96 protein-coding genes, 2 tRNA genes and 2 riboswitches are annotated in these 105,038 nt (G+C 64.6%); of the genes, 56 read left to right on the forward strand and 42 right to left on the reverse strand.

All coding sequences use genetic code 11. From position 1 onward, the window contains the following. Nucleotides 1–61 precede the first annotated feature (61 nt). Entirely contained in the window at nt 62–3,094 is a 3,033-nt protein-coding gene (locus tag SPHV1_RS17045; RefSeq protein ID WP_231634721.1) for a TonB-dependent receptor domain-containing protein, read from the reverse strand. A gap of 425 nt (nt 3,095–3,519) precedes the next feature. Next, nucleotides 3,520–6,342, reverse strand: a complete 2,823-nt coding sequence (locus tag SPHV1_RS17050) for a TonB-dependent receptor domain-containing protein (RefSeq protein ID WP_054947233.1) — start codon at nt 6,340–6,342, stop codon at nt 3,520–3,522. Between the two features lie 506 nt (nt 6,343–6,848). Here SPHV1_RS17050 and SPHV1_RS17055 point away from each other — a divergent pair. Genes SPHV1_RS17055 through mtnP form a run of 3 tightly spaced genes read left to right on the forward strand, consistent with a single transcriptional unit; the run spans nt 6,849 to nt 9,187 of the window. Further along, nucleotides 6,849–7,634 (forward strand): SDR family oxidoreductase, encoded by a 786-nt coding sequence (locus tag SPHV1_RS17055; RefSeq protein WP_054947234.1) that lies wholly within the window; start codon nt 6,849–6,851, stop codon nt 7,632–7,634. Between the two features lie 22 nt (nt 7,635–7,656). Next, complete coding sequence (locus tag SPHV1_RS17060; RefSeq protein WP_054947317.1) at nt 7,657–8,307, forward strand: TetR family transcriptional regulator; 651 nt, start codon at nt 7,657–7,659, stop codon at nt 8,305–8,307. Next, on the forward strand, nt 8,297–9,187 hold the full coding sequence (gene mtnP, locus SPHV1_RS17065) for an S-methyl-5'-thioadenosine phosphorylase (RefSeq protein ID WP_079729279.1): 891 nt from the start codon (nt 8,297–8,299) through the stop codon (nt 9,185–9,187). Before SPHV1_RS17060 ends, mtnP begins: the two co-directional genes overlap by 11 nt. Before the next feature lie 99 nt (nt 9,188–9,286). On the opposite strand, the gene SPHV1_RS17070 is transcribed toward mtnP, so the two are convergent. From SPHV1_RS17070 to SPHV1_RS17100, 7 genes are all read right to left on the reverse strand, one after another. Continuing rightward, nucleotides 9,287–10,297: a type II secretion system F family protein gene (locus SPHV1_RS17070; RefSeq protein WP_054947236.1), complete on the reverse strand. Its 1,011-nt coding sequence runs from the start codon at nt 10,295–10,297 to the stop codon at nt 9,287–9,289. Nucleotides 10,298–10,310: 13 nt separating this feature from the next. Further along, on the reverse strand, nt 10,311–11,282 hold the full coding sequence (locus SPHV1_RS17075) for a type II secretion system F family protein (protein ID WP_054947237.1): 972 nt from the start codon (nt 11,280–11,282) through the stop codon (nt 10,311–10,313). A 69-nt stretch (nt 11,283–11,351) separates the two neighbouring features. Beyond that, nucleotides 11,352–12,626, reverse strand: coding sequence for a pilus assembly protein CpaE (locus SPHV1_RS17080; RefSeq protein ID WP_054947238.1), 1,275 nt, complete (start codon nt 12,624–12,626; stop codon nt 11,352–11,354). Between the two features lie 3 nt (nt 12,627–12,629). Then, nucleotides 12,630–13,289 (reverse strand): CpaD family pilus assembly protein, encoded by a 660-nt coding sequence (locus SPHV1_RS17085; protein ID WP_054947239.1) that lies wholly within the window; start codon nt 13,287–13,289, stop codon nt 12,630–12,632. 14 nt (nt 13,290–13,303) lie between these two features. Next, the gene (locus tag SPHV1_RS17090) at nt 13,304–14,878 is read right to left on the reverse strand and encodes a type II and III secretion system protein family protein (protein ID WP_054947240.1); all 1,575 of its coding nucleotides are present in this window, start codon (nt 14,876–14,878) and stop codon (nt 13,304–13,306) included. Next, nucleotides 14,878–15,900 carry a Flp pilus assembly protein CpaB gene (gene cpaB, locus SPHV1_RS17095; RefSeq protein ID WP_054947241.1) on the reverse strand — a complete coding sequence of 341 codons (1,023 nt, stop codon included), beginning with the start codon at nt 15,898–15,900 and terminating at the stop codon, nt 14,878–14,880. The genes SPHV1_RS17090 and cpaB overlap by 1 nt, the downstream gene beginning before the upstream one ends. 81 nt (nt 15,901–15,981) lie before the next feature. Continuing rightward, on the reverse strand, nt 15,982–16,680 hold the full coding sequence (locus SPHV1_RS17100) for a prepilin peptidase (protein ID WP_054947242.1): 699 nt from the start codon (nt 16,678–16,680) through the stop codon (nt 15,982–15,984). A gap of 84 nt (nt 16,681–16,764) precedes the next feature. Between SPHV1_RS17100 and SPHV1_RS17105 the strand changes: the two genes are divergently transcribed. Further along, nucleotides 16,765–17,742, forward strand: coding sequence for an alpha/beta hydrolase (locus SPHV1_RS17105; RefSeq protein WP_054947243.1), 978 nt, complete (start codon nt 16,765–16,767; stop codon nt 17,740–17,742). Nucleotides 17,743–17,807: 65 nt separating this feature from the next. Then, the gene (locus SPHV1_RS17110) at nt 17,808–18,893 is read left to right on the forward strand and encodes an FAD-binding oxidoreductase (RefSeq protein ID WP_054947244.1); all 1,086 of its coding nucleotides are present in this window, start codon (nt 17,808–17,810) and stop codon (nt 18,891–18,893) included. A gap of 82 nt (nt 18,894–18,975) precedes the next feature. On the opposite strand, the gene SPHV1_RS17115 is transcribed toward SPHV1_RS17110, so the two are convergent. Genes SPHV1_RS17115 through ispH form a run of 4 tightly spaced genes read right to left on the reverse strand, consistent with a single transcriptional unit; the run spans nt 18,976 to nt 22,513 of the window. Continuing rightward, complete coding sequence (locus SPHV1_RS17115) at nt 18,976–20,151, reverse strand: FUSC family protein (protein ID WP_231634722.1); 1,176 nt, start codon at nt 20,149–20,151, stop codon at nt 18,976–18,978. After that, complete coding sequence (rnhA, locus tag SPHV1_RS17120; protein WP_054947245.1) at nt 20,126–20,563, reverse strand: ribonuclease HI; 438 nt, start codon at nt 20,561–20,563, stop codon at nt 20,126–20,128. Before rnhA ends, SPHV1_RS17115 begins: the two co-directional genes overlap by 26 nt. Further along, entirely contained in the window at nt 20,560–21,540 is a 981-nt protein-coding gene (thrB, locus tag SPHV1_RS17125; protein WP_054947246.1) for a homoserine kinase, read from the reverse strand. Before thrB ends, rnhA begins: the two co-directional genes overlap by 4 nt. Nucleotides 21,541–21,550: 10 nt before the next feature. Continuing rightward, complete coding sequence (gene ispH, locus SPHV1_RS17130) at nt 21,551–22,513, reverse strand: 4-hydroxy-3-methylbut-2-enyl diphosphate reductase (protein WP_054947247.1); 963 nt, start codon at nt 22,511–22,513, stop codon at nt 21,551–21,553. Between the two features lie 67 nt (nt 22,514–22,580). Between ispH and SPHV1_RS17135 the strand changes: the two genes are divergently transcribed. Beyond that, nucleotides 22,581–23,243 (forward strand): hypothetical protein, encoded by a 663-nt coding sequence (locus SPHV1_RS17135; protein ID WP_054947319.1) that lies wholly within the window; start codon nt 22,581–22,583, stop codon nt 23,241–23,243. Between the two features lie 45 nt (nt 23,244–23,288). On the opposite strand, the gene SPHV1_RS17140 is transcribed toward SPHV1_RS17135, so the two are convergent. The 6 genes from SPHV1_RS17140 to SPHV1_RS17165 form a co-directional block, all read right to left on the reverse strand. Next, nucleotides 23,289–24,068, reverse strand: a complete 780-nt coding sequence (locus tag SPHV1_RS17140; protein WP_054947248.1) for a 1-acyl-sn-glycerol-3-phosphate acyltransferase — start codon at nt 24,066–24,068, stop codon at nt 23,289–23,291. Next, entirely contained in the window at nt 24,052–24,489 is a 438-nt protein-coding gene (locus SPHV1_RS17145) for a Fur family transcriptional regulator (protein ID WP_054947249.1), read from the reverse strand. The genes SPHV1_RS17140 and SPHV1_RS17145 overlap by 17 nt, the downstream gene beginning before the upstream one ends. A 79-nt stretch (nt 24,490–24,568) precedes the next feature. Continuing rightward, complete coding sequence (locus tag SPHV1_RS17150) at nt 24,569–25,012, reverse strand: MucR family transcriptional regulator (RefSeq protein ID WP_054947250.1); 444 nt, start codon at nt 25,010–25,012, stop codon at nt 24,569–24,571. 158 nt (nt 25,013–25,170) lie between these two features. Then, nucleotides 25,171–25,632 (reverse strand): GNAT family N-acetyltransferase, encoded by a 462-nt coding sequence (locus SPHV1_RS17155; RefSeq protein WP_054947251.1) that lies wholly within the window; start codon nt 25,630–25,632, stop codon nt 25,171–25,173. Continuing rightward, complete coding sequence (gene tsaB / locus SPHV1_RS17160) at nt 25,629–26,252, reverse strand: tRNA (adenosine(37)-N6)-threonylcarbamoyltransferase complex dimerization subunit type 1 TsaB (protein WP_054947252.1); 624 nt, start codon at nt 26,250–26,252, stop codon at nt 25,629–25,631. Before tsaB ends, SPHV1_RS17155 begins: the two co-directional genes overlap by 4 nt. Nucleotides 26,253–26,323: 71 nt before the next feature. Further along, nucleotides 26,324–26,902 carry a NifU family protein gene (locus SPHV1_RS17165; RefSeq protein ID WP_054947253.1) on the reverse strand — a complete coding sequence of 193 codons (579 nt, stop codon included), beginning with the start codon at nt 26,900–26,902 and terminating at the stop codon, nt 26,324–26,326. Between the two features lie 136 nt (nt 26,903–27,038). On the opposite strand from SPHV1_RS17165, the gene SPHV1_RS17170 reads away from it, so the two are divergent. From SPHV1_RS17170 to egtD, 4 genes are all read left to right on the forward strand, one after another. Beyond that, the gene (locus SPHV1_RS17170) at nt 27,039–29,957 is read left to right on the forward strand and encodes a pitrilysin family protein (protein WP_054947254.1); all 2,919 of its coding nucleotides are present in this window, start codon (nt 27,039–27,041) and stop codon (nt 29,955–29,957) included. Between the two features lie 182 nt (nt 29,958–30,139). Beyond that, nucleotides 30,140–31,513, forward strand: a complete 1,374-nt coding sequence (locus SPHV1_RS17175; protein ID WP_054947255.1) for a class II 3-deoxy-7-phosphoheptulonate synthase — start codon at nt 30,140–30,142, stop codon at nt 31,511–31,513. Between the two features lie 51 nt (nt 31,514–31,564). Continuing rightward, a complete protein-coding gene (gene egtB / locus SPHV1_RS17180) occupies nt 31,565–32,800 on the forward strand; it encodes an ergothioneine biosynthesis protein EgtB (RefSeq protein WP_054947256.1) in 1,236 nt (411 codons plus the stop codon). 3 nt (nt 32,801–32,803) lie between these two features. Then, nucleotides 32,804–33,799 carry an L-histidine N(alpha)-methyltransferase gene (egtD, locus tag SPHV1_RS17185; protein ID WP_054947257.1) on the forward strand — a complete coding sequence of 332 codons (996 nt, stop codon included), beginning with the start codon at nt 32,804–32,806 and terminating at the stop codon, nt 33,797–33,799. A gap of 26 nt (nt 33,800–33,825) precedes the next feature. Here egtD and SPHV1_RS17190 read toward each other — a convergent pair whose 3' ends face one another. Together SPHV1_RS17190 and SPHV1_RS17195 are read right to left on the reverse strand one after the other, a co-directional pair. Continuing rightward, entirely contained in the window at nt 33,826–34,566 is a 741-nt protein-coding gene (locus SPHV1_RS17190) for an SDR family NAD(P)-dependent oxidoreductase (protein ID WP_054947258.1), read from the reverse strand. Continuing rightward, complete coding sequence (locus SPHV1_RS17195) at nt 34,559–36,085, reverse strand: replicative DNA helicase (protein WP_054947320.1); 1,527 nt, start codon at nt 36,083–36,085, stop codon at nt 34,559–34,561. The genes SPHV1_RS17190 and SPHV1_RS17195 overlap by 8 nt, the downstream gene beginning before the upstream one ends. 132 nt (nt 36,086–36,217) lie before the next feature. Between SPHV1_RS17195 and SPHV1_RS17200 the strand changes: the two genes are divergently transcribed. From SPHV1_RS17200 to SPHV1_RS17210, 3 genes are read left to right on the forward strand one after another with little or no spacing between them, the layout of a single operon-like run. Continuing rightward, nucleotides 36,218–36,700 carry a UPF0262 family protein gene (locus SPHV1_RS17200; RefSeq protein WP_054947321.1) on the forward strand — a complete coding sequence of 161 codons (483 nt, stop codon included), beginning with the start codon at nt 36,218–36,220 and terminating at the stop codon, nt 36,698–36,700. A gap of 10 nt (nt 36,701–36,710) precedes the next feature. Then, nucleotides 36,711–37,433 carry a glycoside hydrolase family 25 protein gene (locus tag SPHV1_RS17205; RefSeq protein WP_054947259.1) on the forward strand — a complete coding sequence of 241 codons (723 nt, stop codon included), beginning with the start codon at nt 36,711–36,713 and terminating at the stop codon, nt 37,431–37,433. After that, on the forward strand, nt 37,430–37,864 hold the full coding sequence (locus SPHV1_RS17210; RefSeq protein ID WP_054947260.1) for a cytidine deaminase: 435 nt from the start codon (nt 37,430–37,432) through the stop codon (nt 37,862–37,864). The genes SPHV1_RS17205 and SPHV1_RS17210 overlap by 4 nt, the downstream gene beginning before the upstream one ends. 35 nt (nt 37,865–37,899) lie before the next feature. Here SPHV1_RS17210 and SPHV1_RS17215 read toward each other — a convergent pair whose 3' ends face one another. The 3 genes from SPHV1_RS17215 to SPHV1_RS17225 all read right to left on the reverse strand — a co-directional run bounded on the left by SPHV1_RS17215 (nt 37,900) and on the right by SPHV1_RS17225 (nt 40,452). Continuing rightward, nucleotides 37,900–39,039, reverse strand: coding sequence for a M14-type cytosolic carboxypeptidase (locus tag SPHV1_RS17215; RefSeq protein WP_054947261.1), 1,140 nt, complete (start codon nt 39,037–39,039; stop codon nt 37,900–37,902). Beyond that, the gene (locus SPHV1_RS17220; RefSeq protein ID WP_054947262.1) at nt 39,036–39,644 is read right to left on the reverse strand and encodes a DUF4136 domain-containing protein; all 609 of its coding nucleotides are present in this window, start codon (nt 39,642–39,644) and stop codon (nt 39,036–39,038) included. The genes SPHV1_RS17215 and SPHV1_RS17220 overlap by 4 nt, the downstream gene beginning before the upstream one ends. Before the next feature lie 64 nt (nt 39,645–39,708). Further along, a complete protein-coding gene (locus SPHV1_RS17225) occupies nt 39,709–40,452 on the reverse strand; it encodes a DUF4136 domain-containing protein (RefSeq protein ID WP_054947263.1) in 744 nt (247 codons plus the stop codon). Nucleotides 40,453–40,666: 214 nt separating this feature from the next. Here SPHV1_RS17225 and ykgO point away from each other — a divergent pair, with 214 nt between their 5' ends. From ykgO to SPHV1_RS17255, 6 genes are all read left to right on the forward strand, one after another. Beyond that, a complete protein-coding gene (gene ykgO, locus SPHV1_RS17230; protein WP_004210176.1) occupies nt 40,667–40,792 on the forward strand; it encodes a type B 50S ribosomal protein L36 in 126 nt (41 codons plus the stop codon). Nucleotides 40,793–40,893: 101 nt separating this feature from the next. Further along, a complete protein-coding gene (locus tag SPHV1_RS17235) occupies nt 40,894–41,505 on the forward strand; it encodes an HAD family phosphatase (RefSeq protein WP_054947264.1) in 612 nt (203 codons plus the stop codon). Between the two features lie 145 nt (nt 41,506–41,650). After that, nucleotides 41,651–43,087 (forward strand): circularly permuted type 2 ATP-grasp protein, encoded by a 1,437-nt coding sequence (locus SPHV1_RS17240; RefSeq protein WP_054947265.1) that lies wholly within the window; start codon nt 41,651–41,653, stop codon nt 43,085–43,087. Beyond that, nucleotides 43,087–44,034, forward strand: coding sequence for an alpha-E domain-containing protein (locus SPHV1_RS17245; RefSeq protein ID WP_054947266.1), 948 nt, complete (start codon nt 43,087–43,089; stop codon nt 44,032–44,034). Before SPHV1_RS17240 ends, SPHV1_RS17245 begins: the two co-directional genes overlap by 1 nt. A 10-nt stretch (nt 44,035–44,044) precedes the next feature. Then, nucleotides 44,045–44,908: a transglutaminase family protein gene (locus tag SPHV1_RS17250; protein ID WP_054947267.1), complete on the forward strand. Its 864-nt coding sequence runs from the start codon at nt 44,045–44,047 to the stop codon at nt 44,906–44,908. Between the two features lie 64 nt (nt 44,909–44,972). Beyond that, a complete protein-coding gene (locus tag SPHV1_RS17255) occupies nt 44,973–45,734 on the forward strand; it encodes a proteasome-type protease (RefSeq protein ID WP_054947268.1) in 762 nt (253 codons plus the stop codon). Nucleotides 45,735–45,791: 57 nt separating this feature from the next. On the opposite strand, the gene SPHV1_RS17260 is transcribed toward SPHV1_RS17255, so the two are convergent. Further along, the gene (locus tag SPHV1_RS17260; protein WP_054947322.1) at nt 45,792–46,451 is read right to left on the reverse strand and encodes an extensin family protein; all 660 of its coding nucleotides are present in this window, start codon (nt 46,449–46,451) and stop codon (nt 45,792–45,794) included. A gap of 204 nt (nt 46,452–46,655) precedes the next feature. On the opposite strand from SPHV1_RS17260, the gene SPHV1_RS17265 reads away from it, so the two are divergent. The 6 genes from SPHV1_RS17265 to SPHV1_RS17290 all read left to right on the forward strand — a co-directional run bounded on the left by SPHV1_RS17265 (nt 46,656) and on the right by SPHV1_RS17290 (nt 54,062). Further along, a complete protein-coding gene (locus SPHV1_RS17265; RefSeq protein ID WP_054947269.1) occupies nt 46,656–47,789 on the forward strand; it encodes a phosphoserine transaminase in 1,134 nt (377 codons plus the stop codon). Between the two features lie 113 nt (nt 47,790–47,902). Next, entirely contained in the window at nt 47,903–49,489 is a 1,587-nt protein-coding gene (serA, locus tag SPHV1_RS17270; protein ID WP_054947270.1) for a phosphoglycerate dehydrogenase, read from the forward strand. A gap of 163 nt (nt 49,490–49,652) precedes the next feature. After that, on the forward strand, nt 49,653–50,780 hold the full coding sequence (locus SPHV1_RS17275) for an ATP phosphoribosyltransferase regulatory subunit (RefSeq protein WP_054947271.1): 1,128 nt from the start codon (nt 49,653–49,655) through the stop codon (nt 50,778–50,780). Between the two features lie 367 nt (nt 50,781–51,147). Next, a complete protein-coding gene (locus tag SPHV1_RS17280; protein WP_054947272.1) occupies nt 51,148–52,437 on the forward strand; it encodes an adenylosuccinate synthase in 1,290 nt (429 codons plus the stop codon). A 5-nt stretch (nt 52,438–52,442) separates the two neighbouring features. After that, entirely contained in the window at nt 52,443–52,940 is a 498-nt protein-coding gene (locus SPHV1_RS17285; protein WP_054947273.1) for a murein L,D-transpeptidase family protein, read from the forward strand. A 120-nt stretch (nt 52,941–53,060) separates the two neighbouring features. After that, entirely contained in the window at nt 53,061–54,062 is a 1,002-nt protein-coding gene (locus SPHV1_RS17290; RefSeq protein WP_054947274.1) for a sensor domain-containing diguanylate cyclase, read from the forward strand. Nucleotides 54,063–54,114: 52 nt separating this feature from the next. On the opposite strand, the gene SPHV1_RS17295 is transcribed toward SPHV1_RS17290, so the two are convergent. Beyond that, a complete protein-coding gene (locus SPHV1_RS17295; RefSeq protein WP_176167932.1) occupies nt 54,115–54,294 on the reverse strand; it encodes a DUF1674 domain-containing protein in 180 nt (59 codons plus the stop codon). A gap of 55 nt (nt 54,295–54,349) precedes the next feature. Here SPHV1_RS17295 and SPHV1_RS17300 point away from each other — a divergent pair, with 55 nt between their 5' ends. Next, nucleotides 54,350–55,582, forward strand: a complete 1,233-nt coding sequence (locus SPHV1_RS17300; RefSeq protein WP_054947276.1) for an RsmB/NOP family class I SAM-dependent RNA methyltransferase — start codon at nt 54,350–54,352, stop codon at nt 55,580–55,582. Between the two features lie 510 nt (nt 55,583–56,092). Here the strand turns inward: SPHV1_RS17300 and msrA are convergent. Beyond that, nucleotides 56,093–56,620: a peptide-methionine (S)-S-oxide reductase MsrA gene (gene msrA / locus SPHV1_RS17305; RefSeq protein ID WP_054947277.1), complete on the reverse strand. Its 528-nt coding sequence runs from the start codon at nt 56,618–56,620 to the stop codon at nt 56,093–56,095. Nucleotides 56,621–56,784: 164 nt separating this feature from the next. On the opposite strand from msrA, the gene SPHV1_RS17310 reads away from it, so the two are divergent. The 6 genes from SPHV1_RS17310 to SPHV1_RS17335 all read left to right on the forward strand — a co-directional run bounded on the left by SPHV1_RS17310 (nt 56,785) and on the right by SPHV1_RS17335 (nt 61,442). Further along, nucleotides 56,785–57,648, forward strand: coding sequence for a class I SAM-dependent methyltransferase (locus SPHV1_RS17310; protein ID WP_054947278.1), 864 nt, complete (start codon nt 56,785–56,787; stop codon nt 57,646–57,648). Between the two features lie 14 nt (nt 57,649–57,662). After that, on the forward strand, nt 57,663–58,526 hold the full coding sequence (gene aguB, locus SPHV1_RS17315) for an N-carbamoylputrescine amidase (RefSeq protein ID WP_054947279.1): 864 nt from the start codon (nt 57,663–57,665) through the stop codon (nt 58,524–58,526). Between the two features lie 5 nt (nt 58,527–58,531). Beyond that, the gene (gene folK, locus SPHV1_RS17320; RefSeq protein ID WP_054947280.1) at nt 58,532–59,029 is read left to right on the forward strand and encodes a 2-amino-4-hydroxy-6-hydroxymethyldihydropteridine diphosphokinase; all 498 of its coding nucleotides are present in this window, start codon (nt 58,532–58,534) and stop codon (nt 59,027–59,029) included. A 28-nt stretch (nt 59,030–59,057) separates the two neighbouring features. Next, a tRNA-Lys gene (locus tag SPHV1_RS17325) sits at nt 59,058–59,133 on the forward strand. 238 nt (nt 59,134–59,371) lie between these two features. Beyond that, on the forward strand, nt 59,372–60,349 hold the full coding sequence (locus SPHV1_RS17330; RefSeq protein ID WP_054947281.1) for a hypothetical protein: 978 nt from the start codon (nt 59,372–59,374) through the stop codon (nt 60,347–60,349). A gap of 175 nt (nt 60,350–60,524) precedes the next feature. After that, nucleotides 60,525–61,442, forward strand: coding sequence for an NAD-dependent epimerase/dehydratase family protein (locus SPHV1_RS17335; RefSeq protein WP_054947282.1), 918 nt, complete (start codon nt 60,525–60,527; stop codon nt 61,440–61,442). 82 nt (nt 61,443–61,524) lie between these two features. On the opposite strand, the gene SPHV1_RS17340 is transcribed toward SPHV1_RS17335, so the two are convergent. The 5 genes from SPHV1_RS17340 to SPHV1_RS17360 all read right to left on the reverse strand — a co-directional run bounded on the left by SPHV1_RS17340 (nt 61,525) and on the right by SPHV1_RS17360 (nt 66,883). Then, on the reverse strand, nt 61,525–62,472 hold the full coding sequence (locus SPHV1_RS17340) for an acetyl-CoA carboxylase carboxyltransferase subunit alpha (RefSeq protein ID WP_054947283.1): 948 nt from the start codon (nt 62,470–62,472) through the stop codon (nt 61,525–61,527). After that, nucleotides 62,469–63,836, reverse strand: coding sequence for an acetyl-CoA carboxylase biotin carboxylase subunit (gene accC / locus SPHV1_RS17345; RefSeq protein ID WP_054947284.1), 1,368 nt, complete (start codon nt 63,834–63,836; stop codon nt 62,469–62,471). The genes SPHV1_RS17340 and accC overlap by 4 nt, the downstream gene beginning before the upstream one ends. Before the next feature lie 5 nt (nt 63,837–63,841). After that, complete coding sequence (accB, locus tag SPHV1_RS17350; protein WP_231634723.1) at nt 63,842–64,294, reverse strand: acetyl-CoA carboxylase biotin carboxyl carrier protein; 453 nt, start codon at nt 64,292–64,294, stop codon at nt 63,842–63,844. Nucleotides 64,295–64,446: 152 nt separating this feature from the next. Next, nucleotides 64,447–65,298 (reverse strand): acetyl-CoA carboxylase, carboxyltransferase subunit beta, encoded by an 852-nt coding sequence (gene accD / locus SPHV1_RS17355; RefSeq protein WP_054947286.1) that lies wholly within the window; start codon nt 65,296–65,298, stop codon nt 64,447–64,449. 163 nt (nt 65,299–65,461) lie between these two features. Next, the gene (locus SPHV1_RS17360; RefSeq protein ID WP_054947287.1) at nt 65,462–66,883 is read right to left on the reverse strand and encodes a methyl-accepting chemotaxis protein; all 1,422 of its coding nucleotides are present in this window, start codon (nt 66,881–66,883) and stop codon (nt 65,462–65,464) included. A 558-nt stretch (nt 66,884–67,441) separates the two neighbouring features. Here SPHV1_RS17360 and SPHV1_RS17365 point away from each other — a divergent pair. The 3 genes from SPHV1_RS17365 to SPHV1_RS17375 all read left to right on the forward strand — a co-directional run bounded on the left by SPHV1_RS17365 (nt 67,442) and on the right by SPHV1_RS17375 (nt 70,185). Then, entirely contained in the window at nt 67,442–68,542 is a 1,101-nt protein-coding gene (locus SPHV1_RS17365; RefSeq protein WP_082431047.1) for a helix-turn-helix transcriptional regulator, read from the forward strand. Between the two features lie 134 nt (nt 68,543–68,676). After that, entirely contained in the window at nt 68,677–69,381 is a 705-nt protein-coding gene (locus SPHV1_RS17370; protein WP_231634724.1) for a TorF family putative porin, read from the forward strand. A 15-nt stretch (nt 69,382–69,396) separates the two neighbouring features. Further along, on the forward strand, nt 69,397–70,185 hold the full coding sequence (locus tag SPHV1_RS17375; RefSeq protein WP_054947288.1) for a hypothetical protein: 789 nt from the start codon (nt 69,397–69,399) through the stop codon (nt 70,183–70,185). On the opposite strand, the gene SPHV1_RS17380 is transcribed toward SPHV1_RS17375, so the two are convergent. Then, entirely contained in the window at nt 70,172–71,809 is a 1,638-nt protein-coding gene (locus SPHV1_RS17380) for a PP2C family protein-serine/threonine phosphatase (RefSeq protein ID WP_054947325.1), read from the reverse strand. The genes SPHV1_RS17375 and SPHV1_RS17380 overlap by 14 nt on opposite strands. 123 nt (nt 71,810–71,932) lie before the next feature. On the opposite strand from SPHV1_RS17380, the gene SPHV1_RS17385 reads away from it, so the two are divergent. From SPHV1_RS17385 to SPHV1_RS17400, 4 genes are read left to right on the forward strand one after another with little or no spacing between them, the layout of a single operon-like run. Continuing rightward, a complete protein-coding gene (locus SPHV1_RS17385) occupies nt 71,933–74,557 on the forward strand; it encodes an MFS transporter (protein ID WP_231634725.1) in 2,625 nt (874 codons plus the stop codon). Beyond that, nucleotides 74,547–75,809: a HAMP domain-containing protein gene (locus tag SPHV1_RS17390; RefSeq protein WP_054947290.1), complete on the forward strand. Its 1,263-nt coding sequence runs from the start codon at nt 74,547–74,549 to the stop codon at nt 75,807–75,809. Before SPHV1_RS17385 ends, SPHV1_RS17390 begins: the two co-directional genes overlap by 11 nt. After that, nucleotides 75,806–76,195, forward strand: coding sequence for a Crp/Fnr family transcriptional regulator (locus tag SPHV1_RS17395; protein ID WP_054947291.1), 390 nt, complete (start codon nt 75,806–75,808; stop codon nt 76,193–76,195). Before SPHV1_RS17390 ends, SPHV1_RS17395 begins: the two co-directional genes overlap by 4 nt. Further along, complete coding sequence (locus tag SPHV1_RS17400) at nt 76,192–77,493, forward strand: hypothetical protein (protein ID WP_054947292.1); 1,302 nt, start codon at nt 76,192–76,194, stop codon at nt 77,491–77,493. The genes SPHV1_RS17395 and SPHV1_RS17400 overlap by 4 nt, the downstream gene beginning before the upstream one ends. Here the strand turns inward: SPHV1_RS17400 and SPHV1_RS17405 are convergent. Next, nucleotides 77,413–77,736 (reverse strand): STAS domain-containing protein, encoded by a 324-nt coding sequence (locus tag SPHV1_RS17405; RefSeq protein WP_054947326.1) that lies wholly within the window; start codon nt 77,734–77,736, stop codon nt 77,413–77,415. The two genes, SPHV1_RS17400 and SPHV1_RS17405, sit on opposite strands and share 81 nt — an antisense overlap. 125 nt (nt 77,737–77,861) lie before the next feature. Here SPHV1_RS17405 and SPHV1_RS17410 point away from each other — a divergent pair, with 125 nt between their 5' ends. The 10 genes from SPHV1_RS17410 to cobJ all read left to right on the forward strand — a co-directional run bounded on the left by SPHV1_RS17410 (nt 77,862) and on the right by cobJ (nt 89,682). Further along, nucleotides 77,862–78,281 (forward strand): ATP-binding protein, encoded by a 420-nt coding sequence (locus SPHV1_RS17410; protein WP_054947293.1) that lies wholly within the window; start codon nt 77,862–77,864, stop codon nt 78,279–78,281. A gap of 47 nt (nt 78,282–78,328) precedes the next feature. Further along, a complete protein-coding gene (locus SPHV1_RS17415; RefSeq protein ID WP_054947294.1) occupies nt 78,329–78,802 on the forward strand; it encodes an SET domain-containing protein-lysine N-methyltransferase in 474 nt (157 codons plus the stop codon). Then, complete coding sequence (locus tag SPHV1_RS17420) at nt 78,799–80,031, forward strand: diaminopimelate decarboxylase (RefSeq protein WP_054947295.1); 1,233 nt, start codon at nt 78,799–78,801, stop codon at nt 80,029–80,031. Before SPHV1_RS17415 ends, SPHV1_RS17420 begins: the two co-directional genes overlap by 4 nt. A 97-nt stretch (nt 80,032–80,128) precedes the next feature. Next, nucleotides 80,129–80,386: riboswitch (cobalamin riboswitch) on the forward strand. 181 nt (nt 80,387–80,567) lie between these two features. Next, complete coding sequence (locus tag SPHV1_RS17425; protein ID WP_054947296.1) at nt 80,568–81,614, forward strand: HoxN/HupN/NixA family nickel/cobalt transporter; 1,047 nt, start codon at nt 80,568–80,570, stop codon at nt 81,612–81,614. Between the two features lie 75 nt (nt 81,615–81,689). Further along, nucleotides 81,690–81,928: riboswitch (cobalamin riboswitch) on the forward strand. A 182-nt stretch (nt 81,929–82,110) separates the two neighbouring features. After that, nucleotides 82,111–83,148 carry a cobalamin biosynthesis protein CobW gene (cobW, locus tag SPHV1_RS17430; RefSeq protein WP_054947297.1) on the forward strand — a complete coding sequence of 346 codons (1,038 nt, stop codon included), beginning with the start codon at nt 82,111–82,113 and terminating at the stop codon, nt 83,146–83,148. A 7-nt stretch (nt 83,149–83,155) separates the two neighbouring features. Further along, on the forward strand, nt 83,156–86,434 hold the full coding sequence (gene cobN, locus SPHV1_RS17435; RefSeq protein ID WP_054947298.1) for a cobaltochelatase subunit CobN: 3,279 nt from the start codon (nt 83,156–83,158) through the stop codon (nt 86,432–86,434). Next, nucleotides 86,431–87,546 carry a cobalamin biosynthesis protein CobG gene (locus tag SPHV1_RS17440; RefSeq protein WP_054947299.1) on the forward strand — a complete coding sequence of 372 codons (1,116 nt, stop codon included), beginning with the start codon at nt 86,431–86,433 and terminating at the stop codon, nt 87,544–87,546. The genes cobN and SPHV1_RS17440 overlap by 4 nt, the downstream gene beginning before the upstream one ends. Then, complete coding sequence (locus SPHV1_RS17445) at nt 87,546–88,175, forward strand: precorrin-8X methylmutase (protein ID WP_054947300.1); 630 nt, start codon at nt 87,546–87,548, stop codon at nt 88,173–88,175. Before SPHV1_RS17440 ends, SPHV1_RS17445 begins: the two co-directional genes overlap by 1 nt. Next, a complete protein-coding gene (gene cobI / locus SPHV1_RS17450) occupies nt 88,172–88,909 on the forward strand; it encodes a precorrin-2 C(20)-methyltransferase (RefSeq protein WP_054947301.1) in 738 nt (245 codons plus the stop codon). Before SPHV1_RS17445 ends, cobI begins: the two co-directional genes overlap by 4 nt. Continuing rightward, nucleotides 88,906–89,682 carry a precorrin-3B C(17)-methyltransferase gene (gene cobJ / locus SPHV1_RS17455; protein WP_054947302.1) on the forward strand — a complete coding sequence of 259 codons (777 nt, stop codon included), beginning with the start codon at nt 88,906–88,908 and terminating at the stop codon, nt 89,680–89,682. Before cobI ends, cobJ begins: the two co-directional genes overlap by 4 nt. Here the strand turns inward: cobJ and SPHV1_RS17460 are convergent. Beyond that, a complete protein-coding gene (locus SPHV1_RS17460) occupies nt 89,646–90,407 on the reverse strand; it encodes a cobalt-precorrin-6A reductase (protein WP_054947303.1) in 762 nt (253 codons plus the stop codon). The genes cobJ and SPHV1_RS17460 overlap by 37 nt on opposite strands. Here SPHV1_RS17460 and SPHV1_RS17465 point away from each other — a divergent pair. From SPHV1_RS17465 to bluB, 6 genes are read left to right on the forward strand one after another with little or no spacing between them, the layout of a single operon-like run. Next, on the forward strand, nt 90,406–91,632 hold the full coding sequence (locus tag SPHV1_RS17465; RefSeq protein ID WP_054947304.1) for a bifunctional cobalt-precorrin-7 (C(5))-methyltransferase/cobalt-precorrin-6B (C(15))-methyltransferase: 1,227 nt from the start codon (nt 90,406–90,408) through the stop codon (nt 91,630–91,632). The two genes, SPHV1_RS17460 and SPHV1_RS17465, sit on opposite strands and share 2 nt — an antisense overlap. Continuing rightward, nucleotides 91,629–92,000 carry a cobalamin biosynthesis protein gene (locus SPHV1_RS17470; RefSeq protein ID WP_054947305.1) on the forward strand — a complete coding sequence of 124 codons (372 nt, stop codon included), beginning with the start codon at nt 91,629–91,631 and terminating at the stop codon, nt 91,998–92,000. The genes SPHV1_RS17465 and SPHV1_RS17470 overlap by 4 nt, the downstream gene beginning before the upstream one ends. Further along, a complete protein-coding gene (gene cobM / locus SPHV1_RS17475) occupies nt 91,997–92,782 on the forward strand; it encodes a precorrin-4 C(11)-methyltransferase (RefSeq protein WP_054947306.1) in 786 nt (261 codons plus the stop codon). Before SPHV1_RS17470 ends, cobM begins: the two co-directional genes overlap by 4 nt. Then, the gene (locus SPHV1_RS17480) at nt 92,779–94,086 is read left to right on the forward strand and encodes a cobyrinate a,c-diamide synthase (RefSeq protein WP_054947307.1); all 1,308 of its coding nucleotides are present in this window, start codon (nt 92,779–92,781) and stop codon (nt 94,084–94,086) included. The genes cobM and SPHV1_RS17480 overlap by 4 nt, the downstream gene beginning before the upstream one ends. Then, complete coding sequence (cobF, locus tag SPHV1_RS17485) at nt 94,083–94,865, forward strand: precorrin-6A synthase (deacetylating) (protein WP_054947308.1); 783 nt, start codon at nt 94,083–94,085, stop codon at nt 94,863–94,865. The genes SPHV1_RS17480 and cobF overlap by 4 nt, the downstream gene beginning before the upstream one ends. Next, nucleotides 94,862–95,509 (forward strand): 5,6-dimethylbenzimidazole synthase, encoded by a 648-nt coding sequence (gene bluB / locus SPHV1_RS17490; protein ID WP_054947309.1) that lies wholly within the window; start codon nt 94,862–94,864, stop codon nt 95,507–95,509. The genes cobF and bluB overlap by 4 nt, the downstream gene beginning before the upstream one ends. A gap of 75 nt (nt 95,510–95,584) precedes the next feature. Here bluB and SPHV1_RS17495 read toward each other — a convergent pair whose 3' ends face one another. The 4 genes from SPHV1_RS17495 to SPHV1_RS17510 form a co-directional block, all read right to left on the reverse strand. Then, complete coding sequence (locus SPHV1_RS17495) at nt 95,585–96,313, reverse strand: TetR/AcrR family transcriptional regulator (RefSeq protein ID WP_054947310.1); 729 nt, start codon at nt 96,311–96,313, stop codon at nt 95,585–95,587. Between the two features lie 342 nt (nt 96,314–96,655). Continuing rightward, complete coding sequence (gene xylA, locus SPHV1_RS17500) at nt 96,656–97,969, reverse strand: xylose isomerase (protein ID WP_054947311.1); 1,314 nt, start codon at nt 97,967–97,969, stop codon at nt 96,656–96,658. 14 nt (nt 97,970–97,983) lie between these two features. Next, nucleotides 97,984–99,426, reverse strand: coding sequence for a xylulokinase (gene xylB / locus SPHV1_RS17505; RefSeq protein ID WP_054947312.1), 1,443 nt, complete (start codon nt 99,424–99,426; stop codon nt 97,984–97,986). A 375-nt stretch (nt 99,427–99,801) separates the two neighbouring features. Beyond that, nucleotides 99,802–101,643: a glycoside hydrolase family 3 protein gene (locus SPHV1_RS17510; protein ID WP_054947313.1), complete on the reverse strand. Its 1,842-nt coding sequence runs from the start codon at nt 101,641–101,643 to the stop codon at nt 99,802–99,804. A gap of 343 nt (nt 101,644–101,986) precedes the next feature. Here SPHV1_RS17510 and SPHV1_RS17515 point away from each other — a divergent pair, with 343 nt between their 5' ends. Continuing rightward, nucleotides 101,987–102,238, forward strand: a complete 252-nt coding sequence (locus SPHV1_RS17515) for a hypothetical protein (RefSeq protein WP_054947314.1) — start codon at nt 101,987–101,989, stop codon at nt 102,236–102,238. A gap of 88 nt (nt 102,239–102,326) precedes the next feature. On the opposite strand, the gene SPHV1_RS17520 is transcribed toward SPHV1_RS17515, so the two are convergent. The 3 genes from SPHV1_RS17520 to SPHV1_RS17530 all read right to left on the reverse strand — a co-directional run bounded on the left by SPHV1_RS17520 (nt 102,327) and on the right by SPHV1_RS17530 (nt 104,633). Continuing rightward, a tRNA-Gln gene (locus SPHV1_RS17520) sits at nt 102,327–102,401 on the reverse strand. A gap of 85 nt (nt 102,402–102,486) precedes the next feature. Then, on the reverse strand, nt 102,487–103,335 hold the full coding sequence (gene yghU / locus SPHV1_RS17525) for a glutathione-dependent disulfide-bond oxidoreductase (RefSeq protein ID WP_054947315.1): 849 nt from the start codon (nt 103,333–103,335) through the stop codon (nt 102,487–102,489). Nucleotides 103,336–103,532: 197 nt separating this feature from the next. After that, nucleotides 103,533–104,633 carry a branched-chain amino acid aminotransferase gene (locus SPHV1_RS17530; protein WP_054947316.1) on the reverse strand — a complete coding sequence of 367 codons (1,101 nt, stop codon included), beginning with the start codon at nt 104,631–104,633 and terminating at the stop codon, nt 103,533–103,535. Nucleotides 104,634–105,038: the final 405 nt, after the last annotated feature.

Raw genomic sequence — 105,038 nt, forward strand, 5'->3', positions numbered from 1 at the left:
AAAAAAAGGGGGGGGCTCCGGAAACCCCCCGCCCTTTCTGCATGTACTGGATACGTCGGGCTTACTGCGGCCCGCCGAAGATGTCTGCCATCTTCACGCGCGCTCCGACGAAGAAGAAGCGGCCCACTGCACTGACCGGTGTATTGAGGCCCGATTCGGCACCGGCATAGTTGAGCAGGGCGAACGACGGCTTCTGGTCGAACATGTTGTTCACGCCGCCGTAGAATTCAAACCGCTGCGATGCCTGGACCCGGAAGCTGAGATCGTGCGTGAAGCGCTCCTTGTACTTCAGGTACTCCGGCGCGACGATGTCGGGGGTGTTGGCAATGGTCTGACGGTCGAAGCGATAGGTGCTCGACGCGTAGTTGATCTGCCAGTCGAAGCTGACCGGGCCCTTCGCCCAGGTGAGGTCCGTGGTGATCTGGAACTTCGGCGATCCGGGCAGATAGGCCCTGTTGACGGCTTCGGCGCCCGGGATGGGGATGAACTTCAGCTCATGCAGGTAATTGCCGACGAGACGCAGGCCGAAGGTGCCGGCGCTTGCGGTCGGATGCGCATAGCTGACGGTAAAGTCGAGACCCGAGGTCTTGAAGTTCGCGACGTTGAACGGTGAAAGCGTGAAGCCGGAGATGAAGCCCGGGTTGGCGTCACCGGAACCCTGCCTTGTGATCGCACCGCAATAGATGTTGTCGAGCGATTGCTGGTCGACGCAAAGCCCGGCAAGTTGGTCGGCGCTGGCGGTGTTGATGGCATCGTCGATCTTGATGTCATACCAGTCGGCCGTCACGACAAGGCGCGGAATGAAGCTGGGCTGGATCACCACGCCTGCGGTAAAGGTCTTGGCGGTTTCCTCACGCAAATCCCGATTGGCGGTGACGAGGCCGCCAACCCGGTTGGACTGGCCGATGAAGCTGGCAGGATCGGACACGCCAAGGCTGGTCAGCAGGGCCTGGCAGTTGGCGGCGCGGTACTGGCTGCCATTCTGCACCTGCACGAAGCTGCATGGATCGTTGACCGCGAGGAAAGTCTGCGAGCTAGCCCCGAACAGTTCGGTGATGTTCGGCGCGCGAACGGCGTGCGAATACGTGCCGCGCAAGGCGATGTCGCGCACCGGCGCCCAGTTTGCGCCGATCTTCCATGCGGTGGTGGAACCCACCGTCGAATAATCGGCGAAACGGATGGCCGCGTCCACATCGAGCCGATGCGCCAGTGGCATGTCGGCAAGCAGCGGTGCGTTGACCTCCGCGAAGGCTTCCCAGACATCGAACTGGCCCTTCGAGCGACCCAGAACGTTGGTCCAGGTCAACCCCTGCTCAACGAGCGGATCGGGCACGAAGCTGCTCTTTTCCTTGCGATATTCACCGCCGACAGCAAAGCCGAGCGGGCCGCCGGGAAATTCGAACATGGACCCGGTGTTGCCGGTGATCGCACCGTTGACGACATGCTGGGTCAGCTTCGTGCGGTCGGTGGTGTCGGCGCTGATCCAGTCGATGGCTTCCTGCGATGCCACGCCTTCGCCGAAAATGTTGAGCGGGACGCAGTCGCCCGGCGAGAAGGTTACCGGCGGGATCGGCGCGCGCGTGTAGACTACGGGCTGAAAAGGAGTCCAGCCCGGCATCACATTGGCCCGGCAGGTCACGCCGCCAGCGCCATCGCTGACCGCGTCGATCGCGGCGTAGAAGCGATCGCTCAGGATGTTGCCGATGTAGTTCGCGGTAACCTTGGTCTGCCCGTAAACGTAGGAAAGATCGTAAGAAAGGTTCGGCGAAATGTCGCCCTTGGCGCCAATGACCGTGCGGATGGTCTCGCGCTCGATGTTCTCGCCGCGGCGACCGAAGTCGAAGTTGTCGCGGTTGACCATAACGCCAGCGGGCCCGAAGGGGTCGCCGAACGGACTAACGGGAAAGATGAACGGGCGGACGGCGTCCGGGATGTACGGGTTGTCGGCCTGGATGAAGAGGTAATAGTCGTAAGTCGGCTGGCCGAGGCTGAAGGATTGCGTGTTGGCGTACTTGCCTTCGGCATAGAGTGTGAAGGCGTCGCTGAAATCGAAATGCGCGACGGCGCTGACGATGTCGCGATTGGTTTCAGGCAAGAGGTCCGTACCGTAGTCGGAGACCAGGGTGCCGTCTCCACCGCGACGATAGAGATAGGGCTGCTGACCCGGCGGCGTAGGCTGAAGGATCTCGCCGGGATCGAAAGGCGTGCCCTGCGCGCCGAAGAAGTCCGGAACGCCGTCGTAGTTGACGTCGATACCGCCTTCGCGCGAGGTGTCGAAATAGTGAACGTCATCGAGCGGGACGTAAAACGGTTCGCCGCTGACGAGCTGGCCCGTCGCCGAAATCTTGTTGGGGTTGAAATAGAAACCCGTCCGGTTTGTGCCCGAATAGCGCTTGCGCTGTTGCTGGGTTAACCGATCCTGTTCTCCATGTTCCCAGGCGATGGCAAAATTGCCCCGACCCTGTGCGAAGTTGTGGCCTGCGGTAAGGGCGATCAGGCGCTGTCCGGCGTCGCCACGGCTGGAAATGCCGTTCTGGACGCGCGCTGTCACACCCTCGAAGTCCTTCTTCTGGATGAAGTTGACGACGCCGGAAACGCCGTCCGCGCCATAGATGGCCGAAGCGCCACCGGTCAGTACCTCGACACGTTCGACGAGGTCGGTCGGAATGGTGTTGATGTCGACGGCCTGAATGCCCTTGAAGGCAGCGACCTGACGCCGTCCGTCGATGAGCACGAGCGTGCGTTCGGCGCCGAGATTGCGCAGGTCCAGCAGATTGAGGCCAGTCGTGCCGATACCTGCACGATCTCCGCTGCTGTCATAGGAGCTGAAGGAATTCTGGAGCGCGGGAAGGGTCTGCAGATAGTCGGTCAGGTTGATCGTGCCGGATGCCGCGATGTCCTCGTTGGATACGGTGACCACGGGATTGGCTGCTGCCAGTTCAGGCCGTGCGATGCGCGATCCCGTGACGATGATCGGATCACCTTGCTCCGCTGCCTCGGCTGCATCCTGCGCAGAGGCGGAAGTGCCGCCAATGGCCAATGCCGCAAGGCAGATCGCACTGTGGAGTACCGCCTTGGTTGGAATCGCTTTCACAATCTTTGCCCCTCTGCTGTGATTGCCTATCGACAGCGCATTTTGATTTGACGAACCCATTTTGCAGTCGTGACGGGGACCTGCTTCTTCACATGCATCGTTTCGCGACGTTAGCTTCCCCGCCTAAGCCGCGGCACGATCTATATCGCTTCATGGTGAAGATAGTGTTGACGGAAGTGACAGGAGTGCAAGCACTCCAAACATCACTGGTCCCGAACCCAATATTTCACCATTTGTCGGATCAGAGTTGCTTCGCACATCAGGCCCGACCCGCGTTCAGCTGTGCTGCGGCAAGAGTTTCTGACGGCTTTGTGGCGTGACATGGCGTCTGGAGGACGCGCTAACCGCATTGACGCCACAAAAAAGGGAGCGGCTGACGATCTGTCAGCCGCTCCCCGATCAAGCCAATCTCATTTAGAGATTTCTCAGTATTTTGCCGTCAGGCCGACGAAGAACGTCCGACCCAGCACATCGTACACGGACGGGAACGTATTCGCCGCGTTGTACGCCGTACCACCTGCAGCCGAACCGACGATCGGCGGCTGCTTGTCGAAGGCATTCTGGATGCCGAGACGGAGCGTATACGATTCCTCCACGTTGAAATTCGCGGTGAAGTCAAAGTAGCTGACGCTGGGGATCTTGGACTTCAGAATGTCCGTTCCGGAGTCTTGCTTCACACCTCCGATGAGGCGCCAGCGACCGGCGAGATTGAAATTGTCGCCGCCGAAGGTGAGCGTTGCGGTATGCTTCCACTTGGGCATGGGAGCAAAGTTGCAGGCAAAGCCGAAGCGACCGGCACATTCGGTTTCCGGAAGGAACGATGCGCCCTGCTTCTTGTAGGTGGCCACATACGTTCCAGCCACGTTCAGGCCGACCGTGAAAGCGCCGACAGGGCGCTTATAGTCGAACTGCACGTCGACACCACGCGTCTTGCGCGATGCTGCGTTGAACTGGAACTGGTCAACGCCGAAGTCGATGCCGCCCGACAGCGAACCGCTGAGCGAGTTGCGGTGAATGGCCTGACAATACGGACTATTCGCATCCTGGATGATATTATAGCACGCATCCACGACATTCTGCGGCGAGCCGCCGAGCGTGTCGATCGCGTTGTTGATCTTGATGTCGTAGTAGTCGACCGACAGGGTCATGCCCGGGATGCTCGGCGGATTGAGCACAACGCCCATGGTGATCGTGTTGGCCTTTTCGGCCTTCAGATCGATGTTGCCGCCAGAGAAGGCATTGATCTGACCTGCGACCGGCGCAGGAATGCGGCCAATCTGACCAACCGGAGCGCCCGTTGCAATGCACAGATCGGTCAGGGTGGCGTTGCCGTTCGGATTGGTGCCAGCGCACGGATCCGTGTCGAGGTTGTCGATGCTCGATACCTTCGGAGTCGCAAGCTCATACATGTTCGGAGCGCGTACGGCCCGTTGGAACATGCCGCGCAAGCGAACACCATCGACCGGGGTCCAGTTCGCGCCTGCCTTCCAGGTGAAGACGCTGCCCACAGACGAATAGTCCGAATAGCGCGCGCCGGTTTCGAGAGTCAGTTCGCGGAATCCGGGGCGGTCGGAGACGATCGGGATCAGCAATTCGCCGTAGGCTTCCTTCACGTCGTAGCTGAACGCCGGGAAGGGAATGCCCTGACCGTAACCGATCAGATCGCCCGAAGCAAAAGCCTCGTCGATGTCAGCACGCGCCTTTTCCTTACGGTACTCAAGGCCCAGTGCAACACCGATATCCGTATCCGACCACGGAGAAATCGAACCGAAACTACCCGACAGAGCTGCGCCAGCGACCCACTGCTGCGTTACGTCGCGCTCACGGCCACTTGCCGAAATGAACGAAACGGCATCGGAAGACAGAGGAGTGGTGGTGAACAGATTGATCGGAACGCAGCCGTTGCTCGCGTCACGGCAGACGATGTCCGAACCCACCTGAACCGCGTCCAGCGCCTGTGCGACGCGGGCATAAGTGATGTCGTTGAGGTAGGCGATGTTGCGGGTCGTCTTGGCGTACTGGCCGAAGACGTCGTAACTCCAGGTAGAGGACAGATCGCCACGAACACCCAGCACGGCCTGCCACGACTCGTTGTCGTAAGTGGTCGTACGGCCACCGCTTTCGACAATGCGCCTGCGGATGTTCACCGTCGTCGATCCGTCGGCGTTGATTGTTCCAATGCCGTTGAAGAACAGATCGCGCTGCTGATCGGTCAGGTACGGGTTGTCAGGGAAGATGTTGAAGGAATAGCCGAAGGTGCCGGTCGGCGCGCTCTGGCTGTTTACCTTGCTGCGAATGTAGCTTCCGCGACCGTAAACTTCGACGCCGTCGGCCACTTCGTACTTGGCAAGGACGGTGCCGAGCCAACGCTTCTGAGGCGTGATCAGATAGTTCGGCGGGGCGTAGTTGTAGGGCTGATAGAACGGAACCAGGTCATCGCCGGCGCCGATCTGGTAATAGTCGGCATCGGTGTTCGCAAAGGTGTTGTCGAAGACGGTCGGAACGGCCGTGGAGGATCCGCCGGGCGAAACCAGATCGTCGGAGTCGAGCGCGAAGGCCGAGAACTTGCGGTCGGACTGGAAGATGAGCCCCCGCTTCAGGTAGCCGACGGAAGCAACGATGTTGCCACGGTCGCCCAGTTCCAGGCCGCCGGTCAGGTTGACGTCATAGACCGGAGCGTCGCCGCGGCTCGTCAACTGCGTCGAGCCGTCGAAGCGAAGGCCCTTGAACTCGTCGTCGAGGACGAAGTTGACAACACCGGACACGGCGTCCGAACCATAAACCGCGGATGCGCCACCGGTCAGGACATCGACGCGCTTGATCAACGCGGTCGGGATCGAGTTTACGTCGACCACGCCGTTGTAGTCGTAGGAAACCATTCGCTTGCCATCGACAAGCACGAGGGTGCGCTGATCCCCGAGGCCGCGCAGGTTCAGCGATGCCGCACCGGGGTTGCCGTTATTAACGGCAGGACCGCTTTCCGGAAGGAACTGAGGGTTCGAGGCCAGAAGGGATTCGACGCTCGGAGAGTTGAATTCCTTGAACGTGTCGCCGCTGACGACCGAAACCGGGCTGGAAGAGGTCAGGTTCGGGCTGGTAATGCGCGAGCCCGTGACGATGATGACTTCACCGGCATCGGCGTCGTCCGCAGTCGCCTCCTGAGCTTGTGCGTGGCCAGCAAGCAGAAGTGCGGAGACTGACAAGCAGGTGCCGCTCCGCAGGACGGCCTTCTTGATTGGATTTTTCACAGTTGGTGTCCCTTATTTTCGTGCGCTTGCCGATTGTGTGACCAAGCTGGGCAAGCAACCCGTTTTTGACGGCAGGCAAGAGTGTCTTCCCTTTGTCATCTGGCTTTCTTGCCCCGCCGTAACTGGCTTTCAATGGTTATCGTGGGCGGTGTGCAAATTGTGTTGCTGGCTGTGTTATCGGCGCAACAGTGCGGAATTGCGTGGGATTTGAGGCTTGTCGTGCAAATTGGAACCGACATTCGGCGATGTGTTACAGAGGATCGGTCTCGTCCATGAATTGGGCAAATTTGTTGCGTGCCAGCGGCCTGATGAGATCACTTGTTGCCATGCTGATCTGCAAGGCCTGTACGGGCCTCGGGGACTATCGCAATTTTTCCGTACGTCCGTTTGCGACCTGCCAATATCGCCGGATAATTTTCTTGCGCATTGACCAGCCGCGGCGGGCAATTTAATCGAGTGATTAAATTGCCCGCAAGGGGCCAGTGTGTGCAGGAAAAGGAAACGGCATGAAACTCGACAGGTCTGTGTCGGCGGTGGTGACCGGGGCGGCTTCGGGCCTGGGGGCGGCGACGGCGCGTGCTTTGGCGGCAAAGGGCGTCAGGGTTGCGATCTTCGACCTTAATGCCGAGGCCGGCGAGGCACTGGCCGCCGAAATCGGCGGCGTGTTCTGCGCAGTCGATGTGACGGACGATGCCAGTGTCGATGCCGGTTTCGGAAAGGCGAGGGCGGCCCATGGGCAGGAACGGGTGCTCGTCAATTGCGCCGGCATTGCGCCGGCATCCAAGACAGTCGGCAAGAACCGGGAAACCGGCGCGCCGCGTGCGCATGACATGGGTCTGTTCGAGAAGGCGATCGCGATCAACCTCGTGGGCACATTCCGCTGCATTGCCAGATCGGCCGCGGGGATGGTGACGCTCGATCCGGTGGACGAGGCGGGCTCGCGCGGGGCCATCGTCAATACCGCTTCGGTGGCGGCGCAGGACGGACAGGTCGGTCAGGCCGCCTATGCCGCGTCGAAGGGCGGCGTGCTGGCCATGACCCTGCCGATCGCGCGCGACCTGATGAACGAGGGGATCCGCGTGAACACGATTCTGCCGGGCATTTTCGAAACGCCGATGATGGCCGGGATGCCCGATCAGGTGCAGCAGGCGCTTGCGGCGATGGTTCCGTTTCCCAAACGGCTCGGAAAACCGGGGGAATATGCCGATCTAGCCCTTTTCATGCTTGAACATGACTACATGAACGGCGAAGCGGTCCGCCTGGACGGAGCGATCCGGATGGGACCGAAATGACAGTGCAGGACAGATGGGTGCGATGAAGGACCAGCCGATGGCGAAGGGTGAAAGTGAGGTCGCGGGCGTACCGCCCGGTGCCCGCGCCCTGTTGCTGGACACCGCCAGCGAGATCATGCGCGATGGCGATGTCATCGATATCTCGCTGTCCGAACTCAGCCTGCGTTCCGGTCTCAACTCGGCACTGGTGAAGTACTATTTCGGGAACAAGGCGGGTCTGCTCAAGGCCTTGCTGGACCGCGACTGGAAAGCGATCGTCACCAGCGTCGACGCGCTTGTCGCCAAGGATGGCTGGGACCCGGAAGCCAAGTTGCGCCGCCATCTGTGGAAGGTGGTCGATACCTTCTACATGGTGCCCTACCTCAATCGCCTGACGATGCGGGTTATCCGCGAAAGCGACGATACCGAAGCGCGCCGCATCGCCGACAGCTATCTCTCGCCGATGTACCGTGCCTACGAGCAACTCATCGGCGATGGGGTCAAGGCGGGCAAGTTTCGTGAAATCGATCCGCAATTATTCTACTTTACGGTGACCGGCGCGGTGGACCGGTTTTTCTCGGCGCGTCTCGTGCTCAAGCATTGCTTCGACCAGGACACGTTGACCGAAGGACTGCGCGACCGCTACCGCGAACATACGATCGACATCATCATGGCAGGCATCCTTGCGCGCTGAAAAAAGCCCCTTCTGGCATATCGGAGTGATCGGCGGATCGGGACTGGCCGCCGGCATCGACCTTGACGACGCGCAGGAGATTGCCGTTTCCAGCCCCTTCGGCGAGCCTTCCGGACCGGTCACGACCGGTCGCCTGAACGGTGTGCGCTTCACTTTCATCGCGCGCCACGGGGCAGGACACGTGCTGCCGCCCTCGCAAGTGAATTACCGCGCCAATATCGACGTGCTCAAGCGCTGCGGCGTGACGGACGTCCTCGCGCTGTCGGCCATAGGATCGTTACGCGAAGCGATGGCACCGGGGGACTTCGTGGCGGTCGACCAGTTCATCGACCGCACCGTGGGCCGCCAGAACAGTTTCTTCGGTCCCGGCATGGTTGCGCACGTCAGCCTTGCCGATCCCGTCTGCCGCCGCCTTTCCGGCATGGCGACCGCGGCGGCCCGGCTTGCCGGCGCCAGCGTCCACGAAGCGGGTTGCTACATCGCCATCGACGGGCCGCAGTTTTCGACCCGGGCGGAAAGCCTGATGTACCGTGAATGGGGCGCCGACGTGATCGGCATGACCGCGATGCCCGAAGCGCGCCTGGCGCGCGAGGCGGAATTGCCTTACGCCCTGCTGGGCATGGTCACGGACTATGACTGTTGGCGCGGTTCGGACGCGACGGTCGAAGTCTCCGAAGTGCTGGAAGTGATGAAGGCCAATGCCGAACTCGCCCGGCAGGCCGTGCGGGCGCTTGCCGCGAACCTGCCGACCCGGCGCGAACCCAGTCCCTTCGACTACGCGCTGGAACATGCGCTGGTGACGGCACCGGATCTGCGCGATCCGCAACTCGTGGCGCGGCTCGATGCCGTTGCCTGCCGGATTCTCGGCGAGGGCGCCTGATCGCAATTCGCCGGGCATTCGTTCCGCGCCGTTGCTCCATGCAAAAAGCCCCTCCACGGATCTTCCGGGAGGGGCCTTTTGTTTGCCTGCAGCCAGTCGTCAGTTGCTGCCGGGACCGCCGCCCGAGAAGGCATCGGCGATCGAGCAGGCCGCCGGGCCGAGAATGACGACGAACAGCGTCGGCAGGATGAACAGGATCAGCGGCACGGTCATGATCGCGGGCAGGCGCGCGGCCTTTTCTTCGGCGCGCATCATGCGCTCGTTGCGGAATTCGGCCGAGAGTACACGCAGGGCCGAAGCCAGCGGCGTACCGTAACGCTCGGTCTGGATCATCGTGGTGACGACGCCCCTGACCGCGTCGAGATTGACGCGCCAGGCAAGGTTCTCGAAGGCCTGTCGGCGTTCGGTGAGGAATGAAAGCTCGATCGAGGTGAGCGAGAATTCGTCGCCCAGTTCCGGATAGGCGCGGCCCAGTTCCCGGGCGACCCGTTCGAACGCCGCGTCGACGGTCAGACCGGCTTCGGCACAGATGACCAGCAGGTCGAGCGCGTCCGGGAGACCCTTGCGGATCGCGTCGGTGCGCTTGGTGATCATGTTCTGGATGAAGATGTCCGGGCCCTTGTAGCCGGCGAGAAGCGCGACGGCAAAACCGCCGAACTTCTTGAAGCTGCTCCATTCCGGAAAGTAATCGATGCCGTAGATCACGATAGCGGCGGTGACGCCCAGCACGATCGGCGCGACGAGGCGCGCAAAGACGACGGCGACCGCCCACTCCTTGTTGCGGATGCCGGCTTGCGCCAGCTTCTGCTGGATTTCCTTGAGCTGGCTGTCCTGCAGGACCTTCAGGGAGCCGAGGAAGGCGCCCATCTTGTCGGTCGTGTCGTTACGGCGAACGACGCTCTGGCGCTTGCGCGCGGTCGTGACGATGCCAGCCTTGAGCGCCTCGCGACGCTGGTTGAGCGACTTGACGCGCTTGGCCATCGGGTCGCGCACGGTGACGGCGGCATAGATGGCGAGCATCATCGCGACCGCGGCCACCGCAGCGAGCAGCGTTGCGACGAAGATGACGTCGAAGCCGAGGAGCGTCGGGCCGGATGCTTGTTGGATCATCGTTTCCAGTCCCTCAGATCTCGAAGCTGACCATCTTGGCCATGATGAAGGCGCCGATGCCCATCCAGACCATGCCGCCCAGGCCCGCAACGATCAGACGTTCGTCGATGAAGAACTCGCCGATGTAGCCCGGGTTGATCCACCAGATCATGGCGAAGACGATGAACGGCAGTGAGCCGACGATGTAGGCCGAAGCCTTCGATTCCGAACTCATCGCGCGGATCTTGAGCTTCATCTGCGCGCGCTTGCGCAGGACGTCGGCCAGGTTGGCGAGCGTTTCGGCCAGGTTGCCGCCGGTCTCGCGCTGGATGGCCAGGGTGATGCAGAAGAAGTTGAATTCCGGCATGGCCAGGCGGTCGGCGGTTTCCTGGAGGGCGTCCTCCATGGTCTTGCCGATCTTGATGCGTTCGGTGACGAGCTTGAATTCCTCGCCTACCGGACCGGGGACTTCCTTGGCGACCACGCCCAGCGTTTCGGTGACCGGAAGGCCAGAGCGAAGGCCGCGCACGAGCAGTTCGATGGCATCGGGGAACTTCACCGTGAAGGCGTTCGCGCGCCGCTTGATGAAGTGGCCGACCACTGCGTGGGGCAAGCCCGCGCCGAGGAAGAGGCCGAAGGCCAGCGAGAGGAAGAACGCACCCGACTTGAGGAAGAACACGAGGGTGACGGCAGCGGCAATGCCGACCGAAGAGTAGAGGTACTGCGACAGGGTCCAGGGCAGGCCCGAGCGGTGCAGGCGCAGGGCGAGTGCCTCGATGCGCGATCCCGACCCGGCGATGTGGTGCATCCTGGGTTTGCGCGCGGCCACGGCCTTGCGCATCTGGGCCTCGACCCGCGCTGTCGCGCTTTCCGAGTGCCTGTAGCGCAGGCTGCTCAGGCGACGCGCGGATTCCTTGGTCGGCGAAGGCCCCGAGAAAGCCGAGAAGAGGAGCACAATGAGGCTCGTCAGTCCCGCTACGACCAGTATCAGCTGAAGTGCGTTCATGCTGTCCTATGCCTTCCGCCTAGCCTGTTGCCGTGTCCCGCTCCGGAAGGTTGCCCTTCCGGCCGGGGGTCAGGCGTCGGCTGCAGCCTTCTTGCTCACCTTGTTCATGACCGACTTGATATCGAGCTTGCCGAGCAGCGACTTGGCGGCGGCCGGCGTCCCTGCGACATCGTCGCCCGCATCGGTGATCATCCGGGCGAGATCGCGGATGGCGCTGCCCGCCTTGCTGGAGCGGTTGGCATCGGCAAACGTCTGGCCGAGCTTCGCTGCCATCGATGCCGCCTTGAGGTCGTAGGGGATCGAGAGCTGGATCTTGTTCTCGATCGAGGCCTCGAAGTCCGACTTGCTGATTTCGGCAAGGCTCGATTGAACCTTGTTGGCAACGACGATCACCCGCGTTTGCGGGGCGTGCGACTTGAGCCACGAGAGCATGCGGATCGCATCGCGCGCGGAGGCCAGCGTCATTTCGGTCACCAGGACCACGACGTTCACATCGGCGATGAGCTGCGGAAAGTTGATCAGCATGTTGCGCGGCATGTCGATGACGGTCATCTCGAATGCCTGGCGGAATTCTTCCTCGAGTTGCACGAAAGCAGCCCCGTCCGTCATCAGCGGCGCGTTGATCGGCGCTTCTGCCGACAGGATCGCGAGATTGTCGTTCGCGCGGATCATGGCGCGTTCGATGAACAGACCGTCGATGCGGCTGGGGTTCTCGATCGCGTCGGTCAACCCGCGGCCGGGCTCCAGGTCGAGGCTCAGCGCGCCGGTGCCGAAGTGAATGTCGAGGTCGAGCAGCGCGGTCGGCAGCTTGTGGTCGGCGCTGAACAGCCAGGCCAAGGAAGTCGCCAGCGTCGAGGCACCGACGCCGCCGCGCGTACCGATGACGGCGGTTGCGATGTGCTGGCGCGCGGCGCCTGCGTCATGGCTTTTGGGCGCGGAGAACACCGCCTGCGCCTGCGCGAGGGAATCGCGAACCTGTGCCGGCGAAAGCGGCTTGAGCAGGTAGTCGTGAATGCCGCTGGCAATGAGGTCGCGATAGAGGCGAACGTCGTTCACCTGACCGACTGCGATGACGATCGTGCCCGGCTCGCACACTTCGGCAAGGGCATTGATGTCGTTGAGCGGGTCGCCGCTCTCCGACAGGTCGACCATCAGGATGTTCGGGCTGGCCGTAATCGAAAGCGACTGGACGGCATTGCGCAGGCCGCCCTTGTTGCACTTCTCCGGCTGCCAGCCCATTTCCATCGCGATCGGGCGCAGGGCGTCGAGCGAGGCTTCGTCGCACAGGTAGGCGGCGAACTGGTCACGTCCGTTGGGGCTCCCGGATTTCCAGTGAGCGTTCATGGTTCAGTTCCCACTCTTGCTTGAAGTGTTGCGAAGGCCGCTGGCGCCGGTCGGTTGCGCCTCGCGGTAGGTTTCGATGGCCTTTGACGAGCTCATGACCGTCGTTTCGCCGGTCGAGGTCGCGCCGCGCAGCAGGTCTTCGGGATTGGCAATCATCGCGGCGAGGTTGGAATTGGTCGCGCAGCCGTAGTTGCTGCTCAGGCCATTGGCGGGATTGGCGTCGCTCTTGGCCGACCAGTCCGGGCATCCCGGGACGCTGGCCTTGGTGCGGGCGATGACCACGCGCGCCGTTCCGGCCGGGACGTAGCCCTCGGTGACGGGTGCCGCCTCGCTCAGGAGCAGGCCGTAGCGCGAAGCGACCGCCTCGATCGCCGAGCGGGTAGAGGAATTGGCGGCCGGATCGTCGACATAGACCTTGTCGCCGTACTTCGCGCCCATCGCTTCGAACCAACCGGCAAGGCGCTGCTGTTCGCCATAGGCAAGGCCGGAGCCGCCGGTGGAGACATCGAGCGTGTAGTTGACCTTCTCGACGATCGGCTGGTGGATGCTGTTCATCGAGCGGTTGGACGGAATGCCGCCGCACCCTGCAAGGCCGAGCCCGAGTGCCAGAGCGAGGGCAGTGCCGGCGACGCGGCTGGCGAATGCCATGTTCGGTTTGTGCATCGTCACTACCTTTCTCACTTCAGGGTGAAGCCGGGCCTGGCGGAGTCGTCAGACGCGGTGCGCTTCGACTTCTTCTTCGACTTGCCGCTGCCCGACGCATCGCCGATGCCCGGACCGTCGACCGCCGAGGGCGACTGCGTTGGCTGGGGCGGCTTGGCTTCGCTGACGCCGTCGCTGGCCATGTTGCCGAGCAGGCGCTGCAGTTCGTTGGGAGCCTGGAAGCCGTCGGTCGGCAACGCGATCTGGTTCGCATCGACCGGATTGACGAGATACGGGGTGACGACAATCACCAGTTCGGTCTCGCCGCGCTTGTAGCTTGTCGACCGGAACAATGAGCCGAGGATCGGCAGGTCGCCTGCACCGGGCATCTTGGTGATCGTGTTCTGCGAGTTGTTGCTGAGCAGTCCCGCGATCATGAAGCTCTGTCCGGAGCCCAGTTCGATGGTCGTTTCGGTGCGGCGGGTGGTGAGCGCCGGAACCTCGAAGTTGTTGAGCACGATCGCGCCCTGGCTCGAGAGTTCCGAGACTTCCGGACGCACCCGGATCGAGATGCGGCCGTTCGCGAGCACGGTTGGGGTGTAGCTGAGGCTGACGCCGTATTTCTTGTATTCGATCGAGGTCGAGCCAAGGCCCTGGCTGATCGGGATCGGGAACTCGCCGCCTGCGAGGAACTCGGCGGTCTCGCCGGAAAGCGCGGTCAGGTTCGGCTGCGCCAGCGTCGTGACGAGGCCCACGGTCTCACCCGCATCGAGCGCGCCGAGAATGTTGAGGCCGAGCAGCTTGCCCGTACCGCCAAGGGTTGTGCCCGTGGCTGTGTTGACGATGTCCGAGCCGCCTGCAGGGGCCTTCACGTTGCCTACGCCAAGGGGGCCACCGGGCGTGAACTGCGAGCCGACGACACTGCCTTGTCCGAGGCCGAATTTGAAACCGCCTGTGCTGTCGGTTGTCGCCCACCTGACGCCCAGCGACTTGGCCAGCGAGCGGCTGACTTCGGCGATGCGCACCTGCAGGTTGACCTGCAGAGGCGTGGCCATGCGCAGGCGGCTGATCACGTTCGACTTCTCGCCGACATAGGCCTGGACGAGGCGTTCTGCCTCTGAGGCGTCTTCCGGCGTCTTGACCGTGCCCGTCAGCAGGAAGGTGTTGGAGCCCATCGTCGAGACGCCGATCTTGGCCTCGGGCATGGCCAGGCGCAGCATGTCGTCGACGCTGTCGAGGTTGGAGCCGACGCGGATATTGGCCGACCAGATGACGGCGCCTGCCGCGTTGCTGGCATAGACCGTGGTCGTCCCGCCGGCCTTGCCGAAGACGTAGAACTGGTTGCGCGACTTGACCTGGACGTCGGCGACCGCCTCATTGGCGACGAAGACGTCGGTCATCGTGCCGGGCACGTTGATGAGCTGTCCGTTGCCGATCGAAAGCGAGATGTCCTGCGCCGGGCGGACCACCGACTGGGCAACGGCAGGTGCCGGGACGGCGAGGGCCAGCGGCGACAGGGCGCAGGCGGCACTCAACACGGACTTGAGAAGGCGCTGTTTCATGACCTTGCCCTTCGTGGCAGAGAAATCGATTGCGGATTGGGTCGCCATTACTTGGCTCCCACGACTTCTTCAGTGGTGGTCTTGCCGCGGGTGACACGAACGACCGGCCCGGTGCGGACCGGAGCGGCGTCCGAAACCGGACCGCGGTTGGAGAAAGCGACGGCCATGGCGTTGCTGCGCGTGGCGCGTTCGTCGGCTGTCATCGGGCGGCTCGAACGCTGGAAGCGGGAGACGTCGCCGCCGGTGACGTATGTGGTGTTGCCTTCGATCGGGCGTTCCATCGCCTGGCGCACGAGCTTGTTTTCCTGCTCCTTGGTCGCGCCTTCGGGAACGTTGACTTCGCCGTTGGCGAGGATGCGTTCGAATTCGCCCTGGCTGTCGGCGATCGAGCGCAGCGAGAGGCTGAGCGTGCCGATTTCCTGGGCTACGGCGACCTTCTCGGCGATGCGCGGAGTTACTTCGATGGTGACGGTGCGGAACGCCTTCACCACGGTCTTGCCGTCGACGACCTCGTTGTCGGTGGTCTGGTCGGTGGCGAGGACGCGCAGGTTGCGCAGGATCGTTTCGGAAGTGCGCAGGGGATCGCCTTCGCCCTTGACCTGCTGGGTCAGGACGAGGTCGACGCGGTCACCCGGAAAGACGAAGCCGCCGACCCCGGTCTTGGCCGAGACCGGAATGGTCACGGCGCGCATGCCCGGGCCAAGCGCGGCGGCGAGGAAGCCGCGGTCGCCCGGCGCGACGAGCGAGCCCTGGGTGACGGGCTGGCCGGCAGTGAGCGGGAAGCGCACGACGGTGCCGAGCAGCTTCGACATGTCGGCTTCGCCATCGATGAAGTAAGCGTCCTTCACCAGTTCCGAAGGCCAATCCTGGAAGGAGATGGCATCGGCGGTGATGATGGTTCCCACCGGCAGGGCGCGCTGTGCGACAAGGACCTTGGGTCCCGTCGGCGCGGCCGGCGCGGCATCGGCTTGCGGCGCGGAGGCGCCTGCAAACATCGAACGGGCGACGAAGGCCGTCCCCGCTGCGACGAGCAGCGCGACAACCAGCAGCACCAGCTTCTTCTTATCCATGGCTCTGAAGCCCCCTAGAAATCCCCGAGTAGTTGTCCTCAACATCGGGTGAATTGGTTAAAATGAGGTTCATCCAAGAATTCAGCTCAACAGGGCCGCCGAATAGGCTTGCTCGCTAAGTACCCAGAGGCCTGCGAGCGAAATGGCGACGCCATAGGGAATCGGCAGGCGAGACTTCTGCCTGCGCAGCATGTGACGGAACCCGAATGCGAAGAATGCAAGCACGGCGACGATGGCGAGAGCGATCGTCCAAGGCTGCGGCAGGAAGCTGCCCACGGTCGCCAGCGTCTCGGGATCGACCAGCGGCTGGCGTGTCGCCATGGCATAGACGAACAGGCAGGCGCACCAGACCCAGGCGATCGCCGTCACGCCCGCCAGCACGTCGCGCACGACTTCGCCGGGCACGCGGCGCATGTTGAAGAAGGCCATCGCCACCGAAGCGCCGCCGCCGATCACGCCCATCATGACGATGAGCTGGACGAAGGCGGCCGGGCTGAACCAGAAGGCGAGGGCGGTCAGCAGTTTCACGTCGCCGCCGCCCATCTGGCGCATGGCGAACAGGAAGCAGGTGACGATGAAAGTGAGAACGGCGAGGCCGAGCTGGAAGCCGACATCGGCCCAGCCATATCCAGCCGAATACCACCAGACGGGCGCGCAAAGTGCGATGGCCGCGTTCAGCCAGTTGTCGATCTCACGCCGCTTTACGTCGGTATAGGCGGCATAAAGCAGTGCAGTTGCCAATGCAGCCAGCAATGCGTACGAAAAATACCCGCCTTGCATGTAGTGGTCCCCCTGATCGGGAACCGCTCTACCGATTATCACTTATCAAATAGTAACCAAGCCGCTGAGGCCGGAATTAGCCAAGTGACCGTTGCACAGACCTGCCCGACCCCATCCAGCGCCCGGCGGGAGATCCCTGTTGCGGCCCGCGAGAGCTGGTGGACCACCCCCGATGGAACGCGGCTTCGCCGCATCGACTGGCCGGCCCCTCGGGCGGAGCAGGCACGCGGTTCGATCCTGTTCATGCCGGGGCGCGGCGATGCCTACGAGAAGTGGCTCGAGTCCCTGGACGAATGGCATGGCGAAGGCTGGGAAGTCACCTCGGCGGACTGGCGCGGACAGGCGCTGAGCGGCCGTCTGGGCGCCGACGCGCTGACCGGACACATCGACGACTTCTCCATCTGGATCAACGACCTGACAGCGCTGTGGGACGAGTGGCGCGCACGCACGCCGGGCCCGCATGTGCTTGTCGCCCATTCGATGGGCGGCCATCTTGCGCTTCGTGCGGTTGCCGAGGGCAAAGTGCGGCCCGATGCGCTGGTGCTGTCCGCGCCGATGCTGGGCCTGCTGCCCGATCGCGTGCCCAGTTTCGTGCTGCATCAGATTGCGAAAGTGATGGTCCGGATCGGCGATCCGCGGAGCCCTGCATGGTCGGGCGACGAGAAGCCCGAACTCATCCATCGTGCCCGTAACCTGCTGCTGACCCACGATGCCTCGCGCTACGAAGACGAACAGTTCTGGCGCCGCGAACGTCCCGCAATCACCATGGGCGCGGCCAGCTGGGGCTGGATCGAACGCGCGCTCGACTCGATTCGCGGGTTCGAAAAGGCAGGCGCGCTGGAGGCCGTGCAGGTGCCGGTGCTTCTGCTGGGAACGACGCAGGATCGCCTTGTTTCGTGGCGCGCCATTGCGCGGGCGGCAAAGCGCCTGCCGGGCGGCAAGCTGATTACTTTCGGTTCGGAATGCCGCCATGAAATCCTGCGCGAACGCGATCCGGTGCGCGAAAGGGCGCTGGCCGAGATCCGCAAGTTCCTGGACCGCGTCGCGCCTGCCTGCCGGTAACGCAATGCAAGTTGCATAAAAACCGGTTCACAGGCTTCGCCGCAATGCTTTAGGGGCTCCCGGCAATGGACGCGCGTTACGATATCGTGATTGTCGGGGCCGGTATGGCCGGCGCCTCGCTTGCCGCGGCAATCGGGACGCGCGCGCGCATACTCGTCGTCGAGGGCGAGGATCGGCCCGGTTATCACACCACTGGGCGTTCTGCCGCCTTCTGGGCCGAAAGCTATGGCGGCCCCGGTGTGCAGCCGTTGACCAGCGCATCCGGCCCGATCCTGCGCAAACTGGGCATGCTTACGCCGCGTACGGCGGTGACCCTGGGGAGGACCGGACAGGAGCGCGAGGTCGAAGCCTTCGCCGAGACCTACCGGGCGATCGGCGTGGAAGTCGAACTGCTCGACCGGGCCGGGATGGAAGCGCGGGTTCCGCATCTGCGCGAAGGCTGGACCTGCGCCGCACTTGAGCCGAGCACCTGCGACATCGACGTCGGGAGCCTGCACCAGCATTACCTCACGCAGGCGCGCAAGTCGGGGGTCGAATTGCGGTGCAGGGCGGGTCTCGCCGAAGCGAGTCGCGATGGCTCGGGCTGGACGCTGAAACTGGCCGACGGGCAAGAGGTCCGGGCGGCGATCCTCGTCAACGCGGCAGGCGCGTGGGCCGATCCGGTGGCCCGGATTGCCGGACAGCGGCCTCTTGGCATCACGCCCTACCGCCGCACGGTCGTGCAGCTTGCGGTGACACCGGAAGTGCCCGGCGACCTCCCCCTTGTGCTCGACATTTCCGGCAGCTTCTACTTCAAGCCCGAAAGCGGGCGCCTCTGGCTCAGCCCGCATGACGAGACGCCGAGCCGCCCTTGCGATGCCGCGCCCGAAGAGATCGACGTGGCGCTTGCGATCGATCGCTTCGAACAGGTGGTCGACTGGCCGGTCCAGCGGCTCGAGCATCGCTGGGCCGGATTGCGCAGCTTTGCCCCGGACCGGTTACCGGTCTACGGCTTCGCCAGCGATGACTCCGCCTATTTCTGGTTCGCGGGCCAGGGTGGCTTCGGCATCCAGACCGCGCCTGCCGCCGCCGAACTGGGCGCGCGCCTGCTTTTGGGCAAGACCGGGGGCGCGGTCGATCCTGGGCCTTACGCCCCGACGCGCTTCGCCTGAACGCCACGCATTTATGGGCAGGGCTTTGGCCTTGCCTTGGCGATCCGGAATGGCTCAGGTGTCGGGATCTGCCCTGCTGGAGCTACTCGCCATCGCTGGGCGCGGTCCCGTGTTCGCCGGGCGCCTTGCGCGGCGCAATCAGGTGCCAGGCCAGCAGCACCGGCTCGAGCACCATCATGCCGATAAATACGCTCACCAGCCGCGTAACTGCGGGTGCGATGGCGACGTTTTCGTAGCTGTCCGGGATCAGTACGATGAGCACGGTCAGGGTGAACTGCAGACCGATATAGGTGACGCTGGGCAGGCCATTCTCGATATGGCGGCCGAGCACGATGCCGAGGCAGGTCCCCGCGATGAGCAGCGCGGGACTGCCGTGGGCAATGGCCAGCACACCCAGTGCAAGCGCGCCGCCCGCAAGACTTCCCAGCGCGCGGTGGAACAGGCGCCGGGTGACGGGGACGAAGCCGCTCGGGCCGATGCCCGAGACCGGCACGATCATGACAAAGATGATCGTAATGCCTGCCTGGACCATTTCGCGCAGCCCGAGGACGGCGTGAAGTGCCGGCAGGGCGGCAAGCGCCAGGCCTGCCTGTGCGGCATGGCGCGCGGCCACCGGGTTCCAGGTGATGCGCTGGGGTTTGTCAGGCTTGAAGCCCAGCCACTTCTGGCGGGCGAGCAGGGCCGCTGCGATGCTGACGATCGTACATGCCGCTGTCCCCGCGCCGACTTCGAGCAGGCGGGTATGCGCAAAATCGAGGGTGTCCAGTCCGGGCCGTTCCAACTTGTCGAGCAGGATCATTTCGAAAGTGAGGCCGAAAAGCAGCCATGCGTAGGCGCGCCGGGCGGTCAACATGCCATAGAGCCCGAGCGCGCCGATCACACCCGCACAGACCATGGCCAACGGCAGTGACTCTTCCGCAAAGGGGACCAGAAAGACCGCAAGCAGGATGCCGATCGAGGTGCCCACCATGCGCAGGACACCGCGCAACAGGGTTTCCCCGACATCGCTCTTGAGCAGGACGAATGCCGAGAAGGCGGCCCAGGCGATCATCTTCGCGCCGATCAGGTGGGCAAAGACGATGGCGAGCAGCACGGATGCCACGCAGGCCCATTCGTCTGCCATGCGCGGCCCGGGGGTGATCAGGGCACGCAGCTCGTCGCGAATTCGTGCGTTGGTTCGGGCAAGCAGGCCGGCAGAACCGGCATCGGCAGTGTCGGGCAGGGTTTGTGTCCTAGTTTCCTGCGGACTGGGCGGCATCGCTCGCCAACTTGTCTACCCGTTCGTTCTCGACATGGCCGGAATGGCCGCGCACCCATTGCCAGTGGACCTTGTGGCGCGCAACCGCCTCGATCAGTTCGTGCCACAGGTCGGCATTGCGGACGGGCTGCTTGCTTGCGTTGACCCAGCCTTTCTTGCGCCAGCCTTGGACCCACTTGGTCATGCCGTCGATAACGTACTTGCTGTCGGAGTGGATCACCACTTCGCAAGGCTCGATGAGGGCGTTCAGGCCCTTGATGACCGCAGTCATCTCCATGCGGTTGTTGGTGGTCTCCGGATCGCCGCCGGACATTTCCTTTTCGTGGGGCCCCATGCGCAGCAGAACGCCCCAGCCTCCGGGGCCGGGATTGCCCTTGCAGGCACCGTCGGTGAAGATGTCGATCCGCTTCATCGCGCGAAGATCCCTTCGTTGACGGGATCGGCATAGAACTGCAGGCGACGGGCGAAAGCCATCGGGTCCTTTGGCGTCACCAGCGCATCGTCCGGCGTGTTCATCCAGTCGTAGGCGCGCGTGGCAAGGAAGCGCATCGCTGCCGCACGGGCGAGGATCGGCAGGGCTGCACGCTCTTCCGGCAGCAACGGGCGCACCGTTTCGTAGCCCTCCAGCAATGCGACCGACAGCTCGGGTCGGAACGCGGTTCCGTCTGCGTTGAAGCACCATGCGGCGTGAGTCACGGCAATGTCGTAGGCTGTCACGTCGGTGCAGGCGAAGTAGAAGTCGATGAGACCGGTAACCCTGTCGCCCAGCATCAGTACGTTGTCGGGAAACAGGTCGGCGTGGATTACGCTGCGCGGCAGGTTCGAAGGCCAGTGCGACGCTATCAGCGGCAGTTCGTGCTCGACGAGGCGTGCAAGGTCCGGGTCGATCGATTCCAGCCCGTCATGGCCGCATGCGCCCAGCAGTTCCTGCCAGGCCGCCAGTCCCATTGAATTTTCGCGTGCATCGGGAAAGTCCGTTGCCGCAAGGTGGACCTGCGCCAGTGCCGCGCCCACGGCACGGGCCTGTCCGGCGGTGGGTTCGCTGACCGAGACCCCGGGCAGGAATTCGATCAGCGCCAGCGCCTTGCCTTCGTGCAGGCGATAGCTGGCACCGTTGCGATCGTGAATCGTGCGCGGCACCGGGCATTGCTTGGCCGCAAGGTGATCGAGCAGGCCGAGGAAGAACGGCAGGTCCGAAACGTCGGTGCGCGTTTCGTACATCGTCAGGATGAAGCGGTGGGCCTCGCCCTTCGCGTCCTGAGTCTCGATCAGCCAGTTGCTGTTGGACACGCCTTCCGCGATGCCCTTTGCCGAAATCAGCGTGCCGACGTCGAAGGCCGCGACGATGCCGGCCATGTCCTCAGCTCCGAGGCGGGTATAGACTGCCATGACCGGTCCCTCAGCGCACGAGCTGGCGCGGAAGCTTGAAAGTGATGTGCTCCTTTTCGGTCACCACTTCTTCCTGATCGACCTGCCGCAGTTCCTTGAGGCGGGCGATGACTTCGTTGACCAGTTCCTCGGGCGCGGACGCGCCGGCGGTGATGCCCACGGTCTCGACGCCATCGAGCCAGCGCGGATCGATGTCGGTGGCGCGCTGGATCAGCTGCGCACAGGCCCCGGCACGCTGGGCGACCTCGACGAGGCGCAGTGAGTTGGAACTGTTGGGCGCGCCGATCACGAACATCAGCTGACACTTGGGTGCCACTTCCTTGACCGCTGCCTGGCGGTTGGAAGTCGCGTAGCAGATGTCCTCGGCCTTGGGCGCAACGACCTGCGGGTAGCGTTCCTGGATTGCGGCGATGATCTGCGCGGTATCGTCGACCGAGAGCGTCGTCTGCGAGAGGTAGGAAAGTTCGTCCTGCGGGCCGAAGGGCAGGCGCGCGACGTCCGCGACGGTTTCCACCAGCGTCATGTTGCCTTCGGGAACCTGGCCGAAGGTACCGATGACTTCGGGGTGTCCGGCATGGCCGATGAACAGGATGTGGCGTCCGGCCTCGATCTGGCGTTCGGCCTGGCGATGGACCTTGCTGACCAGCGGGCAAGTGGCGTCGAGCCATTCCAGCCCGCGCTCGGTAGCCTTGGCCGGCACCGACTTGGGAACGCCGTGCGCGCTGAAGATTACCGGGACCCCGTCGGGTACGTCGTCGACGGTCTCGACGAAGACCGCGCCCTTGGCCTTGAGCCCATCGACCACGAACTTGTTATGGACGATCTCGTGTCGGACATAGACGGGCGCGCCGTAGATCTCGAGCGCGCGCTCGACGATCTCGATGGCGCGGTCGACTCCGGCGCAGAATCCGCGCGGGGCAGCGATAAGGAGCCGCAATGGCAGCTTGCTCGTGGACGGAAAGGGGGCATTCATGTTGCCGCCTCTAGCGCTTTGCCGCTTGCATCGCTAGGGCAAGCGCATGCCATTCGAGGAAGCCAAGATGAATGCACGCCGATTGACTGCCACAATTCTCTGCTCCGCCGCCGCGCTGACCGGGCTCAGCGGTTGTGCCAAGAAGGGTGAGATCGTGGTCGACTCCGGCGTAGGCATCACCGCGGTGCGCAGCCGCTGCCCGGCCGTGGGTATTCCCAACTACACCGGCGATGTGACGCTGTTCCGCAATGCCGGCGATCGCACGGCGGCAAACCTCGACGTCGTTGCGGCGATGACCGACGTGCGCAGCCAGTGCAACGAGGAAGTGGGTGACAAGGTTACGGCGAACGTCAGCTTCCAGGTCCTTGCCAACCGTACCGACACGAGCGGTGCGCGTCAGGTGACGCTGCCTTACTTCGTGACTGTCCTGCAGGGCGGCACTTCGGTGATTTCCAAGCGAGTCGGCAGCGTGACGCTCAACTTCGCGGACGGGCAGGCCCGCGCGCAGGCGCAGGGCACCGGCATTGCCTACATCGATCGCGCTGCTGCAACCCTGCCGCCGGAAATCCGGGACCAGATTACCCGCAAGCGCAAGGCGGGCGAAAGCGATGCTGCGCTCGATCCGCTGGCGGACCCGACCGTCAAGGCTGCGCTGGCGCGCGCCTCGTTCGAAGTGCTGGTTGGCTTCCAGCTCGACGACAGCCAACTCGCCTACAACGCGACCCGCTGATTTCCAGGCATCGGTAAAGCGACCGGGCGGGGCGCCAGGCTCCGCTCAGTCCTTTTGCATGACGGCATCGATTCGCGCGCGCGCGGCGCGGGCGATTGCCTTGCGGTCGGTGCGTTCCTCCCCGAGCAGCGGGGGCAGGAAATGGATGGTGAGCGGTATCGGTCGCCACCGCGCCAGGATTTTCATGGCATTGGCAAGGCCCGGCTCGCTGCCGACCCAGGCGACGTCCTGCACGCGCGGGCCATAGTCGAGCCAGACCGGCTGGACCGGCACGTGTTCGGTGTCGGCATCGATCGCGGAGAGCAGCGAGGACTTGAAGGGCAGCAACTGGGTGCCATCGCCCGTCGTGCCTTCCGGAAAGATCGTCAGCGCGCCGGTGTCGTGCAGGGCCTCGCGCACCTGATGGACCTGGGCCGCGACGCTGCGGCGGTCGTGCCGGGCGATGAAGACGGTATCGTTCATGGCACACAGCCAGCGTAGCGGGCCGATCGAAGCCAACCCGTCATGCGCTACGAAGGCGGACCCGGTGACGCCTGCAATGGCGGGAATGTCCAGCCAGCTCACATGGTTGGCGAGGAAGAATGCGCTGGGAGCAGGGTGTTCGCCGGTTGTCTTCAGGCGCAGACCGACAACGGCTGCTACGAGCCTGAGGAACAGCCGGGGTGCCGGGTTGGCCGCAGTGAAGGGTAAGCAGAGGTAATAGAGTGGGACGCATGTCACCACGCAAGCCAGCAGGAGAGCGATCCGGCAGGCAATCAGGACCCAGCCCAGCGGCGCAATGCGCTGGCGGTGGGCCAGGTCCGAGATGTTACTTGCGGACTTCACCGTCCTCGCGGTCGATCCTGACGCCGAACAGTTCCATGCGGTGATCGACAAGCCGGAAACCCAGCTTCTCGGCGATCTGGCGTTGCAGGGCTTCCAGTTCCGGGTCGACGAATTCGATGACCGCGCCTGTTTCGACGTCGATCATGTGGTCGTGGTGGGCTTCGGGCGCAGCTTCGTAACGGGCGCGTCCGTCACCGAAATCGTGGCGATCGAGGATGCCCGCTTCCTCGAACAGGCGAACGGTGCGGTAAACCGTGGCAATCGAAATGCCCGGGTCGATGGCCGTGGCGCGATCGTGGAGTTTCTCCACATCCGGGTGATCGGTACTTTCGGAAAGAACTTTTGCAATGACTCGGCGCTGATCGGTGATCCGAAGACCACGTTCATGACAAAGAGCTTCGAGGTCGATGGGTTGGTGCACGTGTGACCTGTCAAAATAAGTAGGGCGCACCGGCCACGTTAGGCCGATGCGCCCGGAATCTCAACCGTGAGTCGGTTAATCAGGCGGCAGCCTTGGGCTTTCGTCCACGACGAGCGTTGGGCTTGCGGCCGAGACCGATCTTCTTCGCGAGTTCGCGACGCTTTTCGGCATAGTTGGGAGCGACCATCGGATAGTCGGCGGGCAGGTTCCAGCGCGCGCGATATTCTTCCGGAGTCATGTTGTAGTGGGTCATGAGGTGACGCTTGAGCATCTTCAGCTTCTTGCCGTCTTCAAGACAGATAATGTAGTCCGGCTTCACCGAAGCGCGCACGGATACTGCCGGTTCGGGCTTTTCTTCTTCGACCGCCGCAGTGCTGCCAAGTCCGGAAAGGGCGCCGTAGACGTTGGTGATCAGCGAGGGCAGATCTTCGACGGAAACGCTGTTGTTGCTTACATGCGCCGCGACGATGTCGGACGTCAGAGTGATCAACGTTTCATTGGTATCGTTTTGGATGTTTTCCATGTTTGGACCTCTTTGCGACCGCATTACTGGGGGGATTGGGCGAGCTTACACTAGCCAGCCGGTCCACTGAACCATTTCTTTCAGGAATACAAGTTCATTTCATCGATTCGGATGCAATCGTAGATGAGTTCAAATCACTTGCATCAATTTGTAGCGCCTTACCTTGAGATGTCGCAGGCGAACGTAATTGCATCGATCCGCTGACCATCGGCTGTTCGATAGTAGTCCGGCCGTTCGCCGATTTCGCTGAATCCGAAATATTTATAAAGAGATTCGGCCGGATTACCTCTTCTCATTTCAAGCAGCAGGCGTTTCGCGCCTCTGGCGCGGGCGGCCTCGCGTAAAGAATTGAGCATGATGAGGCCGAGGCCACGTCTGCGGTATTCCGGGCGGACCGCAAGAAGCAGCAGTTCTTCTTCTTCGAATCCGGTGCGCGACAGAGAAAAGCCCGCCGCAATTTCACCTTCGGGCACCGGTTTGCCATCCGGCGAAATCAGGAAGTAATGGGTGAATCCGAATGCAATGGCGTCTTCGACCTGCCGACGGTTCCAGGCTTCGCCCCAGATCGGGTCAAATCCGGCGGACATGACCGCCATGAGCCGATCGATGTCGTCGTTCATACCTGCTTCGCCAGCGGAAGTTTTGCGTCGGGTTCACGGCCATAGACCGGGTGCAGGTCGGCCAGGAATGCCTGTTGCGGCAACCGGGCAAATGCGCGCGCGTCCGGCCAGATCTCGAGCGCATCGCCGTTTCCGCGCTTGTCGACGAGGGCCTTGGCCTGGTTGCCGGCGACCAGCGCTTCGGTGCTGGCCTGCGCGGCGACATCCGGCTTGAGCGAGGCGAGGGGGCGGGTCGTTTCGCCGTTGGGCGCAAAGCCCTGGGTGAACCATTCTCCGTGCCCGCCGGTCATGGCAACTGCGACCGGGACTTCGCCATGCTCGGCGCGGGCCATTGACGCTATCATTGCAAGACTGGAGTAGCCGCGCGTCTCGGCTCCCCATGCCAGTGCCAGCGCACGGGCCGTCGCCAGCCCCACGCGCACGCCGGTGAAGCTGCCCGGGCCCAGCGCCACGGCAATGCAATCGGCGCGGCCGCGTTCGGGCAGGGCCGAAATCATCGGCACCAGTGCCTCGGCGTGGCCCCTGCCGAGCATGCGAAATTCTCCGGCGACAAGGTTGCCACCGTCGAACAAGGCAACCGAACAAGCCTCGGTAGCGCTGTCGATTACGAGAGTCCGCATGCTTTCGGGTCTGGGGTTGTCGAACTGGTCGTCTGCAGTCACGGCGGCTCAGCGCGCGGTATTGCGCCGGCTCACGCGGCTCGCACTTCGCTGACTTCCGGGACGTAGTGCTTGAGCAGGCTTTCGATGCCATGCTTGAGCGTCGCGGTGGAGGACGGGCAGCCGGAACAGGCGCCTTGCATCGCCAGGTAGACGACGCCCTCGCGGTAGCCGCGATAGATGATGTCGCCGCCGTCGTTGGCAACGGCCGGGCGCACGCGCGTCTCGATCAGGTCCTTGATCTGCGCAACGATGTCGGCATCGGCCGGATCGTCTCCGAAATCCTCGTCCGCGTCGGCCGGCACGGCAATGCCGCTGGCGTCTCCACCGACGAAGAGCGGAGCTTCCGAAACGAAATGGTCAAGCAGGATCGAGACGACCTGGGGCTTGAGGCCCGGCCATTCGACGCCGGGCGCTGCGGTTACGGAAATGAACTCCTGTCCGAAAAACACGCCGGTCACGTCGCCCAGATCGAACAGCGCTTCGGCGAGGGGGGAGGCGCCGGCGTCTTCTGGCGAGGTGAATTCGCGCGTCCCGCCGGTCATGACCTGCCGACCGGGCAGGAACTTGAGCGTGGCGGGATTGGGCGTGGTTTCGGTTTCAATGAACATGGTGAGTGGGATTTAGGTAATGTCGGCGGCGGGTCAAGTGCAGCGGCGGTGCAAGGTGCCCGAATTGAGCAGTTCCGGCAGGCTTTTCCGCGCTATTCACTGGTCCTTAAGGCTGGGCGGTCCTATAGCTTGCGGGATGACGAATTATTCGCGCGCCGCCGCTCGCTCGCTCGCCTGCCTCCTGCTGCTCGGCCAGGTCCCGGTCCAGCCCGTTCTCGCGCAGGATGTTGCCGCCCCGGCAAAGCTCGACGACAGTGACCCGTGGCTCTACCGCGGCACCGATATCCCGCACGATCCGGACTGGCATTTCGGCGAGCTTTCGAACGGTCTGCGCTATGCGGTGCGCAAGAACGGCGTGCCGCCCGGGCAGGTGTCCATCCGCATCCGCGTCGATGCCGGCTCTCTGTACGAGAAGGACTCCGAGCGCGGGTATGCGCATCTTCTCGAACACATGCTGTTCCGGCAGTCCAAGTACATCCCCGAGGGCACGGCGATCGCCGCCTTCCAGCGCCTCGGCGCGACTTTCGGCAGCGATACCAATGCCGTGACCTCGACGACGCAGACGGTATTCAAGCTGGACTTGCCCGACGCGACGCCCGCTTCGCTCGACGAGACCTTCAAGCTCATGTCGGGAATGGTCAGCGCGCCCACGCTGTCGGCCTCCAACCTCAAGTCGGACCTGCCGATCGTACTTTCAGAAATGCGCGAGCGCGGCGGCGCTTCGAAGCGGGTGCAGGAGGCCATGCAGCAGGTCTTCTACGCCGGTCAGCCGCTTTCCGAGCGCGAGCCGATCGGCACCGTGGAATCGCTGACTTCGGCCACGCCGCAGTCGGTCCGGGCCTTCTATTCGCGCTGGTACCGGCCCGACAATGTCGCGGTGATCGTGGCGGGGGACGCCGATCCGGCTACGCTGGCCAGCTATGTGCAGAAGTGGTTCGGTGGCTGGAAAGTCGGCGGCGCGCGCACACCTGCGCCCAGCTTCGGCGATCCGGCAGCTCCGGCCCGGGCCGATCCCGGGAACCCGGTGGGTGAAACCCGCGTGCTGGTCGAACCCGATCTGCCGCCTTCGCTGATGTACGCGATCCTGCGCCCCTGGCGGGAGGTGTCGGACAACATCGTCTACAACCGGGGGCTGATGATCGACTCGATCGCGCAGGCCATCATCAACCGACGCCTGGAATCGAAGGCACGGGCAGGGGGCAGCTATCTGTCGGCCGCCGTCAATCAGGACGACGTCTCGCGCTCGGCCGATGCGACTTTCGTGTCGGTAACCCCGCTCGGTGACGACTGGGAAGCCGCACTCAAGGATGTCCGCGCGGTCATTGCCGATGCCGTCACCCGTCCGCCGACGCAGGAGGAGATCGACCGCGAGGTGGCCGAACTGGACGTCGCCTACCAGGTGCCGGTCGAGCAGCAGCGCATCCTGCCCGGTTCGAAACTGGCCGACGACCTCGTCAATGCGCTCGACATTCGCGAGACGGTTGCCGCGCCGCAAGACGTTCTGCGCATCTTCCGCGAAGCCAAGCCGCTCTTTACGCCCAAGGCCGTGCTCGACCATACGCGGGCGCTGTTCGCGGGCACCGTGACGCGCGCGTTGTTTACCACCCAGAAGGCAGGGCAGGCGAGCGATAGCGAACTGCGCCAGGCCCTGCTGGAACCGGTCAAGCCGGACGAGAGCGTGCGTCTTGCCGCCAATGCAGCCCCTGTATCCTTCGACAAGCTGCCGGCCATCGGCAAGCCGGCCAAGCCCGAGGCGGAACTGCCGGTCGGGCTGCTCGACATCGAGGAACTGACTTTCGCCAACGGCGTGAAAGTCCTGCTCTGGCCGGTTCAGGAAGAGCCGGGCCGGGTCATGGTCAAGGTGCGCTTCGGCGGCGGTTATCGCTCGATCGATCCCAAGGATGCGCCCTACATCACGCTGGGTCAGTACGCGCTGGTCGGTTCGGGCGTTGCCACGCTGGGCCAGGAAGATCTCGACCGTGTCGCCACCGGGCGCAAGATGGGCTTCGACTTCGACGTGCAGGATGCCTCGTTCCAGTTCTCGGCCGAAACGCGGCCTTCCGATCTGGCTGACCAGCTTTACCTTTTCGCCGCCAAACTCGATCTGCCCAAGTGGGATAGCAGTCCCTTCCTGCGCGCGAAGGCCGCGGCCAAGATCCAGTACGATACTTTCGCCACTTCGCCGCAGGGCGTACTGAACCGTGACCTGCAGTTCTACCAGCGCGGCGAGGACCCGCGCTTCGCAACGCCGACCCCGGCCGAGATCGAAGCGACCACGCCGGAGGGCTTCAAGCGCGTGTGGGGCAAGGCGCTGCACGACGGCCCGGTCGAAGTGCAGATCTTCGGCGATTTCGACAAGGCTGCGGCGATCGCGGCGCTGGAAAAGACGTTCGGTGCGCTCAAGCCGCGTACGCCTGCCCCGTCGACTGCCGACATTGCCAATGTCTCCGTGCCGCGCCCGTCCGACAAGCCGATCGTGCTGCATCACCATGGCGACCCGGACCAGGCGGCTGCGGTCATCTCCTGGCCGACCGGCGGCGGTTCGATGGGTATTCGCGAATCCCGCCAGCTCGAGATCCTCACCCAGCTGTTCACCAATCGCCTGCTCGATGCCGTGCGCGAGAAGCTGGGCGTGAGCTATGCGCCCTACGTCTATTCCTCCTGGCCGGTGGACCTGCAGGCCGGCGGATCGATCACGGCAATGGCGCAGGTCGATCCCAAGTCGGTCTCGATCTTCTTCCAGACCGCGGATGAGATTGCGCAGGACCTGATCAACAACCCGCCGACGGCCGATGAACTGGCGCGCGTGACCGAACCGCTGCGCCAGCAGGTGACGCGCGCGGCGTCGAGCACCTCGTTCTTCATGAGCCAGCTTGAAGGCGCGACCGAAGAGCCTTCGCGCTTCGGCACGATCCGCACGGTTCTGTACGACTATACCGAAACGACCCCGGAAAAGATGCAGGCGCTCGCCGCCCGCTATCTGGGCAAGAATGCCTCCTGGCGGCTGGAAGTCATGCCCGAAGGCAAGAATTCGGGAACTATCGCCAGCCGCTGAAGCAGGCTGGGCAAATCGTTGCGGAGCATGGCCTTGGGCCGTGCTCCGCAAGATATGGGCGCAATCGATCACACTGATCGGGCAAAGCGGCTTTGCAAAAATTGCTTCGGGAGGGTATGGGCCCCGCCTTACATTAGCTTGCGCGCGCCCGGGAGAGAGGCGCGACTTGAGGAGTAACCGAAGTGGCTAGCAATTGGACCCCGGATGGCTGGAAGGCGCAGGAAGCGCGCCACCTTCCGGTTTATGGCGATGCGGAGAAGTTGAGTGAGGTCGAGGCCACGCTCGCAAAGTTCCCGCCGCTGGTCTTTGCCGGCGAGGCGCGCGAGCTCAAGAAGGACCTTGCCGAAGTGGCCGAAGGCCGCGGTTTCCTGCTCCAGGGCGGAGACTGCGCCGAGAGCTTCGCCGAGTTCCATCCGGACAATATCCGCGACACCTTCCGCGTGCTGTTACAGATGGCGGTTGTCCTGACTTTCGCCAGCAAGCAGCCGGTCGTGAAGGTCGGCCGCATGGCCGGCCAGTTCGCCAAGCCGCGCTCCGCGCCGACCGAAAAGTCGGGTGACCTGGAACTGCCCAGCTACTTCGGCGATATCATCAACGGCATCGAGTTCGACCCGGAAACCCGTCGCAACGATCCGGAACGCATGCTGCGCGCCTTCTCGCAGTCGGCCGCGACGCTCAATCTGCTGCGCGCTTTCGCGGGCGGCGGCTATGCGAACCTGCGCCAGGTTCACCAGTGGACGCTCGATCACATCGATCGCAGCCCCTGGGGTGAGAAGTTCTCGCAGATGGCGGACCGCATCGGCGAGGCGCTGGACTTCATGGCGGCCTGCGGCGTCGATCCGACGACCGTGCCGCAACTGCAGGGTACCAGCTTCTACACCAGCCACGAAGCGCTGCTGCTGCCTTACGAGCAGGCACTGACCCGCCGCGATTCGCTTACCGGCGACTGGTACGACTGTTCGGCTCACATGCTGTGGATCGGCGACCGCACCCGTTTCGAGGGATCGGCCCATGTCGAATTCCTGCGCGGCGTCGGCAACCCCATTGGCATGAAGTGCGGCCCCTCGCTTGAGCCGGACGCGCTGCTGCGCATGCTCGACACGCTCAACCCCTCGCGCGAGCCTGGCCGTATGACCCTCATCAGCCGCTTCGGCCATGACAAGGTCGAAGCCGGCCTGCCCAAGCTGGTGCGCGCGGTGAAGGCGGAAGGCCATCCGGTCGTCTGGTCTTGCGACCCGATGCACGGCAACGTCATCAAGGCGGAGTCGGGTTTCAAGACCCGTCCGTTCGAACGCATCCTCAACGAAGTGCGCGGCTTCTTCGCCGTTCACCGCGCCGAGGGCACCCATGCGGGCGGCATCCACATCGAGATGACCGGTCAGGACGTGACCGAGTGCACCGGCGGCGCCATCGCCATCACCGACGAGGCGCTGGCCGATCGCTACCACACCCATTGCGACCCGCGCCTCAACGGCGCGCAGTCGATCGAACTCGCGTTCGAAATGGCTGACCTGCTCAACCTCGAAGCGACCGCGCACCACAAGCAGGCCGCATAAATAAATCGGTCCAATGGGGAGCCAATGCGCCGCAAGGGCGTTAGGCTTCCCATGGACCTTGCGCACAGTTCGTCCGCTGCGGGCCGCTCCCGCAGCCTGTCCGAACGCTTTCGGGCCTTGCGCAGTGCCAGTGTTTCACTGGTCTCCCCGCTTTCGGATGCCGATGCGACGATCCAGTCGATGCCCGATGCATCGCCTGCCAAGTGGCACCTGGCGCATACCACCTGGTTCTTCGAAACCTTCCTGCTGCGCGACCATCCGGGCGGTTATCGCCTGTTCGACGAGCGCTGGCCCTACCTGTTCAATTCCTATTACGAGGCTGAGGGCGAGCGCCACGCCAGGGCCGCACGGGGCATGCTTTCGCGTCCCTCGCTCGACGAGGTGCTGGCCTATCGCGCCCACGTCGATGAAGCGATGGAAGGCCTGCTCGGGCGCGAGGAACTGGCCGACCTGATCGCGCTGGGGATCGCCCATGAGGAGCAGCACCAGGAATTGCTGCTTACCGACATCAAACATGCACTCTGGCGCAATCCGCTGGGCCCGGCCTATGGCGACCTGCCGAGCGGCGTGATGGATCGCGGCGAGGGCGCCTTGGGCTGGATCGAGCATCCCGGCGGGATCGCGATGATCGGGCACAAGGGCGCAGGCTTCGCATTCGACAACGAGGGCCCGGCCCACCGTGTCCTGCTTGAACCCTTCGCTCTGTCCCCGCGCCTCGTGACCAACCGGGAATGGGACGCGTTCATCGCGGACGGGGGCTATCGCACGGCGGGTCTGTGGCTGTCGGATGGTTGGGCCTGGGTGCAGGAGAACGCCATCGCCGCGCCCCTCTACTGGCGCGAAGGCGAAGCCTTTACGCTGGGAGGCTGGCGGGTGCGCGATCCGGAAGCCCCGGTCACCCATATCAGCCATTACGAAGCCGACGCTTACGCGACCTGGGCGGGCATGCGGCTGCCTACCGAGTTCGAATGGGAAGTCGCCGCGCGAGACAGCGATCCCGCCGCGGGCGTGCAATGCGATGGCCTTGCTGTTCATCCGGTGGGTTCGGGCCAGCTCTTCGGCGACTGCTGGCAATGGACCCGCTCGGCCTATCTTCCCTATCCCCGCTTCCGCCCGGCAGAGGGTGCGGTGGGAGAGTACAACGGCAAGTTCATGAGCGGTCAGTGTGTCCTCAAGGGTGCCAGCTGTGCCACGCCGCGCGGGCATTCGCGCGCCACTTACCGCAATTTCTTTCAACCGTATCAACGCTGGCAGTTCACCGGCCTGCGTCTAGCAAGGGATCTGTAAGTCATGGCCACTGCCGCATCCTGCCTATCCGAAGTACCGCGCGATGCACTCCAGGCGCAATTCCGGGCAGAGGTGCTGCAAGGGCTATCCCAAACGCGCAAGGCGATCCCCGCCCGCTGGTTTTACGACCGGCGCGGCAGCGAACTGTTCGAGGAAATCACCCGGCTCGACGAATATTATCCCACGCGCACGGAGATCGGCATTCTCGCCGACCGGCAGGACGAGATCGCCCGCGCAGTCGGCTCGGGCCGGGTCATCGTGGAATTCGGTGCGGGCAGCGCGACCAAGACGCCGCTGTTGCTCGATGCCGCGGCGCCCAGCGCCTATGTGCCCATCGACATCTCGGGCGACTTCCTGCGCGATGCCTGCGCCCCGCTGGAAGATTGCTATCCCGAGCTGCCGATCGTGCCGGCCGAGGCCGATTTCATGCAGCCCATTGCCATAGACGCGCTGCTGCCCGAGGGCATGGAGTGCGAACGGCGGCTGGGCTTCTTTCCGGGCTCGACCATCGGCAACATGGAACCGCGCGCGGCGATCGACCTGTTGCGCTCGATGCGCGAGACGCTGGGGCCGGGAAGCCTGCTGCTGATCGGCATGGACCGGGTCAAGCCGCGTCCGGTCCTCGAAGCTGCCTATGACGACGCGCGCGGGGTGACCGCCGCCTTCAACCTCAACCTGGCCGCGCGGATCAATCGCGAACTCGACGGATCGCTCCCCCTCGATGCCCTGCGTCATCGCGCCGTCTGGAACGACCGGCATGCGCGTATCGAGATGCATCTGGTGGCGCAGCGGGACATGGGTTTCGAAGTCTGCGGGCGACGTTTCGACATGGAAGAGGGCGAGACGATCCATACCGAGAACAGTCACAAGTACGACATGCGCAGCGCCTCGACACTGCTGCTCGGCGGGGGGTGGGAGCCGTTGTCGACCTGGTGCGACGCCGATGACCGCTTCATGGTCGTCCTTGCCCGCGCGATGAGCGACGAGCTTTCTGCCTGACAGCAATCGCAGCCGGGCGACTGGCCTCAGGCGTTCATGCCGCCGTTGATGCTGATTACCTGCCCGGTGATCTTCCGTGCCCCGTCGCTGCACAGGAACAGGGCGATCGGTGCGATGTCCTCCGGCTCGGGCAGGCCAAGTCCGGCACGGCGGGCGATGCGTGACATGAATTCCGTGCCCCTGCGCCGCGAGGTGTCGGTTCCAGCGACATAGCTGGGCGAGATCGCGTGGGCTCGGATCCCGTCATGCGCGGCTTCGACGGCGAAATTGCGGATGAAGCCGATGGTTGCGGCCCGTGCGGCGCCGACAAGGGACTGGCGGCGGGCGGCGTGAATCCCCGCATCGGAGACGAATGCGATGATCGTCCCGCCTTCCTGCGCCAGAAAACCGTAGGAGGCATGGGTCAGCCGCTCGAACCAGCCCACCGACACGTCGAGAAAGTCCGTGAAGGTCTCAGGCGAAGTGTCTGGAAACAGGCCGGTTATGCCCAAGGGGCCGGTGGCCGTGCAGTCGATCACCGCATCGATCCGGCCGAAGTGTTCGGCCACTTCCGCGACCAGCGTTTCGGCGGCCTCGTCCTCCCAGATATCGGCAATGAACCCGTCGATCGTGCCCTGTTCGGACAGGCCGGCAACGACGGCGTGAACCTTGTCCTCGCTGCGCCCGTGGACTGCGACTTTCCAGCCCTGGGCCAGTGCCTCGCGCGCGATGGCGCTGCCGATCGAGCCGCTGCCCCCGGCAATCAGCAGGACCCTGCCGTCAGTCACTGTCGTACTGGTTGGCCCTGAGATCGTCCGGCGCAAGGTCGGAGAACTTGGTGATGCGCGCCTCGAAGCGCAGGCGCACCTTGCCGGTGGCACCGTGGCGCTGCTTGGCGATGATCAGCTCGGACAGGCCGGTGACTTCTTCCATCTTCTGGCGCCACGCTTCCCACTTGTCCTTGACGTCGGGAGAGTCGGTATCGCTGGGGAACTTCGGCTCGGTCGCCTTCACGTAGTAGTCTTCGCGAAAGACGAACCACACCATGTCGGCGTCCTGCTCGATCGAGCCCGATTCACGAAGGTCCGAGAGCATCGGGCGCTTGTCGTCGCGCTGTTCGACCGCGCGCGAAAGCTGCGAAAGGGCGATAACCGGAACATGAAGTTCCTTCGCCAGGGTCTTGAGACCACGCGAAATTTCCGAAATCTCGTTGACGCGGTTGTCGGTCGCGCGGCCGGAGCCCGAAAGAAGCTGCAGGTAGTCGATGATGACGAGGCCGATGTCATGGCGGCGCTTCAGGCGGCGCGCACGGGTGCGCAGCGCGGCGATGGAAAGGCCGGGCGTATCGTCGATGAACAGCGGCAGTTCTGCCAGACGCTGGCTGGCGAAGGACAGTTGCTGGAAGTCCTCGCGGCTGATCTTGCCCATGCGCAGCGCTTCGGAGCTGATGCCCGACTGTTCGGCGAGGATACGCGTGGCGAGCTGGTCGGCACTCATTTCCAGGCTGAAGAAGGCAACGGCCGCGCCCGCAGACTTTTCGGTGTTGATGCCGTCGGCATGGTCGCGCTGCAGCCGGTCGGCGGCGTTGAAGGCGATGTTGGTGACGAGCGAGGTCTTGCCCATGCCGGGACGTCCGGCAAGGATGATAAGGTCGGAATCGTGCAGGCCGCCGATCTTCTGGTTGACCGAGGTGAGGCCGGTGGTCTTGCCCGAGATATGGCCGCCCGAGTTGAACGCTTTCTCGATGGCGGAAATGGCGGTGCGGGTGGCGACGCCGAAGCTCTGCGCCTCGTTCGCGGTCGCAGCGCCTTCGGCCACCTTGTAGAGCGCGGCTTCGGCCTGTTCGATCTGCTCCATCGGCTCGACCGATTCGGAGGTGTCCATGGCCCCTTCGACGAGGCCGCGGCCGACCGAGATCAGTTCGCGCAGGAGGGCAAGGTCGTAGATCTGTTCCGCCAGTTCACGCGGGGCCAGCAGGCCCTGACCGTCGGCGGTGAGCCGGGCGAGGTAGGACACACCGCCCAGCGCCTTGAGCTGTTCGTCCGCTTCGAAATAGGGACGCAGGGTGACCGGGGTGACCACGGCCTTGCGGTCCAGCAGGCCAAGGATCCGTTCGTAGATGCGGGCGTGGACGGGTTCGAAGAAGTGCTGCGGACCAAGCTGCGTCTGCAGCTCTTCGATCACGCGGTTGTCGATCAGGACCGCGCCCAGAAACGCGGCCTCCGCCTCGACGTTGGAGGGCAGGGCCCGCCCTTCGGCGGAATCGTTGGAATCGGAGACCCGAAGCAGAAGCTGTTCTTGCGACATGAGGGGGGCGACAATGCTCTTCTCGAGTGCTGCCAGCAAGCCACGAGTGTTGCCATTTTCATCCACAGCTTGTGGAAGGATACGGAACGGCTTGCCCGCCCATGCTGCAAGCGCGTAAAGGGCGTTCGCATCATGGCGGACCCGCGCATCACGCATATCGAACTCGACGACGCGACCATTCTGTGGCGCAACGCCGATATCGAGCAGGAACGGCGCATAGCCATCTTCGATCTTATCGAAGACAATATTTTCAAACCGATACGGGCTTTCGAAGCCGGCCACGAAGGCCCTTACCACTTGCGGCTTTCGGTGCGCGACGGGCGTCTTTCGCTGGAAATTTCGGACGAGAAGGGCGCGCCGCTGGAGACGATGGTGCTGGGACTCGCCCGATTCCGGCGCCCTATCCGCGAATATTTCGCGATCTGCGAAAGCTATTACCAGGCGATTCGCAAGGCGACGCCGCAGGAAATCGAGACGATCGACATGGCCCGGCGTGGCGTCCACAACGAGGCGGCCGAACTGCTGGTCGAAAGACTGGAGGGCAAGGTCGAAACCGACTTTCCCACGGCAAGGCGGCTTTTCACCCTGATTTGCGTCCTGCATATCCGCGGGTGAGGGGCAGGACATGGCACGAAGGAAAAGCGCCGGCAGGACGCGCACAGGCGGCGCCGGCTGGAAACTGCGACTGATGGGCGTAGTCCTGCTGGGGGCGATGGTGGCCGGGGCGTGGGGCTGGTGGCACTTGCGCCACTGGACGCCGGAGCGCGCGATCTACCCCGTGCAGGGCGTCGAGATCGGCGTCGACGACGGCCCGGTAAGCTGGAAGTCGATCAAGGCCATCGGCGCGGACTTCGCCTACATCGACGCAAGCGCCAGCGCCTTTGCCCGCGATCCGCGTTTCGTCGCCAATTTCGAGGCTGCCCGGGCGATCGGCATGCAGGTGGGCGCGGTCCATCGCTATGACCCCTGCCAGCCCGCGGAAAAGCAGGCTGCAAACTTCGTTACCACGGTGCCGCGCGATGCCGACCTGTTGCCGCCGGTCGTGGATCTCGAGATGCTGGCCGACAATTGCCCGGTGAAAGTCTCCGATGCGAAAGTCGAAAGCGAACTGATGACTTTCCTCAACCAGGTCGAGACCCATGCCGGCAAGGCGGTGATCCTGAAAGTCTCGCCCGGGTTCGAATCGCGCTATCAGGTGGCGAACAAGCTCGACCGCAATCTCTGGCTGGTGCGCGACCGCTTGCTGCCGGACTATGGCGGGCGGCCCTGGACGCTCTGGACGGCCAATGGCGCGCTGGCGAACGAAGTGGCGGCTGATGGCCTGCGCTGGGTGGTGGTGCAGTCATGAGCGCGACGCCGGACCGCGAATCCCTGATCGCTGCCGCCCGCGAGGCGGCCGCGCTGGCTTATGCGCCCTATTCGAAGTTCCAGGTCGGCGCGGCGCTGTTCTTCGCGGACGGGGCGGTGGTGACCGGCGCGAACGTCGAAAACGCAAGCTATGGCCTGTCGTTGTGTGCCGAGACGGTCGCTTCGGCGAAAGTCCTGTCGACCGGCGGGCAAGGCGGGCTGCTTGCCGTGGCAGTCACCGGCGGCGCCCCCGGCAAGCCGGGCACCGGTGCCACGGTCACGCCATGCGGACGTTGCCGGCAGGTCCTCAACGAACTGGCGCAGCTAGGCGGCACCGACCCGCTCATCTGGTGCGATGGCAAGGACGGCGGGCTCGAACTGCGTCTGTCCGAATTGCTGCCCCACGCCTTCGGTCCCGCCAATCTGGGCTAACCGAAGGCGACAGGCGCGGCGAAATCGGCTGACGCTCAGCCTTCGCGTTCGACCAGCCATTCCAGCAGTGCCCCAAGGCAATCGCGACCCAGTTGCATGGAGCGTTCCGGGCTCCATTCCTGTTTCGGGTCCGCAGCCGGATTGTGGTCCTTGAACGGCATTTCCAGCGTCATCGCAACGCAGCCGAAGCGTTCGGCAAGCTGGTTGGTCGACATCGCCAGATTGCCCTTGCCGGGCCGTGCAACCGGGTAGCCGAGCTTGGTCTGGAAATCGGGCGTGCGCTGCTCCAGCAGGGCGGCGTAGCGGTCATACCCTTCCTTCTGCTCCGGCTTGAGCGAGGGGATGCCTTCGAAGCCTGCGAGGAATACGGCGGGAATCGCTTCGTCGCCGTGCACATCCATCGCGAAGTCGACCCCGCTGGCGTCCATGGCATTGCGGATCGCCAGCACTTCGGGCGAACGCTGGGCACTCGGCTCGTTCCATTCGCGATTGAGATTCACGCCCGCGGCATTGGTGCGCAGGTGCCCGCGGCGCGAACCGTCGGGGTTCGCATTGGGCACGACATGCAGGCGGCAGCGCTTGCGCAGTTCGCGGCCCACCGAGCTCGACGGATCGGCGAGCAGGTCCAGCGCGCCTTCCATCCACCATTCGGCCATCGATTCGCCCGGGTGCTGGCGCGCATAGAGCCAGACCTTTAGCGGGCCTTCGCCCATCTCGAGGCAATCGAGAGGCTGGCCGTCCAGCGTAGTGCCCAGGCACTTGTAGGCGATGCCGTGCGATGCCGCCGTGCGCGCCACGAGGTCCTGGTGCCGTTCCATCGAATAGGGCGCGAAATAGGCGAACCAGGCAAGGTCGCCGGAGGGGCGGTAGGTGATGGTGAGCGTGCCGCCGTCGCGGCTCTCGTCCCATTGCCCGGCAGCGCGCCCCCAGCACCGGCGATCTTCGCTGACAGCCGCGTTGTAGTTGGGCCAGCCCATCGGATAGGCCGAGCCGTTAAGGCCGGTGATCTGCAGCGTCAGTTCGCGTCCCTGCGCGCCGCTGACGCGGAAGTGGAACCACTGGTAGAATTCGGATTCGTGGTCGCGCCGGATGGCGAGGCGCGCCTCGGTGCCGTCGATGGAAAGGACTTCGATGTTGCCGGAATCGAATGCGGAAGTGATCTGGATCTCTGTCATTTCACCAGGATAGTTTCCCCGGACTGGCCCGGAAAGTCCTTGAACAGCGCTTCGGCCATTTTCGCCGCACCCAGAGAGGTCTGGGCGAGGGGAGACTTGCTGCTGACGGTGAACTGCGCGCGGCCTTCCCAGATCGTGCGGCCGCTGTCGCGCTCGCGGATCATCACGCGCATTTGCGTTTCCACCTGGGCAGGCGGTGGCCCGGACAGGTCGATGCCAAGGCCTACGCCGACCCCTGAGCCGTAGCTTCCGGTGCTGCCGCCCACGCCCACCGAAACCGGACTGCCGTTGCGGACAGGGGCCAGGGTGTGGCGCTCTACCGATAGCAGTGCGACCTGCTGGCTCGGGCCTGCGCCGGGCAGGGTGGCGCTGTAGCCGGCGCGGGTCAGTTCGCGCAGGACGGCGCCGGAGAAGGCTCCGAACTCCATCCCGTTCTCCTGGCCTTCGGCCGGTTCGACGGCAATCGTGCCCCGGCCGAGCGGAATGGCGCCGGTAGCATGGAACCGGGTTACTTCGACCGGCCCGACCGGCGCGACGCAGCCGGTCAGGAACAGGCTTGTCGCCAGGACGGCAGCGCCGCCAAGGGCTTGCAGGGTACGGCGCATATCAACCTCTCCGGTGCTCAGGCATTTGCCGGTGTGCCGCTTGCACCGGAAGGATGCAAGTCACTCAGGTTGCAGGGACGGCAACCGGGTCCGCCTTTGGAAAATTGTCGAAGAGAGCGGTGGCCAGCTTGCTGGCGATGCGGTCGTCGCTCCAGTCTCCGTCGCCTTCGCGCGTGGCGATGGTGGCGTAGCCTTCCCACAGGACCTTGCCGCTGGCGCCGTCGAGGATGCGGGTGTCGAGCCGGGTGGACATGAGCGCGGCGCGCGGCTTGGTAAGGTCGATGTTGACGCCAAGGCCATAGGCCGAACCGCGATTGCTGACGCCCATGGCGGCGGTGCCGCTGACCGGACTGCGCTTTTCCTCGGCGGGGACGAGTACCTGCCGGGTGATGCGCAGTTTGGCGACCTGCCCCGGCGTCGCGCCGGAATGGAGCGTGTCGTAGCCTGCACCGACCAGCGCGTTCTCGATTGCTGCTTCGTAAGTGGCCCGCTTGCCGGAATCGAACCGGGGGCCGTCGCCCGATTCCGATTCGACCGTGACCGGGCCATGGCCCAGGGCGGCTGCGGCATCGCCTTCGGCCACGAAGCGGCTGACCTCGACCTCGCCTTCACGCGAATCGCGCGAGTGCGATGCGCCGCGCGACGGAATGCGTTCGGGATAACGGTCGAGAGGATCGTCCCAGGCGGACCGGCCCCAGCCGGGGCCCCAGCCCATCGGCTGGGCGAAGGCCGGAAGCGATGCGAAAGCGGGGGATAGCAGCATGGCGGCCATGACTGGGGCGAGAAGCGCGCGTCCGTGATTGTGCATTACCGTCTTCTCTTTTTTCGAGTTCAGTGTCGTCGCGCCCGCAGATGGTATATGAAGGCCAGCCATTGCCGGGCGATGAACGGTGCCGAAAAGTCAGGCGGATACCGTCCAAATTGCCCTCCGGCGCTTGACTTTGCAGGCAGCGACCAGTAACGGCCCGGCTTCAATTTTCCGGCGGTCGGTAACCGCCCGACACACGCAGACGAGACAAACGATGAAGATTCGCAATAGCCTCAAGTCGCTCAAGGGCCGTCACCGTGACAACCGCGTGATCCGCCGTCGCGGCCGTACCTATGTCATCAACAAGACCAACCGCCGCTTCAAGGCGCGTCAGGGCTGATTCGTTTCGCCCATCCCTGTCGAACCCGGCAGGGATAACCGGCGGACCGGCCCATTGGTTCTGAAAGACATGAGGCCCCCGCCATTCGCGGGGGTCTTGTCTTGTCCGGAACAATCGAAGCCGTCGTTTTCGACGTGGGCCGCGTGCTCGTCCAGTGGGACATGCGCCGGCTTTTTGCGAGGCTGATCGACGACGCCGATCGGCTCGACTGGTTCATGACCCACGTCATGACCGAGGAATGGCATTTCCAGCACGACGCCGGGCGCGACCTTCATGAGTTGGTCGCAGAGCGCAAGGCGCAGTTTCCCGGCAACGATCACCTGATCGACGCCTATGCCACCCGCTTCATCGAAACGATTCCCGGCAACGTTCCGGGCAGCCATGAAATCGTGCGCGAACTGGCCGGCCGCGATGTGCCGCTTTTCGCCATCACCAACTTCGCAAGCCCGTTCTGGCGCGAGTATCGCGCTGGCGAGCCGCTGTTCGACCTGTTCGGCGACATCGTCGTTTCGGGCGACGAGAAGATCGCCAAGCCCGATGCGCGCATCTTCGAGATCGCGTCCCGCCGTTTCGGGCATGAGCCCGGCGCGATGATCTTCATCGACGACAATGCTGCAAACGTCGAGGCTGCGGACCGGCTCGGCTGGAACGTCCATCACTTCACGGATGCGCCCCGGCTGCGCGAGGACCTGACGCGTCGGGGTCTGCTCTGAGGACCTCGGCTACCGTCAGTTAACGGCAGGCGGATCGGTCCGCTTCACGCTGGTTTCATTTGCAGAAAATTTATTTCGCAACTGCAGCGTAAACCCTTGGCAACTCCCCGTCCATGTTGCATCACATGGACAAACGGGAGTCACAATGTCGGCTGCTAAAAGTATCAAGTATGACGAGATGCTCGACGAGGATGGCTCGGTCCGTCCTGCCTACGCCGATTTCAGAAACTGGTATGACTCTCAGGACAAGGCCTGGCTAAAACGTCAGGACGCCGAGGCCGAAAGATTTTTTCGGCGCATCGGAATTACTTTCAACGTCTATGGTGACGATGCCGCGGAAGAGCGGCTGATCCCCTTCGACATGATCCCGCGGATCATCACTGCGCGTGAATGGCGCAAGCTGACGCGCGGGATCGAACAGCGGGTGAGGGCGCTCAATGCCTTCCTCCAGGACCTCTACCACCGGCAGGAAATCATCCGCTCCGGGCGACTGCCGATCCAGGCCCTGCGCAACAACGAGGCGTTCCTGACCCAGATGATCGGGTTCACGCCGCCGGGCGCGGTCTATACCCACATCGTCGGCATCGACCTCGTGCGCACCGGCCCCGATGACTTCATGGTGCTGGAGGACAACGCCCGCACCCCGTCCGGCGTCTCGTACATGCTCGAGAACCGCGAGACGATGATGGCGATGTTCCCCGAGCTGTTCACCAAGATCCCGGTGCGTCCGGTCTCGGACTATCCGCGGCGCCTCGCGCGCTCGCTGCGTGCCTGCGCCCCGCCGGCCTTCAAGGGCAGCAAGCGGCCGGTGGTCGCGGTGCTGACGCCGGGCATCTACAATTCGGCCTATTTCGAGCACGCATTCCTTGCCGACCAGATGGGCGCCGAACTCGTGGAGGGCAGCGACCTTCGCGTCGTCGACGGCCGCGTCGCGATGCGGACGACCTGCGGCTATCAGGCGGTCGACGTGATCTACCGCCGCGTCGACGACGATTTCCTCGATCCGCTCAGCTTCAACAAGAACTCGGTTCTCGGCGTTGCCGGTATCATGGACGTGTATCGCGCTGGCGGCATCACGATTGCCAATGCGCCGGGCACGGGCATTGCCGACGACAAGGCGATCTACAGCTACATGCCCGAGATCGTCGAGTTCTACACCGGCGAGAAGCCGATCCTGAACAACGTGCCGACCTGGCGCTGCAGCGAGCCGGACTCGCTCGCCTACGTGCTCGACAACCTGAAGGACCTCGTCGTCAAGGAAGTCCATGGCTCGGGCGGCTACGGCATGTTGATCGGGCCGACGTCCTCGAAGAAGGAACTGGCGGCCTTCGAAGAGAAGCTGCGCGCCCGGCCGGAAAACTACATCGCGCAGCCGACTCTCTCGCTGTCGACGGTCCCGATCTTCACGAAGGAAGGGCTCGCGCCCCGCCACGTCGACTTGCGACCCTTCGTGCTGGTGTCGCCCGACGGCATCGACATCACGCCGGGCGGACTGACCCGCGTGGCGCTCAAGAAAGGTTCCCTGGTGGTCAACTCGTCGCAGGGCGGGGGCACCAAGGACAGCTGGGTTCTGGACGAATAATGCTCGGTCGTGCTGCCTATGGCGTCTACTGGATGGCCCGCTACCTCGAGCGGGCGGAGAACACCGCGCGCCTGATCGACGTCGGCTTTCACCTTGCGCTGACCCGCGGGGACAAGGCTTCTCAGGACGAGGAGTGGAAGTCGGTCCTGACCACGACCGGCCAATTGGGAGCCTATGAGGCCGCGCACAAGGAAATGACCGGGCCGCAGGTCTTCAATTTCCTGCTTCGCGACAAGGAAAACCCCGCCAGCGTTCTCAGGATGGTCGAGGCGGCGCGGACCAATGCGCGGGTCGTGCGCACAAGCATCACCAACGAGGTCTGGGAAGCCACCAATGACGGCTGGATGACCTTGAGCGAGATCCTCTCGCGTCCGGTGCGCGAGAGCAACCTGGGCGAAGTGCTCACGGCCATTCGCGGGCAGGCGACCCTGGTGCGCGGCGCCATGGGTGGCTCGATGCTGCGCAACGACGTGTTCAACTTCGCGCGCATCGGCACTTTCATCGAGCGCGCGGACAACACTGCCCGCATCCTCGACGTGAAGTACTACGTCCTGCTGCCGTCGGTCGCCTGGGTCGGCTCCAGCCTCGACAATGCGCAGTGGGACACGCTGCTGCGCTCGGTCGCGGGCAGTCGGGCCTATTCCTGGCTCAATGCCGGTTCGATGGATCCGCGCGACATCGCCCGTTTCATGATCCTCGACGGGCAGTTTCCGCGCAGCCTGGTGTTCTGCTTCGAGAAGATCCGCAGCAACATGGCTGGTCTCGCCAAGCAGTACGGGCATGAGACCGGCGCCCACGAACTGCTGCGCAACGTGGGCGCGCGACTGCACCAGACGACGATCGAGGAGATCTTCGAAGTGGGACTGCATGAATTCCTTCAGGACTTCATCGGCAAGACCAACCTGATCGGCGACGCCATTGCCGCCGACTACCGCTTTATTGAATGAGGCTCGCCTAGTGCTCCTGACCGTAACGCACACGACCCGTTATGCATTCGCCGACAGTGTCACGCACGGTTTGCAGCGCCTGAGATTGAAACCCAAGTCCACCCACGGCCAGGAAGTCATCGCGTGGGACATGGACCTCACCGGTGCAAAGCGCGAAGCCGAGTACGACGACCAGCACCACAATCATACCGAACTGGTCTCGATCGAGCCGGGCGTGCCCGAGGTCGTCGTGACCTGCCGCGGTACGGTGCGCACGATCGACAACAGCGGTGTTACCGGGCAGCATACCGGGCACATGCCGCTCTGGTGCTTCCTGCGCCCGACGCCGCTGACGCGCGCGGGCAACAGGGTCCGCTCGCTTGTCGCGTCGATCGCGGTCGACCGTCACGATACGCTGAACTTCCTTCACGCCCTGTCGCACGCGATCGCGGAGCAGGTCGAATACCTTCCGGGCACGACCGATGTCACCACAACGGCGGAACAGTCGCTGACCGCGGGGCAGGGCGTATGCCAGGACCATGCCCACATCTTTATCAGCGCCGGGCGGCTGCTCGACATCCCGATGCGCTACGTCGGCGGTTACCTCCTGATGGACGAGAAGGTGGAGCAGGAGGCGGGCCATGGCTGGGCCGAAGCCTATGTCCAGGGGTTGGGCTGGGTGGGGTTCGACATCTCCAACGCGATCTGTCCCGATGAGCGATACATTCGCGTCGCCACCGGATGCGACTACAGCGAGGCGGCCCCGTTTACCGGAATCGCCGTTGGCGCTGGGGAAACCGAGCTGGATGTGCATTTGTCGGTCGGCCAGAAAATGCTAGGAGGACAGCAGCAGTCCCCGTCGAGCGGGCAACAGCAGCAGATGCAGGGTCGTTGAGGGACCGCAAAGGTCGCTGGTGCCGCTCGGGACCGCTGAAGTGTGTGCAGGGGCTTAGAATTCCATGACCTATTGCGTGGGCATGATGTTGGAACGTGGCCTCGTGCTGATGAGCGACACGCGGACCAATTCAGGCGTCGACAATATCTCGACCTTCCGCAAGATGTTCCACTGGGAAGTGCCCGGGGAGCGTATCATCGCAGTGCTGTCGGCGGGTAATCTGGCCACTACGCAGGCCGTCGTCAGCCAGCTTGAAGAGCGCAACAAGGCGCCTTCCGATCGTCACAACTCGCTGCTCCAAGCCGAATCGATGTTTCAGGTGGCAACGATCGTGGGCAATCTCCTGCAGGATACCATCGCCGCGCGCGCCGCCGACAACGGGCAGAGCGCGGCGGGAACCTTCAGTGCCTCGCTGATCGTCGCGGGCCAGATCAAGGGCATGGAGCCGCGTCTCTTCCTGATTTACCCGGAAGGCAATTTCATCGAAGCGAGCTTCGACACGCCCTTTTTCCAGATCGGCGAAACCAAGTACGGGCGCCCGATTCTCATTCGAGGCTACGATCCGAAGATGAGCTTCGAAAACGCGGTCAAACTGATGACCGTGTCATTCGATTCCACGCTCAAGGCCAACCTCTCGGTCGGCATGCCGCTCGACCTTCTGGTGATCGAACGCGACAGTTTCACGCCGCTGCACGAACGGCGGATCGAATGGGACGACCCCTATTTTCAGTCGGTCTCCACCGGATGGGGCGAAGCCTTGCGCCAGGCGCTGGATGCCTTGCCGGACTATCGCATGGACACAGACCTGCAGACCGCCGCTGAGTGATCGCAGGCGGTTTTCAGCTTCCCGGAGCTTTTACGAGACTGAGTGCGTAGCGGCTGCCTAACGGCAGAAACTCGCGCCGTCTGCTTCCAGGTGGAAGTGATTGCGATGCGCCGAATTGTAGTCCGGGCCGAGCACCGTGCCGAATCGCTTGCACGCGCTCTGGTGGACCACGCGCAGGAACCGGCGTTCCGCATCGGTCCCGCCGTCCCAGTCGTCCAGCACGCTGATCCGCCTGCCGTCTTCCAGCACGAAGGCGGACACGTCGATGGCATTGGCGGTGGCATGGCCGGAGCGGCGGTTGGTGCCCGCGACATTGCGGCAACTGTAACTGCCGTAAGTCTCGATTCGCATGACCCGGCTGCCGAGGATCTGCTCCGCTGCGCGGTCGACGCCGAATCGGGCCCAGCCGGCAAAGTCCGTCGCCACCGAACAGGTGACGGGGCCGAGATTCGATAATTCCAGCGATGCCGTGTCGCTTCTCAGGCCGGAGAGTCTGACCGTCCCGATATTCGAGCAGCCCTCGCCGAAATACTGGTCGGGCAGGGGGGTGAACGAGGCGCGTTGCGCACCCAGTTCGGACAGGCATTGGCGGAACGCCGGGCGCGGGCTGAGAGTGCCGGAAGCGGGGCGCGAGGCCGTCTTTTGCGTCGCCTGGGGAATGTCCATGCAGGCGGCAAGCGGGGCCAGCAGCGGCAGGATGAGCAGGAGTCTGCGCATGAACAAAGTCTCGCAGGGATTGGTTAACAGAATATTGCCGAAAGCATCAGGGTTTGGCCTTTGCGACGAAACGAGCGCGCGCTTCACCATCTGGGAGCGGTGTTTTCCACTGCAATGCGATTGACAATTTCAGGTGGGAGACTAGAGGCGGCTCCGGGCCACGCGGTCCCAACGCCGCGCGAGCTCTCTGCAAGGAGAGTCTTTATGACTGATATTACGGTACCGACGCGCAAGCCTGCGCGTCCGCATTTCTCTTCCGGTCCCTGCGCGAAGCCGCCGGGATACTCCCCCGAAAAACTCAGCGTCGAATCGCTTGGCCGCTCACACCGCGCCAAGATCGGCAAGTCGCGCCTTCAGTACTGCATCGACCTGATGCGCGAAGTGCTGCAGCTGCCAGAGACGCATCGCATCGGTATCGTCCCCGGTTCGGACACCGGCGCATTCGAAATGGCCATGTGGACCATGCTCGGCGCGCGCGGCGTGACGACGCTGGCTTGGGAAAGCTTCGGTGAGGGTTGGGTCACCGATGCTGTCAAGCAGCTCAAGCTGGATCCGACCGTGATCCGCGCCGACTACGGCCAGCTGCCGGATCTTTCGCAGGTGGATTGGAGCAACGACGTGCTCTTCACCTGGAACGGCACCACTTCGGGCGTTCGCGTTCCGAATGCCGACTGGATCCCGGCGGACCGTGAGGGCCTGTCCTTCGCCGACTCGACTTCCGCCGTTTTCGCCTACGACATCGACTGGTCGAAGATCGACGTCGCGACCTTCTCCTGGCAGAAGGTTCTGGGCGGCGAAGGCGGCCACGGCGTCCTGATCCTCGGCCCGCGTGCCGTCGAGCGCCTTGAAAGCTACACCCCGTCCTGGCCGCTGCCGAAGGTCTTCCGCCTCACCAAGGGCGGCAAGCTGACCGAAGGCGTGTTCAAGGGCGAGACGATCAACACCCCCTCGATGCTTGCCGTCGAGGACGCGATCTTCGCTCTCGAATGGGCCAAGTCGCTGGGTGGCCTCGAAGGTCTCAAGGCCCGTTCCGACGCCAATGCCGCTGCGCTCGACAAGATCGTCGCGGAGCGTGACTGGCTCGGTCATCTCGCTGCCGATCCGGCCAGCCGGTCGAAGACCTCGGTCTGCCTGACGGTCGAAGGCGCCGACACCGACTTCATCAAGAAGTTCGCTGCGGTCCTCGAAAAGGAAGGCGCTGCCTTCGACGTCGCCGGTTACCGCGACGCGCCGGCAGGCCTGCGCATCTGGTGCGGGGCCACGGTCGACACCCAGGACATCGAGGATCTCGGTCCCTGGCTCGACTACGCCTACGCCACCGTCAAGGCCGCTGCCTGAGTTTTAACCGTCATCCCAGCGAAAGCTGGGATCGCGGGCCGCATAGCACGACGTATCGCTGAACCGGCCCGCGATCCTGACTTTCGTCAGGATGACGAATTGAGAGATTCGTCATGACCACCAAGCCCAAAGTCCTCATTTCCGACAAGATGGACCCCAATGCCGCGCGCATCTTCGAGATCCGCGGTTGCGAAGTCGACGTGATCACCGGCGAGACGCCGGAACAGCTCATCGCCCGCATCGGTGACTACGATGGCCTTGCCATCCGTTCGTCGACCAAGGTGACCAAGGAAATCCTTGCCGCCGCCAAGAACCTCAAGGTCATCGGCCGCGCCGGCATCGGCGTCGACAACGTCGACATCCCGGCCGCTTCGGCCCAGGGCGTCGTCGTGATGAACACGCCGTTCGGCAACTCGATCACCACTGCCGAACACGCCATCGCCCTGATGTTCGCGCTGGCCCGCCAGCTTCCCGAAGCCAACGCCCAGACGCAAGCGGGCCTGTGGCCGAAGAACGGCTTCATGGGCGTTGAAGTTACCGGCAAGACCCTCGGCCTCATCGGCGCGGGCAACATCGGTTCGATCGTCGCCAGCCGTGCGCTGGGCCTGAAGATGAAGGTCGCCGCCTTCGACCCGTTCCTTACGCCTGAGCGCGCCGTGGAAATGGGCGTCGAGAAGGTCGACCTCGACACGCTGCTCGATCGTGCCGACTTCATCACGCTGCACACGCCGCTGACCGACCAGACCCGCAACATCCTGAGCCGCGAAAACCTCGCCAAGACCAAGAAGGGCGTGCGCATCATCAACTGCGCGCGTGGCGGCCTGGTCGACGAAGAAGCGCTCAAGGACCTGCTGGATTCCGGCCATATCGCCGGTGCCGCCCTCGACGTGTTCGTCACCGAACCGGCCAAGGAATCGCCGCTGTTCGGCACCCCGAACTTCATCTGCACCCCGCACCTGGGCGCCTCGACCAACGAAGCGCAGGTCAACGTGGCCCTGCAGGTGGCCGAGCAGATGGCCGACTACCTCGTCAACGGCGGCGTTACCAACGCGCTGAACATGCCGTCGCTCTCGGCCGAGGAAGCGCCGAAGCTCAAGCCCTACATGGCGCTTGCCGAACAGCTGGGCAGCCTTGTCGGCCAGCTCACGCACGACTCGGTTCCGCGGATCTCGATCCACACCGAGGGTGCTGCTGCCGAACTCAACATGAAGCCGATCGTGGCCGCCGTGCTCGCCGGTTTCCTGCGCGTCCAGTCGGACTCGGTGAACATGGTCAACGCCCCCTACCTCGCCAAGGAGCGCGGTCTGGAAGTGCGTGAGGTCAAGACCGAGCGCGAAGGTGACTACCACACCCTGATCCGCGTTTCGGTGAAGACCGAAGCGGGCGAGCGTTCGGTGGCCGGCACGCTGTTCAACAACGTCGAGCCGCGTCTGGTCGAACTGTTCGGCATCAAGGTCGAGGCCGAATTGGCCGGGCACATGATGTACATCGTCAATCAGGACGCACCGGGCTTCATCGGCCGCATCGGTTCGCTGCTGGGCGAGAACGAGATCAACATCGGCACCTTCAACCTCGGTCGCCGTGAAGCCGGTGGCGAAGCCGTGCTGTTGCTCTCGGTCGACAGCGCAGTGCCGGAAGGCGTGCTCAAGCAGGCCTGCGAAGTGCCGGGCGTGCGCATGGTCAAGGCGCTTTCGTTCTGATCTGGGCCTGACAGCTCCCAACGGAAGGGGCCGGTGCCATGCACTGGCCCTTTCTTTTTTGCGGCGGCGAAGCAGGCGAAAAGCCCTGGCGAGTGCAGCTTTGCGCCTTGCGGGCCAAACGCATTCGACAATCCGCTCCCTTGCCGTTAAGGGCCCACCCATCATGCAGGATACCGATCGCGATCTTCTGCCCGAGGGGCTTGGTGACAGGTTGCCGCAGCAGGCGGCCGTTTCGCAGCGCGTGCGTCGCACGGCGCTGGATGCCATGGCGAGCCATGGCTACGAGCGGGTCGAAACGCCGACCATCGAATTCGAGAAGTCGATGGCGAGCCGCATGGCCGGCGTCCAGGTGCGCCGGATGTTCCGTTTCGTCGATCCGGTGTCGCTGCGCACGCTGGCGCTGCGTTCCGACATCACCATGCAGGTTGGCCGCATTGCCGCGACCGGCCTTGCCGCGGCGGCGCGCCCCTTGCGCCTGTGCTATGCGGGGCAGGTCGTCACCATCAAGGGCGACGGGCTCGACCCGGCGCGCGAACGGCTCCAGCTCGGTGCAGAACTGATCGGCAGCGATTCCGTGGCCGCAGCCGCCGAGATCGTCGAAATCGCCATCGAGGCGCTGCGTGCCGCAGGTGCCAGCGGGATCTCGGTCGACTTCACGCTGCCTGACGTCGTCGATGCCCTTTCGGCCGAAGCGCTGCCTCTTGCCGCCAGCCAGATCGAGGCCGTGCGCCAGATGCTCGACGCCAAGGACGCGGGCGGTCTGGTCGATGCCGGGGGCGAAGCTTATCTGCCGCTGCTCTATGCCGTGGGTCCGTTCGAAACCGCGATCGAGCGGCTTGCTGCATTCGATAACGCGGGCGTCCTCGCCGGTCGTATCGCGGGGCTGCGCGAAATCGCCGCTCGGGTTGACGGGAAAGCGCGCCTGACGCTCGATCCTTCCGAACGTCATGGTTTCGAATACCAGTCCTGGTTCGGCTTCACGATCTACGCCGAAGGCGTGTCGGGCAGTCTGGGCCGGGGCGGTACCTACCGCATCCTGGGCCAGCTCGACGGACAGGAGGGTGAACCGGCTGCCGGTTTCTCGCTCTATCCCGATCCCCTGATCGAAGTTCTGGCGAGCGAGCCGCAGGAAACGAAGAAGCTTTTCCTCCCGCTCGGCCACGATGTCCGCGTTGCCGAGCAGCAGCGCGCGATCGGCTGGACGACGGTGGCAGCTCTTGACGAAAACGACGATCCGGTGGCGCTGGGCTGTTCGCACCGCCTGGAAAACGGCGAGGCTGTTGCTCTCTGACCTCACGGCAAGGGGGCGGCGCGAATCGGTCCGCCGCTATCGGCAGGCCGGGATTTGCGGGGTCGTGGTTTCGTGGCTTGCGACAGGCGCGCCTTCTCGGCTGAGAGGGGCGCCGTTTTCGGACCTGTCCGGTAATCCCTTTGCGAGCGCGGGCATCGATCCAAGATCGGCGTTTCACACGACTTTTCCGGCAGTGCCCTGGCGCAAGATTCTTCGCGAAGTCCTGTGTGGCCTGCAAGATCGCAAGGCTCAGGCCGCGGCACGCGGCAATCGCCTTGGCACAAATTGTCACCTGCACCTTGCCCTTGGAGGCCACAGGGCCTAGGGCGCGCGGCGGACTTCAAACAGTAATGAAAGCGTGCAGGCGTTGGCCAACGTAACCGTGATTGGCGCCCAGTGGGGCGATGAGGGCAAGGGCAAGATCGTCGATTGGCTGGCGAGCCGGGCGGATGCCGTGGTTCGTTTCCAGGGCGGCCACAATGCGGGCCATACGCTCGTTGTGGGCGAGCAGGTGTACAAGCTCTCGCTGCTGCCTTCGGGCATCGTGACCGGTACGTTGTCGATCATCGGCAACGGCGTGGTTCTCGATCCCTGGCACCTCAAGTCGGAAGTCGAGAAGCTTCGCGGCCAGGGCGTCGAGATCAATCCGGAGAACTTCGCGATCGCGGACAACTGTCCGCTGATCCTGCCGCTCCACCGTGACCTCGACGGCCTGCGTGAGAACGCGGCGGGCGCCGGCAAGATCGGCACCACCGGTCGCGGCATCGGTCCGGCCTATGAAGACAAGGTCGGCCGCCGCGCGATCCGCGTGTGCGACCTTGCGCACCTCGATTCGCTCGAGCCGCAGCTTGACCGTCTTTGTGCCCACCACGACGCCCTGCGCGCCGGTTTCGGACAGGACCCGGTCGACCGCGAAGCGCTGCTGAACGAATTGCGCGAGATCGCGCCTTTCGTGCTGCAGTTCGCCCAGCCGGTCTGGAAGCGTCTCAACAAGGTTCGCAAGGCGGGCGCCCGTATCCTCTTCGAAGGTGCGCAGGGCGTGCTGCTCGACGTCGACCACGGCACCTATCCCTTCGTCACCAGCTCGAACACGGTTTCGGGCACCGCTGCGAGCGGTTCGGGCCTGGGTCCTTCGGCGACCGGCTTCGTGCTCGGCATCGTCAAGGCCTACACCACCCGTGTCGGCTCGGGTCCGTTCCCGACCGAGCTGGACGACGAGACCGGCCAGCGCCTTGGCGAACGCGGTCATGAATTCGGCACCGTCACCGGGCGCAAGCGCCGCTGCGGCTGGTTCGACGCCGTTCTCACCCGCCAGTCCTGCGCGATTTCGGGCGTCACCGGCATCGCCCTGACCAAGCTCGACGTGCTCGACGGCTTCGAGAAGGTGAAGATCTGCACCGGCTATCGCCTGAACGGCAAGGTCCTCGACTACTTCCCGAGCCATGCCGCCGACCAGGCCAATGTCGAGCCGATCTATGAGGAAATGGACGGTTGGCAGGGCACCACTGCCGGCGCCCGTTCCTGGGCCGATCTGCCCGCGCAGGCGATCAAGTATATCCAGCGCGTGCAGGAACTGATCGAAACCCCGGTCGCGCTGGTTTCGACCAGCCCCGAGCGCGAGGACACGATCCTCGTGCGCGATCCCTTCGAGGATTGATCGCGATGCGGCGGAGCGTGCCAAGGTTCGCTCCGCTGCTCCTGCTGCTTGCCGCGGGCGCCTCGGCGCAGGACGGGCAGGCACTCCCGGAAATTGACTTCGTTCGCGTCGACAAGTCCGACCGCACGATCCAGCTCTTTTCCGAAGGCAGGCTGGTGCGCGTGATAGAGCGTATCCAGATGGGCGATCCGGTCGGCCCCAAGCGCTTCGAGGGCGACCGGCGGACGCCCGAAGGGCTCTACGAGATCGACTGGGCCAACCCCGAGAGCGCCTACTACCTCTCGCTGCACATTTCCTATCCGAGTGAGGAAGACCGCGTCTTTGCCGCGGCTCGCGGTCGTTCGGCGGGTGGCATGATCATGATCCACGGCCAGCCGAACGGGCTGGCGCAGGGACGGATGCCGGGCGACTGGACCGATGGCTGCATCGCGGTTTCCAACGATGAGATCGAATACCTCTGGCAGACCGTGCCCGATGGGACGCGGATCGAGATCCAGGCCTGATGCGGGCCCTTGATTGCGGCATCAAGACCTTTGTAGAAATCCTGAGTCGTGACGGAACGCGCCGCAAGATCGGGGTGAGGCCGCCCCCGGAGTAATGTCCCCAATGCGGATTTCCAATCGATGACTACGAGCCTGACGCAACCTGCACCTGCCGATGACGAACAAGGCCGTCTTGCGGCCCTGCGGCAGCTGGAAATCCTCGATACCGAGCCGGAGGAGCCGTTCGAGAACGTGGTATCGCTGGTGCGCACCGTTCTGGGCGTGCCGATCGCGACGGTTACGCTGGTCGATGAGGACAGGCAGTGGTTCAAGGCGCGCCGAGGACTGGATGTTAGCGAAACCCCGCGCGACGTTTCGTTCTGCACCCATGCCATTCGGCAAAGCGAGCCGTTCCTCGTCAGCGATGCGCAGGTCCATCCGCTCTTCGCCGAGAACCCGCTCGTGCTGGGGGAACCCGGGATCCGCAGCTATGCAGGCATTCCACTACAGACCGCGGAGGGTTTCAACGTCGGCACCCTGTGCGCCATCGATGTCCAGCCGCGTGAGTTCACCGAGGCGGAAGTGGCGCTCCTGTCCAATTTCGCCCGCATCGTCGTCAACGAATTCGAACTGCGCCGCATCGCCCAGCGCGATCAGTTGACCGGTGCGCTCACCCGGCGTGGTTTCCTTGAAATGGCACGCCATGAGATCGGACGTTTCAGGCGCTATGGCAGGCCAAGCTGCCTGCTGCTGGTCGACATCGACTTCTTCAAGCAGGTGAACGACACGTATGGCCACCCGGCCGGAGATGCCGCGCTCAAGGCGCTGGCGGAAACGGTGACGCTCGCCAAGCGTCCGGTCGATCTGCTGGGCCGCCTTGGTGGCGAGGAATTTGCGGTGCTGCTGCCCGAAACCGAGGCTCCCGATGCCTTCTGGGCGGCGGAACGGTTTCGCCAGGCTATCGAGGATCGGGTGATCGAGCTTGCCGACGGCCGCACCATTGCCGTTACTGCAAGCTTCGGTATCGCGCCGCTTACCGATACGGTGACTTCCGTGGAAGACTGGCTGTCACGCGCGGACGAGCCGCTTTACGCGGCCAAGCATGCCGGCAGGAACCGCTGCGTCGTGGGCGGCAGTTCCTGAACCCGTTTCGTCAACGCGGGACTTGCTTCGAGCAGCCTGGCGCAGGCTTCTCTCAGAAGTCGACAGCGATACCCTTGTGCACCCAGTCGCCATAGCGCGTGGGAGAGAGTTCGCCGTCGGGATCGAGCGAGTCTTCCTCTGCCTTGGCGTCTTTGGGCTGCGGCGCGGGATCGTTGGTCCAGTGTGCGGGCTTCCGGAAGCCTTCGGGACGTTTGGTGGCGCGTTCGGTCATTGTCCCCATGTGGTGCCACTGGCGGGAAAACGCAATCCGCTATAGGGGCAGCGGCATGGACATTCCCGGCCTTCCGGCGCGCCGTGCCGCGCTCAACCTCATCGATGCCGTTCTGCGGCGCGGCGAAACCCTGGATCAGGCCGCAGGTGCGGCCCTGTCGCGCGTGCGCGGCGATGCCGACCGGGCGCTGACCCGCGCGATTGCCGGCGAGGTGCTGCGCTGGAAGGCGGACCTCGACGCACTGATCGACAGCGCCACGCACCAGCGCCTGCCCGACGATGCCAAGCCGCGCGCGGTCCTCGAACTCATGCTCGCGCAGGTCCTGCGCCTCGAAACGCCGCCGCATGCGGTGATCGCGACGGGTCTGCCCTTGCTGACCGGCGGGCCGAGGCGGCTGGCGCATGGCGTATTCTCAACGCTGATGAAGCGGGAGGTCTCGCTGCTGGAGGTGCCGACGCTGCCCGATGCGGTTCGCGCACGCTGGGGCAAGCGGGCAGCGGACATCGCTCAGGGCCTTGCCGAGCCGCCGCCGCTCGACCTTGCCTTGCGCGAACCGGAAAAGACGCAGGAGTGGGCGGAAAGGCTGGGCGGTACTTCGCTGATGCCGGGGCACGTCCGCCTGCCGCGCGGCGCAGCGGTGGAGAGCCTCGAGGGCTTCCGCGAGGGCGCATGGTGGGTGCAGGATCTTGCAGCCAGCCTGCCCGCGCGGCTGCTGGGAGCGGGCGAGGGGCGGCGCGTGCTTGACCTTTGCGCCGCGCCCGGGGGCAAGACCCTGCAACTGGCCGCTGCCGGCTGGGAGGTCACAGCGCTCGACATCTCCAAGCGTCGCCTCGAACGGCTGAAGGACAACCTCGAGCGTACCCGTCTGCGCGCCGATGTGGTCCAGTCCGATGCCTTCAAGTGGGAGCCCGGCGCGCCATTCGATGCGATCCTGCTCGATGCGCCGTGCACCGCGACCGGTACCAGCCGTCGCCATCCCGACGTTCTCCACCGCATCGGTGCGCGCCAGATTGCGGAGATGGCCGAGTTGCAGTCGGGCCTGCTGGCGCGCGCGGTCGATTGGCTCAATCCGGGCGGATCGCTGGTCTATGCCGTCTGTTCGCTCGAAGCCGGGGAGGGGGAAGCCCAGGCCGCGCAAGTGGCGCTGACTCCGCAACCCATAGCGCAGGACGAATTGCCCGCGGGTCTATCGCCCACCGAAGAGGGATGGCTACGGACCGATCCGGCGATGCTGGCCGAGGCGGGCGGGCTTGACGGCTTTTTCGTGGCACGCTGGCGCAAGACCTGAAAGTCGCTGTAGCCGGCAACCTTGCGTCGCTTTCGTGGCGCAAGGCCTGCGGTCAATATCACGACGAGCATGTGTCCGAGCTGTCCGATGTGAGCGAGTTCATCGCGGCGTGAATTCGCGATCCCCGTTATTGCCTTGCTTGAGATTTCCCGGTCCGTGTCGTAATTTCGGCTCCTGACGGGGCTGGTTTCGTTGAGGGCGCGACCGATCGCCGGTCTGCGGTGCTTCGCATCGATCTGCCGTTTCCGCTCCCAGCGAAGGCCCTCCGTACATGAACGATGCCAGCGAAAGCGTTCCCTTGCTGAGGCGATTTCACGAAGGCTGCGGGAGGTAGGGGAGCAGGTCTGTTGCGATCCTGCAGCGTTGCAGTGGTATTACCGGGGCGGCGCCTGCCCCTGATCCTTCAGCTCGACGACCAGCGGCCGGCATGGCGTGGCGGAGCGATTGGAGGCGGCGCAAGCCCCTGCCGTCGACTTTGCGGCGACAGGGGCTTGCACGACTTGGATCGGGTCAGGCCTTGACCTTGGCCTGAAAGCTCTTGCGCAGCTTCATAAGTTTCGGCGGGATTACGGCCAGGCAGTAGGGATTGCGCTGGCCTTCGCCTTCCCAGTATTCCTGGTGGTAGTCCTCGGCGGGATACCAGGTGGCCGGGCCTTCGATGGTGGTCACGACCTTGCCGCCATTCTCCTCGTTCGAGCGCGCGATGGCGGCTTCGGCCCCGGACCTTTGCGCATCGTCCAGCGGAAAGATCGCCGAGCGGTACTGCGTGCCGACATCGTTACCCTGCCGGTTCAGCTGCGTCGGGTCGTGCGTGCCCATGAACACGTCGAGAATTTCGGCATAGGAGATTGTCTCGGGGTCGTAGGTCACCTTGATCGCCTCGGCATGTCCGGTAGTGCCGGAGCAGACCTGCTTGTAGCTCGGATTCCCGACGGAGCCGCCGATATAGCCGCTTTCGACCTCGCTGACGCCGACGACGTCGCGGAACACCGCTTCCGTGCACCAGAAGCATCCGCCTGCCACGATTGCCGTTTCCATGGTTTGTCCTGTCCTTGTCGTTCGGGGGGCATTCAAGGTCACGAACATAGGAAGCTGTCCTGCCCTTGTCATCGGGAGGCGCTATTCTCGCCTTCCGGTCCGGGTTGCCTTTGTCCCGTTCTTGTCTACTTTTCCGACACTTCGTCTTCGCTGGGAGAATCGTGATGCGTCGAACACTGGTCGCCCTTTCCTCGTTTCTGGGCCTGTTGGCCGCACCGCTCTCCGCCGCCACGGTCGAAGCCGGTACCGAGGCGCGATCCGAGGCCGATTTCTGCAAGGGCTGCGAAGCGCTCGTCGAATTGGCCCTGGCTCATCCCTCACGCAAGGACGACCACGGTCGCGATGCTTATCGCCACCCGGCGGAGACCCTGTCGTTCTTCCGCATTCGGCCGGACATGAAGGTCGGCGAATACGAACCGGGCAGCGGTTGGTATACGCGGGTGCTTGCGCCCTATCTGGCGAATGAAGGGCATCTGACCGGGCTGTTCTTCAATCCGAAGCAACTGCCGTTCGAAGCGGACGACATCAATGCCACCGCCGCCGGTTTCGCCGATCAGGTTGCGACATGGACGGGGCTTCCGGCCCGGAGTTTCTCGGGCATGACTCTCGAAACCGTGCCGGACGACCAGAAGGGAACCTTCGATCGGATCCTGGTCGTGCGCATGATGCACAACATGATGCGCTGGAACGTCGCCGACGGCGAGATCAAGGCGATGCGTGCGCTGCTCAAGGACGACGGCCTGCTCGGCATCGTCCAGCACCGGGCCAGGGCGGACGCGCCTTATGCGGTCAGCGACGGCAATCGCGGCTACTTGCGCGAGGCGGATGTGATCAAGTTCATGGAAGTGAACGGCTTCGAGCTGGTCGGCAAGTCCGAGGTCAACGCCAATCCGAAGGACACCGCGGACTGGGAGGAGGGCGTGTGGACCCTGCCGCCGTCCTATGCGCTGAAGGATAAGGACAAGGCGAAATACGCAGCGATCGGCGAAAGTGACAGGATGACGCTTCTGTTCCGCAAGCGGCCCTGATAAAGGGCCGGCCCATGGCCGAAATCACTGTCGCAGCACTGCAACTCGCCCTTGGCTCCGCCGACGAGGCGCAGAACATCGCCGCCGTTTCCGCTCTCGTCGAAGAGGCAGCGGGCAAGGGCGCCCGGATCATCCTCCCGCCCGAGCTGTTTTCGGGCCCCTATTTCTGCAAGGTCGAGGAAGAAGAACTCTTCGCGCTGGCGCGCCCCACGCAAGAGCATCCTTCGGTCATCGCGATGAAGGCGCTCGCCCGCAAGCTCAAGGTGGCGATCCCGACCAGCTTCTTCGAGCGGGACGGACACCACTATTACAACACGCTGGCCATGATCGATGCCGAGGGCGAGATCATGGGCACCTATCGCAAGAGCCACATTCCCGACGGCCCCGGTTATGAAGAGAAGTATTACTTCCGGCCGGGTAACGACGGGTTCAAGGTGTGGGACCTGTTCGGCACGCGTATCGGCGTGGGTATATGTTGGGACCAGTGGTACCCGGAATGCGCCCGCGTGATGGCACTGATGGGAGCGGAACTGCTGTTCTATCCCACTGCCATCGGGTCCGAACCCTATGACGCCACGCTCGACACCAGCCGCATGTGGCGCCGGGCCATGCTTGGCCATTCGGTTTCGAACTGCATGCCGGTGATCGCTGCCAATCGCATCGGCATCGAAGCCGAAGCGGGCAGCGAGCAGACCTTCTACGGTCACTCCTTCATTACCGATGAATGGGGCGATTTCGTTGCCGAGTTCGGCAAGGAGGAAAGCGGCGTCCTTGTCGCTACGCTGGACCTTGCGCGCGCGGCCACGCACCGCGCCGGCATGGGCTTCTTCCGCGATCGCCGCCCGCAGCTTTACACCCGCATCGCGCAGGACGTCTGACCGTCTTGGCGAAGCACCGCTACCTGATCGCGCTGGGATCGAACATGCGGCACCGCAAGTATGGCGATCCGCACAGGGTGCTCAGGGCTGCGCTGGCCGCGCTCGACAAGGGCAAGTTCGAAGTCGAGGCCGTTTCTCCGCTTATCGACTCTGCGCCGCTGGGACCTTCGCGTCGGCGCTATGCCAATGGCGTTGCCATCGTCAGCACGCATCGCGATCCGGACGAGGTGCTGCACAAGCTGGCCAAGATGGAGCGCAAGTTCGGCCGAAAGTCGGGTGGACGGCCCTGGGGCGCGCGGGTGCTGGACCTCGATATCGTCCTGTGGGACGGCGGTCCATGGACCAGCGACAGGCTTGTCATCCCGCACCCGGCCTTTCGTCAGAGGGATTTCGTGCTGGGGCCCGCACTCACGATAGCGGGTGGATGGCGCGATCCGTTGACCGGCTTGTCGGTAAAACAGTTGCATGCGCGCTTGACCAAGCCTCGCCCTGTCCCTAGTTGACCCTTCCGCAGCCGCGAAACGGCATCGTGGGCCCGTAGCTCAGTAGGTAGAGCAGCTGACTTTTAATCAGCGGGTCACAGGTTCGAATCCTGTCGGGCTCACCACTTCTGCAGCGGCAGCGGCAATCCTCACAAAATCGTGTCTCTCGGCCCGGGCGCTGTCGCAGCCTTGCGATGTAATCTACTGTTCTAAATCGCCAAATAAAAACCACGTTGTCAGCCTTAACCAAAGTAGCTGGTCGTGGCGCAACATGGTAACTTGTGGCCACAATTCTCGAGGGGATTCCAGGGGCGTCGACTTGGTCTGGCCGGTCTGGTGGCCGGATTGTCAGTGGGGGGCTGCGTGGCGATCATCGAGTTTGCATGGAACGAGTTGAAGCCGGGTGTGCTTGCGGATGCCTTCACGCAGGGCGCGGTCGCGGCGATGATCGCGCCGGACGATACCTTCCGCGACTTGTGGGACAGGCTGATGGCCGATCAGCGCGAGAAGCTTCCGTGGGAAGTTACGCTGGCCGAAATAGCGCACAATCACCACGGCAGCGGAGAGATCACCGACAGTTTGGGCGACGTGATCTATTTTCGTCCCAGCCTGCACGGCCACATCGCGCGCAAGTTCGAGATTACGCAAGGATCCGGCCAGTTCGCGATGCGACCGGGCGGCTTCGTACAGGACGGCATCCTCGTGACGCCGTCGGTCGAACTGCTGGCCGATTGCTGGGCTCTGGTGGCCCGGATCATGGCCGCCATGACGCCCGATGACATGGCACCGCCATTCTGGCGGGTCTCTGTTCAACGGCTCAAGTACCAGTGCAGCGTGGCCGCGCTGGATGGCCTGACGGCGCTGGTGGGCAACTCGCTGGGGCGTTGGGGGCAACTCGGCTTCGCGATCGATACCGCCCGGGCGCGTGCCATGGGGCCGTTTTCGGCCAAGGGGCTGTGCGATGTCTTCGGGCTGATGAGCCTGCTTCCACTCGCTTCGTGGCCAGCGAAATGGGCCAATGCCCGCTTTGCCGATCGCAGCCGGGTCAACCGCCTCGAAGCCGGTGAGCACCTGATCGAGAAGCCCCACTACGATACGCGCTACTTCAGCGCGATCAGTGGCTCTCGCGATACGATCTGCACGCAGGTTTTCGTTGATGGAGGCTGGGTCAATCTCCCTATCGCAAGGGACAGTCTGGCGATCATTCCGGGCAAGCTGGCGCGGCGGGAGCTGGGCCTTCCTGCGACGATGCACCGGGTGATCCATCGCGAGCCCACGGACCCGCCGTTCTGGCAGAATGCACGGGATTTCAACACGACACTGCTGTTCGGGGCCAAATAGACTCAGCGCATTGGGGGGGCATGCGCCTCAGCCTTCAGGAACCGAAAGCCTTGTGGCGGACTGGAAGCGTCCATGGCATGCAGCATCGCGTGCCGCATGTCGGGATGGCGCCACCGGCTTCGTGGCCCCGCGCTCGGCGGCCCATCCACCGAGCCGAACGGACAGGAGAATGGAAATGAAAGTGGTGGTGACAGGCGCAGGCGGTTTCGTCGGCCGGCAGCTTGTCTCTCGTCTGCTGGAGCGCGGCGATACGGTCGTTGCCTTGGACGCGCAGGCCGGCGGCATAGCGCGCGGAGTCCGGGCCGTGGCAGGCGATCTTGGCGTCAGGGCCGTTCGCGATGCGGCCCTGGCTGGCGGCTGCGATGCGCTTGTTCATCTCGCGACCGTTCCGGGCGGTGCGGCAGAGGCCGATCCCGCGGCATCGCGGCGGATCAATGTCGATGCCATGTACGACCTGCTGCTGGAAGCGAGCGCGCTGCGCCCGGGTTTGCGCGTCGTCTATGCCAGTTCCATCGCTGTTTTCGGCGATCCCCTGCCCGCGCATGTCGACGACGGGACGCCGCTTTCGCCCAAGATGATCTACGGCGGGCACAAGGCGATGATGGAGGACGCGGTGGCGATGATGTCCAACCGTGGCCTGATCGACGGCGTAACCGTGCGCCTGCCCGGTATCCTTGCGCGGCCCAAGGGGCCATCGGGCATGAAGTCGGCCTTCATGAGCAACCTGTTCCATGCCCTCAAGGCAGGAGAGGCATTTACCTGCCCGGTGTCTGCATCGGGCATGATCTGGGCGCAATCGGTGGCGCGCTGCGCCGAAAACTTCGTTCATGCGCTGTCGCTCGATACTGCACTGCTGCCGCCCACGCGGGCGGTGACCCTGCCGGCACAGCGGATCTCCATGCGCGACCTGGCTGCGGAGGTCGCGCGCCAGTGCGGCGTATCCGAAGATCTGGTGACGTATGGCGCCGATGCGGAACTGGAAGCCGCCTTCGCCGCGCAGCCGCCTCTCGCCACGCCCGCGGCCGAGAAGGCCGGGTTTACCCACGACGGCGATATCGCGTCGCTGGTCCGCAGTGCGCTCGCCACGCTCTGAGCGGCAGCAGGAATCAGAATGGCCGGAGCGCGCTGCGCACTCCGGCCATGCCCTGAAGTCATCGGGAGAGGGGGATGCCCCCTTAAAGGTTGCCGATCGCCAGGAAGCGTTCTTCGCGGCGATGGAGCAGGTCCTTGGCCGGAACGCCCGACAGTGCGTCGATCTCTTCGGAAATGGCCGCACCCAGCGCCTGCGATGCGGCTGCGGGATCGCGATGGGCGCCGCCCATCGGCTCGGGCACGATGCGGTCGATCACGTTGAGCTGGAGCAGGTCCTGGGCCGTCACGCGCATGGCGGCGGCAGCGTCTGCAGCGCGCTCACCGGTACGCCACAGGATCGAGGCACAGCCTTCCGGGCTGATGACGGAATAGACCGCATGTTCCAGCATGAGAACGCGTTCGGCGCTCGCCAGGGCGACGGCTCCGCCCGATCCGCCTTCGCCGACGATCGTGGCGACCATCGGGACGGGCAGGGACAGGCACGCTTCGGTGGCGCGGGCAATGGCCTCGGCCTGACCGCGCTCTTCGGCTTCGACGCCCGGGAAGGCGCCTGAGGTGTCGACCAGCGTCACGACCGGCAGGCCGAAGCGTCCGGCCAGTTCCATCAGGCGCACCGCCTTGCGGTAGCCTTCGGGCTTGCCCATGCCGAAGTTGTGCTTGATGCGGGTCTGGGTGTCGTGGCCCTTTTCATGGCCGATAACCATGACGCGCCGGTCGCCCAGCCGGGCCATGCCACCCACGATCGCCGCGTCCTCACCGTAGAGACGGTCGCCGCCCAGCGGCATGAAGTCGGTGAAGATATGGGCGAGGTAGTCACGCAAGTGCGGCCGTTGCGGGTGGCGGGCGACCTGCGTCTTCTGCCACGGCGTCAACGATGCATAAGTGCGCGCCAGCAGTTGTTCGCTCTTGGTCTCGAGCTTCTGGATTTCGCTCATCAGGTCGAGGCCGCCGGTGTCGGCGGTCGAACGCAGCTCGTGGATGCGCGCCTCGAGGGCGGCGATCGGTTTCTCGAATTCGAGATAGGAGATCATTTGGCCTCGCTTTCGGCTTCAGCCTTGTCGGCCAGCCACTGTTCGAGCCACTTGATCGTGTAGTCGCCGGACTGGAAATCCGGATCCTGGATGATCGCTTCGTGCAGAGGGATCGAGGTCTTGACCCCGCCGACGACCATTTCGCCCAGCGCCCGCTTGAGGCGCATGATGCAGCCTTCGCGGGTGCGACCGTAGACGATCAGCTTGGCAACCATCGAATCGTAGTAGGGCGGAATGCGGTACCCGGCGTAGAGTCCGGAATCGACGCGCACGTGCATGCCGCCGGCCGCGTGGAAAGTGTCGACAAGGCCGGGGGAGGGGACGAAGGTCCACGGATCCTCGGCATTGATGCGGCACTCGATGGCGTGGCCCTTGAACTCGATCTCGTCCTGCGTGACAGACAGCGGCTTGCCGTCGGCAATGCGGATCTGCTCGCGCACGAGGTCGACCCCGGTGATCGCTTCGGTCACCGGATGTTCGACCTGCAGGCGGGTGTTCATCTCGATGAAGTAGAACTCACCGTTTTCCCACAGGAACTCGATCGTGCCGGCGCCGCGATAGCCCATGTCGGCCATCGCCTTGGCAACCACGCCGCCCATGCGCGCGCGCTCTTGTGCCGTGATGACGGGCGAGGGGGCTTCCTCGAGCACCTTCTGGTGGCGGCGCTGCAGCGAGCAGTCGCGCTCGCCCAGGTGCACGGCTTTGCCATTGCCATCGCCGAAGATCTGGAATTCGATGTGGCGCGGATTGCCGAGGTACTTCTCGACGTAGACGGTGTCGTCGCCGAAGGCGGCCTTGGCCTCCGAGCGGGCCTGGCTGACCATCGTTTCGAGCTGGTCTTCGCTGGGCACGATCTTCATGCCGCGTCCACCGCCGCCCGAAGCGGCCTTCACCAGCACCGGGTAGCCGATTTCCTTGGCAAGCTCGCGGATCTCGTCGAGGTCTTCGACGGCGCCCGGCGAACCGGGGACCAGCGGCAGGCCGAGCGCACCGGCAGTGCGCTTGGCTTCCACCTTGTCGCCCATCGTGCGGATATGCTCGGGCTTGGGGCCGATCCAGGTGATCCCGTGGGCTTCGACGATCTCGGCGAACTTGGCGTTCTCCGAAAGGAAGCCGTAGCCGGGGTGAATCGCGTCAGCCTGGGTTATTTCCGCCGCGGCGATGATCGCGGCGACGTTGAGGTAGGAATCGCGGGCCGAGGGCGGGCCGATGCATACCGCGTGGTCGGCAAGGCGAACGTGCATCGCGTCGGCATCGGCCGTGGAGTGCACGGCGACCGTCTCGATGCCCATTTCATGCGCGGCGCGATGGATGCGCAGCGCAATTTCACCGCGATTGGCGATCAGTATGCGGGAAATGCCCATGGCGATCAGCCGATGACGACGAGCGGCTGGTCGAATTCGACCGGCTGGGAATTGTCCACCAGCACGGCCTTGACGGTGCCCGCGGCAGGTGCGGTGATCGGGTTCATCACCTTCATCGCCTCGATGATCAGCAGGGTATCGCCCGCCTTCACGTTCTGGCCGACCGATACGAAGTTCGCCGAGCCGGGTTCCGGGGCGAGGTAGGCGGTGCCTACCATCGGCGACTTGACGGCGGTGCCGTCCATGGCCGGTGCGGCAGCGGCTTCTGCTGCTGCAGGCGCGGCAGCGGCCGGAGCGGCAGCAGCGACCGGGGCGACGGCCGCCTGGACCATCGGCGCTGCCATCAGCGTGCGGGCGACGCGGATGCGACGTTCACCGTCTTCCACCTCGATTTCGCTGAGGTTGGTGTCGGAGAGAAGTTCCGCCAGTTCGCGCACGAGTGCGCTGTCAATGTTCATGCCAGCGGCCTTGCCGCTCGTTTGGTTACCCATGCGTTCCTCGGATCAGCATATTTTGCCGCGGCTATTGCGGGGGCAATAGCACGTGACAAGGGATTAATCCTAACCTTGCACAGTTTTTCCCCGAAGGGGCTGTGCCCAGTTTTGCGTTGTCAGGCTGCTGTTGCAACCGGACGGAGATAATCGAGCAGGCGCGCAAGCGTCTCGCGCATGTTCCGGCGATGCACGACCATGTCGACCATGCCGTGTTCGTGAAGGTATTCCGCGCGCTGGAAGCCGTCGGGCAGCTTTTCGCGAATGGTGTCCTGGATCACGCGCTGGCCGGCAAAGCCGATGAGCGCGCCGGGCTCGGCGATCTGGACGTCGCCCAGCATGGCATAGCTTGCCGTGACGCCGCCGGTCGTGGGGTCGGTCAGGACGACGATATAGGGCAGCCCTGCCGCCTTGAGGCGACGCAGGGCAACGGTGGTCTTGGGCATCTGCATCAGGCTGAGAATGCCTTCCTGCATGCGCGCGCCACCGGCGGCAGTGCAAATGACGTAGCCGCACTTCTCGCGAATCGCGCGTTCGATCCCGGCAACGAAGGCCGCGCCCACGGCCATGCCCATCGAACCGCCCATGAAGCCGAAGTCCTGCACGCCCAGCACCAGCTTCTTGCCTTCGATCTGGCCGACGGCATTGGTCAGCGCATCGCCGTAGGGATAGTTGGCCCGGGCGGCCTTGAGGCGGTCGGGATACTTCTTGCTGTCGCGGAACCTGAGCGGATCTTCCTTGACCTTGGGCGTGGGCAGGATCGAGAATCCGGGATCGAGCAATTGCCCGATGCGCTCCTGCGCGCCGATACGCCCGTGGTAGTCGCACTTCGGACAGACCGAGAGGTTGTCCTCGAAGTCCTTGACGAACAGCATCTCACCGCAGGATCGGCACTTGATCCAGAGGTTGTCGGGTGTGTCGCGCTTGCTCGTGCGCGAGAGGGAATTGCGTACGCGTGTTAGCCAGCTCATGCCGCGCTATTTGCCGTTTTTCGACGCTTCGGCAAGTCCTGCGGGCTTCTGCGGCCCCTTGAAGGGGCGCAAACGGCGGGAATGCGTGGGTTGCGAATGCAAGTCAGCCCCGCAATCGCGGGGCTGACTCACGGGTTTTGCACAAGCCGCTATCGATTGAGGCTCAGAATTCGCTCCAGTCCTCGTCGTTCGTCGGTACCGACTGCAGGGCGACATTGCCCATGGCCACGGGCTGCGACCGGGGTGCCGGATGAAAGGAGGGCGCAGGTGCCGACGGCGCAGGCGGGGCGTACTTGCGCATCGGCCGCACGATGTCCTCCTCGCCGGTAACGAAGGAAGAGACGAGCGAGGTCATCTCGTTCGCCTCGTCGGCCAGGCTGCGCGAGGCGGCGGTCGATTGCTCGACCATCGCCGCGTTCTGCTGGGTCAGCCGGTCCATTTCGCTCACGGCATCGTTGATCTGCTGGAGATTGCTGGCCTGCTGCGTGGCATTGCTGGCGATCTCGGACATCAGCTCATCGATGTCGCCCACGCTGGCAACGATCTTCTCGAGCAGCGAGCCGGTATCGCCGACCAGAACCACGCCGTCGCCTACCTGCTTGCTGCTGACGGTGATCAGTTCCTTGATGTTCTTCGCCGCTTCGGCCGAGCGCTGGGCAAGTGCGCGCACTTCGTTGGCGACGACCGCGAAGCCCTTGCCGGCGTCGCCTGCCCGGGCAGCCTCGACCCCGGCGTTGAGCGCGAGGAGGTTGGTCTGGAAGGCAATCCCGTCGATCACGTTGATGATCTGGCCGATTTCCTGCGCGGACTTCTCGATTTCGCCCATCGCCACAATGGCCTTGCGAACCACTTCGCCGCCTTCGGTGGCTTCGCGGTGGGCGCCGGAGACGGCCTGCTGGACGTCGGTTGCCTTGTCGGCGGTCCGCTTCACGTTGGTGGTGACATCGTTCATCGACGAGGCGGTTTCGGCCAGGCTGGCGGCCTGGCGTTCGTTGCGCGCGGCGAAGTCGTCGGAGGCGGAGCGGATCTCGGTTGCGCCGGTGCGCACGCTTGCGGCGGCGGTCCGGACCGAGCGGATGGTATCGGCGAGCGATCGGACGGCGGCGTTGAAGTCCCTGCGCAAGTCATCGTAGGCGCCGGGGAAGGGATCGCGGATCTCGCAGTCCAGTTGGTTGCTGGAGAGCTTCTTCAATCCTCCGCTCAGGGCATCGATGATTGTCTTTTCCTGCGCGGCATTGTCGCTGCGCAGGGCCACGGCGTTGTTGCGGAAGGTAGCCATGGCCTTGGTCATGCGGCCGACGCAGTCCTTGTAGTCGGTGTACTGGATCGGACTGTCGGTATCGCCGTCCGCCAGCGCTTCCATGCGCATCACGGTATTGACGTATGGGGTGGTGATGTGTCGCGCAGCGACGATCATCGCGATTACGGTAGCGGCCAGTGACGCAGACGCGGCGCCGATCAATTCGGTGCTGCCGCCGGCCAGCCATGTCGTGACGGGGCCTGTCGTACCGATGAGGGCGAGCAGCGCGGTCAGCGCCTTGAATTTCGTTCGGATGGGGGCAGTCTTCTCAAACCATTGCAGCATGTCGGACTCCTCGAAATCATGTCGGCAGCCCGGCTTGCCACAACGCTCTCCCCCGTTGGCAGGCAGACGGCCTTCGATGAGAGCCACAGTAAATGTGTAAGTGAAAATTTAGATTGGCAGAATTCTACGTGCAGGACCGTAGACGAGGTCTGTCAATTGCTATCCATTGTTATCGTTTTGAAAGGTCGGCGGTCCGAGGCGAGTGGCAACTTTGCTTGATATTCAAGTCCGCTGCTGCTGCCTATTATCGACTTGAGAGGATCATTACTGCGATCAATCGCATGAAATCGCTTTACTGTCGTGAAGTCAGGCGCGGCCAGGACAAGCGGCGGAATGAGCGGAACCAAAAAGCCCGGGAAGACAAATGTCATTCCCGGGCAAGTAATCCAGGATCTGCAGAAGCCGATCCATTGGGTCGCATGCGGCCAATGCCCGTTTTGCGCAGGAAAATCATACCATGATCAGGGTATGGGAAAGAGGAGAACAAGATTCTCAATGGCTTGCGAAACGATTGCAACTGCATAAAAGCATCATGGATGGGGCATTCGGGGGGCTCGGATGGAGGGCGAATCAGGACGTCGCGAAGATATCGCTCGGCTTTTTGCGCAGGCGCCTTTCAGTGACGCAGGGTGGGATACCGCGCTGCGGGCATTGGCGGATGCGACCGGTTCGGCGCGCGCACAACTGGTTGCCTTCGGTAAAGATCATGTCAGCTTCAACTGGGTCACCGACGTCGATGAAGGCTACGCCGAGGAGTTCCTCAGGATCGAAGGCTATCGCGCCGACGTGAACTACCGGGTCGCCGCGATTGCCAAGCCCTTCGAAGTTACGTGGGAGCGGCATTACGATGCGGTTCGCAAGGTTTCCACGAATGATGTCTACCTCGATCACGTGCGCAAGTACGATGCGGAGCAGGGCGCGCAGGTGATCCTCGTCGACCGGCCCGGCGCATTCTTTGGCGTGGCCGCGCTCCATGCACGCTCGGACGGTGCGACGAATGAAGCGCAGCGCAAGGTGCTCGGTGAGGCCGCGCCGCACGTCCTGCGGGCGATCCAACTGCAGAAGGCGGTCGAGCATCGCGGTGTTGAACTTCTGCGCGGGTCTCTGGAAGCCATACGTCATGCCGCGATCCTGCTCGACGGGACCGGCAAGGTCTGCGCCATGACCCAGGCCGCGGAAAAGATGCTGGGGTGGCAGACATTCCAGGTGAGGGCGGGGGCCTTGCGAGCGGTACGTGCTGATATAGACCGGGAACTGCAGCGCCGATTGAGCGCGGCGCTGGCGGACAGTCCGCCGCAATCCGAATTGTGGATCTCCACCGCGCAAGGGCGGATACTGGTGGAAGTCTGCACGCTGCCCCGACAGGATTGGAACTTCGGCTTCTCGCCAAGGGTCGTCGTGTCTTTCCGCTCGCCGCTCCCGGCCAGCGACAATCAGGTGGAGCGGCTGTGCGCGGCGTTCGGCCTGACCGGAGCCGAAGGGCAGATCGTGGCGTTGCTCGCGCAAGGTCAGTCGCGGCAGGAAGCGGCGCACCGGCGCGGGGTGAGCGTACAGACAGTTGCTACCCAGTTGCGCACGATTTTCCAGAAATGCGGGGTCAATCGCGAGGCCGAACTGGTCTCCATGGCGCGTGCCGTCATCGAGTTGGGTAACAATTGACCGGCCGGGCACGTGGCTCGCCTTTCCCGTAGCCCAGTCTTAGACCCCGTTGGTGTTGATTTACCAATAGTTATGGGAATGCGCCTAAGCCTGCACGATCACGGGATGGAGTGGCTGCGGGCGTGGCAATTGGCGTGAGATCTTCGGTTGGCCTTCTCGCACTCGTGCTGGGTGGGACGGGCTTGCCGGCTGCCGCGCAGGAAAGCGGCAATAGCGTTACGCCTGCCTTCCAGCTTTCCGCCAACGCCAGCATCGTCTCCGATTACCGGTTTCGCGGTATCAGCCTGTCCGGCAAGGATCCTGCGATCCAGGGCGGGATCGACCTCAGCCATGACAGCGGCCTGTTCATCGGCACCTGGGCTTCGAGCATTGCGAATTCCGGCGGTTCCAACACCGAACTCGACCTCTATGGAGGCTATGGCGGCTCGGTCGCCGGTATCGATTATTCCGTCACCGCGCTCACCTACGTCTATCCCGGCGGCCACAGTGTCAACTACTTCGAGGTCCTGGGATCGGCATCGACGAGGCTGGGGACCGGTAGCGTCGGCCTTGATATGGGCTGGGTGCCCCGCCAGGACAATTTCGGCGGAGACAACATCTACCTCGCGGCAAAGGGGCAGGTCCCGCTGGGCAGCATTCCCGCCAGCCTGTTCGGCCACGTGGGCTATGAAAATGGCGATGTCTACTTCCGCAAGTGGGATTGGGAAGCGGGCCTCTCCTACGCGACGGGGCCGTTGACCGCATCGCTGTCCTACGTCGATACCAACTATTCCGGCGTCGATGAGGCAGGTCGTTTCGCCAGGGCCGGCGTCGTCGCCTCGCTTACCGCCAGTTTCTGATTGCAGGTACGCTTGATGTCCCGTCTCTTCCTTTCCGTAGACATGGTTGGCTCGACCCAGTTCAAGGCGACCAGGAACGCCAAGGGACCGGGGGGCTGGATGGAGATCTTCCGCACCTTCTTCACCAATTTTCCGCTGATGCTGGTGGGGCAGATGGGCTTCGAATTCCTAGATGAGGACGAGACCCCGGTCGTGGACGTCTGGAAGGCCATGGGCGACGAGGCGATCTTCACTGCGCAGCCTTCCAGCGCCGAAGAGCTGACCGGTATCCTGCGCGTCCTGTTGCGCACCATGCGGCTGTACGAGGCCAACCACTTCGAAACGCTGCCGCTGCGTCTCAAGGGTACGGCCTGGCTGGCCGACTTTGTCGAGAACAACATCGCGCTCGAGATCCCCGAGCTGTCCTCGGACGATGCGGCGCCGCACCTCGATTTCATCGGGCCGGACCTCGACCTGGGCTTTCGTCTTTCGAAATATGCCCGCCCGGCCAGTCTCGTGCTTTCGCTGGACCTCGTCGAGACGCTGCTGGAAGCGGATAACCTTTCGACCGTTGCCATGTATCTGGTCGGGCGCGAGGAACTGAAGGGCGTCATGTTCGGTCGCCCTTATCCGATTGTGTGGATGCACGATGCCGAGGAGGGATTCGACTTCCTGCCCTGGGAGCGCGAGAGCTGCCCCTACATCGCCGCCGCCCTCGATGCCCGTCCGGCGAGCGTGGAAGAACTGCGCCGCCAGATCGACGACATGCGCCTCTACCTGCGCAAGATGCACGGGCTCGAACGCCCGCCGATCAAGCTGGGCTGACGGTTTCGCGCGTACCTTCGTAGCAGACCGTCAGGATCGCGATGTCGTCCGACTGCGGCACGGCGCCCACGAAACCGCGCACGCTCTGCGCAAGACCTTCGGAAATCAGTCTTGCGGAAAATTCGGCGCGTGCGCTGGCCAGGGCATCGGCGATGCGGGCCGTGGTGAACAGTTCGTCGTTCGCGCCCGTCGCCTCTGAAACGCCGTCGGTGAAGAGGACCAGCGCATCGCCTTCGCGCAGATCGAAATGGCCGGTGCGGAACGGAACGTCCTCGAACACGCCGAGCGCCATGCCCTGGTGCTTGGCCAGCCGTTCGACCGACCCGTCGGCCCGCACGATGAAGGGCGCCTCGTGGCCGCCGTCGCTGTATTCCACCTCGCCACTGCGCAAGTCGAGGATGCCGGCGAAGATGGTGACGAACATCTCGGCGGCATTGTCGCGCGACAGTTCGGCATTGACCCGTTCCATGATCCGGCCGGTGGAGCCGCCGGACATCGCGTGCGCCTTGAACAGGGTGGTGGTCATGGCCATGAACAGCGCTGCCGGCACGCCCTTGCCCGATACGTCGCCGACGACGAAGAACAGGCGGTTCCGGTCGATCAGGAAATAGTCGTAGAGGTCGCCGCCGACCTGCTTGGCCGGTTCGAGCAGGGCGAAGACGTCAAGGTCGCGGCGGTCGGGGAAGGGCGGGAACTTGCGCGGCAACATGCCGATCTGGATGTCGCGCGCCGCGGATAGCTCGCCCTCTACCCTCTCGCGTGCCGCCGTCGCTTCCTCGACTTCGATGAGGTAGCGCTGGAGCCGGGCGATCATCCCGGCCATCGCTTCGGCAAGGCTACCCACTTCATCGCCCCGGTCGCGGCTGATCCTGCGCATGGCGTCCATCTCGTCCTCGTCGGGCTGGAAGCTGCGCGTCTCCATGTTGCGGGTGAAGGTGGTCAGCCGCACCAGCGGTTCGACGATGCGCGAGACCAGAAACCAGCCGACCGCCATCGACAGCGCGAACAGGGCGATGCCGATCGCGATCGACTTGACGAGTGCCTTGTGCAGCCGTTCGTCGAGCCATGTCAGGTCGATGTCCGCCCCGATGACGTGGACGCGCCCGTCAGGGCTCTTCACCGGCATGTAGATCGAGCGGAAGCGGCCGAAGGAGTCGCTGTACTCGTCGAAGCGGATCCTGCCGTCGGCGAAGCTGCGATAGAGCTTGTCGGGCGCTGTGTCGTAGAGCGTGAAGAACTTCGTCTGGGTGCCCCGCGCGATCTCGTCGTCGGTGGCACTGGTGGCTACGGTCCGGATATCGTCGCCGAACTTCATGTAGGTGTAGACATACATCAGGCCCGAGGCATTGCCGAAGCGTGAAAGGTGCTGCTGGATCTGCTTGTACTCGGCCGGCGTGACCGAGTTCGCATCGCGGATGCGCCGGTGATATCCATCGGGAATGATCTCGCGCACGGCGTTCGTCGCGGTCTGCAGCTTGCCGTCGATGCCGGTGAGGATCTCGTTGCGGTCGGTGCCGTAGAGAACCGCCGTATATACCGTTGCCGAAACCAGGTTGAGTACAAAGAGCAGGAGCAGCAGTTGCGGCTTGAGGCCGAACCTGCGCACCCTTTGCGCTCCATCCATGGTCGCCACGAGAATGATCCCCCGATACTGTGCCTGATAACGCGATTGAAACGGAATAAGCCCTATTGCAGCGATACTTGCAAAAATTGATTAAGCCGGACCGCGACATTGGTGGGGAGAAAATTGCTCGATCTCGTTAACCGCCTCTTCCGGCTCGAGCGCGGTGAATGGCCCCGGCTGATCCAGTTCGGCCTGTTCGGATTCCTGCTGCAGATGGGCATGGGCGTCGGCTTCAGTGCCGGCGATGCGGCATTCCTGAGCAATGTCGGCGCCGACCGCCTGCCGCTGGTGTTCATGCTGACGCCGGCGGTCATGCTGCTCTACACGGTGCTGTTCTCCTATCTGCTGGTGCGCTTCTCGATCGATCGCATGGTCGACCTGACCCTGGCCGCGCTGGTCGCGGGCGGGGTGGCGTTCTGGGCCCTGATTGATGCCGGACTGCCCCCGCAATGGCAGGTTCCGCTATACTTCGCGGTGAAGCTCTACCTGGCGATGTGGTACATCGCGCTCTACTCCCTGTTCTGGAACTATACCGACGCCTATTTCGCGATCCAGGACGCCAAGCGGCTGTTCCCGCTGTTCGCCGCATTCTGCGCGCTCGGCACGGCCTGCGGCGCGATGCTGGTGAGCGTGCTGGCCGAGAGGGTGGCGGTGCAGGATTTCTTCCTGCTGTGGGCGGCCATCGCCCTGGCAACCGCACCGCTCGCCGTTCTCCTGCGCCGTCGCTGGAGCCAGATTGCCGAAAGCGACAGCGATCTGGACGAAGAAACCGGGGATGCCCTGAGTCAGCTGGCGGCGGTCGGCCGCGCCTTCGGTCGCTCGCGCTATACGATGGTCTTCACCCTGGTGCTCTTCGTCACCCTGCTGATGACCAATCTGGCCGAGTACCAGTACTCGATGGTGCTGCAGGAGGGCCGCGACGAGGCCGCGCTGGCGTCGCTCTTCGGCACGCTTTACGCGGCTGCCAACCTGTTCAACCTCGTGACCTGTCTTTTCGTGTTCAACCGGCTGGTGGCGCGGCTGGGGGTGCGCAATGTCGCCTTTATCCATCCGCTGACCTATTTCGCGGTGTTCGGCTGGTTCTTCCTGCAGGGCGGTACGGGTGCGGCGCTGGCGGCCTTTTTCGCCTATCACGGGGTCCTGACCTCGATCGAGTACAACAACCAGAACCTGCTTTTCAACGCGGTCCCTTCGCAGGTGAAGCGGCCGCTGCGCACGGTGATGGAAGGCATGGCCGAGCCGCTGGCCAGCCTCGTCTCCGGCGGTTTCCTGATCTATGTGGCGAGCCAGGTGGACATGCGCGAGCTTTCGGGCATCGGGATCATTGTCGGCGCGACGCTGATCGCCGTCGTCGTCGCGCTGCGCCAGCTCTATCCTTCGGCGATGACCGCCAACATGCGGCAGGGCTGGATGAACTTCGGCGACCGCAGCGTGCTGGCCCCGCAATTCGAACCCGAGACGAAAGCCCTGCTTGCCAAGGCCGCGGCGGGCGAGGGGGAGGAGGCGCAGATCGCCGCGCGGCTGCTGGACGCCGATACCGCGCGCAGTCCCTTGCCGCCGGACGGGAGCGATATCGACGCCTTGCTGGCGCGGCTGGCTCAAGACGATCCGACGCAGCGTATCGGCGTTACCGAGGCCATCGACCGACTGGCTACGCCCGAGGACGTACACATCGTCCCGGCGCTGGCACGGTGCCTGCCGCGTCTGCATCGCGACGAGCGGCGGCGGATGATCCGTCTGCTCGGACGGATCGGGGACAGCGAATCCATACCCGACATTCTCGAGGCGGCCGCCGAACTGGCGCCAAGGGCAAGCCGCGCGATTGCGACGATGCTGACCGGGCTGGGCGAGACGGCGATCCCGCGCTTGCTGGGCGGGCTGCGCGACAGGGCCTTGCCCTATCGGTCCCGCGCCATAGCCGCCCGTGCGCTGGCGCAGAATTCCTACGCCCAGTTTGCCGCCAACCTCGACCGTCTCGTGATCGGGGAACTGGATGAAGCCTCGCGCCTGAACCATGCGGCAAGCCTGCTCGATGTCCATGGCCGGACACACCGCTCCATCGCCCTGCTGGCGCGCGCCCAGCGCGAACGGGCGGAAGCGGCGATCGATTTCGTGCTCGAACTCCTTGCTGTCGGCGGGCTGCTGCCGAATTTCGATCTCCTGATCGTCTCGCTCCATTCCGCCAATCCCAAGGTGCGCGGCAATGCGGTCGAGGCGATCGAGAGTAGCATCGATCGACAATATCTTTGCCGGCTCGGCCCCTTGCTGCACGGTGAAACGCAGATCCCTCAGGCTGCGGCAAGGGATCTCGATCAGATCCTGGGGCAGGCTCTGGGGGGCGGCCAGCCGCTGGAAATGATCCTTGCGGCGGACGTCCTCCATGCCCGTCTGGATGGCGGCACCTTTATCCAGAAACTTCACGACGTGATCCTTAGCGGTATCCCTGAGGCCGTGCGATGCCATGTCCTTGGCATCATGCAGATCGACGGCGCGGTGCAGCCCCATGCGCTGGATCTTCTGGCGGCGCTGGCGGACCATCCCGAAGTCGGCGGCGCCACGCTCGAAGCCTTGGGCGCAGCGGCGCAGGGTGCCACGTTCGAAAGGCCGGAGAGCAGGGCTTTGGCAGCCATGGCCGGGGGGACCCCGTTCTGGATCGCCTATCGTGACCTTGGCGAGGTTGCCGCGCGCTTCCCCGAACTGGCGCTGGTTCTGCTCAAGTCGCAGGACGATCGGCAATATGCGGCCTAGAAGCGTTCCGATCAAAGCGCTGCTGCTGCGCACTTTCCTTCCCGCCGTCGTGGTGGTGGCAGTGCTGCTGGCCGTACTCGTCTACAACTGGCTCTACACCTCGATCCTTGAAGGATTCGAGCGCAAGCTGGTGACGACGAGCGCACTTGCCGGGGCGATGGTCGATCCGGAAGATCACGATGCCCTGATCGCTGCCGCCTTCAAGGGCGGCGATAGCCAGGCCGCCGAGGCCAGCGCCGCTTATCGCCGCAATGTCGGGCCCATGCGGCGCATTCGCGAGGAACTGGGCCTGACCTATCTCTACACCCAGGTGAACGGCGGCCCGCAGGACATTCTCTACATTCTCGACGCTTCGACGGGAGAGAACCATTCCCCGCTCGGTTCCAGCGACGATTTGCCCGACGAGACGGCCGAGGGCCTCAGGCGGGTCGAGGAATCCGGGGCGATCTATGTTTCGCCGATCGAATATCAGGAGCAGTGGGGCCTGCTGAAGACAGGTGCGGCGCCGGTGTGGGGCGCGGGTGGCCGCATTGCGGCGTCGGCCGGGGCAGACGTCAACGTCTCGGTCATCCAGATCGCGACGCAGAACGCGCTATTCATGAGCGCGATGATCGGCATTGGCTCGGTACTTGCCTGCATCCTCGTTTCGCTGGCGCTCGTGCGGCGCATAGCCGGGCCCATCGAGGCGCTGACCGAAGAGACGCTGCGGGTCGCGGCTGGGCGCAGGCACAGTCCAACGCAAGGCAAGGCGCCGCGCGAAGTCACGGTCCTGCGTGAAGCCCTGCTTGAACGCGCGGCGAAGATTTCTCGCGAGCTGGAGGCGCGCGGGCGCCGCAGCGTGCAGGAAGACAAGTGCGCTCACGCACAATTGCTTGCGAGCGGGTCCGGTATCCCTCCGGGCGAGCCGGTGATCCTGCTGTCCGGAACCGACCGGGCGATCGCATGGGTGCCCCGCGATCCCGCCGATCCGCGCACGGTCCTTGCCCAGCGCGCGATGGCGCGCCTTGCGCGGGCGATGGCCGGGAATCCGGCACTCTGTTCGGAGTGGACCTCGCTCGCTGACTGCGAGACCGGGGCCTGCCTTGTGGTCGATGGCGTGGCCGGTTCGGTCGAATGGCATGGCAAGCCGCAGGCGGGACTTCGCATTGCGGGACGTGCCGCCGATGCCGGTCGTTTCGATCCGATGGAGCGCGTTTCGATCGCGCCGGTGACGGGCGGCGATTTCGTCGTCTGGCAGGGTGACGCATCATGATCGCGGCGCAGGTCGTTGCCGAAGCGCTGGCGCTTGCAGGCTGTCCGCCATTCGACCGGCTGACGGAGACCGAGCTGCTGCTTGTCGCCCGCCATGCCCGTCGCTTCGAATATGGACCGGGAGATACAGTCCTTGCGGGCGGCGCCGTGGCCCAGCGGCTTGTCGCGGTGGTCGGCGGCTCGGTCCTTGTCGACGGCAGGCCAGCGCCCGCCGTGTTCGACGCGCAGTCCGCGCTGTTCGGCCTTCCGGTTCGCTCGGACTACGTCGCCGGAGTTCAAGGCGCGCAGGTCTTGTGCCTTGCGAGGCCGCACCTCTTTACCATCGCGCGCGAGTGTCCCGATTTCGTGGTGGGCCTTGCAGCGATCCGGGCCGGGGCCGCCGCATGACGATCCGTTCGACGATCATGTTGCTGGCCGTGCCCCTGTTCCTCGCTCTGGCGCTCGTCAACGGGGCGCTGCTCTATACGCAGGACCGCACCGAACTGGAGCGCGCGCTTGGCGAACAGGCTCTCGCCACGGCGGTGACGGTGGCCGAATTCACGCGCGAAATGCCCGATCCGGGCAAGGCCCTTGCCCAACCGAACCGCCGCAAGGCGCTCGATGCGGCCCTTGGGCATGTCGAGGGGCTCGATGCCCTGCTTCTCATCGAACCGGACCGACCGGCCTTCGCGCTCAAGTCGGGTGCGCGTGCATGGGATCCGGCCTTGCTTGCCCGGCCGGATCGGCCATCCATCCGGACAATGGCGCAGGACGGCGCAGGGGGATGGGTCGTGGGACTTGCTCCGGCAGGAGAGGGCCGCTTCGTCGCAGCCCGCTTCAGCCGCGCACCGATCGCCGAACACTTGCGTCTCATTCGCCGGGATATCGTGCTGATCGCGCTCGGGTTGATCGCCCTGGCGAGCGCGCTGGCCATTTTCGTCGCCCGCCGATTGACCCGCGAACTGGACCTGAGCCGACGGGCTCTGTCGGGTCAGGTCGCGGACGGCGAGGTCATCTGGCGTATCCGCGAGGCGCAGGATCTTGCCGGGGCCGTGCGGCTCATGGATGCCAGTGGCGAGGCTGCTGAAGTGCGCGCAAGGCTGGTCGCCGCGCGCAAGGCTCGTCTGCGCAACCGCGACAGCGCCATGGCGCATGTCAGGGCGGTTGAATTCGCCCCTTGCACATATCGCAAAGGGGGTGCCGTTGTCGCCATGCGCGCCTGTGGCAAGGTTGCACCGGGAAGTTTCTTCGCCCACGCCGACATCGGGCGGCAGGGCGGTGCCGTCGTCCTGGGGTGCTGCGAGGATGCGGACCCTGTCGAAGCGCTGGCAGCGGCTTGCCAGGTCCGGCGACGGATCGAGGCTTGCAGCTCAGAGGCGGAACTTGACCGCGCCCTGGACCTTCTGGGCCAACTCCATCCTCTTTCGGCGCTGGTCGTGCACAAATGGCACGAGCCTTTGGCTGAAGGCGCCTTGCAGCTTGTCACTCTCGCGCAAGCCGTCGAAGCGCAGCGCGCGCGGGCTTATCTCAAGGCCGCGCCCGGTATCGGCCCGGAAGAATGGCTGGCCAGTCTCGACGCGCTCCTGACGACGACCGGCATGTTCGCAGTGATCGGCCCCGCAAGCTCAACCGAGCGCGGAATCGAGGTCAGGTGCGATCGTAAAGATGGCGGAGAACCCGCTGATATCGAAGACTTCCTTGACTGACGGAGCGAGGCCGCAAAGCGCGAGCCTGTTGCCCGATGCCTTGGCCACTTTCGCGCCCTTGAGCAGGATGCGCAGCCCCGCCGAACTGACGTAGCTGACTTGCGAGAGATCGATCACGGTGGCCGGATTGCCCTCGATACGGGAGGGCAGCCGGGTTTCGAGCAGCGGCGCGGTATTGCTGTCGAGCCGTCCCGCCAGGGTCATGACCAGAGCCGGGCCCATGATTTCTTCGCTGATTTCCATCGGCCTGTCTCCGCCCGTCTTCCCATCGTGTGCACGCACCTTATTGGAGAAGTTGTGAAAATTTTCCACTCGATTAAGTTGGCCGTGCCCGCAATCGTGTGGCGCCGGTACGGGGATCGAGTGGCATGGATTGCGATTATGAACGCACTCTCGCCAACGGAAGGGCAGGGTTCCCGGCGTTCCTCGAAGATATCGAAGCCTATCTCGAAAGCGTCGACCTGCCGGTAGATGTGCTGACCAAGGTCATGATCGCGTTCGACGAACTGGTCAGCAACATCCTCGAACACGGCAAGCAGCAGGACACGCCGCGCATCACCGCCTGCCTCAATGTCAGGCACGAGGAAATTACGGTCGACCTGATCGACGATGGCAAGCCTTTCGATCCGTTGACCCTCGAAGCGCCCGACACGTCGCTTGCGGTGGAAGAGCGCGAGATCGGCGGCCTTGGCATCCATATCGTGCGCCGGATCATGGACCGCGTGGAATATGCGCGCGAGGGCGAATGCAACCGGCTACGTTTCGCTAAGAAATTGCCCCTAGGATAACAGCCTCGAAGATCAGCACATTTCAGCAGGCGTCAGGGGAAACGGCCTTGTTCATCCAGCCGCGGGGACACTCCAGCGCGCCCGAATCAGGCGAAGACCGCCTTGTCGTCTGCCAGTGCGAGTCGCTTGGCCTGTGCGTGCGCGCGCTCGTTCCCTTTGCCGCGGGCGATGTGCTCGACAGGTTCAACGGCGAAGTCAGCGCGGATCTGTTGCAGCACAGCCTGCAGGTCTCGCCGGGGATGCATGTCCACGACACGCGCTTCGTCGGCTACCTCTCGCATGGCTGCGAACCCAATTGCCGCCTCGACATGGAGCGTTTCGAACTCGTCGCCCTGCGGGATATCGCTTCTGGCGAAGTGCTGACCATCGATTATGCCGCGACGGAGGACGTTCTCTATCGGCAGTTCGCGTGCCATTGTGCCGCGCAGCGCTGCCGCGTGTGGATCACCGGGCGCGCTGAAGATGCGAATGAGGAGGGCCGGCGATTTCTGGACGGGCAGGTCAAGCCGCAGAAGCGATGAGCGTGCCGCAGCGGGGCTCGGTAGCCGGGACCGCGCCGTGGTGGGCGCGACCCGATCTGCACTATCGCGAAGGGCGCCTGCACTTCGCGGGCCATGACGTCGCCGCGCTGGCAGGCGAGAGCGACGGTCCGCTGTTTCTCTATTCGCTAGCGCGTGTCGAAGCCAACCTCGACCGGGTGATCGCAGCCCTTGCCGAGACCGGCTGCGCCTCCACGGTCTATTACGCGATGAAGGCCAACCGCTTTGCGCCCCTGCTGGAGCGGCTGTCGGGAAGCGGAAAATGCGGCGTCGATATCTGCTCTCCCGGCGAACTGGACCAAGCCCTTGCCTGCGGTTTTGCGCCCGGGCAGATCAGCTTTACCGGCACCGGCGTCACGCCGCGCGATCTGGAGCGGCTGCTGGTCCACCCCGAGCTTACCATCAATTGCGACACCATGGGCATGATCCGGCGCATCGGTGAACGCACACCCGGCCGGGAGATCGGCATTCGCGTCAATCCCGGGCGCGGCACCGGCTATGGCGATGCCGAGAAGCTGACTTATGCCGGAGGACGAACGACCAAGTTCGGCATCTACTGCGAGCAGTGGGGCGAGGCCCTGGCGCTGGCCCGGCAGTATGGGCTGACGATCGCCTCGCTGCATTTCCATGTCGGCTGCGGCTACCTGACCGACCAGTTGGAGACCTGGAACCTGGCTGTCGCGGAAGCGTTCCGTTTCCTTGACGAAGCACCACAGGTGCGCACGGTCAATGTCGGTGGCGGGCTGGGGCTACCCCATCGCCCGGGCGACAGCCCGCTCGATCTGGAGCGCTGGGCCGCGATCCTGCGCCGTCATTTCGCCGGACGGGACCTGCGTATCGCCGTTGAACCGGGAGACTATATCGCCAAGGATGCCGGGATGCTCGTGCTTCCCGTCACCGATGTCGAGCGCAAGCGTGATACCCGTTTCGTTTTCGTCGGCGGGGGCTTCAATCTCCATCCGGAACCCGCCTTCTACGACCTGCCGTGCGAGCCGGCTCCCTGCCTGCTGCGCGGCGACGGCGCAGCGTCGGCGGAGCGGGTGACGGTTGCCGGCAACATCAATGAAGCGCTCGACATCTGGGCTGCCGACACACTCCTTCCGCCCGTTGAGGAGGGGGACTTCATCGCCTTCCTCAATGCCGGTGGCTACGGCTCGGCGATGAGCTCCAACCACTGCATGCGCGGCACCTTCACCGAACGCGCCTTATAGGCGCCGTGCTGCCCCCGGAGCCGGGCGGTTGCCGAAAACTTGCGATGGGCACTGCGAAAGCGGGGTGTTATCAGCATCCTCGAATCGGTTCTTGCCGATTCACCTTGATCGCGCCGGTGCCCCGTAACAGGGGCTTAATCGGGAATGCGGTGCGGGAAGGGGATTCCTTTCCCAAGTCCGCGGCTGTCCCTGCAACTGTAAGCGGATAGCGCGATGCACACGGCTTTTCATGCGCCATGGGCGTCTGGGAAGCAGCCACTGGGCCGAATGCGGCGTGCCGCACAGGGGCCTGGGAAGGCGTGCATCAAGCTGTGACCCGCGAGCCAGGAGACCTGCCGGCGTCTGGTCGCTCTTGCCCTGGTCCAGGGGATGGCCGCGGCACGGTGAACTCCGTCTGAGCGACGAACCTGTGGCCGGGGCCGCAGCGGACTGGCGTGTCGATCGGCCCTGGCGTCCGGTTGCCTGCGCCTTCCGGCCGTTCGCCTGAGCGGTTCGTCCCGACCTTGTCGCAAGACGCCGGAGGACGAAAACGCATCATGGCTCAACCGCCGCAAAATGCCCGACCCAACCTGCGCCGCCGGATAGGTTGGCTCTTCGGCCCGCTCGTGGCCGCCAATATCGCCGCCTGGATATGGGCTTTATCGCTCTTCCACGATCAGCCGCTCATGCTCGGGACGGCCTTGCTCGCATGGGGGCTGGGCCTGCGCCACGCCGTGGATGCCGACCATATCGCAGCCATCGACAACGTGACCCGCAAGCTGATGCAGGACGGCCAGCGCCCGGTCGCCGTCGGTTTCTGGTTCGCCGTCGGCCATTCCGGCATCGTCACCATCGCGGCCATAGCCATCGCCCTGACGACGAGCGCGCTGGCGCAGTTCGAAAGCTTCAAGCAGGTCGGCGGTCTCGTGGCCACCTCGATCTCGGCGGTCTTCCTGTTTTCGATAGCTGCGATGAACCTGATCATTCTGCGCAACGTCTGGAAGACCTTCGCCCATGTTCGCGCCGGGGGCGCCTATGTCGAGGAAGACCTCGACATGCTGCTGGGCAATCGCGGACTGATGGCAAGGATCTTCCGGCCGATGTTCCGGCTGATTACCCGCAGCTGGCACATGGCCCCGCTGGGCTTCCTGTTCGGACTGGGTTTCGACACCGCGACCGAAGTCGCCATCCTCGGCCTTTCGGCCGGGCAGGCGGCGGACGGGCTTTCCATCGGTACGATCCTCGTCCTGCCCGTGCTCTTCGCAGTGGGCATGGCGCTGATCGATACCGCGGACGGCGTGGTCATGCTCGGCGCCTACGAGTGGGCTTTCGTCAAGCCGATCCGCAAGCTCTATTACAACATCACCATCACTCTGATTTCTGCGCTCGTGGCCATCGTCATCGGCGGGATCGAGACTGTCGCCCTGATCGGGGAGAAGCTGGGGCTGACCGGCAGCCTGTTCGGCATTGCGGGCGAGCTGGGCGAGAATTTCAACAGCCTTGGGTTCGCCATCATCGGCCTTTTCGTGCTGTGCTGGCTGGCCAGCTTTGCGATCTACCGCTGGAAGCGCTTCGACGACATCGAAGTGCGCGTCTCGGCATGATAACAGGCCCGGAAGCGATTGGCTTGCCGACCAATCTGTTCTAGGGCCTCGCTCCGGCGCACGGATCGATTCTGTGCACCGAAAGATCGCGCCGGTGCCCCGAAGGGGGCTTAATCGGGAATGCGGTGCGGGAGGGGCTTCCTTCCCAAATCCGCGGCTGTCCCTGCAACTGTGAGCGGATAGCGCGATGCACACGGCTCCCTTCGTTACGCGAAAGGGGCGGCCACTGGATGACGCCGCAAGGCGATCCGGGAAGGCGTGCATCAAGCAGTGACCCGCAAGCCAGGAGACCTGCCGGCGCACCGGTCGCTCTTGCCTTGATCCAGGGGATGGTCACGGCACGGTAATTCTTCCGTCTGAGCGACGAAGCTGTGCGGCTGGGGCTGCACGGTCGCGTGGTAACGGGTGCCTTTTCGCGCCCGCCCGTCGTCGCGCGTCGGTCGGACTCGTTCCGGCAAGCCCTGCCGTTGTCGCCATGGCGCTTGGGGAATTGCCGATGCCTGACCTGTCCAAGGTCCCCGTAACGATCATCACCGGCTTTCTGGGCGCGGGTAAGACCACGCTCATCAGCCATCTCATCCGCAATGCCGGTGGTCGCCGCCTGGCCGTCGTCGTCAACGAATTCGGCACGCTGGGCGTCGACGGAGATATCCTGAAGTCCTGCGCCATCCCCGATTGCCCGGCAGAGAACGTTGTCGAACTGGCCAATGGTTGCATCTGCTGCACCGTCGCAGACGACTTCATCCCTACTGTCGAGAAGCTCCTGGCGCTTGAGCCGCGGCCCGATCACATCCTGATCGAGACGTCGGGGCTCGCGCTGCCCAAGCCGCTGCTCAAGGCCTTCGACTGGCCCGCGATCCGCAGCCGTATCACCGTCGACGGCGTGCTGGCGCTTGCCGATGCCGAGGCCGTGGCCGACGGGCGGTTCGCACCCGATCTCGCCGCGCTCGAGGCGCAGCGTGCGGCCGATCCGGAAATCGATCACGAGACCCCGCTGTCCGAAGTCTTCGAGGACCAGCTCGCCTGTGCCGACATGGTGCTGCTGACCAAGGCCGACCTTGCCGGCGCCCAGGGCCTGGCGCGGGCGCGCGAAGTCATCGCTGCCGAGGCACCGCGACCGGTTCCGGTCATCGAACTGAGCGAAGGCGTCGTCGATCCGCGCGTTATCCTCGGACTTGGCGCTGCTGCAGAGGACGACATTGCCGCGCGTCCTTCGCACCACGATGGCGAGGACGATCACGAACACGAGGACTTCGACAGCGCCGTCATCGAACTGGGCGAGATTGCCGATCCTGCCGCTCTCACCGCACGCATAGAGACCCTGGCGAGCGATCACCGGGTGCTGCGCGTTAAGGGCTATGTCGCGGTTGCCGGCAAGCCGATGCGCATGCTGGTGCAGGCGGTCGGCGCGCGGGTGCGCAGCCACTACGACCGCCCCTGGCGCCCCGACGAAGCCCGTGTCACCTCGCTGGTCGCCATTGCCGAGCACGATCACCTCGATCCCGTTGCGATAAGGGCCGCGCTGCAGGGCTGAGGCCGCGATGCACGTCATCTTCCGCGAGACCCACGGGATCGAGGAAGCCTCCGTTCCGCAGGATCTGGGGCAGGCTCCGGCCGATCTCGTGGTGCTGTCCTTCTCGGACAGCGACCTTGGCGCATTCGCTGCCGGGTGGCGCAGTGCGCGCGATGCGGGGGACAATCCGCCGTCGCTGCGGCTCGCCAATCTTGCGGCACTGACGCATCCGCTTTCGGTCGACACTTATGTCGAGCGCACGCTCGCAGGTGCGAAGGCGATCCTGGTCCGGATCATCGGCGGGCTGCCTTACTGGACTTACGGTCTCCAGCAGGTCGAGGCGCTGGCACGTTCGCGCGGGATCGCCCTTGTCGTGCTGCCCGCAGACGGGCGCGAGGACGAAAGGCTCGATGCCGTTTCGACCGTTTCCGTCCCCATTCTGCGCGAACTGACCCGTTTGTGCGATGTCGGAGGAGCGGTCGCGGCGCGGGCGGCGCTTGCGCGTCTTGCGCAAGCGTGCGGATTGCGGGGGCATGCCCAGCTCGGTCAGGATATCCGAACCATCAAGGCGCTGCCATCTGCCGGAGCCTGGCTTCCGGGAGAGGACACCACCTGTCCGGCGGCCTTCGCTCTGACGGCGATGCGCCCGCGCGTGCTGCTTACGTTCTACCGATCCTATCTCAGCTCCGCCGATCTCGAACCTTTCGAGGCGCTGCACGCAGCCTTGACCGCGCGCGGTTTCGATGTGCTGGGCCTATACGTGCCTTCGCTGAAGGCCCTCGAAGTTCGCGGCTGGGTGGATCGCTGGGTGAGGGCGCTTCACCCCGCGGCGGTGATCAATGCGACCGCTTTTTCCGCGCGTGACGATGCAGGCGCCACGCCTCTCGATGGCGCCGGAGTTCCGGTATTCCAGATTGCGCTGGCGACGAGCGGGCGGCAGGCCTGGCAGGAGGCCTCGCGCGGTCTGTCTCCGGCCGACCTTGCCATGCATGTCGTGCTTCCCGAGGTAGACGGCCGCATCTTCGTCGGCGTCGCCAGCTTCAAGGAGGCCGCGGCGCGCGACGACGACCTCGAATTTTCGCGCAGTGCCCACCGCGCCGAGCCATCGCGGATCGAGGCGATCGCCGATCGCGTCGCGGGGTGGGTCGCGCTGGGACGCAAATCCGCGGACGAGCGGCACCTTGCGATGGTTCTTTCGACTTATCCCGGCAAGGGCTACCAGATGGCGCACGCCGTCGGGCTGGACGCGCTGGCTTCCGCCGATGCGATCCTTACCGATCTGATGCAGGCCGGTTACGCGGTCGAATGCGGGCACGACCTCGTCGCCGGTCTCGGCATGGCAGGGACAAGCTGGTCGCTCGACGCCTATCGCGAGGCTCTTGCGCGTTTGCCCGAGGCGTTGCAGGCCGATCTGGCGGAAGCCTGGGGCGAACCCGAAGAGGATTCCGCCGTTGCCGACGGGGCTTTCCATTTCCGCGCGGTCGAACTGGGCCATGCCCTTGTCGCCCTGCAACCCGAGCGCGGCTGGGCCTCAGAGCGCGACGACGATTACCACGACGTCTCGCGCTGCCCGCGCCATGCCTATGTCGCGTTCTACCTGTGGTTGCGTGAGCGCCGGGTCGATGCGCTCGTCCATCTCGGTGCGCACGGGACGCTGGAATGGTTGCCCGGCAAGTCGGTCGCGCTCGGCGATGCCTGCTGGCCCGAGGCGCTGACCGGTTCCCTGCCGGTCATCTATCCCTTCATCGTCAACGATCCCGGCGAAGCGGCACAGGCCAAGCGCCGGATCGGCGCGGTGACGCTGGGACATGTGCCGCCGCCGCTCGCGCCTTCACGGGAAGGTGCCGGGTTGGCCCGCCTCGAAGCGCTGCTCGACGAGTTCTCCAATGCCGACGGGCTCGACCCGGCGCGGCGCGACAGGCTGCAGTCGGTCATTCGCGAGGAAGCGCAGGCGCTGGGTCTGGAAGCGGAACTCGGCCTCGATGGGGCGACCTCGCTGGTCGAGGCGATGACCCGCATCGATCGCTTCGTGTGCGACGTGAAGGAAAGCCAGTTCGGCGACGGGCTCCATGTGTTCGGCCGCGGGGATCAGGGCGAGGCGGAGCGCAGCGGTCTGCTCGCCGCTTTGGCCGGACGACGGGTGGCCGCGGGGCCTTCCGGCTCCCCATGGCGGGGGCGCAGCGATGTCCTGCCGACTGGGCGCAACCTCTTCGCGGTCGATCCGCGCGCGGTGCCTTCGCGCTCGGCCCATGCGCAAGGCGTCGTCCTCGCCGAAGAACTGATCCGTCGCCACTTGCAGGACCATGGCGACTATCCGCGCGGGCTGGTGGTCGATCTCTGGGGCTCTGCGACGATGCGCACGGCGGGCGAGGAATTCGCCATGGCGCTCCACCTGCTCGGTGCGAAACCGGTTTGGGACAATGCGTCCGAACGCGTGACCGGGGTAGAGATCCTGCCGCTGGCCATGCTCGACCGGCCCCGTATCGACGTGACCTTGCGTGTCTCCGGCCTGTTTCGCGATGCCTTCCCGGTCCTCGCCACGCTGTTCGGAATGGCAGTCCGCTCGCTGTCCGAAAGGGACGAGACGCCGGAATGGAACCCGTTTGCCGGCAAGGCGGTTGCCCCGCGCGTCTATGGCCCCCGCCCGGGGCGCTACGGCCTCGGTCTGCGCGATACGGCCGATACCTATACCGACGAGGCGCGCAGGGCCGCCGGCGAAGCGTGGCTCGCGGCGTCCGACCATGCGCTCGACCAGCAGGGCGATGCGCATGATCCGGCAGGACTGCGCGACCGCGTCGCCGGGGCTGACGCTTTCGTGCACCTGCAGGACCTGCCCGAGACCGACCTGCTGCTCGCTGCCGATTACGCTGCGCACGAGGCGGGGTTTGCCGCCGCGCAATCTGTCGCAGGTGGCAAGGCGGCACTCTACCACCTCGACAGTCGCGATCCCGCCCGGCCGAGTGCCCGGACCCTGACAGAGGAAATCGCGCGCGTCGTGCGGGCGAGGGCGGCCAATCCAGGCTGGGTCGCCGGGATGATGCGCCACGGCTTTCGCGGCGCTGCGGAACTCGCGGCGACGCTCGACCACTTGGGCGCCTTCGCGCACCTTTCCGCTTCGGTCCCGTCCCAGTTGTTCGATCTCTATCATGACGCGACGCTCGGCGAGCCGGACGTGCGCGCGTTCCTCGGACGCGAGAATCCCGAAGCGCTGGCCGCGATGGAAGCCCGCTTTGCCGCGCTTCATGCCGCAGGCCTGTGGCAGACGCGGCGCAATTCGATCCTCGCCGGTATGGGCGGCGGACAATGAGCGGGTTCGCGATCAGGGGCTGGTGTCCGGATGCCTGGCACCCGATGGTGGCGGGAGACGGCTTGCTGGTGCGGGTGCGCCCGCGCCTCGGGCGCCTCGATCGCGATCAGGCGCTGGGCCTTTGCGATGCCGCGCTGACCTTCGGCAATGGCCTGATCGACCTGACCAGCCGCGCCAACTTCCAGCTGCGCGGGGTGAGCGACGTCGTGTGGCCTGCGCTCGTCGAAAGACTTGTCGAACTGGACCTCGTCGAGGCCGATCCTGTCAGGGAGATAAAGCGCAACATTCTCGTCTCGCCGCTCTGGCAGGACGCCGACGATACGGTGCGGATCGCCACCGAACTCATCGCAAGGATCGCAGAACTGCCGGAACTGCCCGGCAAGGCCGGCTTCGTCATCGATGCCGGGCCGGTTCCTGTCCTACTGGGTGAAGCGGGTGATTTCCGGATCGAGCGTGCGGCCAGTGGCGGGCTGATACTGCGCGCGCAGGGCCGGACCTCGGGCGTCGATGTGCCCCCGGGCACCGAAGTCGACCGCCTGATCGCCATGGCGCGGTGGTTTGCCGAGAGCGGCGGGCTCGATGTCGGTCGCATGAGCCGGTTTGCCGCCGAACTTCCCGACTGGGCGCAAGGCTCCGTCAAGCCGGCTCCAGCGGCAGGCGCATTTCGCCCGGGACCGACGCCTACAGGTGCGGCGTGGGGCGTGCCATTCGGTCAGGTCTCGGCACTGGCGCTGGCCCGCCTGATCTCGGACCCGGCGGCTACTGCGCTGCGTGCCACTCCGTGGCGGTTGCTCATCGTCGAGGGCGCGACCTTCGCGCCGGTCGAGGAACTGGTCGACGATCCGCAGGATCCGCTCCTGCGCGTCGATGCCTGTCCGGGGGCCCCATCGTGCCCGCAGGCGAGCGTCGAGACCCGAGAGCTGGCGCGCGGCATCGCGCCGCAGGTGACGGGGCGCCTGCACGTCTCGGGCTGCGCGAAGCTCTGCGCAGCGACCGGGCGTGCCGATGTGACGCTGACCGGCCGCGAGGGCCGATACGATTTTTCGGGCGAGGGGCGTGAGCGCCTCGCTCTTGGCCGGGACGAGGTCCTGGCTCTTTTCGGAGCAGGCTGATGCCGCATGACTATGAAACCGATGGCGCGGCGATCTATCGCCAGTCCTTCGCCACGATCCGGGCCGAGGCCGACCTGACGGCCTTTTCGCCCGACGAAGAACCCGTGGCGGTGCGCATGATCCATTCCGCCGGCATGGTGGAGCTTGGCCGCCACGTCCGCTTCTCGCCGGGATTTGCACAAGCCGCGCGTGCGGCACTGGCTGGCGGCGCACCGATCCTGTGCGATGCGCACATGGTTTCCGAAGGCATTACCCGGGCCCGCCTGCCGGCGGACAATGCGGTGTTGTGTACGTTGCGCGCACCCGAAGTGCCCGAGTTGGCGAAAGCCATGGGCAACACACGTTCCGCCGCAGCCCTGGAGCTGTGGCGTCCGCACCTGAAAGGCGCACTGGTCGCCATCGGCAATGCCCCCACGGCTCTGTTCCACCTGCTCAACATGCTGGAAGATCCGACTTGTCCGCGCCCGGCAGCGATCATCGGTTGCCCGGTCGGCTTTGTCGGCGCGGTGGAATCGAAGGCCGCGCTCTGGGTCGCGCCGCCGGCGCCGTGCTGTGTGGTCGAAGGTCGGCTGGGCGGCAGCGCGATCACCGTGGCTGCCGTCAACGCGCTTGCGAGCCGCGCCGAATGAGCGGGGCTGTAACCTGCGGCACCGTCCATGGGGTCGGCCTCGGCCCCGGCGCGGTGGACCTGCTCAGTGTCCGGGCCGACCGGCTGGTGCGCTCTGCCCGCCATGTCGCCTATTTCCGCAAGGCGGGCAGGCCGGGACACGCACGGCGCATTGCCGGCGAACTGCTGCGCCCCGACGTGATCGAGATTGCGCTGGAATACCCGGTCACCACAGAGATCCCCTTCGACGATCCGCGCTACAAGGCCTGCCTTGCCGAATTCTACGAGCGGAGCACCGAGCGACTGCTGGCGCTTGCCCGCAAGGGTGAGGATATCGTGGTCCTCTGCGAGGGCGATCCCTTCTTCTACGGGTCGTTCATGCACCTGCATTCGCGCCTGACCGGGCACGTTCCGGTCGAGGTCGTGCCCGGGATCACTGGCATGTCGGGGGCGTGGAATGCGACGAATGTGCCGATCACATGGGGCGATGATGTCCTGACCGTTGTCACCGCGACATTGCCCGAAGCCGATCTGGAGCGGCGTATCCGCGATACCGATGCGCTGGTGGTGATGAAGATCGGACGCAACCTTGCCAAGCTGCGCCGCGCCGTCGCGGCGGCCGGGCGAGAGCAGGACGCGTGGCTGGTCGAGCACGCGGCGATGCCGAACCAGCGTGTGACCCGCCTGGCCGAAGCGGAGAACGTGACGCCCTATTTCTCGATCCTGCTGATTCACGGACAGGGACGTCGGCCGTGAACGCTGCGCAGGATCGGGGCTGGGTCTGCATCGCCGGGCTGGGGCCGGGCGACGAGGCGCTGGTGACGGGCGAGGTCACGCAGGCGCTGGCCGAGGCGACTGACGTCATCGGCTACATTCCCTACGTTGCGCGGATCGCCGCGCGCGAAGGGCTGACCTTGCATCCCTCCGACAACCGGGTGGAACTGGACCGCGCATCCCATGCGCTCGACCTTGCCGCTCGGGGGCGGCGCGTCGTCGTCGTGTCTTCGGGCGATCCGGGCGTCTTTGCGATGGCCTCGGCCCTGTTCGAAGCGCTGGAAGCCGGGCCGTCAGCCTGGCTCGATATCGATATCCGCGTGCTGCCCGGAATTACCGCGATGCTTGCCGCCAGCGCCCGGGTTGGTGCGCCGTTGGGCCACGATTTCTGCGCGATAAACCTTTCCGACAATCTCAAGCCCTGGGACCTGATCGAAAAGCGCCTGCGGCTAGCCGCCGAGGCGGATTTCGCGATGGCGTTCTACAACCCGCGCTCGAAGTCGCGCCCCGCCGGTTTCGAACGCGCACTGAAGGTGCTGTGCGAGGTTTGCGGGCCGGAGCGGCCGATTCTCTTCGCCCGCGCGGTCACCACGCCTGACGAGGACTTGCGGATCGTGACCCTTGGAGAAGCGCGGCCGGAGATGGCCGACATGCGCACCGTCGTGATCGTGGGGTCGAGCCGTACCCGCATCATCGCGCGCGAAGCCGGACCGATCCTCTATACGCCGCGTTCGGCGATGGAAGCCGCCGCGTGATCCAGCCATTGCAGGACGTCTGCCGGATCATGCACTTCGTGCCGCTCGGGAATGGCGGGGCGGTCGATCATCATCACCGGCAGGCCCAGTTCGCGGGCCGCCGCGAGCTTGGCCTGCGCGCCGGTTCCTCCGGCATTCTTGCACACGACGACCTCGATGGCGTGCTCACGCATCAGCCTGATGTCGCCTTCGACGGTGAAGGGGCCGCGATCGACAACGAGGCTGTGGTGCGGCAATGGCGGCGCGGCTTCGGGCGCATCGACGAAGCGCAAGAGATAATGATGCTGCGGCTGCGCGACGAATTCGGCGACATGCATGCGGCCCAGCGCCAGCATGATCCGGCGGGCAGGCCCGGCAAGCCCGGACACGGCAGCGCCGACATCCGCTACATGGCTCCAGCGATCGCCTTGCTGCGGTGCCCAGGCGGGGCGGGTGAGAGCGATCAGCGGCGTTCCGGCAAGGCGCGCGGCGGCTACGGCATTCGCGCTCATGGTCGCGGCGAAGGGATGCGTCGCGTCGATCAGGTGGGTCACCCGGTTCTCCCGCAGCCAGTCGGCAAGGCCATCCGCGCCTCCGAAACCGCCGACGCGCACCGGGACCGGCTGCGCACGCGGGCTGGCCGTTCGACCCGCGTAGCTGAGCGTCGTGTCCACTCCGGACCCGGCGAGCAGGCCGGCCAGCGCGCTGGCCTCGGTGGTGCCGCCCAGAAGGAGAACTTTCGGCATGGCTGACACTTCCTCCTTCACTGACTCCGGCCCGTGGCTGACGATCCTCGGCATCGGCGAGGACGGGGCGGAGGGGCTTTCGGCGGCGGCGCGCGATGCACTGGCGCGGGCCGAACTTGTGATCGGCGCCCCCCGGCACCTGTCGCTGCTGCCCGCGCTTAATGGCCGCGCAGAGGAATGGCCAGTGCCCTTTGCGCTCGGCATCGAGCGGCTCCTGGCCCATCGTGGCAAGCGCGTGGTCATGCTCGCCTCGGGCGATCCCTTCTGGTTCGGCGGCGGAGCCCCGGTAACGCGCCACCTGCGCGCGGGCGAATGGATCGCACATCCTGCGCCTTCGACATTCTCGCTGGCCGCGGCGCGTCTGGGATGGTCGCTGCAGGATACGGTGTGCCTTGGCCTGCATGCCGCGCCCCTGGCGCGCCTGCGCCCGCATCTGGCTGCTGGTCGCAGGATACTGGTCCTGCTGCGGGACGGAGACGCGGCGGGCGATCTGGCCCGCTATCTGATCGGTCAGGGCTTCGGTGCCTCGGAGCTGCATATCCTTGAGGCGCTGGGCGGCCCGCGCGAGCGCGTGCGATGCGTGCGCGCCGAGGCGCTTGCCTTCGGCGATGTCGCACATCCGGTCGCAGTCGGCATTGCCTGCGCCGGGCAGGGGCGTGCCCTGCCTTGCGCATCGGGACTGGCCGACGATCTGTTCGACCACGACGGCCAGATCACCAAGCGCCCGGTACGCGCCCTGACGCTCTCCGCGCTCGCTCCCGTCCCGGGGGAAACCTTGTGGGACATCGGCGCGGGATCGGGCTCGATTGCAGTGGAGTGGCTGCTGCGCCACCCCGCGAACCGCGCGGTTGCGTTCGAAAGCGATCCCGTGCGGGCGGAGAGGGCAAGGGCCAATGCCCTTGCGCTGGGCGTCGACAGGCTCGAGGTGGTCATCGGTCGTGCGCCCGAAATCCTCGATCAGCGATCGGATGACGCGCCCGATGCCGTTTTTATCGGCGGGGGCCTGTCGCAAACGCTGCTGGAAACCTTGTGGGCGAGACTTCCTGCCGGCACCCGGCTCGTCGCCAATGCCGTAACGCTGGACTCAGAGGCCCTGTTGGCCCAGTGGCAGGCCGGGAAGGGCGGCGATCTCCTGCGGATCGAACTGGCCCACGCCGCGCCGCTCGGCAATCGCCGAGGCTGGCGTGCGAGCTTTCCCGTCGTGCAGTGGAGCATCGTTCTGTGATCGTCGCCGGTTTCGGATTCCGGCAGGGCGCGACCCTGCAGTCGATAGAGGACGCGCTGGCGCTGGCACAGCAGTTCTCGCCGCGGGTGACCCTGCTCGCGACGGCGGCGGACAAGGCGGTGAGCCCGGAAATGGCGCGACTGGCTGCAGTCCTCGGCCTGCCGCTGACGGGCGTTTCGGGGCAGGTGCTTGCCCGCATCGCCACGCCCACCCGGTCGGAGGCAAGCCTTGCCAGCCACGGCACCGGCAGCGTGGCGGAAGCCAGCGCCCTGGCCGCCGCCGAACCCGGCGCGCAACTGATCGCGATGCGCCAAATCTCCCCCGATCGCATGGCGACATGCGCCATCGCCCAAGGATTGACCCCATGACCGTACACTTCATCGGCGCCGGCCCCGGTGCGCCCGACCTCCTGACCTTGCGCGGGCGTGACCTCATCGCGGCCTCGCCGGTCTGCCTCTATGCCGGGTCGCTGGTGCCTGCCGCAGTGCTCGATCACTGTCCGCCCGGCGCACGCATCGTCAACACCGCGCCGCTCGATCTCGATGCGATCATGGCCGAGATCGCAGCGGCCCACACTGCCGGGCAGGACGTGGCGCGGCTCCATTCGGGCGATCTCTCGGTATGGTCGGCGATGGGCGAGCAGTTGCGGCGGCTGCGGGCCATGGACATTCCCTTCACGGTGACGCCGGGCGTGCCCGCTTTCGCCGCGACCGCAGCAGCGCTGGAAACCGAGCTGACATTGCCGGGCCTGTCGCAGTCGCTGGTCCTGACCCGGACCTCGGGCCGGGCCAGTGCGATGCCGGAGGGAGAGAGCCTGATCAATTTTGCCGACACTGGCGCGACGCTGGCGATCCACCTGTCGATCCACAACCTTGCCCGGGTCGTGGCCGACCTGTCCCCGGCCTATGGGCCCGACTGCCCGGTGGCTGTTGTCTGGCGCGCGAGCTGGCCGGACCAGCGGATCGTGCGCGGCACTCTTGAAACCATCGAGACAGACGTCGCGGGCAGCATGGAGCGCACCGCGCTGATCGTCGTCGGGCGGGTACTGGCCGGGGAGGGCTTCGACGAAAGCTGTCTCTATTCCACCGGTTATGACCGTCGGTTCCGTCCGCAGGATGCGTCTTCGCGCTTTGCCGGAGGGAGCGAATGAGTACGCCCGGACTGCTCGTCGCCGCGCCGGCCTCAGGGTCGGGCAAGACCACCGTGATGCTCGGCCTGCTGCGTGCGTTGAGCGAGAGCGGCAGCACGGTCCAGCCGTTCAAGAGCGGGCCGGACTACATCGATCCTGCGTTCCACCGGGCCGCCTGCGGGAATGCCTCGTTCAATCTCGACAGCTGGGCGATGGACGCCGGCATGCTGGATGCCGTCGCGGCGATGGCGGCCGGGGCGGATATTGCCGTGGCCGAGGGCTCGATGGGCTTTTACGACGGTGTCGCCACGCGCGGGGCGACCGGCAATGGTGCCAGTGCCGACATCGCCCGGCGCATGGGCTGGCCGGTGGTCTTCGTCCTCGACGTATCCGGCCATGCCCAGTCTGCCGCGGCGACGGCGCTGGGCTTTCGCCGTTTCGATGCCCGCATTCCCTTTGCCGGGGTAATCCTCAATCGCGTGGCAAGCCCGCGCCACGAACGCCTTGTGCGGCGAGGGATGGAGGCGATCGGAATGCCGGTGCTGGGGGCATTGCCGCGGCGCGGCGACCTCACCCTGCCGGAACGCCACCTCGGGTTGGTGCAGGCCGCCGAGCATCCCGAGCTTGACCGCAAGATCGCCGACTATGCCGTTTTCCTGCGCGAACACGCGGACCTGCCGGAGATCCGCAAGGCGGCAAGGGCTCTCGACCGCGGTGAGGGCGCGGGCCTGCCGCAGCCTCCCGCGCAGCGTATCGCCCTGGCCCAGGACGAGGCGTTCTCGTTCATCTACCCGCACATGCTGGAAGGCTGGCAGCGGGCCGGGGCCGAGATCCTGCCTTTCTCTCCGCTGGCGGACGAGGCGCCCGACAAGAGTGCGGACCTGGTCTGGTTGCCGGGCGGCTATCCCGAGCTTCACGCCGGTCGGATCGCCGCTGCATCGCGCTTCCTTGCCGGTCTGCGCCGCCATGCCGAGACCCGTCCGGTGCACGGCGAATGCGGTGGCTACATGGTGCTGGGCGAAGCCCTCGTCGACAAGGAAGGGGAGCGTCACCCCATGGCCGGCCTGCTCGGCCTCGTGACGAGCTATGCGCAGCGCAAGATGCATCTGGGCTATCGCAGTGCCCGCCTGCTTGCGCCCGTTGCCAATCTGACCGCTGGCACCCGCCTGCGCGGGCATGAGTTCCACTACTCGACGATTATCGAGCAGCCCGACGAGCCTCTGGCCGAAGTGACCGATGCCGATGGCAATGCCGTGCCCGAAACCGGTTCGCGGCGCGGCTGCGTGACCGGGACGTTCTTCCACCAGATCGCACCCTACGCATGATCTCGCTCAGCCTTATCGGGATCGGCACCGGCAATCCCGACCACCTGACCATGCAGGCGCGGCGGGCGATGAACGGGGCCGACCTGATCCTGCTGCCGCGCAAGGGCGAGGCCAAGGCGGACCTGCTCGACTTGCGCCGGGGCATCTGCGCGCAAGTGCTGGAGCGGCCCGTCCGTGTCGTCGAGTTCGACCTTCCGGTCAGGTCCGCGAATGGCGACTATCTTGGCGCGGTCAACGACTGGCACGATGCCATCGCCCGGACGTGGTCGCGGGAAATCGCCCGGAACCTGCCGCAGGGCGGGCATCTGGCGCTGCTCGTTTGGGGCGACCCCTCGCTCTACGACAGCACCTTGCGCATCGCCGCGCGCCTGCAGGATGACGGACTGGATCTGGGGATCGAAGTCGTCCCCGGCATCACCAGCGTCCAGGCCCTGACCGCGGCGCATGCGATTGCGCTCAATCGCCTTGCCGAACCGTTTGTCGTTACCACCGGCAGGCAGCTACGCGACAGGGGCTGGCCGCAAGGGACCAATGTGGTCGTCGTCATGCTCGACGGGGGCTGTGCCTTTGAAACGCTGGAGCCAGAGGGTATCGAGATCTGGTGGGGGGCCTATCTCGGCATGGAGCACGAGGCGCTGATCCACGGACCCTTGCCTGAGGTTGCCAACCGCATTGTCGAGGCGCGTAAGGCATTGAGGGAGCGCCACGGCTGGATTATGGATACCTACCTAATGCACCGGACCTTCAACGATCAGACCGGGGCAGGGGGAGAGTCATGACACAGCCGCCCCCCAGCTTCGATGAAGCGTTTGCCGCGCAGCTGGAGCAATTGCTGCACTGGCGGCGCGATGTCCGGCATTTCGATACCCGTGCCATTCCCGAAGATGATATCGAGCATTTGCTTCGCTGCGCCAGTCTGGCTCCGTCGGTGGGCAATTCGCAGCCATGGCGCTTTGTTCGGGTGCACAGCCCCGCCTTGCGCGAACGACTGGCCGGCCACGTCGACGAACAGAGTGCGCGCGCTGCCGAGCGCTACTCCGATGCGAAGCAGCGCGAACACTACAAGTCGCTCAAGCTGCACGGTGTGCGCGAAGCGCCCGAAATCATGGCGGTGTTCTGCGATGGGGAGCCGGTGGCGGGCAAGGGGCTGGGCATCGCGACAATGCCCGAGATGCTCGATTATTCCGTAGTAATGGCGATCCATACCATGTGGCTGGCCGCGCGGGTGCGGGGGATCGGCATGGGCTGGGTCTCGATCGTCGATCCGAAGTTTGTGGGCGGGCTTCTCGATGCGGCGCCTTCCTGGCGGCTCATCGCGATCCTGTGCATCGGCTATCCCTGCGAAGCAGCTGCGACGCCCGAGCTCGAAGAACGTGGCTGGCAGGCCCGGGAAGCCTGGTTGGAGCGCACTATCGAGAAGTAAGGGGCAGGCGAAAGCCTGTTCTGCCAGTGGTCAGTCAATAAACAATGGATGGCCCGCCCACTGGTGGCGGTGCATTCATCCCGCAGTGCGGTCTTCCCCGAATTTAAGGTAAGTCAGCACCATCTCGCCGAGTTCGCGCAGCAAGGTTTCCCAGTCCTGCTCGTCAGGAACGGGCTCCATCGAATCGATGCTCAGTTGGCGGACAAGCGTTGCGAAGATGATGCGCACGACCATGAGCGCTTTCGTTTCGATATGTCCGCGGATCTCTTGCCGGTAGTGTGCCAGTCCCGCCGCCAGCACCGCAGCCGCTTCCGCCTGACGTCTGCTGCCACTGCGGGAGACTTCCGGGTCAACCGAAGCCCGTCTCATCGCCAGACGCAGCATCAGAGCGTTTGCGAGCAGGATCTGCGAGAAGGCGCGGACATATCCGGGAATGTAAGCGTCGAGATTGTCCGAAGCCGATAGGGTGTCGGCGAATGCGCGCTCTTCGGTTTCGCCCATCATCGCCAGTTCACGGCCGATAACGGCCCGGATCAGTTCGTCCTTGCCCTCGAAGCGATGATAGATCGATCCGGTCGAAACCTTGCCGAGACTGCTGACTTCATGAAGCGTGAAATCCTCGCCCCCGCGCTCGATCATGAGTGTCTTGGCTGCGGTGAGCATCCTGTCCAGCGAAGCCTGGCTGCGGGGCTGCAAAGGCTTGCGGACATCGGTCAATATCGCCGCGAGGGCCTGTTCGGCACTGGCCCCTTCGGTCTTACTGCCTGTTGCGGCCAAGTTCGTGTCTGGCTTGGGTCTGCTCATCACTTCCCTGTAATCCGGCCCGATGGACTGGTCTTCTTCGTTGGCACGTCTATCTTCGTGGGGGCCCCGATAGTGCGATCCAAGTACAACAGATCAGCCAATCCGCAAGGATTGCAACACGATTCGGTCCTCATCTTGGAAATCGTGTCCCGATTTCGCCTTTTGAACCGGGATGCCGATTGCTTCCAAAAGCACGCATTACTGTTTCACCGATGCGCCCGGTCAATCGAAATGTTGTCGGTCCGGCTGCCGGACTGACGGGATCGCTGCAGTATCCGGATGCAAAAAGCCCGCCGCCTGCATGTGCAAGCGGCGGGCTTTTCATGTCGGTATCAGCTGATCTCAGAAGCGGTTGACGTAGTTCTCGCACCATTCCTGACGACCGGACTTTGGTTCCGGCGCACGGTTGGACTGCACCGCGATATCGGCGATGGAGGCAAGGGTAGCCTCGGGTGCGTGGATCATGCGGCCCAGTTCGCCCTTCCAGCCTGCGTAGCGCTCTGCCCGGAACGCCTCGAGGCGGCCGTCCTCGATCATCGCGGCAGCACGCAGGAAAGCCCGGGCGATCGTGTCGACACCGCCGATGTGGCCGTGCAGCAGATCGGCTGCATCGATCGACTGGCGGCGGACCTTGGCGTCGAAGTTGAAGCCGCCGGTGGTGAAGCCGCCGGCGCGGATCACTTCCAGCATCGCCAGCGTCAGTTCCTCGACCGAGTTGGGGAACTGGTCGGTGTCCCAGCCATTTTGCGGATCGCCGCGGTTGGCATCGATCGAGCCGAAGATGCCGAGCGCGCGCGCCATCGCCAGTTCGTGCTCGAAGGTATGGCCCGAGAGCGTCGCGTGGTTCGCCTCGATGTTGACCTTCACTTCGTTCTCGAGGCCGAAGCGCTTGAGGAACGCATAGACGGTCTGCGTGTCGAAATCGTACTGGTGCTTGGTCGGCTCATGCGGCTTGGGTTCGATCAGGATGGTGCCGGTGAAGCCGATGCGGTGCTTGTGGTCGACCACAAGCTGCAGGAAGCGCCCGAAGTTCTCCTGCTCGATGCCGATCTCGGTATTCAGGATCGTGTCGTAGCCCTCGCGGCCGCCCCACAGGACGTAGTTGGAACCGCCGAGGCGATGGGTGGCTTCCAGCGCATCGCGCACCTGCATGGCCGCCCAGGTGTAGACTTCCGGATCGGGATTGGTGGCAGCGCCTGCCATGTAGCGCGCATGGCCGAAGAGATTGGCGGTGCCCCACAGCAGCTTGCGGCCGTGCCTGGCCTGCAGTTCTTCGAGGTGATCGACAGCTTCGGCAAAGCTGGCGCGGAAGCCGGTCGCATCTTCGGCATCCGCCATCACGTCCACGTCGTGGAAGCAGTAGAAGGGCAGGTCGAGCTTCTCGACGAAGGCAAGCGCGGCTTCGCGCTTGGCGCGTGCGGCTTTGGCGTCGTTCGGTCCCGTGTGCCACGGACGGGTGAACGTGCCCGCTCCGAAGACGTCGCTGCCCGGCCAGCAGAAGGTGTGCCAGAAGCAGACGGCAAACCGCAGGTGGTCTTCGAGCCGCTTGCCCATGACGACGCGGTCCTTGTCGTACCAGCGATAGGCAAGGTCGTTCGCGCTTTCCGGGCCTTCGTAACGGACCGTGTCGAACTCGGCGAAATATTCAGCAGACATCCTTGGTATTCCTTTCACAGATCGCGAACGGCCGCGTAGGCGCGGCGGAATTTCTCAAGCTTGGGGGCAAGGCGCTCGGCCAGCAGGGGATCGGGATCGATGGCATCGACGACAGCCGGGCGGGTACAGGCTTCGGCCGCCGAAGCAGCGGTGGCGGCCATCATCGCGAGCTTTGCGGCACCAAGGGCAGGGCCGACTTCGCCGCCATCGAGGTATTCGAGCCGCACATCGAGCGCGGCGGCAAGGATCGAACCCCAGTAGCGCGACCGGGCACCACCGCCGATGACCGACAGGGTCGAGACATGGGTCCCCGCCTCGCGCAGCGCGGCCAGCCCGTCGGCATGGGCGAAGGCCACGCCTTCCAGCACTGCCGCGGCCAGTCTGCCCTGACCGGTCTCGTTGTCAGCGCGCAGGAAGGCACCGCGCACATGCGCATCGTTGTGCGGGGTGCGCTCGCCCGAAAGATAGGGGAGGAACAGTTCCGGCCCGCTTGCCGCGCCCGCCTGCTCGGCGAGCGTGAACAGGTCGGCCGGTGCGCCCAAGCCCATGAAGCGCGCGGCCCAGTCGACGCAGGATGCGGCGGAAAGATGGACGCTCATCTGGTGCCACATGGCCGGGAGGCAGTGACAGAAGGCATGGACCGCCTGCCCGGGATTGGGGCGGAACTGTTGCGTGGCCACGAAGATCACGCCCGAAGTGCCGAGCGAAAGCAGGGCATCGCCGTCCGAGATCATCCCGATTCCCGCTGCACCGCCGGCATTGTCGCTGGCGCCAGCCGCGACGGGCACACTGTCCATGCCCCATCGCGAGGCCACATCGGGACGCAACTGGCCGCTCACTTCGCTGCCCTCGAACAGACACGGCATGTGCTCGCGCGAGAGGCCCGTGGCCGACAGGACGGCATCGCTCCAGTCGCGCCGGGCAACGTCGAGCCAGAGGGTGCCCGCGGCATCGGACATGTCGCTCGCCTTCTCGCCGGTCATGGCAAGGCGGACGTAGTCCTTGGGCAGCAGGACCGTGCGGACCTTGGCAAAGATCTCGGGTTCGTGGCGGCGGACCCATTGCAGCTTGGGTGCGGTGAAACCCGGCATCATCAGGTTTCCGGTGATCTGCCGCGAATGGGGTTCGGCTGCTTCAATCTCTTCGCATTCGCGAAAGCTGCGCCCGTCGTTCCAGAGGATGGCGGGGCGCAAGGGACGATCGTCGGCGCCCAGCAGGGTCGCGCCGTGCATCTGCCCGGCAAGTCCGATGGCCTGAACCCTGGCGCGCAGATGCGCCGACAGTCCCTGCACGGCTGCCTCGGTCGCGGCCCACCAGTCGTCGGGCGACTGCTCGGACCACAGCGGCTGCACACGCGAGACCGTCAGCGACGAGGATGCCTGGTCGCACACGGTTCCCGCCGTGTCGATAAGCACGGCCTTTACGCCGGACGTGCCAATGTCGATTCCCAGAAACATGCCCTGAACTGCTCTCCCGTCCGATTCACGATCGTTCTTGTGTCGAGAGAGATAGCGCTAACATTCACCTGATGGCAAGAGCTCAGGAGCAAGTGAGCGCGGTGATTTTATCACAGCGCTCACTTGAGAAGGGGATTTGCGGCGGCTTGAGACGGTCGTTGCGACCCGAAGCCGATCGCCGCACTGCGCCTTGCCGATACTGCGGGGAAGAGCGGCTGCCGAAGCCCAGGTCGCGCGCAGATCGTGCCCACGCTCCGGAATGGCCTTTCCTGCCGCTCCGGGACATCCGTTCGGGCATGCCCGCGTCGGATCAGGCGCGGGCCACCGTGCCGCGCACAAGACGTGCGGCGCAGTGGTCGATGAAGGTCACTGATTTCATGGAAGATCGAAGGGTAACTTCCCTTCCGCCTTCTTCGGTTTCATCATGACGTCCAGCACCGCATTGTCCGACGCCCCGAATACCGCGAAAAGCGCACTGGCCCTGTCCGTCAGATTGGCGATGTGCGCGGGGCGATCCATATCCACGGCGACATAGGCCGGGATATCCTTGCCCATCGCCGTCAGCGCATCGAAACCCGGATCTCCATTGCGAAAATCCGTGCGACCCTCTGCCTGCATGCCGCCGAAGAAGTGCCAGGGATGGAGCCTCTCCGAAGGAGTCTTCATGCGGATGATTGCAATCTCTGCCGCTTCCGGTCGGTCCACCGGGATCAGTCCTGCGGATCGGGCGGCTTGCGGTGACATGCCGAATAGCCAAACCCGCTGACCCGGCCTCAGCGCCTTTACCTTTTTCCGGTCGGTCAACAGCGTGATCGCACGGCGCTGCGCGCTGTCGGCCAATTGCTGCGAAGCGGCTGCGCCCACGACTTCGCTGGCGCGATCAGGATCGACGTAGGGATTGTCGAACAGGCCCAGCATGAATTTGACCCGCATGACATGACGAACGGCCTCATCGAGGCGCGTCTGGCTGAATTGTCCCGTGCGCAGGGCAGCCAGTATCGGTGCGGGATCGTCGAGCCCCCCGATCTGGTCGACACCCGCCATGACGGCTTTGCCGATCCGTTCGGCCTTCGAAAGTCCCTCGACACCCCATGGCATGCCGATTGCCATGGGCGATTGGGGATTGGCCTGGGTCGGTTCGGTGCAAGATGACGGACAATCGTTCACGATGGCCCAGTCGGAAACGACAAGTCCCTTGTATCCCTGATCCTTGCGGAGCATGGTTTCGACCACCTGCTTGCTGAATCCCGCGCCGACCGGTTCTGCAGGTTTCCCGTCGATGGTGACGCCCTTCAGGATGCCGTAAGTGGGCATCACACCGGCGACATGCGCTGCGAAGGCTCCCTTGAACGCCGACACATGGCGCGCCAGTTCGGCATCGTTGAGAAGCAGGTCGCTGCCATAGGCATTATGCGCATCGAAGCCATTGGCGCTGGTGCCATAACCCACCCAATGCTTCACGATGGCGGCGACGCCATCCTTTTGCAGACCCGCAGCTCCGCCCTGCAATCCTTCGATCTCGGCACCGACAAGGCGCGAGACGCGAGCGGGATCGGAGCCGAAGGTCGCGGCGATACGCGGCCATCGGGGATCGGTCGTCAAATCGGCCTGCGGGGAAAGGGCCATGTGGATGCCGACCGCACGATATTCGCGGCGCACGATCGTGCCGAATTCGCGAACCAGGTCGGCATCGTCGATCGCGGCCAGCCCTATGGGATCGGGCCACAGGGAGAAGCCGTTGGCCTTGTTCGTCGCTCCCTGCACTTCCTGGAACTGATTGCGGGGATCGGTACTCACAGTCACCGGAATGCCCAGGCGTGTGTTTTCCGCGAGGTGCTGGATGGCGTTGTTCATCTGCGCGAAGACGCGCGGTGGCACCGTCAGGCGGGTGATGAAACTCGTTACGCCCCGATCCCGGATGGCCGTTGCGACCGCCGGCATGTCATAGCCCTGATCGGACGCTCCGAAGGGCGATCCGAGTCCGGGCAGGTTGCCGTGCGCGAGCGCGGCGACTTTCTCCTCGACCGTCATCTGCGACAACAGGTCTTCAACCCGATCGTCCGTGTTTGCGCTCGGATCCTCATAGGGATCCATCTTCCCGTTATGGTTGAGGTCGCGCCATTTCGGCTGAGCGTGAGCGGTGCCGATCGATCCAGACAGCGTAATCGCGATGACGGAAGCGCAGGCGATGGTTCGCAAAGCCGGAAAACGAAGCATTATTCTCTCTCACTCTTGGCGTGACTTGGCGCACTTGTTAATCACTGCTTAGTTTTTGCGGCTCGCCAGTCAAGTGACCATAGCCAGTGCGCTCTCCCCACAAGAATTGACGAACGAGCCGCTTGGCCAGCCGTTAAGGCCTTGCCGGCCTTCAGGTGGCTCTTTCCGGGCTTTCGACCGAGGTGCCGGAATGTGCGGTGCGGAGCGCTATCGAGCATCGCGCAGGTCTGGCGAGACTGTGCTGGGTGGGATGGTGCAAAAGCCATCGCCTGCATAAAAGGAGTGTTCTGCATTGAGGCGTTTGATGCTTTGCATCTGAACTGCCGCACGATAGGCGTGAGCTATGATGAACATTCCCTGGGATCAGCCCGCGACGTTGATAGACCTGGACGGCAAGACGCCCGTCATTGGTACCATTCTCGAGTGCGTGACGCACTTTTCGCTTTTCAAGCCCTTTGCCAAGGAACAGGCACGCATCCTGCTGACACGGCCGGTATTCCGGACAGGTCAAAAGACGCGGACATGGATCCTCAACCCAAATGAAATCGAAGCGCTCGTTCAGCGCAGGGCTGCTGAAGATCAGGCTGGCGTGTAGTTCGGTTGGTGCCCGACGGCTCGGGCATCAGCTTTGACGCAAGTCTTGGATACGCATTCTTTGAATGCCGGATAGTCCGAAGAGCTGCTGGCTGGGGCGGCAGGATTCGAACCTGCGAATGCCGGTACCAAAAACCGGTGCCTTACCACTTGGCGACGCCCCAGCAGGGAATGCGCGCTTAGCGGCTAATGTTCGGGCTGAAAAGGGGCCAATCGCATGTTTCGGACAATTGGCCCCAACCCGTGCGATCAGGCCGAAAGGACCGCGTCGATATCGGTCGCGCTGTGGCGCTCGCGCACGCAGCCTTCGTTAGTGCGGTTGACGATGCGGCCGCGCCGGACGCCCTTGCGGTTGCCCACTTCCTCACCCCAGCGCACCACGTTCTTGTAGCTGGGAATGTCGAGGAAGGTTGCGCCGTCGTCATAGGCATCGCCGCGCAGGAATGCGCCGAACCAGCCGTACGTGGCGATGTCGGCTATCGTGTACTCGTCTCCGGCCAGGAAGCGGTTCTCGGCAAGTCGACGGTCCGCGACATCGAAGATCCGCTTGGTTTCCATGGCATAGCGGTTGATCGGGTACTCGTACTTCTCGGGCGCATAAGCGTAGAAGTGCCCGAAGCCGCCGCCGATCACCGGGGCGGTGGACATCTGCCACATCAGCCATGACATGCACTCGGCGCGCGCGGCCGGTTCGGTGGGAAGGAACTTGCCGAACTTCTCGGCAAGGTGGACGAGGATCGCGCCCGATTCGAAGATGCGGATCGGCTCATCGCCCGAGCAGTCGAGCAGGGCGGGGATCTTCGAATTGGGATTGATCGAGACGAATCCCGATCCGAACTGGTCGCCATCGCCGATCGAGATCAGCCAGGCATCGTACTCCGCTTCGCCGATGCCGGCCGCGAGCAGTTCCTCGAACATGATCGTGACCTTCTGGCCGTTGGGCGTGCCAAGCGAATAGAGCTGGAACGGGTGCTGGCCGCGCGGCAGTTCCTTATCGTGCGTGGGCCCGGAGATCGGGCGATTGGTCTTTGCCCATTGGCCGCCGTTTTCCGCATCCCATGTCCAGACTTTCGGCGGCGTGTAGGTGAGATCGGTCATGCGGGGGGCATCCTGTTTCGGTGTGAGGGGTAGGGGCACAGGCCCGGTAGGTAGGTTCGGCCCTGTCCGGGGACAAGGTCCGGGGCGGCAGGGAGTCGGTTCGGAGCGGACGATTGCTCGCCCCACGAGAAAAGGCCCGGCAGCGCCAAGCGTTGCCGGGCCTTTTTGCGAAATCCCGAAACCGAAAGGCGGCTCGATCAGCCGATCTTGCGGATCCAGCCGTGGGTATCGGCTTCCTGCCCGCGCTGGATGGCGACGAGGCGGCTCTTGAGCTTCTGGGTGAGCTGGCCGGGGCCGCCCGAACCGACGGTGAATTCACCGTCGCGCCCGGAAACCTTGCCGACCGGCGTGACCACGGCGGCGGTGCCGCAGGCGAAGGTCTCGACGAGACGACCCGACTTTGCATCCTCGCGCCACTGGTCGATCGAGTAGCGGCCCTCGGTGACGGTAAGCCCTTCCTCGCGGGCGAGGGTGAGCAGGCTGTCGCGGGTGATGCCGGGCAGGATCGTGCCGGTCAGTTCCGGGGTGAGCAGGGTGCCGTCATCGAACACGAAGTAGAGGTTCATGCCGCCCAGTTCCTCGATCCACTTGTGCTCGGCGGCATCGAGGAAGACGACCTGGTCATGGCCGCGGGCAATCGCCTCGCCCTGCGGCACGAGGCTGGCGGCGTAGTTGCCGCCGCACTTGGCAGCGCCGGTGCCGCCCGGGGCAGCGCGGGTATAATCGCTGACCCAGATCGAGACTGCCGGGGCGCCCGACTTGAAGTAGTTGCCCGCCGGGCTGGCGATGACGATGAACTTGTACTGCTTGGCCGGACGCACGCCGAGGAAGGCTTCGGTCGCGATCATGAACGGTCGCAGATAGAGCGAGGCGCCCTCGGCCTCCGGGATCCAGTCGCGATCGGCCTGGACCAGCCGCTCGATGGATTCCACGAAGAGCGCTTCGGGCAGTTCGGGCATGGCCAGACGCTCGGCCGAGCGATTGAAGCGCGCGGCGTTGGCCTCGGGGCGGAACAGGGCGATGCTGCCGTCCGCCTGCTTGTAGGCCTTGAGTCCTTCGAAGATTTCCTGCGCGTAGTGGAGAACCGAAGCGGCCGGATCGAGTGCGATCGGCTGGCGCGGACCGATCACGGCATCGTGCCAGCCCTGACCCTCGGTCCATTCGATCACCACCATGTGGTCCGAGAAGTGCGTGCCGAAGCCCGGATTGGCAAGAATCGCAGCACGCTGATCCGCACCGGTCGGCGAGGGGTGGGGCAGGGAAGTGAAGGTCAGGCCGGCATCGGCGAGCGTCGCCATCGAACTAGGTCCTCATCAATGTAAGTGCGGCGCGCTGTTGAACAAAAATTGCGCACAGTGCAACCGAAAAGAAATTTTGATACTTAGCTCTAACGTATTAGCATGCCGCCGCATCGACGCAAATTGCCGCGCGCACAGGGCCTGCCGTCGGGGCTGAAAGCACGCCATGCCATTGCGCGTTTTGCGTGCAATTCTCCAGCATCATTTTTGCAAGTTCAGGTGCAATGAAAGACGCGTCAGGCCGCACCTGCACAGTGGGGGCGCTTGCCTGCAAAAGTGCGAGCGCAGCCTGCGGACAGGCCGGACATGAAAAAGGCCGTGCCCGATTGGCGGGACGGCCCTGTTGGCTTGCTCAATGAGAAGGGCCGCACCGGAAAGCCGGTGCGGCCCTTCGCATGGGCAGCG

Origin of the sequence: Novosphingobium sp. KN65.2 (genome assembly GCF_001368935.1) — a bacterium.
Lineage (GTDB): Bacteria > Pseudomonadota > Alphaproteobacteria > Sphingomonadales > Sphingomonadaceae > Novosphingobium > Novosphingobium mathurense.

Excerpts from the sequence above, each read along its gene's own strand:
- SPHV1_RS17055 (WP_054947234.1), top strand. The coding sequence starts at position 6,849 with ATGAAACTCGACAGGTCTGTGTCGGCGGTGGTGACCGGGGCGGCTTCG.
- SPHV1_RS17060 (WP_054947317.1), top strand. The coding sequence starts at position 7,657 with ATGAAGGACCAGCCGATGGCGAAGGGTGAAAGTGAGGTCGCGGGCGTA.
- SPHV1_RS17070 (WP_054947236.1), bottom strand. The coding sequence starts at position 10,297 with ATGATCCAACAAGCATCCGGCCCGACGCTCCTCGGCTTCGACGTCATC.
- SPHV1_RS17075 (WP_054947237.1), bottom strand. The coding sequence starts at position 11,282 with ATGAACGCACTTCAGCTGATACTGGTCGTAGCGGGACTGACGAGCCTC.
- SPHV1_RS17080 (WP_054947238.1), bottom strand. The coding sequence starts at position 12,626 with ATGAACGCTCACTGGAAATCCGGGAGCCCCAACGGACGTGACCAGTTC.
- SPHV1_RS17085 (WP_054947239.1), bottom strand. The coding sequence starts at position 13,289 with ATGCACAAACCGAACATGGCATTCGCCAGCCGCGTCGCCGGCACTGCC.
- SPHV1_RS17090 (WP_054947240.1), bottom strand. The coding sequence starts at position 14,878 with ATGGCGACCCAATCCGCAATCGATTTCTCTGCCACGAAGGGCAAGGTC.
- cpaB (WP_054947241.1), bottom strand. The coding sequence starts at position 15,900 with ATGGATAAGAAGAAGCTGGTGCTGCTGGTTGTCGCGCTGCTCGTCGCA.
- SPHV1_RS17100 (WP_054947242.1), bottom strand. The coding sequence starts at position 16,680 with ATGCAAGGCGGGTATTTTTCGTACGCATTGCTGGCTGCATTGGCAACT.
- SPHV1_RS17110 (WP_054947244.1), top strand. The coding sequence starts at position 17,808 with ATGGACGCGCGTTACGATATCGTGATTGTCGGGGCCGGTATGGCCGGC.
- SPHV1_RS17115 (WP_231634722.1), bottom strand. The coding sequence starts at position 20,151 with ATGCCGCCCAGTCCGCAGGAAACTAGGACACAAACCCTGCCCGACACT.
- rnhA (WP_054947245.1), bottom strand. The coding sequence starts at position 20,563 with ATGAAGCGGATCGACATCTTCACCGACGGTGCCTGCAAGGGCAATCCC.
- thrB (WP_054947246.1), bottom strand. The coding sequence starts at position 21,540 with ATGGCAGTCTATACCCGCCTCGGAGCTGAGGACATGGCCGGCATCGTC.
- ispH (WP_054947247.1), bottom strand. The coding sequence starts at position 22,513 with ATGAATGCCCCCTTTCCGTCCACGAGCAAGCTGCCATTGCGGCTCCTT.
- SPHV1_RS17135 (WP_054947319.1), top strand. The coding sequence starts at position 22,581 with ATGAATGCACGCCGATTGACTGCCACAATTCTCTGCTCCGCCGCCGCG.
- SPHV1_RS17150 (WP_054947250.1), bottom strand. The coding sequence starts at position 25,012 with ATGGAAAACATCCAAAACGATACCAATGAAACGTTGATCACTCTGACG.
- SPHV1_RS17155 (WP_054947251.1), bottom strand. The coding sequence starts at position 25,632 with ATGAACGACGACATCGATCGGCTCATGGCGGTCATGTCCGCCGGATTT.
- tsaB (WP_054947252.1), bottom strand. The coding sequence starts at position 26,252 with ATGCGGACTCTCGTAATCGACAGCGCTACCGAGGCTTGTTCGGTTGCC.
- SPHV1_RS17165 (WP_054947253.1), bottom strand. The coding sequence starts at position 26,902 with ATGTTCATTGAAACCGAAACCACGCCCAATCCCGCCACGCTCAAGTTC.
- SPHV1_RS17170 (WP_054947254.1), top strand. The coding sequence starts at position 27,039 with ATGACGAATTATTCGCGCGCCGCCGCTCGCTCGCTCGCCTGCCTCCTG.
- egtB (WP_054947256.1), top strand. The coding sequence starts at position 31,565 with ATGGACCTTGCGCACAGTTCGTCCGCTGCGGGCCGCTCCCGCAGCCTG.
- egtD (WP_054947257.1), top strand. The coding sequence starts at position 32,804 with ATGGCCACTGCCGCATCCTGCCTATCCGAAGTACCGCGCGATGCACTC.
- SPHV1_RS17195 (WP_054947320.1), bottom strand. The coding sequence starts at position 36,085 with ATGTCGCAAGAACAGCTTCTGCTTCGGGTCTCCGATTCCAACGATTCC.
- SPHV1_RS17200 (WP_054947321.1), top strand. The coding sequence starts at position 36,218 with ATGGCGGACCCGCGCATCACGCATATCGAACTCGACGACGCGACCATT.
- SPHV1_RS17205 (WP_054947259.1), top strand. The coding sequence starts at position 36,711 with ATGGCACGAAGGAAAAGCGCCGGCAGGACGCGCACAGGCGGCGCCGGC.
- SPHV1_RS17210 (WP_054947260.1), top strand. The coding sequence starts at position 37,430 with ATGAGCGCGACGCCGGACCGCGAATCCCTGATCGCTGCCGCCCGCGAG.
- SPHV1_RS17215 (WP_054947261.1), bottom strand. The coding sequence starts at position 39,039 with ATGACAGAGATCCAGATCACTTCCGCATTCGATTCCGGCAACATCGAA.
- SPHV1_RS17220 (WP_054947262.1), bottom strand. The coding sequence starts at position 39,644 with ATGCGCCGTACCCTGCAAGCCCTTGGCGGCGCTGCCGTCCTGGCGACA.
- SPHV1_RS17225 (WP_054947263.1), bottom strand. The coding sequence starts at position 40,452 with ATGCACAATCACGGACGCGCGCTTCTCGCCCCAGTCATGGCCGCCATG.
- ykgO (WP_004210176.1), top strand. The coding sequence starts at position 40,667 with ATGAAGATTCGCAATAGCCTCAAGTCGCTCAAGGGCCGTCACCGTGAC.
- SPHV1_RS17240 (WP_054947265.1), top strand. The coding sequence starts at position 41,651 with ATGTCGGCTGCTAAAAGTATCAAGTATGACGAGATGCTCGACGAGGAT.
- SPHV1_RS17245 (WP_054947266.1), top strand. The coding sequence starts at position 43,087 with ATGCTCGGTCGTGCTGCCTATGGCGTCTACTGGATGGCCCGCTACCTC.
- SPHV1_RS17255 (WP_054947268.1), top strand. The coding sequence starts at position 44,973 with ATGACCTATTGCGTGGGCATGATGTTGGAACGTGGCCTCGTGCTGATG.
- SPHV1_RS17260 (WP_054947322.1), bottom strand. The coding sequence starts at position 46,451 with ATGCGCAGACTCCTGCTCATCCTGCCGCTGCTGGCCCCGCTTGCCGCC.
- SPHV1_RS17265 (WP_054947269.1), top strand. The coding sequence starts at position 46,656 with ATGACTGATATTACGGTACCGACGCGCAAGCCTGCGCGTCCGCATTTC.
- serA (WP_054947270.1), top strand. The coding sequence starts at position 47,903 with ATGACCACCAAGCCCAAAGTCCTCATTTCCGACAAGATGGACCCCAAT.
- SPHV1_RS17275 (WP_054947271.1), top strand. The coding sequence starts at position 49,653 with ATGCAGGATACCGATCGCGATCTTCTGCCCGAGGGGCTTGGTGACAGG.
- SPHV1_RS17285 (WP_054947273.1), top strand. The coding sequence starts at position 52,443 with ATGCGGCGGAGCGTGCCAAGGTTCGCTCCGCTGCTCCTGCTGCTTGCC.
- SPHV1_RS17290 (WP_054947274.1), top strand. The coding sequence starts at position 53,061 with ATGACTACGAGCCTGACGCAACCTGCACCTGCCGATGACGAACAAGGC.
- SPHV1_RS17295 (WP_176167932.1), bottom strand. The coding sequence starts at position 54,294 with ATGACCGAACGCGCCACCAAACGTCCCGAAGGCTTCCGGAAGCCCGCA.
- SPHV1_RS17300 (WP_054947276.1), top strand. The coding sequence starts at position 54,350 with ATGGACATTCCCGGCCTTCCGGCGCGCCGTGCCGCGCTCAACCTCATC.
- msrA (WP_054947277.1), bottom strand. The coding sequence starts at position 56,620 with ATGGAAACGGCAATCGTGGCAGGCGGATGCTTCTGGTGCACGGAAGCG.
- SPHV1_RS17310 (WP_054947278.1), top strand. The coding sequence starts at position 56,785 with ATGCGTCGAACACTGGTCGCCCTTTCCTCGTTTCTGGGCCTGTTGGCC.
- aguB (WP_054947279.1), top strand. The coding sequence starts at position 57,663 with ATGGCCGAAATCACTGTCGCAGCACTGCAACTCGCCCTTGGCTCCGCC.
- SPHV1_RS17335 (WP_054947282.1), top strand. The coding sequence starts at position 60,525 with ATGAAAGTGGTGGTGACAGGCGCAGGCGGTTTCGTCGGCCGGCAGCTT.
- SPHV1_RS17340 (WP_054947283.1), bottom strand. The coding sequence starts at position 62,472 with ATGATCTCCTATCTCGAATTCGAGAAACCGATCGCCGCCCTCGAGGCG.
- accC (WP_054947284.1), bottom strand. The coding sequence starts at position 63,836 with ATGGGCATTTCCCGCATACTGATCGCCAATCGCGGTGAAATTGCGCTG.
- accB (WP_231634723.1), bottom strand. The coding sequence starts at position 64,294 with ATGAACATTGACAGCGCACTCGTGCGCGAACTGGCGGAACTTCTCTCC.
- accD (WP_054947286.1), bottom strand. The coding sequence starts at position 65,298 with ATGAGCTGGCTAACACGCGTACGCAATTCCCTCTCGCGCACGAGCAAG.
- SPHV1_RS17360 (WP_054947287.1), bottom strand. The coding sequence starts at position 66,883 with ATGCTGCAATGGTTTGAGAAGACTGCCCCCATCCGAACGAAATTCAAG.
- SPHV1_RS17365 (WP_082431047.1), top strand. The coding sequence starts at position 67,442 with ATGGAGGGCGAATCAGGACGTCGCGAAGATATCGCTCGGCTTTTTGCG.
- SPHV1_RS17375 (WP_054947288.1), top strand. The coding sequence starts at position 69,397 with ATGTCCCGTCTCTTCCTTTCCGTAGACATGGTTGGCTCGACCCAGTTC.
- SPHV1_RS17380 (WP_054947325.1), bottom strand. The coding sequence starts at position 71,809 with ATGGATGGAGCGCAAAGGGTGCGCAGGTTCGGCCTCAAGCCGCAACTG.
- SPHV1_RS17390 (WP_054947290.1), top strand. The coding sequence starts at position 74,547 with ATGCGGCCTAGAAGCGTTCCGATCAAAGCGCTGCTGCTGCGCACTTTC.
- SPHV1_RS17395 (WP_054947291.1), top strand. The coding sequence starts at position 75,806 with ATGATCGCGGCGCAGGTCGTTGCCGAAGCGCTGGCGCTTGCAGGCTGT.
- SPHV1_RS17400 (WP_054947292.1), top strand. The coding sequence starts at position 76,192 with ATGACGATCCGTTCGACGATCATGTTGCTGGCCGTGCCCCTGTTCCTC.
- SPHV1_RS17405 (WP_054947326.1), bottom strand. The coding sequence starts at position 77,736 with ATGGAAATCAGCGAAGAAATCATGGGCCCGGCTCTGGTCATGACCCTG.
- SPHV1_RS17410 (WP_054947293.1), top strand. The coding sequence starts at position 77,862 with ATGGATTGCGATTATGAACGCACTCTCGCCAACGGAAGGGCAGGGTTC.
- SPHV1_RS17420 (WP_054947295.1), top strand. The coding sequence starts at position 78,799 with ATGAGCGTGCCGCAGCGGGGCTCGGTAGCCGGGACCGCGCCGTGGTGG.
- SPHV1_RS17425 (WP_054947296.1), top strand. The coding sequence starts at position 80,568 with ATGGCTCAACCGCCGCAAAATGCCCGACCCAACCTGCGCCGCCGGATA.
- cobW (WP_054947297.1), top strand. The coding sequence starts at position 82,111 with ATGCCTGACCTGTCCAAGGTCCCCGTAACGATCATCACCGGCTTTCTG.
- cobN (WP_054947298.1), top strand. The coding sequence starts at position 83,156 with ATGCACGTCATCTTCCGCGAGACCCACGGGATCGAGGAAGCCTCCGTT.
- SPHV1_RS17440 (WP_054947299.1), top strand. The coding sequence starts at position 86,431 with ATGAGCGGGTTCGCGATCAGGGGCTGGTGTCCGGATGCCTGGCACCCG.
- SPHV1_RS17445 (WP_054947300.1), top strand. The coding sequence starts at position 87,546 with ATGCCGCATGACTATGAAACCGATGGCGCGGCGATCTATCGCCAGTCC.
- cobI (WP_054947301.1), top strand. The coding sequence starts at position 88,172 with ATGAGCGGGGCTGTAACCTGCGGCACCGTCCATGGGGTCGGCCTCGGC.
- SPHV1_RS17465 (WP_054947304.1), top strand. The coding sequence starts at position 90,406 with ATGGCTGACACTTCCTCCTTCACTGACTCCGGCCCGTGGCTGACGATC.
- SPHV1_RS17460 (WP_054947303.1), bottom strand. The coding sequence starts at position 90,407 with ATGCCGAAAGTTCTCCTTCTGGGCGGCACCACCGAGGCCAGCGCGCTG.
- cobM (WP_054947306.1), top strand. The coding sequence starts at position 91,997 with ATGACCGTACACTTCATCGGCGCCGGCCCCGGTGCGCCCGACCTCCTG.
- SPHV1_RS17480 (WP_054947307.1), top strand. The coding sequence starts at position 92,779 with ATGAGTACGCCCGGACTGCTCGTCGCCGCGCCGGCCTCAGGGTCGGGC.
- cobF (WP_054947308.1), top strand. The coding sequence starts at position 94,083 with ATGATCTCGCTCAGCCTTATCGGGATCGGCACCGGCAATCCCGACCAC.
- bluB (WP_054947309.1), top strand. The coding sequence starts at position 94,862 with ATGACACAGCCGCCCCCCAGCTTCGATGAAGCGTTTGCCGCGCAGCTG.
- SPHV1_RS17495 (WP_054947310.1), bottom strand. The coding sequence starts at position 96,313 with ATGAGCAGACCCAAGCCAGACACGAACTTGGCCGCAACAGGCAGTAAG.
- xylA (WP_054947311.1), bottom strand. The coding sequence starts at position 97,969 with ATGTCTGCTGAATATTTCGCCGAGTTCGACACGGTCCGTTACGAAGGC.
- xylB (WP_054947312.1), bottom strand. The coding sequence starts at position 99,426 with ATGTTTCTGGGAATCGACATTGGCACGTCCGGCGTAAAGGCCGTGCTT.
- SPHV1_RS17510 (WP_054947313.1), bottom strand. The coding sequence starts at position 101,643 with ATGCTTCGTTTTCCGGCTTTGCGAACCATCGCCTGCGCTTCCGTCATC.
- SPHV1_RS17515 (WP_054947314.1), top strand. The coding sequence starts at position 101,987 with ATGATGAACATTCCCTGGGATCAGCCCGCGACGTTGATAGACCTGGAC.
- yghU (WP_054947315.1), bottom strand. The coding sequence starts at position 103,335 with ATGACCGATCTCACCTACACGCCGCCGAAAGTCTGGACATGGGATGCG.
- SPHV1_RS17530 (WP_054947316.1), bottom strand. The coding sequence starts at position 104,633 with ATGGCGACGCTCGCCGATGCCGGCCTGACCTTCACTTCCCTGCCCCAC.